100 protein-coding genes and 1 tRNA gene (2 of these 101 cut by a window edge) are annotated in these 115,343 nt (G+C 35.1%); 60 read left to right on the top strand and 41 right to left on the bottom strand.

All coding sequences use genetic code 11. From position 1 onward, the window contains the following. From EQG63_RS01065 to EQG63_RS01030, 8 genes are all read right to left on the bottom strand, one after another. Positions 1-387, bottom strand: the start of a protein-coding gene (locus EQG63_RS01065) for a DASH family cryptochrome (protein ID WP_129433470.1). 924 nt of this gene lie to the left of the window's left edge; 387 of the gene's 1,311 nt are visible here — the first part of the coding sequence; the start codon lies at positions 385-387; the stop codon falls past the left edge of the window. Then, the gene (locus tag EQG63_RS01060) at positions 384-1,919 is read right to left on the bottom strand and encodes a cryptochrome/photolyase family protein (protein ID WP_164974433.1); all 1,536 of its coding nucleotides are present in this window, start codon (positions 1,917-1,919) and stop codon (positions 384-386) included. The genes EQG63_RS01065 and EQG63_RS01060 overlap by 4 nt, the downstream gene beginning before the upstream one ends. A 1-nt stretch (position 1,920) precedes the next feature. Then, positions 1,921-2,058 (bottom strand): DUF2256 domain-containing protein, encoded by a 138-nt coding sequence (locus tag EQG63_RS01055; RefSeq protein ID WP_129433465.1) that lies wholly within the window; start codon positions 2,056-2,058, stop codon positions 1,921-1,923. After that, complete coding sequence (locus EQG63_RS01050; protein ID WP_129433462.1) at positions 2,024-3,532, bottom strand: cryptochrome/deoxyribodipyrimidine photo-lyase family protein; 1,509 nt, start codon at positions 3,530-3,532, stop codon at positions 2,024-2,026. Before EQG63_RS01050 ends, EQG63_RS01055 begins: the two co-directional genes overlap by 35 nt. An 8-nt stretch (positions 3,533-3,540) precedes the next feature. After that, positions 3,541-3,942, bottom strand: coding sequence for a DUF2452 domain-containing protein (locus EQG63_RS01045; protein ID WP_129433459.1), 402 nt, complete (start codon positions 3,940-3,942; stop codon positions 3,541-3,543). A gap of 66 nt (positions 3,943-4,008) precedes the next feature. Then, positions 4,009-4,698, bottom strand: coding sequence for an SDR family NAD(P)-dependent oxidoreductase (locus EQG63_RS01040; protein WP_129433456.1), 690 nt, complete (start codon positions 4,696-4,698; stop codon positions 4,009-4,011). Beyond that, a complete protein-coding gene (locus EQG63_RS01035; RefSeq protein ID WP_129433453.1) occupies positions 4,695-4,988 on the bottom strand; it encodes a TIGR03643 family protein in 294 nt (97 codons plus the stop codon). The genes EQG63_RS01040 and EQG63_RS01035 overlap by 4 nt, the downstream gene beginning before the upstream one ends. A gap of 133 nt (positions 4,989-5,121) precedes the next feature. Then, the gene (locus EQG63_RS01030; protein WP_129433450.1) at positions 5,122-5,574 is read right to left on the bottom strand and encodes a GAF domain-containing protein; all 453 of its coding nucleotides are present in this window, start codon (positions 5,572-5,574) and stop codon (positions 5,122-5,124) included. Between the two features lie 65 nt (positions 5,575-5,639). Between EQG63_RS01030 and xrtF the strand changes: the two genes are divergently transcribed. From xrtF to EQG63_RS00940, 18 genes are all read left to right on the top strand, one after another. Next, positions 5,640-6,179, top strand: coding sequence for an exosortase family protein XrtF (xrtF, locus tag EQG63_RS01025; protein ID WP_317125533.1), 540 nt, complete (start codon positions 5,640-5,642; stop codon positions 6,177-6,179). Next, positions 6,166-6,600 carry an exosortase F system-associated membrane protein gene (locus EQG63_RS01020; RefSeq protein WP_129433447.1) on the top strand — a complete coding sequence of 145 codons (435 nt, stop codon included), beginning with the start codon at positions 6,166-6,168 and terminating at the stop codon, positions 6,598-6,600. The genes xrtF and EQG63_RS01020 overlap by 14 nt, the downstream gene beginning before the upstream one ends. 35 nt (positions 6,601-6,635) lie before the next feature. Next, positions 6,636-7,460: a restriction endonuclease gene (locus EQG63_RS01015; RefSeq protein ID WP_129433444.1), complete on the top strand. Its 825-nt coding sequence runs from the start codon at positions 6,636-6,638 to the stop codon at positions 7,458-7,460. 11 nt (positions 7,461-7,471) lie between these two features. Next, positions 7,472-8,830 carry an MBL fold metallo-hydrolase RNA specificity domain-containing protein gene (locus EQG63_RS01010; RefSeq protein WP_129433441.1) on the top strand — a complete coding sequence of 453 codons (1,359 nt, stop codon included), beginning with the start codon at positions 7,472-7,474 and terminating at the stop codon, positions 8,828-8,830. 45 nt (positions 8,831-8,875) lie between these two features. Beyond that, positions 8,876-9,301 (top strand): HYC_CC_PP family protein, encoded by a 426-nt coding sequence (locus EQG63_RS01005; protein WP_129433438.1) that lies wholly within the window; start codon positions 8,876-8,878, stop codon positions 9,299-9,301. 49 nt (positions 9,302-9,350) lie between these two features. Beyond that, a complete protein-coding gene (locus tag EQG63_RS01000) occupies positions 9,351-11,339 on the top strand; it encodes a TonB-dependent receptor plug domain-containing protein (protein ID WP_129433435.1) in 1,989 nt (662 codons plus the stop codon). Positions 11,340-11,353: 14 nt separating this feature from the next. Further along, the gene (locus tag EQG63_RS00995; protein WP_129433432.1) at positions 11,354-11,692 is read left to right on the top strand and encodes a heavy-metal-associated domain-containing protein; all 339 of its coding nucleotides are present in this window, start codon (positions 11,354-11,356) and stop codon (positions 11,690-11,692) included. A 95-nt stretch (positions 11,693-11,787) separates the two neighbouring features. Further along, positions 11,788-12,078 (top strand): hypothetical protein, encoded by a 291-nt coding sequence (locus EQG63_RS00990; protein ID WP_129433428.1) that lies wholly within the window; start codon positions 11,788-11,790, stop codon positions 12,076-12,078. A gap of 64 nt (positions 12,079-12,142) precedes the next feature. Then, complete coding sequence (locus tag EQG63_RS00985; protein WP_129433425.1) at positions 12,143-13,741, top strand: SulP family inorganic anion transporter; 1,599 nt, start codon at positions 12,143-12,145, stop codon at positions 13,739-13,741. Positions 13,742-13,749: 8 nt separating this feature from the next. Beyond that, positions 13,750-14,433, top strand: coding sequence for a carbonic anhydrase family protein (locus tag EQG63_RS00980; protein ID WP_129433422.1), 684 nt, complete (start codon positions 13,750-13,752; stop codon positions 14,431-14,433). Between the two features lie 39 nt (positions 14,434-14,472). Beyond that, positions 14,473-15,108: a carbonate dehydratase gene (can, locus tag EQG63_RS00975; RefSeq protein ID WP_129433419.1), complete on the top strand. Its 636-nt coding sequence runs from the start codon at positions 14,473-14,475 to the stop codon at positions 15,106-15,108. An 84-nt stretch (positions 15,109-15,192) separates the two neighbouring features. Then, positions 15,193-15,870, top strand: coding sequence for a DedA family protein (locus EQG63_RS00970; protein WP_129433416.1), 678 nt, complete (start codon positions 15,193-15,195; stop codon positions 15,868-15,870). A gap of 43 nt (positions 15,871-15,913) precedes the next feature. Then, positions 15,914-16,300, top strand: coding sequence for a hypothetical protein (locus tag EQG63_RS00965; RefSeq protein ID WP_129433414.1), 387 nt, complete (start codon positions 15,914-15,916; stop codon positions 16,298-16,300). A 282-nt stretch (positions 16,301-16,582) separates the two neighbouring features. Then, positions 16,583-17,665: an efflux RND transporter periplasmic adaptor subunit gene (locus EQG63_RS00960; protein ID WP_129433411.1), complete on the top strand. Its 1,083-nt coding sequence runs from the start codon at positions 16,583-16,585 to the stop codon at positions 17,663-17,665. Positions 17,666-17,683: 18 nt separating this feature from the next. After that, positions 17,684-20,899 carry an efflux RND transporter permease subunit gene (locus EQG63_RS00955; RefSeq protein ID WP_129433407.1) on the top strand — a complete coding sequence of 1,072 codons (3,216 nt, stop codon included), beginning with the start codon at positions 17,684-17,686 and terminating at the stop codon, positions 20,897-20,899. Beyond that, positions 20,883-22,325 carry a TolC family protein gene (locus tag EQG63_RS00950; protein ID WP_129433404.1) on the top strand — a complete coding sequence of 481 codons (1,443 nt, stop codon included), beginning with the start codon at positions 20,883-20,885 and terminating at the stop codon, positions 22,323-22,325. The genes EQG63_RS00955 and EQG63_RS00950 overlap by 17 nt, the downstream gene beginning before the upstream one ends. 207 nt (positions 22,326-22,532) lie before the next feature. After that, positions 22,533-23,294 (top strand): DUF2490 domain-containing protein, encoded by a 762-nt coding sequence (locus EQG63_RS00945; protein WP_235827794.1) that lies wholly within the window; start codon positions 22,533-22,535, stop codon positions 23,292-23,294. Positions 23,295-23,917: 623 nt separating this feature from the next. Further along, positions 23,918-26,218 carry a TonB-dependent receptor gene (locus EQG63_RS00940; protein ID WP_129433399.1) on the top strand — a complete coding sequence of 767 codons (2,301 nt, stop codon included), beginning with the start codon at positions 23,918-23,920 and terminating at the stop codon, positions 26,216-26,218. 49 nt (positions 26,219-26,267) lie between these two features. Here the strand turns inward: EQG63_RS00940 and EQG63_RS00935 are convergent, their stop codons facing one another. The 8 genes from EQG63_RS00935 to miaB all read right to left on the bottom strand — a co-directional run bounded on the left by EQG63_RS00935 (position 26,268) and on the right by miaB (position 35,353). Continuing rightward, positions 26,268-28,625 (bottom strand): hypothetical protein, encoded by a 2,358-nt coding sequence (locus EQG63_RS00935; protein WP_129433396.1) that lies wholly within the window; start codon positions 28,623-28,625, stop codon positions 26,268-26,270. 94 nt (positions 28,626-28,719) lie between these two features. Continuing rightward, positions 28,720-30,351 (bottom strand): chaperonin GroEL, encoded by a 1,632-nt coding sequence (gene groL, locus EQG63_RS00930; protein ID WP_129433394.1) that lies wholly within the window; start codon positions 30,349-30,351, stop codon positions 28,720-28,722. Positions 30,352-30,383: 32 nt separating this feature from the next. Further along, the gene (locus tag EQG63_RS00925; protein ID WP_129433391.1) at positions 30,384-30,659 is read right to left on the bottom strand and encodes a co-chaperone GroES; all 276 of its coding nucleotides are present in this window, start codon (positions 30,657-30,659) and stop codon (positions 30,384-30,386) included. 136 nt (positions 30,660-30,795) lie between these two features. Beyond that, complete coding sequence (secG, locus tag EQG63_RS00920; RefSeq protein WP_129433388.1) at positions 30,796-31,173, bottom strand: preprotein translocase subunit SecG; 378 nt, start codon at positions 31,171-31,173, stop codon at positions 30,796-30,798. A 2-nt stretch (positions 31,174-31,175) separates the two neighbouring features. Then, entirely contained in the window at positions 31,176-32,057 is an 882-nt protein-coding gene (locus EQG63_RS00915; RefSeq protein ID WP_129433385.1) for a tetratricopeptide repeat protein, read from the bottom strand. Positions 32,058-32,061: 4 nt separating this feature from the next. Beyond that, a complete protein-coding gene (locus EQG63_RS00910; RefSeq protein WP_129433382.1) occupies positions 32,062-32,565 on the bottom strand; it encodes an LptE family protein in 504 nt (167 codons plus the stop codon). Between the two features lie 31 nt (positions 32,566-32,596). Then, positions 32,597-33,841, bottom strand: coding sequence for a sigma-54 interaction domain-containing protein (locus tag EQG63_RS00905; protein ID WP_129433380.1), 1,245 nt, complete (start codon positions 33,839-33,841; stop codon positions 32,597-32,599). Between the two features lie 63 nt (positions 33,842-33,904). Next, entirely contained in the window at positions 33,905-35,353 is a 1,449-nt protein-coding gene (miaB, locus tag EQG63_RS00900; RefSeq protein ID WP_129433377.1) for a tRNA (N6-isopentenyl adenosine(37)-C2)-methylthiotransferase MiaB, read from the bottom strand. A gap of 210 nt (positions 35,354-35,563) precedes the next feature. Between miaB and topA the strand changes: the two genes are divergently transcribed. The 7 genes from topA (at position 35,564) to EQG63_RS00865 (ending at position 45,216) form a co-directional block, all read left to right on the top strand. Next, on the top strand, positions 35,564-38,080 hold the full coding sequence (gene topA / locus EQG63_RS00895) for a type I DNA topoisomerase (RefSeq protein ID WP_129433374.1): 2,517 nt from the start codon (positions 35,564-35,566) through the stop codon (positions 38,078-38,080). Positions 38,081-38,083: 3 nt separating this feature from the next. After that, positions 38,084-39,229 (top strand): formimidoylglutamase, encoded by a 1,146-nt coding sequence (locus EQG63_RS00890; RefSeq protein WP_129433370.1) that lies wholly within the window; start codon positions 38,084-38,086, stop codon positions 39,227-39,229. 147 nt (positions 39,230-39,376) lie between these two features. Then, positions 39,377-40,771: a T9SS ring complex lipoprotein PorK/GldK gene (gene porK / locus EQG63_RS00885; protein WP_129433368.1), complete on the top strand. Its 1,395-nt coding sequence runs from the start codon at positions 39,377-39,379 to the stop codon at positions 40,769-40,771. Between the two features lie 48 nt (positions 40,772-40,819). Further along, the gene (gene porL / locus EQG63_RS00880; RefSeq protein WP_129433365.1) at positions 40,820-41,464 is read left to right on the top strand and encodes a type IX secretion system motor protein PorL/GldL; all 645 of its coding nucleotides are present in this window, start codon (positions 40,820-40,822) and stop codon (positions 41,462-41,464) included. A 53-nt stretch (positions 41,465-41,517) separates the two neighbouring features. Next, positions 41,518-43,044 carry a type IX secretion system motor protein PorM/GldM gene (gene porM / locus EQG63_RS00875; protein WP_129433362.1) on the top strand — a complete coding sequence of 509 codons (1,527 nt, stop codon included), beginning with the start codon at positions 41,518-41,520 and terminating at the stop codon, positions 43,042-43,044. A 47-nt stretch (positions 43,045-43,091) separates the two neighbouring features. Continuing rightward, positions 43,092-44,099, top strand: coding sequence for a type IX secretion system ring subunit PorN/GldN (gene porN / locus EQG63_RS00870; RefSeq protein WP_129433359.1), 1,008 nt, complete (start codon positions 43,092-43,094; stop codon positions 44,097-44,099). Between the two features lie 67 nt (positions 44,100-44,166). Beyond that, on the top strand, positions 44,167-45,216 hold the full coding sequence (locus EQG63_RS00865) for an NAD(P)/FAD-dependent oxidoreductase (RefSeq protein ID WP_129433356.1): 1,050 nt from the start codon (positions 44,167-44,169) through the stop codon (positions 45,214-45,216). Here the strand turns inward: EQG63_RS00865 and EQG63_RS00860 are convergent, their stop codons facing one another. Then, entirely contained in the window at positions 45,217-45,603 is a 387-nt protein-coding gene (locus EQG63_RS00860) for a DUF983 domain-containing protein (RefSeq protein WP_129433353.1), read from the bottom strand. It abuts the gene before it with no gap. A gap of 64 nt (positions 45,604-45,667) precedes the next feature. Here EQG63_RS00860 and EQG63_RS00855 point away from each other — a divergent pair, with 64 nt between their 5' ends. Then, a complete protein-coding gene (locus EQG63_RS00855) occupies positions 45,668-47,587 on the top strand; it encodes an ABC-F family ATP-binding cassette domain-containing protein (RefSeq protein WP_129433350.1) in 1,920 nt (639 codons plus the stop codon). A 17-nt stretch (positions 47,588-47,604) separates the two neighbouring features. Further along, a complete protein-coding gene (locus EQG63_RS00850) occupies positions 47,605-47,997 on the top strand; it encodes a DUF4345 domain-containing protein (RefSeq protein WP_129433347.1) in 393 nt (130 codons plus the stop codon). Here EQG63_RS00850 and EQG63_RS00845 read toward each other — a convergent pair. After that, positions 47,990-49,135 carry a GNAT family N-acetyltransferase gene (locus EQG63_RS00845; protein ID WP_129433345.1) on the bottom strand — a complete coding sequence of 382 codons (1,146 nt, stop codon included), beginning with the start codon at positions 49,133-49,135 and terminating at the stop codon, positions 47,990-47,992. The two genes, EQG63_RS00850 and EQG63_RS00845, sit on opposite strands and share 8 nt — an antisense overlap. Before the next feature lie 63 nt (positions 49,136-49,198). Further along, positions 49,199-49,681: a DUF1761 domain-containing protein gene (locus EQG63_RS00840; protein ID WP_129433342.1), complete on the bottom strand. Its 483-nt coding sequence runs from the start codon at positions 49,679-49,681 to the stop codon at positions 49,199-49,201. A gap of 168 nt (positions 49,682-49,849) precedes the next feature. On the opposite strand from EQG63_RS00840, the gene EQG63_RS00835 reads away from it, so the two are divergent. Further along, entirely contained in the window at positions 49,850-50,953 is a 1,104-nt protein-coding gene (locus tag EQG63_RS00835) for a histidine decarboxylase (RefSeq protein ID WP_129433339.1), read from the top strand. 51 nt (positions 50,954-51,004) lie between these two features. Here the strand turns inward: EQG63_RS00835 and EQG63_RS00830 are convergent, their stop codons facing one another. From EQG63_RS00830 to EQG63_RS00820, 3 genes are all read right to left on the bottom strand, one after another. After that, positions 51,005-51,451 carry a KTSC domain-containing protein gene (locus EQG63_RS00830; RefSeq protein ID WP_129433335.1) on the bottom strand — a complete coding sequence of 149 codons (447 nt, stop codon included), beginning with the start codon at positions 51,449-51,451 and terminating at the stop codon, positions 51,005-51,007. 123 nt (positions 51,452-51,574) lie between these two features. Further along, positions 51,575-53,188 (bottom strand): S8 family peptidase, encoded by a 1,614-nt coding sequence (locus EQG63_RS00825; protein ID WP_129433332.1) that lies wholly within the window; start codon positions 53,186-53,188, stop codon positions 51,575-51,577. Positions 53,189-53,323: 135 nt separating this feature from the next. Continuing rightward, on the bottom strand, positions 53,324-53,752 hold the full coding sequence (locus EQG63_RS00820; RefSeq protein ID WP_129433329.1) for a MarR family winged helix-turn-helix transcriptional regulator: 429 nt from the start codon (positions 53,750-53,752) through the stop codon (positions 53,324-53,326). 123 nt (positions 53,753-53,875) lie between these two features. On the opposite strand from EQG63_RS00820, the gene EQG63_RS00815 reads away from it, so the two are divergent. The 4 genes from EQG63_RS00815 (at position 53,876) to EQG63_RS00800 (ending at position 57,344) form a co-directional block, all read left to right on the top strand. Continuing rightward, positions 53,876-53,948: transfer RNA gene (locus EQG63_RS00815), tRNA-Met, on the top strand. A gap of 162 nt (positions 53,949-54,110) precedes the next feature. Beyond that, positions 54,111-54,995, top strand: coding sequence for a GTPase Era (gene era, locus EQG63_RS00810; protein ID WP_129433327.1), 885 nt, complete (start codon positions 54,111-54,113; stop codon positions 54,993-54,995). 151 nt (positions 54,996-55,146) lie between these two features. Beyond that, positions 55,147-56,457 carry a ribosome biogenesis GTPase Der gene (gene der, locus EQG63_RS00805; protein ID WP_129433325.1) on the top strand — a complete coding sequence of 437 codons (1,311 nt, stop codon included), beginning with the start codon at positions 55,147-55,149 and terminating at the stop codon, positions 56,455-56,457. A gap of 101 nt (positions 56,458-56,558) precedes the next feature. Then, complete coding sequence (locus EQG63_RS00800; RefSeq protein WP_129433323.1) at positions 56,559-57,344, top strand: SDR family oxidoreductase; 786 nt, start codon at positions 56,559-56,561, stop codon at positions 57,342-57,344. A gap of 1 nt (position 57,345) precedes the next feature. Here EQG63_RS00800 and EQG63_RS00795 read toward each other — a convergent pair whose 3' ends face one another. From EQG63_RS00795 to EQG63_RS00775, 5 genes are all read right to left on the bottom strand, one after another. Then, a complete protein-coding gene (locus EQG63_RS00795; RefSeq protein ID WP_129433320.1) occupies positions 57,346-58,155 on the bottom strand; it encodes a TPM domain-containing protein in 810 nt (269 codons plus the stop codon). A 1-nt stretch (position 58,156) separates the two neighbouring features. Beyond that, positions 58,157-58,594: a TPM domain-containing protein gene (locus EQG63_RS00790; RefSeq protein WP_129433317.1), complete on the bottom strand. Its 438-nt coding sequence runs from the start codon at positions 58,592-58,594 to the stop codon at positions 58,157-58,159. 11 nt (positions 58,595-58,605) lie between these two features. Next, positions 58,606-59,187, bottom strand: a complete 582-nt coding sequence (locus EQG63_RS00785; RefSeq protein WP_129433314.1) for a LemA family protein — start codon at positions 59,185-59,187, stop codon at positions 58,606-58,608. An 84-nt stretch (positions 59,188-59,271) separates the two neighbouring features. Then, on the bottom strand, positions 59,272-59,604 hold the full coding sequence (locus EQG63_RS00780) for a MerR family transcriptional regulator (protein WP_129433311.1): 333 nt from the start codon (positions 59,602-59,604) through the stop codon (positions 59,272-59,274). Beyond that, on the bottom strand, positions 59,604-60,584 hold the full coding sequence (locus EQG63_RS00775) for a M23 family metallopeptidase (protein WP_129433308.1): 981 nt from the start codon (positions 60,582-60,584) through the stop codon (positions 59,604-59,606). The genes EQG63_RS00780 and EQG63_RS00775 overlap by 1 nt, the downstream gene beginning before the upstream one ends. Positions 60,585-60,723: 139 nt before the next feature. On the opposite strand from EQG63_RS00775, the gene alaS reads away from it, so the two are divergent. Both alaS and EQG63_RS00765 read left to right on the top strand, forming a co-directional pair. After that, on the top strand, positions 60,724-63,360 hold the full coding sequence (alaS, locus tag EQG63_RS00770) for an alanine--tRNA ligase (protein ID WP_129433305.1): 2,637 nt from the start codon (positions 60,724-60,726) through the stop codon (positions 63,358-63,360). An 85-nt stretch (positions 63,361-63,445) separates the two neighbouring features. Continuing rightward, on the top strand, positions 63,446-64,213 hold the full coding sequence (locus tag EQG63_RS00765; protein WP_129433302.1) for a hypothetical protein: 768 nt from the start codon (positions 63,446-63,448) through the stop codon (positions 64,211-64,213). Between the two features lie 57 nt (positions 64,214-64,270). Here EQG63_RS00765 and EQG63_RS00760 read toward each other — a convergent pair whose 3' ends face one another. From EQG63_RS00760 to EQG63_RS00750, 3 genes are all read right to left on the bottom strand, one after another. After that, positions 64,271-64,654: a RidA family protein gene (locus EQG63_RS00760; RefSeq protein ID WP_129433300.1), complete on the bottom strand. Its 384-nt coding sequence runs from the start codon at positions 64,652-64,654 to the stop codon at positions 64,271-64,273. Between the two features lie 3 nt (positions 64,655-64,657). Beyond that, entirely contained in the window at positions 64,658-65,389 is a 732-nt protein-coding gene (locus tag EQG63_RS00755) for a DUF3667 domain-containing protein (RefSeq protein ID WP_129433297.1), read from the bottom strand. A gap of 75 nt (positions 65,390-65,464) precedes the next feature. Beyond that, on the bottom strand, positions 65,465-67,210 hold the full coding sequence (locus tag EQG63_RS00750; protein ID WP_129433294.1) for an ABC transporter ATP-binding protein: 1,746 nt from the start codon (positions 67,208-67,210) through the stop codon (positions 65,465-65,467). Positions 67,211-67,319: 109 nt separating this feature from the next. Here EQG63_RS00750 and EQG63_RS00745 point away from each other — a divergent pair, with 109 nt between their 5' ends. From EQG63_RS00745 to EQG63_RS00695, 11 genes are all read left to right on the top strand, one after another. After that, positions 67,320-68,270 (top strand): GSCFA domain-containing protein, encoded by a 951-nt coding sequence (locus tag EQG63_RS00745; protein ID WP_129433291.1) that lies wholly within the window; start codon positions 67,320-67,322, stop codon positions 68,268-68,270. A gap of 81 nt (positions 68,271-68,351) precedes the next feature. After that, positions 68,352-68,864 carry a DUF6252 family protein gene (locus EQG63_RS00740; RefSeq protein ID WP_129433288.1) on the top strand — a complete coding sequence of 171 codons (513 nt, stop codon included), beginning with the start codon at positions 68,352-68,354 and terminating at the stop codon, positions 68,862-68,864. Further along, positions 68,864-69,238, top strand: coding sequence for a hypothetical protein (locus EQG63_RS00735; protein WP_129433285.1), 375 nt, complete (start codon positions 68,864-68,866; stop codon positions 69,236-69,238). Before EQG63_RS00740 ends, EQG63_RS00735 begins: the two co-directional genes overlap by 1 nt. Before the next feature lie 24 nt (positions 69,239-69,262). Continuing rightward, complete coding sequence (locus EQG63_RS00730) at positions 69,263-71,188, top strand: outer membrane protein assembly factor BamB family protein (protein WP_129433282.1); 1,926 nt, start codon at positions 69,263-69,265, stop codon at positions 71,186-71,188. A 76-nt stretch (positions 71,189-71,264) separates the two neighbouring features. Next, positions 71,265-72,674 (top strand): PD40 domain-containing protein, encoded by a 1,410-nt coding sequence (locus EQG63_RS00725; RefSeq protein WP_129433279.1) that lies wholly within the window; start codon positions 71,265-71,267, stop codon positions 72,672-72,674. A 92-nt stretch (positions 72,675-72,766) separates the two neighbouring features. Next, the gene (locus EQG63_RS00720; protein WP_129433276.1) at positions 72,767-73,294 is read left to right on the top strand and encodes a DUF6252 family protein; all 528 of its coding nucleotides are present in this window, start codon (positions 72,767-72,769) and stop codon (positions 73,292-73,294) included. A 105-nt stretch (positions 73,295-73,399) separates the two neighbouring features. Then, positions 73,400-75,292, top strand: a complete 1,893-nt coding sequence (locus tag EQG63_RS00715; RefSeq protein ID WP_164974432.1) for a tetratricopeptide repeat-containing sensor histidine kinase — start codon at positions 73,400-73,402, stop codon at positions 75,290-75,292. Positions 75,293-75,297: 5 nt separating this feature from the next. Beyond that, positions 75,298-77,226: a tetratricopeptide repeat-containing sensor histidine kinase gene (locus tag EQG63_RS00710; RefSeq protein WP_129433270.1), complete on the top strand. Its 1,929-nt coding sequence runs from the start codon at positions 75,298-75,300 to the stop codon at positions 77,224-77,226. Between the two features lie 4 nt (positions 77,227-77,230). Beyond that, positions 77,231-77,881 (top strand): response regulator transcription factor, encoded by a 651-nt coding sequence (locus EQG63_RS00705; RefSeq protein WP_129433267.1) that lies wholly within the window; start codon positions 77,231-77,233, stop codon positions 77,879-77,881. Positions 77,882-78,045: 164 nt separating this feature from the next. Next, positions 78,046-78,327 (top strand): hypothetical protein, encoded by a 282-nt coding sequence (locus tag EQG63_RS00700; RefSeq protein ID WP_129433264.1) that lies wholly within the window; start codon positions 78,046-78,048, stop codon positions 78,325-78,327. A gap of 111 nt (positions 78,328-78,438) precedes the next feature. Then, the gene (locus EQG63_RS00695; RefSeq protein ID WP_129433261.1) at positions 78,439-79,050 is read left to right on the top strand and encodes a DUF4230 domain-containing protein; all 612 of its coding nucleotides are present in this window, start codon (positions 78,439-78,441) and stop codon (positions 79,048-79,050) included. A gap of 35 nt (positions 79,051-79,085) precedes the next feature. Here the strand turns inward: EQG63_RS00695 and EQG63_RS00690 are convergent, their stop codons facing one another. The 5 genes from EQG63_RS00690 to EQG63_RS12200 form a co-directional block, all read right to left on the bottom strand. Next, positions 79,086-80,843, bottom strand: coding sequence for an aromatic amino acid hydroxylase (locus tag EQG63_RS00690; protein WP_129433258.1), 1,758 nt, complete (start codon positions 80,841-80,843; stop codon positions 79,086-79,088). Positions 80,844-80,906: 63 nt separating this feature from the next. Then, positions 80,907-81,290 carry a group III truncated hemoglobin gene (locus EQG63_RS00685; protein ID WP_129433255.1) on the bottom strand — a complete coding sequence of 128 codons (384 nt, stop codon included), beginning with the start codon at positions 81,288-81,290 and terminating at the stop codon, positions 80,907-80,909. A 97-nt stretch (positions 81,291-81,387) separates the two neighbouring features. Continuing rightward, positions 81,388-81,909: a DUF4136 domain-containing protein gene (locus EQG63_RS00680; RefSeq protein ID WP_129433252.1), complete on the bottom strand. Its 522-nt coding sequence runs from the start codon at positions 81,907-81,909 to the stop codon at positions 81,388-81,390. Between the two features lie 66 nt (positions 81,910-81,975). Then, positions 81,976-83,961, bottom strand: coding sequence for a urocanate hydratase (locus EQG63_RS00675; protein WP_129433250.1), 1,986 nt, complete (start codon positions 83,959-83,961; stop codon positions 81,976-81,978). Positions 83,962-84,021: 60 nt separating this feature from the next. After that, positions 84,022-84,198 (bottom strand): DUF5522 domain-containing protein, encoded by a 177-nt coding sequence (locus EQG63_RS12200; RefSeq protein ID WP_164974431.1) that lies wholly within the window; start codon positions 84,196-84,198, stop codon positions 84,022-84,024. Between the two features lie 28 nt (positions 84,199-84,226). Here EQG63_RS12200 and EQG63_RS00670 point away from each other — a divergent pair, with 28 nt between their 5' ends. Further along, the gene (locus EQG63_RS00670; RefSeq protein ID WP_129433247.1) at positions 84,227-84,553 is read left to right on the top strand and encodes a hypothetical protein; all 327 of its coding nucleotides are present in this window, start codon (positions 84,227-84,229) and stop codon (positions 84,551-84,553) included. 1 nt (position 84,554) lies between these two features. Here the strand turns inward: EQG63_RS00670 and EQG63_RS00665 are convergent, their stop codons facing one another. Together EQG63_RS00665 and EQG63_RS00660 are read right to left on the bottom strand one after the other, a co-directional pair. Next, on the bottom strand, positions 84,555-86,579 hold the full coding sequence (locus EQG63_RS00665; RefSeq protein ID WP_129433244.1) for a hypothetical protein: 2,025 nt from the start codon (positions 86,577-86,579) through the stop codon (positions 84,555-84,557). Positions 86,580-86,741: 162 nt separating this feature from the next. Next, positions 86,742-92,192, bottom strand: coding sequence for a GEVED domain-containing protein (locus tag EQG63_RS00660; RefSeq protein WP_129433241.1), 5,451 nt, complete (start codon positions 92,190-92,192; stop codon positions 86,742-86,744). 411 nt (positions 92,193-92,603) lie between these two features. Between EQG63_RS00660 and EQG63_RS00655 the strand changes: the two genes are divergently transcribed. The 4 genes from EQG63_RS00655 to hemL all read left to right on the top strand — a co-directional run bounded on the left by EQG63_RS00655 (position 92,604) and on the right by hemL (position 97,651). Then, positions 92,604-94,517 (top strand): T9SS sorting signal type C domain-containing protein, encoded by a 1,914-nt coding sequence (locus EQG63_RS00655; RefSeq protein ID WP_129433238.1) that lies wholly within the window; start codon positions 92,604-92,606, stop codon positions 94,515-94,517. Between the two features lie 74 nt (positions 94,518-94,591). Further along, a complete protein-coding gene (locus EQG63_RS00650; RefSeq protein ID WP_129433236.1) occupies positions 94,592-95,497 on the top strand; it encodes a 1-aminocyclopropane-1-carboxylate deaminase/D-cysteine desulfhydrase in 906 nt (301 codons plus the stop codon). Continuing rightward, positions 95,490-96,362, top strand: a complete 873-nt coding sequence (locus EQG63_RS00645; RefSeq protein ID WP_129433233.1) for a glucosaminidase domain-containing protein — start codon at positions 95,490-95,492, stop codon at positions 96,360-96,362. The genes EQG63_RS00650 and EQG63_RS00645 overlap by 8 nt, the downstream gene beginning before the upstream one ends. Before the next feature lie 2 nt (positions 96,363-96,364). Further along, complete coding sequence (gene hemL / locus EQG63_RS00640; protein ID WP_129433230.1) at positions 96,365-97,651, top strand: glutamate-1-semialdehyde 2,1-aminomutase; 1,287 nt, start codon at positions 96,365-96,367, stop codon at positions 97,649-97,651. Between the two features lie 50 nt (positions 97,652-97,701). Here hemL and EQG63_RS00635 read toward each other — a convergent pair whose 3' ends face one another. Together EQG63_RS00635 and EQG63_RS00630 are read right to left on the bottom strand one after the other, a co-directional pair. After that, positions 97,702-98,046 (bottom strand): hypothetical protein, encoded by a 345-nt coding sequence (locus EQG63_RS00635; RefSeq protein WP_129433227.1) that lies wholly within the window; start codon positions 98,044-98,046, stop codon positions 97,702-97,704. Between the two features lie 62 nt (positions 98,047-98,108). Then, positions 98,109-98,552 carry a hypothetical protein gene (locus EQG63_RS00630; protein WP_129433224.1) on the bottom strand — a complete coding sequence of 148 codons (444 nt, stop codon included), beginning with the start codon at positions 98,550-98,552 and terminating at the stop codon, positions 98,109-98,111. Positions 98,553-98,675: 123 nt separating this feature from the next. Here EQG63_RS00630 and EQG63_RS00625 point away from each other — a divergent pair, with 123 nt between their 5' ends. Continuing rightward, on the top strand, positions 98,676-99,035 hold the full coding sequence (locus EQG63_RS00625) for a hypothetical protein (protein WP_129433221.1): 360 nt from the start codon (positions 98,676-98,678) through the stop codon (positions 99,033-99,035). A 103-nt stretch (positions 99,036-99,138) separates the two neighbouring features. Further along, positions 99,139-101,283, top strand: coding sequence for a TonB-dependent receptor (locus EQG63_RS00620; protein WP_129433218.1), 2,145 nt, complete (start codon positions 99,139-99,141; stop codon positions 101,281-101,283). A 52-nt stretch (positions 101,284-101,335) separates the two neighbouring features. Here EQG63_RS00620 and lysS read toward each other — a convergent pair whose 3' ends face one another. After that, on the bottom strand, positions 101,336-103,027 hold the full coding sequence (gene lysS / locus EQG63_RS00615) for a lysine--tRNA ligase (RefSeq protein WP_129433214.1): 1,692 nt from the start codon (positions 103,025-103,027) through the stop codon (positions 101,336-101,338). 142 nt (positions 103,028-103,169) lie between these two features. Between lysS and EQG63_RS00610 the strand changes: the two genes are divergently transcribed. Both EQG63_RS00610 and lipB read left to right on the top strand, forming a co-directional pair. Next, complete coding sequence (locus tag EQG63_RS00610) at positions 103,170-103,916, top strand: hypothetical protein (protein WP_129433212.1); 747 nt, start codon at positions 103,170-103,172, stop codon at positions 103,914-103,916. A 111-nt stretch (positions 103,917-104,027) separates the two neighbouring features. After that, positions 104,028-104,720 carry a lipoyl(octanoyl) transferase LipB gene (gene lipB, locus EQG63_RS00605; protein WP_129433210.1) on the top strand — a complete coding sequence of 231 codons (693 nt, stop codon included), beginning with the start codon at positions 104,028-104,030 and terminating at the stop codon, positions 104,718-104,720. Positions 104,721-104,753: 33 nt separating this feature from the next. On the opposite strand, the gene EQG63_RS00600 is transcribed toward lipB, so the two are convergent. After that, on the bottom strand, positions 104,754-105,353 hold the full coding sequence (locus EQG63_RS00600; protein WP_129433208.1) for a ribonuclease HII: 600 nt from the start codon (positions 105,351-105,353) through the stop codon (positions 104,754-104,756). A 193-nt stretch (positions 105,354-105,546) separates the two neighbouring features. Between EQG63_RS00600 and EQG63_RS00595 the strand changes: the two genes are divergently transcribed. The 6 genes from EQG63_RS00595 to EQG63_RS00570 all read left to right on the top strand — a co-directional run. Continuing rightward, entirely contained in the window at positions 105,547-108,693 is a 3,147-nt protein-coding gene (locus EQG63_RS00595) for a SusC/RagA family TonB-linked outer membrane protein (protein WP_129433204.1), read from the top strand. Between the two features lie 12 nt (positions 108,694-108,705). Beyond that, on the top strand, positions 108,706-110,190 hold the full coding sequence (locus tag EQG63_RS00590; RefSeq protein ID WP_129433201.1) for a SusD/RagB family nutrient-binding outer membrane lipoprotein: 1,485 nt from the start codon (positions 108,706-108,708) through the stop codon (positions 110,188-110,190). 25 nt (positions 110,191-110,215) lie between these two features. Then, complete coding sequence (locus EQG63_RS00585; RefSeq protein ID WP_129433198.1) at positions 110,216-111,043, top strand: hypothetical protein; 828 nt, start codon at positions 110,216-110,218, stop codon at positions 111,041-111,043. A 24-nt stretch (positions 111,044-111,067) separates the two neighbouring features. Next, complete coding sequence (locus EQG63_RS00580) at positions 111,068-112,057, top strand: hypothetical protein (RefSeq protein WP_129433194.1); 990 nt, start codon at positions 111,068-111,070, stop codon at positions 112,055-112,057. 87 nt (positions 112,058-112,144) lie between these two features. Further along, a complete protein-coding gene (locus tag EQG63_RS00575; protein ID WP_129433191.1) occupies positions 112,145-114,064 on the top strand; it encodes a putative porin in 1,920 nt (639 codons plus the stop codon). A 42-nt stretch (positions 114,065-114,106) separates the two neighbouring features. Next, on the top strand, positions 114,107-115,343 hold the 5' portion of the coding sequence (locus tag EQG63_RS00570; RefSeq protein ID WP_129433189.1) for a pyridoxal-phosphate dependent enzyme. The gene runs 125 nt beyond the window's last position; only the first 1,237 of its 1,362 coding nucleotides appear in the window; the start codon lies at positions 114,107-114,109; its stop codon lies beyond the right edge, outside the window.

The raw sequence follows: 115,343 nt of genomic DNA, 5'->3' as shown, positions 1-115,343 counted from the left end.
TAATTCACATCGCAACTTGAATAATTCATTTTGAACTAATTTTTCCGTCTGCTTTTCTTCATATGCCACTTCGCGTTTCGCAAAAACTTTTTGGATTTTATATTCCTGTACGATTTTCGGAATTTCAATTTCGGGTTTGCCTTTAATCAGTAATAAACCCGATCCTAAACGTCTTAAATTTCTATCCAAATCCTCTAAAGATTCTAGTAAAAACTGAGCTCTGAAAGGTCCTGTTTTTTGAAATCCAAACGAAGTGGTTTCAAAATGCGAATCGTCAAAACAATAGACCGGGATTATCTCTTGACTTTGCGAAATAGCTTTGACTAAAGTTTCGTTATCTTCTACTCTCAAGTCGGTTTTAAACCAAACTAATGCTGTCTTTATCATAACTCGTTAATGTTTTTAAGATAATAATCAGCTTGTTGCAATAAGGCGGCTTTGTCCTCGGGTTTCATTTTGTGCCTCACATTGTACATCATTCCAACGCGAGGGTTTTTCCCTAGTTTGTCTTCGTTTTTATCGTAAAAATTCCAATATAAACTATTAAATGGACAAGCTTTGTCTCCAGTTTTTAGTGCTTTTTTATAGAAACAACTGCCACAATAGTGACTCATTTTATCGATATACGTAGCCGAACTCACATAAGGTTTTGTACCCACTATGCCACCATCGGCAAACTGACTCATGCCTCTAGTGTTGGTGATTTCAACCCATTCGATGGCGTCAATATAAATGCCCAAATACCAGGCATCGACTTCATCAGGATGGACTCCAGCCAAAAGTGCAAAATTCCCAGTGACCATTAAGCGCTGAATATGATGGGCGTAAGCGTACTGTAAGGATTGATTGATGGCATCTTTCAAACAATTCATTTTTGTTTTTCCAGTCCAATACCAATCGGGTAATTTATTTTGATTATTGAAAAAATTCAAAGCGGCAAAATCAGGCATTTTGTTCCAATAAATACCACGCATATATTCTCGCCAGCCAATAATTTGTCGGACGAAACCTTCTAACTGGTTGTACCCAATTTCTTCCGGACGCTTTTCCCATGCTGAAATAGCGCGATGAATGACTTCCAATGGTGAAATCAATTTCACATTCATCGAAAAGGAAATTCTCGAATGATACAACGACCATTCGTTAGGTGTCATGGCATCTTGGTAACTTCCAAAAAGGGGTAAACATTCGGCAACAAAAAAGTCTAATAATTCTAAAGATTGCTTTCTGGATGTAGGCCAAACGAAATATTGGGCATCTATAGTTCCAATTGTTTTAATATTTGTTTTTTTGATTTCTGAAACAATTTCCGAAACATCAGTGTTAAAAACGAGTGGAGGTGTCGGTTTGTGAGCTGCCGGTAATTTTTTTCGGTTGTCGCCGTCATAATTCCATTTTCCGGTGAGCGGTTTGTCGCCTTGCATTAAAATGTTGTGTTTTTTTCGCATCCTTTGATAAAAACTTTCCATTAAAAATGTTTTTTTGCCGTCGAAGAAATCGCCCAATTCCGTTCTTGTACTCATGAAATGTTCTGAATCGGTAACAGAATAGGAAATAGCAAGCGATTGGCAAAAGTTTTTCATTATTTCATCCAAACGATATTCGTCGGGTAATTGGTATTCGAACTGTGTGAAATTTTCTGTTTCTATAAGTTGATTTAGGTTTTTGTCAAATGCTTGTAAATTCGCTGGGTCATTTAGTTGATAATAAATAACACGATGGTTTTTTTCTTTTAATTCGGAAGCGAAGTGGCGCATCGCGGCAAAGAAACCCACTATTTTTTGAATGTGATGGATGGCATAATCAGTTTCGGAACGGATTTCCATTAGGACATATCTAACCGAATCATCTGTAGTTTGAAACCAAGAATGATTGCTGTTTAATTGATCGCCGAGTAGTAGTCTTAGGGTTTTTGCCATTTTATTTGTTGCTTCTACATTTGTCACTACAATATTTTACTGCCTCCCATACAGTTGACCATTTTTTACGCCAAGCGAATGGTTTTTGACACACCAAACAAATTTTATGGGGTAGGTTTTCTTTTTTGACTCCTCGCATTTTTGGGCTTATTAGGGTTGCTTACGTGCTTTTGTAAAATTCGTTTGCCTTCTTGCTGTACTTCGTCTTTTTTTCTGAAACTCCAAACAATATCACTGGCGAATTTTCGAGTTGCTTCAATATCTACAATGGGTGCAGGATAATTTTCTCCGATTTTGCAATTGTAAAATTGTTGTTCCATTTCGTTCATTTTCCAAGGTTCGTGCAATAAATGAATGGGTACTTCTGCTAATTCGGGCAGCCATTGTTTGATGAAAATACCATCCGGATCGTGTTCTTCGGAATTTTTTATCGGATTGTAAATGCGTATCGTGTTAATACCAGTGGTTCCTGATTGCATTTGAATTTGCGGATAATGAATCCCAGGTTCGTAATCTAAAAATTGACGGGCTAAAAAATGCAATTCGCGCCAATCTTGCCATAAATTAAAGGTGAAAAAGGAAACTACCATCGCACGCATTCTGAAATTAATATAACCTGTAGCCACCACACATCGCATGCAAGCATCCACAATTGGAACGCCGGTTTTGCCTTCTTGCCACGCTTTTATGTAAGTTTCGTTTTTGGGTTTGACTAAATTATCATAAGCTCTGTTGGCATTTTGAAATTCCATTTCACATTCGTCTTCGAACTTTTGCATGAAATGGCAATGCCAATGCAATCGGGATACAAAATTTAAGAGGGCTCTTTTGTTTTTCGAAGTTTCATAATGCTGATTGGTATATTGATACACCATGCGCATACTAATATTTCCATAAGCCAGATATGGCGATAATCGACTACAGCCTTTTCGACTTAAAGCTGGTTTTGAAATGTGTTTGCTATAATTCACATGACGCACTTTTACAAAACTGTCTAAATAGCGCCAAGCCAATGTTTCGCCACCTAGCTGAAAATTTTTATTTGGAGTTGTAATTCTTTCAGGTAAGTTTTCGCCTCTCAAAGTATTATAAAATGCAGGATCTAATGTAATAGTGTTTAAATCTGATTCTTTTACGATTTTCGGTGTGGCTTGCATGACTGCTTCCCAACGTTTCTCCCAATGTTGTCTCGATTTTAATTTTCTGATGACACCATGGAGCTGAAACTCCTTCCAAAGGATATTGTTTTTTTGAAATAAGGCTTGCATCGCAAGATCTCTATCAAACGTGATTTTATTGCCAATTTCTTGATGTGAAAAAATGGTATGCACCTCAAAATTTTTTATGATTTCTGAAAACACAAATTCTGCTTCGTTATAAAAAAAATAAAGGTTTTTGTGGAAAGGAGTTAGTTTGCTCTGTAATTCTTGGATGGATTGGTAAATGAACCGCCAATGACGCTCATCTGCATCATCATAATGCATCACCGAAGGTTCAAAAATGTAAACCAATAATAAAGGTAAATTCGATTGTTGCGCGTGAAATAGTGCTTCGTTATCAATGAAACGTAGGTCGCGTTTGAACCAAACAATATTTACAGCTTTTTTTTTCACAACATGATTTAGGAATTAATTTTAATCCATTTTTTATCGCTATTCAACAGAAAAGTGCCAATATGGGTTTTGTTCCATTCTTGAGGGGCAATTAGCGACAGAAAATACGAAAAATCATCTGCTTGGTAGACGTGATACACCTCTCCAATTACTGGTTCGAAAGCATATTTGGCACTGTAAACCAATTCATTCCATTCGTATTCTTCCATTAGTTTTTGATACTGAAACTTGAGTTCATTAAATTTATTTTCAAATTCTTTGTTAACAGCATGAATGTTCCTATTTTTCCAAGCGATGACGTCGTCAACCTTAATAGCTGGAGCGGCAACACTAGAGCCATAAGGCAAAATATTAGCATGGTAACCTTTGTCTTTTGAAAAAACTACGTTATCTGGAATGTTTTTTTTCATTGTATTTTTTGGTAATTCTAACGTTGGAAATAGTTTGTTTAAGTTAAATAGTTATTTTATTGGTATTTATCCATTTTTCAGGGTGCTCATTCCACCATCAACAGCCATTATTTGCCCTGTAATCCAGCTGGATTCTTCACTTAGCAAAAAAGCAATGGCATTGGCAATATCGTTAGCGGTCCCAACTTTATTCATTGGATTTCTTTTTTGCATGGATTCTATTTTTTCGGGTGTACTTAAAAACTTTTCACCCAAAGGCGTGTTCACCAAAGAGGGTGCAACGCAATTTACGCGAATGTTTGGAGCGTACTCAGCCGCCAAAGCTTTGGTTAAGCCTTCAATAGCTCCCTTTGCCATGGCAATTGAAGTGTGAAACGGCAAGCCTACACCCACTGCGACTGTACTAATGAAAACGATTGAACTATTTTCGGTATTTTTCAAATTGTTAAGATAGCTTTGTGTAAAAGCCACGGCTCCTAATGTGTTTATAGAATAATCGGTCGTAAATTCTTCAGGTTTTAATCGATGAAATGGTTTTAAATTAATGGTACCCGGAAAATAAACCATGCCGTGAATGGCTTCCTCAAGTGCGGGAAAATTTCCAAAGGCATAGCTTTCAATTTGATAAAAATGATCGTATTCATAGGTTTTAGGCTTGGTACTGATGCCTATTACTTTATGTCCCTTTACTTGTAATAATTTTGCAGTTTCTTGTGCAATTAGGCTTGAAGCCCCTGCGAATAGGAATGTTTTCATCGGCGTTTGGATATTTTATTATTACTAATTGTGCGTTGTAACTTGCATTTGAACCGGTTTATTTCTGCTACTCGTTTGGCAGTATGCTTGGTGTTGCAATTTTCCACTCTTTTTCGCCAAAGTTTGTAACTAGAAAACTTTAGTTCCTTTTTCATCAGCACCTTTACATCCGCTTCCGCTAATCCAAATTGAAATCGAATTGCCTCAAATGGGGTGCGATCTTCCCAAGCCATTTCAATAATTCGGTCAATAGCGATGGCATTCAATTCGTTTTTTTGAGTTACAGACATTGTTTTGTTTAATTAAATTGAAATAAAGTTAAACAAAAATAAGCAAAATAAATGAGAAGTTTCGTTAAGGAAAATAAAAAATCCGTTACAAAATTGTATTGTAACGGATTGTTATGCAGTTAAGTGCTTTTGCTTAGAACAACAATGCCACTTCTTGATTCACAAATTCTAAAAATCGTTCATCCGCCTCTGTAAAAGGATCTATGACATGACTGTCGATGTCTATTTGACCAATATTGACTCCATTCACAAATAAAGGCACAACGATTTCTGATTTTACCGTAAAACTACAGGCAATGTAATTGTCTTGTGCCGAAACATCAGGCACTACAAAATTAGTATTGCTTTCCGCTACTTGTCCACAGATTCCTTTTCCGAACGGAATAACGGTATGATCAGTTTCAGCACCCACATAAGGACCTAGATGTAATGTTTTGGCTTCATGATTGGCAAAATAAAAACCAACCCAATTGTAATAACTGATATTGTCTTGTAATAATTGGCAAATATTCAAAAGTTTCTCATCTCTAGAGAAATTTGAATTAATTATTTCTGTAACCTTTGGTTTTAAATCTTCGAAAGTCATTTTATTTGATTTTTATGCAAAAGTAACGAACGGAGGTTTTAATTTTTATATAAATTTGTTAAAAATTGATTTTGATTACTTATTTCCAACAGTACAAACCCTTTCTACTTTTTTTAGGCAAATTCTTTTTGTCGTATTTGGTATTGACAGTGTTGTATCAAAGTTATCTTGCTACTTTTGGGGATGATGTTGTCGATGGCATTACCTCTAATGTTGCATTTTTGACACAAAAAATAGCCAATCTATTTAAGATTGATATTTCAACGCAACTAGACGTTTTACAGTTTCAAATTAGATACCATGGAAAATATTTAGCCAGAATCATTGAAGGCTGTAATGCCATAAGTGTCATTATCCTTTTTATTGCGTTTATCGTAGCCTTCTCTGGGAAATTAAAAGTAACTTTACTGTATATTTTTGTTGGGAGCGTTATGATATACATTTTCAATATCTTCCGAATTATTTTTTTGACGATTTTGGTGTATCATTTCCCCCATCAAGAGCACTTATTACACGGCGTTTTATTTCCGTTAATTATTTATGGTATAGTATTTTTATTATGGTTCATTTGGGTGAATAAATTTTCAGGTTATGTTTCAAAATAAAAACGTTAAAATACTAGTAGTTTTATTTTTAATTGGCTTACTAATAGCGGTTAGGGCATTTGAAGGCATCTTGTTTTATGACCCATTTATGGATTATTTCAAAGCAGAATATGCAAACTTGTCCTATCCACAATTGGATTCGATTTTGTTTTATCTGAATTTGATTTTTCGTTACACGTTGAATTCGATTATTTCGGTGCTTATTTTGTATGTGATTTTTGATGATATTGCAATGGTCAAATTTTCAGGATCTTTGTTGCTCATGTTTTTGATTGTTTTGCTTTTTTCTATGTTTTTGCTTTTAAATTATTCGGATGAAAGTCAGAAAATGATTCTGTTCTATGTCCGACGATTTTTAATTCAACCCATTTTCCTTTTATTATTTATTCCCGCTTTTTTTTACCAAAAGAAAACTGCATAAATTTCCGTACCTTTATAGAAATAAGTCTGTTAAAGATGAAAGTGGTAAAGTATTCTGGTGATGTTGTCAATTTTGAAGAAGCAAAACTACGACGTTCCCTTTTAAAATCTGGGGCAAATGAAAACCAAGTCGATAATGTGCTCGGTCAAATTGTACGTCAACTATACGACGGAATTTCAACAAAAAAAATTTACACTCTTGCATTCGAATTATTGCAAAAAGAATCCAATGCCAAAGCTGCACGTTATAATTTAAGATCGGCTCTAGAATTGCTTGGTCCAGCTGGTTTTTACTTTGAAAAATACATTTCTTTTTTGTTCAGAGAAGAGGGATATCGTACCAAAATTAACCTCAATTTACAAGGAAAATGCGTGTCGCACGAAGTGGATTTGGTCATTCAAAACGAGAAGGAAATCAAAATGATTGAATGCAAATTTCATTCCAATCGCGATATTATTTCGGATGTTAAAATACCCATGTATATTTTGTCTCGCTTTAATGATTTAAAAGGGATAAAGCATGCCATTTTTGGTATAAATGATGAATTAACGGCTTGTGTAATAGTAACCAACAATCGATTTTCAGAGGATGCCATTCAATTTGCGACGTGTTCCGGAATTGAATTATTAAGTTGGGATCTCCCCAGCGGAAATAGTTTAAGTAATAAAATTGACCAGCAGCACTTGTATCCCATCACCTGTTTGACGACACTAACCCTAGAAGAAAAACAAAGGTTGTTGGAACAAGACATAATAATAGTAAAACAATTGAATGCGAATGCTGAAAGGTTATTCGAAATAGGAATAAGTAAAGAACGAATGAAGAACATTCAAAAAGAAGTTTCAGAATTGTGTAATTAAAAAGGGAAGTAATGAAAATCCAATTTTTAGGTGCAGCAGGAACGGTAACCGGTTCCAAAACATTAATAGAATCTAATGGAATTCGAATTTTAATTGATTGTGGTTTGTTTCAAGGCAACAAAGAAACCCGTCAGCTCAACTGGGAACCACTTTCGGTTTTACCTTCATCGATTGATTATGTCTTACTAACGCACGGACATTTGGATCATTGTGGTTGGTTGGCACGACTCGTAAAACAAGGATTCGAAGGGAAAATATATTGTACTAGTCCCACCAAATCCATTTCAAGATTGATTTTATTGGATTCGGCTAAAATTCAAGAAGAAGAAGCTGAAAAAGCCAACCGCGAACAGTATTCCAAACACAATCCGGCAGAACCTTTATACACCGTGGAAGATGCCGAACGAGTGACTCCTTTTTTTAGAGTCATTTCCTTAGATAAATCCTTCGATTTAGATGCCGAAATTTCCGCTCGTTTTTTTTATGCCGGACATATTTTAGGGGCTTGTTCCATAGAACTGAAATTAGAAGGAAAAACCTTAGTTTTTTCAGGAGATTTAGGCAGAGATAACGATGATTTATTATATGAACCAGTGAAACCAAAAGTGGCCAATTATGTTTTTATGGAAAGTACTTACGGTGATCGTTTGCATCCCGATAGCGATCCCATGGAAGACTTAGAAACCTTTATAAACGAAACTTTTGCTAGTGGTGGGAACGTTATTATCCCAAGTTTTGCTGTCGAAAGAGCCCAAGCCATCATGTATCTAATTTGGAAGTTAAAAATCGCAGGTCGTATTCCTGAAATTCCTTACATCATCGATACACCCATGGGAATTAAAGTCATCGATTTGTTTACCGAAAACCGCTCTTGGCACAAGCTAGACTTAGACGAATGTGAAGCCATGTGCGATATGTTTCAGTTGATTACAGATTATGAAGAAACCATGGAAACCATTTACGACGATCGCCCAAAAGTAGTAATTGCGGCGAGCGGAATGGTAACGGGTGGGCGTGTGTTGAGCTATTTAGAGCGCTATATTATTGATTCTAAAAACACGGTAGTCATGGTGGGTTATCAAGCAGAGGGCACTCGAGGACGAAAACTGTTGGATGGTGAAAAAGAAATCAAATTGTATGGAAATTATTATCCTGTTCACGCGAAAATCGTCGAAATTGAAGGGCTTTCGGCACATGGTGACCAAGAAGATTTAATTCAGTGGTTGTCTAAATTGGAAGCTAAGCCAGATAAAATTTTTCTAATGCATGGAGAAAGTTCGGCATTACTCGGACTTAAAAACAAAATAGATGAGGTTTATGGCTTTCCTTGCGAAATTCCCTATTTAGAACAAATTGTAGAAATCAATTAACACCATTTTATATTTTCTGTTTTAAAAAAGTAGTACTTTTGCCTTATGACTTTCAAAAAGCACATCAACGTTTTATTAGCAATACTAATATTGGTTTCCAATGTTGGTTTGGCTTTTAATGTGCATTATTGTGAAGGAAAAATATCAGGCATTTCGTTTAATTACAAAGTAGAAGAGCCTTGTGTAGACGAAAAACCAACCAAGATTACGTCTTGTTGTGCAGTCGAAAACAGTCACGATTCTTGTTGTTCCAATGACAAAGTCGAAATTAAAAAGACTACTTCAGAAAATGTTTTAGTCAAAAGTTTTCAGCTCGACTTAGCTTCGTATCTTCTAGTTCAAGAGTGTCGTTTTTTTCAGGCTATTCTGTTACAAGAAGTGATTCTTCCTTCCGAAAATCCTTCTTTTTACTGTGAATCCAATGCGCCACCACTTTACAAATTGTATTCCCAATATATTTTCTACGCGTAATTACTGTTTGAAATCAAAAACTGATTTTTAAACATTAATTATTTATACAATGAAAAATATACTGCTGTTTTTTGTTGTTTTCCTAGCATTTAAAGGTTATTCACAAGATACGTTGCAAACGGTAAAAGTAGAAGCCAAACGTGGGAAAATACAAAAATCATTGATAAAGGCAACCAATACAACGGTGTTGTCTAGCAAAGAATTACTCAAAGCGGCTTGTTGTAACTTAGCCGAAAGCTTTGAAACCAATCCGACTATTGATGTCAATTTTTCTGATGCATTAACGGGAACCAAGCAAATCAAAATGCTGGGGTTGACTAGCCCGTATTTATTAATTGCCGAAGAAAATATTCCGAGTGTTCGTGGTGCTTCTCAAGCCTACGGATTGTCGTTCACACCTGGAACTTGGGTGGAAAGTATCCAAATTACCAAAGGTGCGGGAAGTGTTGTAAATGGTTATGAAAGTATTTCGGGACAAATCAATACCGAACTTTTAAAACCCGTTAAAGAAATTCCTTTCTTTTTGAATGTGTATGGTTCGACCGACTCTCGATTTGAAGTCAATACACATCTTACTCAAAAAGTGGATAGTTTATGGTCGACCAGTTTGTTGGTTCATGGCAATATGCGTGTGGCTAAAAACGACATGAATAACGATGGTTTTCTAGATAATCCGTTAGGAAATCAAATCAATGTGATGAATCGTTGGCAATATTCCAATCCGAATACTGGCTGGGTGAGTTTCTTGAATGCTCGATTTATGAACGATGAAAAGCAAACCGGTCAAATAGATTTTGATCCGAAGAAAGATAAGTTGACAACGAATTATTGGGGATCGGAAATCAATACACAACGTTTCGATTTTTCTTCTAAATTGGGTTATGTGTGGAAAGATATGCCGTATCAAAGCATCGGTTTTCAAAATGCCTATACCATACACAATCAAAACTCGTATTTTGGACTTCGGACCTATGATATCAAGCAAAAAAGTTTTTATTCGAACCTGATTTTTAATTCGATTATTGACAATACGTTAAATAAATTCGCAACAGGATTAAATTTTACTTCGGATGAATACCAAGAATTTGTTTTTGGAAATGATCTCAGTCGAAAAGACAATTCCGTAGGCGCTTTTTTAGAATATACTTACGACAATACCGATAATTTCAGTGTGATTTTAGGCGGTCGTGCCGATTATCACAACCGTTTGGGATTTTTTGTAACGCCCAGATTACATGCTAGATACAATCCTTGGAAAGATGCTGTACTGCGATTTTCAGCAGGAAGGGGAAAACGCTCGGCTAATATTTTTGCAGAAAACCAACACCTTTTCGGAAGCTCTCGAACTTTTAATATCTTAGATAATTCTGGTAAAATTTACGGACTTAATCCTGAAATCGCATGGAATTATGGATTTGGATTTCTTCAAAAGTTTGAATGGTTGGGGATGAAATCGGATGCATCTCTTGATTTTTACAGAACCGATTTTCAAAATCAAGCGGTTGTCGATTTGTTTCAAACAAATCAAGTCAATTTCTATAATCTGAAAGGGAAATCCTACGCCAATAGTTTACAAGTAGAATTCAATACCGAAATCATTAAACATTTGAATTTTCGTTCGGCATATAAGTTTTACGATATTAAAACGGATTACAATTCAGGAAGTTTTCAACGACCTTTACAGGCAAAACATCGTTTTTTTACTAATTTAGAGTTCGAAACGCATATTAAAGATAAAGGGCAACAATGGAAGTTTGATTATACTTTAAACTGGTTTGGGCAACAACAATTACCCAATACCAATAATCAATTGCCTGATTTTTCTCCAACTTTTATTGTGATGAATTCGCAAGTTACAAGAACTTTTTCGTCGGTATTTGAAATGTATCTTGGAGTAGAAAACCTTGGTAATTACAAACAAAATAGAGCAATTGTAGGTTATGAAAATCCTTTTGGAACAAATTTTGATACTTCTGCAATATATGCACCAGTTTTCGGACAAATGTTTTATGCCGGATTGCGATTTAAAGTGAAATAATAAACTTAGAAAATATGAAAAATATAATTTTAATGATGTTGCTAATGGTAGGTTTTACTTCGTTGGCACAAGACAAAAAAAATAAAAATGCCAAATACAATATCGAGGTCAACGGAAACTGTGAGATGTGTAAAAAGCGTATTGAAAAAGCAGCCATTTCTGTTTCCGGTGTGAAAAGTGCTACTTGGCATATGGAAGATCACGTACTTCATCTAATTGTTAATGAAGAAAAATGTGATGTAAAAAGTGTTGAAAACGCTATTGCAAAAGCAGGTCATGATACCAAAAATGTGAAAGCCACAAAAGAAGATTATGATAAGCTTCATGGATGTTGTCAGTATGAAAGAAAATAAATAAAAAATGGCCCCGACTATAAAATCGGGGCTTTTTCTTGATAAGAAAATGTTAAGTCTTTTGATAATTGGTTTTAAAATGATAAATTCGCCTCATGAAATTTTTCACCAAAATAGTTTTAGGAATTTTTATTCTGTTTCAGTTTTCTACGATTATCGTTTGTATAATCAATGAGAGAAATGATACAAAATTTACCTATAATATTACGGAAGAAGAAGAACATTCAAAAGAAGTGAAAGAAATTAAATCAGCATTTGTAATTAGCAAATACAAGCTTTTGCCTCTTTTCGACGAAGTAACTTTTAATGAAGTCTACGACACCTACCTTTTAAAGCATTACGCTGTCACTCCTACAATTTTTCATTTACCGCCTGAACAAGTTTAAAACATAAAATTCGTGCTGTAGTCGTATTGTCTATGGTTAAATGTTGTTTTAAATTTTTAAGGTTATGACAAAAAAGATAAATATTTTTGGAAGTCTTGGTGCCGATTTACCATCGGGGCTAGTGGTTTTTCTTGTGGCTTTACCCTTATGTTTGGGTATTGCTTTAGCGTCTGGCGCGCCGTTATTCGCCGGAATTATTACAGGAGTTGTTGGTGGAATTGTAGTGGGTTACTTAAGTAAATCACACCTTTCCGTTTCGGGTCCTGCTGCCGGCTTAACTGCAATAGTATTAACTGCAATAACCGATTTAGGTGGCTTTAGTATTTTCTTGCTTGCCGTTTTTCTTGCAGGTTTAATGCAAATTGCCTTGGGATTCCTAAAAGCGGGATCTATTTCCAATTATTTCCCAAACAATGTAATTGAAGGAATGCTTGCTGGTATTGGAGTGATAATATTTTTAAAGCAAATTCCACATGCTTTTGGTTATGATAAAGATTATGAAGGTGATTTGGCTTTTGCGCAACCTGATGGACAAAATACTTTTTCTGAAATCTTTTCGGTATTAGGCAATATCCATTTAGGGGCAACGATAATAACGATTATCTCTTTAACGATTTTAATTGGTTGGAATAAAGTTCCTTTTTTGAAAAATCTAAAACTAGTACCAGCTGCATTAGTAGCCGTAATTGTTGGAATTGTTGTGAATCAGATTTTTATTGCTTCAGGATCTACTTTGGCAGTTTTGGAAGATCATTTAGTAAAGTTACCAGTGCCCAACTCTTTTGATGAGTTCAAACAAAGTTTTACACTGCCAGATTTTACGGCTTTTTCCAATCAAAAAGTTTGGATTGTTGCTGTAACCATCGCAGTTGTAGCCTCTATTGAAACATTGCTTTGTATTGAAGCGGCAGACAGAATGGACAAACACAAACGCTATACAGATACGAATGTTGAACTTAAAGCACAAGGAATAGGGAATATGGTGAGTGCACTTTTGGGTGGATTGCCAATGACTTCGGTTGTAGTGAGAACTACTGCCAATAGTAATGCGGGAGCCGAAACTAAAATGTCTGCTATTTTTCATGGGGTTTTATTGATGGTTTGCGCCATCGCGATTCCATCTATTTTGAATATGATTCCGTTAGCCACTTTAGCGGCAGTACTTCTCTTAGTCGGATATAAATTAGCCAATCCAAAAGTAATCAAGCATTTTTTTGAAAGAGGAAAATACCAGTTCATTCCCTTTATGGCAACAATGTTAGCGGTCGTTTTTACCGATTTGTTAAAAGGAGTAGCATTGGGATTGATTATCAGTGTGATTTTTATTCTTAAAGGAAATATGCAACGTGCCTATAACTTCCGTAAAGAAGAATACCATGACGGAGATGTTATTCATATTGATTTGGCACAAGAAGTTTCATTTTTGAATAAAGCCGCTGTTAAAAAAACGCTATCCTCAATTCCAGAAAATTCTAAAGTAGTGATAAATGCTTCCGATACGGTGTATATTGCACATGATGTTTTAGACTTAATCAAAGAGTTTAAAAAAATTAGAGCGAAAGAAGAAAATATAAAAATTAAATTAGTTGGTTTCAAAAAAGCATACAAACTAGAGAATACTGGAGAAGAAGAAAAACACGTTTTTGTAGAACATAAAAATTAAAATAGACCATGAGAACTTTAAATAAAGAAATACAAGCAGAAATCACCCCAAGAAAAGCATTAGAAATTTTAAAAGAAGGCAATCATCGTTTTGTAAACAATTTAAAAGTACACCGTGACTTGTTAGAACAAGTAAACGACACACGTGACGGTCAATGGCCATTCGCAACTATTTTAAGTTGTATTGATAGTCGTACTTCGGCCGAATTGATTTTCGACCAAGGTTTGGGAGATGTTTTTTCCATTCGAATTGCAGGAAATGTAACTAATACCGATATTTTAGGAAGTATGGAATTTGCTTGTAAAGTGGCAGGTTCAAAATTGATTGTGGTCTTAGGACATACCAAGTGTGGTGCTGTAAAAGGCGCATGTGATCATGTGGAAATGGGTAATTTAACAGAGTTATTATCGAAATTACAACCAGCCGTTTATGAAGAACAAAAGACAAAGGAAGATAGGACTTCGAAAAACAGCGAATTTGTTGAAAACGTAGCCGAAATCAATGTAAAACGTACTGTAAAATCTATCATTCAAAGAAGTTATATTTTAGAACAAATGATTGAAAATGGTGAAATTGGAATTATTGGCGCCATGTACAATATTGAAACTGGGAAAGTAGAATTTTATAATACCACCGAATTTATAAAAGACGCAAGTAATCCTGGATTAGATTTAAAAGAATTAGTCAAATAGCGGTATTTTTTAAATACATTTGCTTTAGAAAATTTCAATATGAGCGAGTTTTATAAAAAAATACTAGACAATAATAAGAAGTGGGTCCAAGAAAAGCTTGACCAGGATCCTAATTTCTTTAGTGATCTAGCTGGCGGTCAAACCCCACCATTATTATGGATTGGCTGTTCAGATAGTCGTGTTCCCGCGAATGAAATCATAGGTGCTAAAGCAGGTGAAGTTTTTGTACACCGAAACATTGCCAATATGGTGGTGCATAGTGATATGAATATGTTAAGTGTGCTAGATTATGCCGTAAACGTCTTAAAAGTGAAACACGTAATTGTTTGTGGTCATTATGGTTGTGGTGGTATTAAAGCCGCAATGGGAAATGGTTCTTTCGGAATTATTGATAACTGGATTCGCCACATCAAAGATATTTACCGTTTGAACAAAGAAAAGTTAGTTGAAGTTGAAAATGAAGAAGAAAGATTTAACAAATTCGTTGAATTGAACGTGAAAGAGCAAGTGCTTAATTTGGCTAAAACATCGATTGTTCAAAATGCTTGGAAAGATGGACAAGAATTGTATTTACACGGATGGGTTTATGGTTTAAATTCGGGGTATGTAACCGATTTAGAAGTGAATTTTTCTTGTAATAAGGATTTGCACGAACTGTATCAGCTGGATATTTAAGAATAATTTAATAATTAAAAAATTAGGCGATTGTACTATTTGTAGTACCTTCGCCTTTTTTATAAAAATACTTATATTTACCGAATGGAAGATTTCAATTGGTTACAATTATTGAATCCAGAATTCTATATTTTACTGGAGTTTGGAGGAATTAAAATAGGATTATTAGTCGTTTTATTTATAGTTTTTGCGGAAACAGGATTGTTGGCTGGCTTTTTCTTACCAGGAGATAGTTTGCTTTTTTTGGCTGGGATATATAGCGAATCATTAATGAGTCAAATTTCTTTAGGAAATGATTTTTTAAACGTTACTGTTTTTGCTTTGCTAGTAACAGTAATGGGTATTTTAGGTAATATGGCAGGATATTGGTTCGGTGCCCGAAGTGGAAATTATCTATACAACCAAAAAGATACCTTTTTCTTCAAAAAGAAATATTTGTACCAATCAAAAGAATTTTTCGAAAAATATGGTAGTCGAGCTATCGTTTTTGCACGTTTTTTACCTATTGTTAGGACATTTGCTCCAGTAATAGCTGGAATTGTTTCTATGGATAAAAAGAAATTTATGTTTTTTAATATATTAGGATCATTTCTTTGGTCTTTTTCTATGATTTTCGCGGGGCATTATCTACATGCGTTATTTCTTGATAAATTTAATATTGATTTAAAACATTATATCGAATATATCGTAATTGGTATTGTTGGGTTTACTACTATTCCAGTTCTATGGAAATTATTTAAGAAAAGAGTGCATTTGGAATAGGCTAGATCAAATTATTTTTTAATTTTGCAGCCGAAAAATAAAAATGTTTAAAATCAATAAAAATATAATCGCAGGTAAGGCAAAGGGATTGTTCTCTTTGCTGGCTGTGTTTTTATTGATTTTTTCTGTTTCTGCTAAAAGTGTTTCCAATACGTTTAAGTTAGAAAAAGAAAAGCAATTTTCTTTTGTACAGAAACAAACCGGTGAATCTAAATTTTATCGAATTAATTCTGTTCCTGCTGAAGATCAAGAAGACCTTTCTGAAGTTGATTCAGATAATCTTGAATTTTTTACATTTGAGCAATTCTCCGCATCAAATGTTTTTTCATCCGCTGAAAAACCTGAAGTTTTTTCAGTTTTTCAATTTACTAAAATCACTAAACTTCCACTTTACGCGCTCTTCTGTAAGTGGAAATTTCATCTTAACTAAGCATTTTTGACTTAGTAGGATTGTAAAGTGTAACAGTTATCTGTTGATTTTTTAAAATTTTATTTCGGTTCTATTTGAAATGGACAAGTTTGTCAAAAAATAGTACATGATGAGTATGCATACTATCTTTTGAATTACTAAGTCTGTTGCTGAAAATTTGATTTTTCCGAAATGGAATGAACTTCTTTCATTCTAAGTCTTTTCTAAAACCGTTTACCCATCAGGGTTATTCGGTTGCATCATTTTATTCAAAAAAATTAATCTATTTATTATTACCTAGTTATGGCAAAAAAAGTTTTGTTACTAGTTAGCGCGTTTGCATTATTCCTGCATACTAGCTGCGACTCCAAAAAAGAAGGAAAAGAAGAAAAAACACATTTTTTAGTGACAACTCCAGTTAAAAAAGATACTGTTGTTACCAAAGATTATGTATGTCAGATACACGCTTCCAATCACATTGAACTAAGAGCACAGGAAAGAGGTTATTTGCAAAAGATATTTGTAGATGAAGGACAGTTTGTGCGTAAAGGGCAACTGTTGTTTCAAATCATGCCTAATTTATATCAAGCAGAAGTTCAAAAAGCGCAAGCGGAAGCCGATTTTGTAAAAATTGAATACCAAAATACCAAAAAATTAGCCGATAAAAATGTGGTTTCGCCTAATGAATTGGCTATGGCCAAAGCCAAATTAGACAAAGCTAATGCCGAATTGGCGCTGATGAGAGTGCATTTGCAGTTTACGGAAATTAGAGCGCCCTTCGATGGAATCGTTGATAAGTTTCACGTGCGATTAGGGAGTTTATTAGATGAAGGTGATTTGTTGACCAATTTATCCGATAACAGTAAAATGTGGGTGTACTACAATGTTCCAGAATCGGAATATTTAGACTATAAATCGAAAGCCAGTAACAGTAAAACTAAAGTGAATCTGATTATGGCGAATAATGAAACCTTTGGTTATACCGGTATCGTAGAAACCATCGAAGCCGATTTTAATAATGAAACGGGTAACATTGCTTTCAGAGCCACTTTCCCAAATCCAAAAGGGCTTTTACGCCATGGTGAAACGGGAAATGTTCAAACTACTATTTCCTTAAAAAATGCTTTATTAATTCCGCAGAAAGCAACTTTCGAAGTGCTGGAGAAAAAATACGTGTATGTGATCGATAAAAATAATGAGGTAAAATCGAGAGCCATTACAATTGCTGCCGAATTACCACACATATTCGCTATTAGCAGTGGTTTGTCGGAAGGAGATAAAATTCTTTTGGAAGGCTTACGTCTAGTAAAAGAGAACGAGAAAATCGAATACAAAATGGAAGATGCCACACACGTGCTTTCCCATTTAGAATTGTATGCTGAATAATTAAAATAGGAAGAAAAAATGTTTAGCAAATTCATACAAAGACCCGTATTTGCGATTGTAATTTCAATCATGATACTTTTTGTGGGAACATTGGCCATCAAACAGATGCCGATATCCCAATTTCCACAAATCGCCCCAACTACAGTAAATATATTTATTGCCTATCCCGGTGCTAGTGCCGATGTATTGGTAAAATCAACCTTGATTACTCTAGAGAATTCTATAAACGGAGTGGAAGGAATGCGTTATATCGCTACCGATGCTACTAGTGCAGGAGAAGCTACCTTGCGTATTATTTTTGAACCAGGTACCGATCCGAATCAGGCCGTTGTACGTGTAAAAACTAGGGTCGATCAGGTAATGCCATTGTTGCCGGAATTGGTGCAACGTGAAGGGGTAGTAATTACGCCTATTCAACCTAGTATGCTGATGTATGTGAATCTTTATTCGAAAGATAAAGGAATGGATGAAAAATTCCTGTACAACTACGCAAGTGTAAAAATGATTCCTGAAATCAACCGTTTGAAAGGGGTAGCACGTTCTCAAATTTTAGGAAGTAGAACCTATGCGATGCGTGTTTGGTTAAATCCAGAGCGTATGCGAGCCTATAATATTTCGGTAGAAGAAGTGATGGATGCCTTGGGCGAGCAGAGTATTATTGGTCGTCCGGGACGTATCGGACAAAGTTCAGGGATAGCGGCGCAATCGTTAGAATATGTACTGACATATAAAGGGCGATATAGCGAACCGAAAGAATATGAAAATGTAATTATTCGTGCCAATTCAGATGGTGAAAGTATTCATTTAAAAGATATTGGTAAGGTTGAATTAGGAAGTGAGTTTTTTGATATCTATTCGAATTTAGATGGTCATCCTTCGGCAGCAATCGTATTGAAACAAAACTACGGAAGTAATGCCAGTGAAGTAATTAAAGAAATTAAAGATAAGCTGGAAGAAATGAAAGAATCCTTCCCACCGGGCATGGATTATAAAATCAGTTATGATGTGTCACAATTCCTTGATGCGTCTATTGAGCAGGTTATCGATACGTTACGTGATGCCTTTATTTTGGTTGCATTGGTGGTATTCATATTTTTAGGGGATTGGCGATCGACGTTAATTCCGATTTTAGCGGTTCCCGTTTCGTTGATAGGTGCCTTCTTCGTGATTCAGTTCTTCGGACTTTCCATTAACTTGGTAACGCTTTTTGCCCTTGTTCTGGCAATTGGTATTGTGGTCGATGATGCGATTGTCGTCGTCGAGGCGGTGCATGCCAAATTTGAAGAATTCCCCAATATTACCCCATATCAAGCAGTCAAAAAAGTATTGGGTGAAATTGCTGGTGCCGTTATTGCGATTACTGCGGTTATGGTTTCTGTATTCTTGCCAATCTCATTTATGTCGGGACCAGTAGGAACTTTCTACCGTCAGTTCTCGATTACGATGGCCAGTTCCATTGTGATTTCAGCGCTTATTGCACTTACTTTAACACCTGTATTGTGTGCAATGATGTTGAAAAACCATCACGGTCACCCGAAAAAACAGAATCTTTTGACCAAGGCTTTGGACCGTTTTAATCATGCATTCGATAAGCTTACCGGGAAATATGTGGCTTTATTGAAAGCTATTGTTAACCGAAGAGTGCTTACGTTTGGGATTTTGGCCGTTTTCTGTGCCGGTATATTTATTGAGAACCAAATTCTTCCTTCTGGATTCATTCCGATAGAAGATCAAGGAACCATTTATGCGATTATTCAAACACCACCGGGTTCTACGTTAGAAACAACGAATCATGTTTCACAGAAACTTCAGAAAATTTGTGAGAAGGTGGATGGAGTAGAATCGGTTTCATCATTGGCGGGGTATGAAATCATGACCGAAGGTCGTGGTTCGAATGCTGGTACCTGTTTGATCAACTTAAAACCATGGGATGAGCGTAAGCATACGGTTAAGGAAATCATGGAAGAGTTAGAGGAAAAATCACATGGTTTAGGAGCCATCGTCGAATATTTCGAACCGCCAGCTATTCCTGGATTCGGAGCGTCAGGAGGTTTTTCGATGCGTTTATTGGATAAAAATACCACGACCGATTATCAAGACTTCGATAAAGTGAATAAAAAATTCATGGAAGATTTGAGCAAGCGTAAAGAATTAACCGGATTGTTTACCTTCTTTGCCGCGAATTATCCGCAGTACGAATTAGAAATTAATAATGAACTTGCCATGCAGAAAGGGGTATCCATTGGTAAAGCCATGGAAAACCTGAATATCTTGATTGGTAGTACATATGAACAAGGTTTTATCAAATTCGGACGTTTCTTCAAAGTGTATGTGCAATCCGATCCAAAATTTAGAAGGTTGCCAACCGATATTTTGAACCTCTATGTGAAAAATGATAAAGGCGAAATGGTACCTTATTCGGCATTTATGACACTTAAAAAAGGACAAGGGCCAAATGAGATTACACGATACAATATGTATAATTCATCGGCTATTCAAGGACTTCCAGCAGAAGGGTATACAACGGCCGAAGCTATTAAAGCCATTCGTGAAGTGGCTGAGGTTTCCCTTCCAAAAGGATATGATATTGCTTGGGAAGGGCTATCGTTCGACGAATCCAATAAAGGAAATGAATCCATTTACATATTTGCTATCGTATTGCTGTTTGTGTATTTTGTTTTAGCCGCGCAATACGAAAGTTTTATTATTCCGTTATCGGTGATTTTTTCACTTCCAGTGGGTGTTTTCGGTTCTTTCTTTCTACTTCAGGCCATGGGACTTGAAAATAATATTTATGCTCAAATCGGACTCATCATGCTTGTCGGATTGCTCGGTAAGAATGCTGTATTGATTGTCGAATTTGCCATTCAGAAGCGGAACGAAGGCTTTACTATCCTAGACGCTGCTATCGAAGGTGCCAAAGTGCGTTTTCGACCAATTTTGATGACTTCATTTGCCTTCATCGCCGGATTGATTCCATTGATTATCGCTACAGGAGCGGGTGCTATTGGTAACAAGACCATTGGAGCTGCAGCTTTGGGAGGAATGTTGTTCGGAACTATTTTCGGAGTGGTAATTGTTCCGGGACTGTACTACATTTTTGGTTCAATGGCCGATGGTCGAAAATTGATTAAAGGCGAAGATGAAAGTTCATTGTCAGATGAATTTGTGCAAATGATGGACGGATTTAATATAAATAATCAAAAAACAGAAGAGAATGATGAAGTTAAATAAAAATCGCATTTTCGAATTTATGGTCGTAGCCTTGCTGTTTCAAGCTGTTGTGGGTTGTAAATCTACTTCCATAGTTGAAAAAAAAGAAAACAAATCGGCTCCGGAAATGTTTGCTGGAGCCACTAAAGATACCTTAAATTCAGGTGCAATTTCGTGGAAAACCTATTTTAAAGATGCTCATTTGCAAGCTTTGATTGAATTGGCATTACAAAACAACCAAGAGTTGAATGTTACCTTGCAAGAAATTGAAATCGCGAAGAACGAAGTAAGAATCCGAAAAGGAGAATATTTGCCCTCTGTTGGATTAAAAGGAGGTGCTTCGGTCGATAAAGTGGCTCGTTTCACAAATATTGGTGCGATGGAAGCTACCACCGAAATCAAACCAGGTAAAGAAATGCCAGAACCTTTGCAAGATTACAATATTGGAATTGTAGCCAATTGGGAAATCGATATCTGGAAAAAATTACGCAATGGTAAAAAGGCTGCGGTGAACCGTTATTTGTCTTCAATTGAAGGTAAAAATTTCATGGTGACCAATTTGGTGTCAGAAATTGCCAATTCGTACTACGAGTTATTGGCTTTGGATAATCAATTGGAAATTATAAACCAAAATATTGAAATTCAGAGTAATGCTTTAGAAATAGTAAAAGTTCAAAAGGAAGCAGCTCGTGTGACAGAATTGCCTGTGAAAAAATTTGAAGCGGAAGTTTTTAAAACTAAAAGTTTACAATTTGAAGTACAGCAAAAAATTGTGGAAACCGAAAACCGAATTAATTTTCTGGTGGGACGATTTCCAAAACATGTGGATAGAAGTACAAAGTCTTTCAATGATATGATGCCCAATATGGTTCATGTTGGAATCCCCTCTCAACTTTTGAAAAACAGACCCGATATTCGTCAGGCAGAATTTGAATTAGAAGCTTCCAAATTAGATGTAAAAGCAGCGAGAGCCAGATTTTATCCTTCAGTTGGTATTTCTGCTGGAATTGGATTTCAGGCTTTCAATCCTGGTTATCTTTTCAATCCAAAATCATTACTGTATTCTCTTGCTGGCGATTTGATGGCTCCGCTAATTAATCGTAATGCGATAAAGGCTAGTTATAGTTCCGCAAATGCCAAACAAATTCAAGCGGTGTACAAATACGAACAAACTATTTTGAATAGTTATTTGGAAGTGGCCAATCAGGTTTCTAAAATCAGTAATCTGGAGAAAAGTTATTCTTTAAGAGCAAAACAGGTGGAAGCCCTTACTAATTCGGTATCCATTTCAAATGAACTTTTCCGTTCGGCTAGAGCGGATTATATGGAAGTATTACTTACCCAACGCGATGCATTGGAATCCAAATTTGATTTAATGGAAACCAAAATGCAACAGCTAAATGCCATGGTGAACATTTACCGTGCTTTAGGTGGCGGATGGAATTAATTACAGTTAGTTATTTTTCAAAGAAGCCATTGTACTCCGGTATGATGGCTTTTTTATTGGGCTAGATTTGGAAGAGTCCGATTTGGATGCGTATTATAAAGCAATTATCTTTACCAACTTCTTAGTGTTAAATAGGGAATCGAACGAATTCAATTGGTTTTATTCTGTAGTTGATTTAAAGTAATGCAATTTATGTTAAAGTTGAAATTGATACGATCAATATTCCTAACAGGAGTAATGGTTCTCGGATTAGTACAAAATAGTAACGCTCAAAGCAAAAGCAATAATAATGACGTTTGGTTTCATTATGCTGGAAAAAACATGCTGAGCAAGAAGTTGTCCTTGACTCTGGAAGGCTCTGTAAGGTTTGCAAACGGATTAAAGGAGAAACAGCAATGGTTTGTTCGCCCTTCGGTGGATTATCATTTTGCGAAATCGCTTGTAATGAGTGTGGGGTATACCTATTATGATACATATGTGTATGGAGAAATTCCGATGAATAAAATCACTATTCCAGAACATCATGTGTGGTGGCAAACGACATTTGTACACAATAAAAAAGAGTTAAAGTTTACCCATCGATTACGAGATGAAAACCGTTTTGTGGGTATAGCGACACAGAACAATCAAGGGAAATTGGAAATTTCCAACTACGAATATCGTAACCGATTGCGCTATATGTTTTTGTTAAATCATCCCTTACTTAAAAAGGATGAAAAGACGAAAGTCTTTGCGGTTTTAGGGGATGAGGTTTTTGTAAATATTGGAGTTAAGGAGGCTAAAACGGTAATTCAGCAAAATAGGATTATTGGAGGATTTGGATATAATTTTGATGCGCACCATCAAATACAATTGAACTACATTCATCAAAACATTTGGAATTTGAAAAACACAATACAAGAGAATAATCCCACGATTAGGATTTCCTATATTACTAATTTTGATTGGTTTGAAGAGAAATTAAATTAATACGGATGATAAAAATCGATTGAAAAACTTTTACTTTTGTTTAAAACAAGATAGCATTGCTTAATCAGTTACATATTAAAACACTCTTCACAAATAAAAAGTCTTGTGCTTTATTATTGGTTTTACTCTTGACATTTTCCATAACTGCAAATGCGTTTAATGCTGTTTCTTGTAGCCTTCAATCCAGTCCAGCAAAATCAATAAAAGAAGCAAGTAGCAAGTTTACTTCTTTATCAACGGACAATTATGAAGAAAGTATAGAATTAGTTGAGATTGATCTGGATGACTCCTTTGGTGACTTTTTATGTATCGAAAATTCGTCAAAGACATTCTCTTCCGAGAAACAACACATCAGAACGACAAGCAACAGTTTTCTTTCCATCAAATTGGAGTGTAAGCCTTTATACCTCCTTTACTGCAAGTGGAAATCCTACTTAGGAAATTAATTTTGGATTTCAACTGAAAATTGAAGTTGACAACTTCCAAAAACCACCACCACATCATTTTTAATTTCTTTTCCATTAGTGATTTGAGGAATACCCTCTTTTTATCAGAATTAAATGATGTTTCCTACTTTTTAAATAGTAAATGATCAAATCTAATCCATTGTCAAAACGATAAAAATGAAAACGATATTTAAATTAATTTTTTTATTGGGAATCCAATTTTTGTATTCTCAAAATACACTGTCAGGGACAGTAAAAGATGCCTCGAATGAGAGTCCGATTGCCAATGTATATGTTTTTATTTCCGAGTTGAATAAAGGCGTTCTGACTAATAATGAAGGAAACTATATCTTAAATATTGAAGCCAAAGGTCGTTTGAATGTACAGTTTTCACATTTGGGTTACCAAACAGTATTGCAATCGGCTGTAGTGGATGCTACCAATACCACCGTAACCCTTGATGTTGTACTGAAAGAAAGCACTGCCAATTTGAATGAGATTGTAGTCACTCATGCCTTTGAAAATGAATTCAAACAAAATACGTTTAAAACCGATGTAGTTCATAAAGACGATATTCAAAAAGTGGGAGGATTTACTGTTATGGATGTTTTGAATAAAATTCCAGGAGTAGATGCCACCACCACGGGAACTTTAATTTCAAGACCAGTAATTAGAGGATTGTCAAGCAACAGAATTTTAACGTTAATTGATGGCGTTCGTTTCGAAACACAACAGTGGGATGACGAACACGGAATAGGGGTGAACGAGAATGGAGTAGAGAAAATTGAAGTGGTAAAAGGACCTGAAAGTTTACTGTACGGACCTGAAGCTATGGGCGGTGTCGTTAATTTTATTCAATCGAAACCAGCACCTGTTGGAACGATACAAGGTTCTGCTTTTACTTCGATGTCAAGAAATAATCATGGTTGGAGAGTACTAGCCAATGTCGATGGAGCAAAAGAGAAGTTGAATTGGGGGGTGAGTGCTTTAGGGAAATTATTTTCAGATTATTTTATAAACAATCAAACCTTCAGGGTTCCTAATACAAGATTGTCAGAATACGGAGCTAAAGCATACGTAGGAACCAATCAAAAATGGGGAGCTACTCGCTTATCCTATACTTTCAATCAAGCTTTTTTCGGAATCCTTGATGGAAAAGATATTTTGTTTGGACCTAACGGAGAAATCATCAATACCGACATTGAAAAAGAGAAATACCCTCTTGAAACAGAGGCGCCATTTCATACTGTTGTCGATCACAGAGTAATTTCTGAAACTAATTTCTTGTTAGGGAAATCGAAACTAGATGCCATTTTTAGTTATCAAAACAACCACCGTACCGAAAACGAAGAGTTTGCCTTAGGGAAGATATTGGGTAAAAAAGGCTATAAGTATGTCGACATGACTTTGCAAAGTCTGACGTATAATGTGAAATGGAATACGCCTAAATGGGGCCGATTTTCATCTATAGCCGGTACCCAAGGGATGTTTCAAAATAACCAGAACAATTCGGGTGCCAAAACAGTTTTAATTCCGGATGCTTCGATTGCTGATTTTGGATTTTTTGCAGTCAGTAAGTACGAACATAAGGCGTTAAATGCCACTTTTGGTGCTAGATTTGATGCGAGAAATTTGGCTACTAAAACTACTTTGGGCTATAATTATGCCATCCCGGAAATATCTCGTTCATACAACAATGTGAGCACATCTCTAGGTTTGGCATATACCATTGCCGAAGATTTGGTGTTAAGAACCAGTTTTGCAACAGGGTATCGTTCGCCTAATTTAAATGAATTGACCTCAAATGGATACAAATTGGAATCGAGAAGATTTGAAATTGGGAATGCGAATTTTGATAAAGAACACAATAATCAGTTCGACTTTAGTGCCACCTATGAAGGCAAAAACATCAGTTTAGAAACTTCTTTTTTCTTCAATCGTGTCAATAATTACATTTATATCGCTCCTACAGGTAATTTGATTGCTAACAATATTAATCCCGCAGAAATGGTTGCCGAATATAAGTTTTATCAATCGAATGCCGAATTAATAGGTGGAGAAGCTCGACTGGATATACATCCTGTAGGTTGGAAATGGTTGGATTTTGAAACAAAGTTCTCGACATTGGAAGGAAAACGAACGGATAATGATTCTCATTTACCAATGATGACGCCAACAAAATTGTCGAACACCCTGTATTTTAATTGTAAGGACTTTTGGAAGTTGTCTAAAAACTCTTTCAATATCAATCTAGCCTCAACTTTTGATCAAAATAAAGTAGAAGCCAATGAATTGAAAACGAAAGGATATTGCTTGGTGAATTTCGGTTGGTTTACCTCCTACAAGTCATTTGATTTTACATTGACGGCTAATAACCTTTTGGACAAAAATTATGTGAACCACATGTCAAGGTTTAGACCATTCAATATTTCTGAGCCCGGAATGAATATCGCAATTGGTTGTAAAAAGAATTTTTAATGCAAATAAAAACCCCGATTGAAACATCGGGGTTTTTATTTTGTATTTCTTAAGGTTGTATTTCAATTGTTTTGGAAATTATTTGCCCTGTACTGTTTATTCCGTCCAAAACTAAAATAAGTGCACCATCGTTCACCTTTGGAAGCGAAATTTCGAATTCACCATTTTGATTGGTTACCGTTCTAGGATTCCAAAAAACATTTCCGAAATTAAGAAAGCTTTCATCGTTGAAATTAATGGACAAATTGTTTTTGAAAGGTAAGAAAGGGGTAAACCCATCTTTACAGACGTAATTTTTGGCACTAGATTTAAATGCCGTTTTCCCTGCCCCCATGGTTCTTTTGGTAAAAATGCTAATCACTCCATTTCTTCCAGCACTACCTGCACCAAATCCTCTTTTGTTTATATAAATTTCATCAATCTGGTCCATTCGCATTCCGTAAAGAAATGTAAAATCATCTAGAGGAGAATTATCAATCAGAATAGTTGGTGTCGAGTCTTGATTAAAACTACGGGAAGTTCTAGTTGTTATAGTAACATTTCCGCCGCTTGTCTCAATGTTATATCCTTTGGCACGTATAAAACTAATTACATCCGAATATCGTCTCACTTGTTCGTCATCAATTTTATACCCATCAATAAAAGAACTTCCATAAGCAGCATTTTTACGATTAACTAATTTCGGTTTGACTAAGGTTTTATTAATTTGTATGGAGTCTAGCAAATGCGTGTTTTTGTCCGTTTTAGGAAATTTAAAACTTACTTTGTTTGCACTTTCATCAAAGCATGTTTGTTTTGCTTTGAAAGGTTTGTAGAATTGGTTTTTGGCTTTTACTAAATTGAAGGCAGAGGCGAAATTTTTTACTTCATTTTTTTTATTAACCATCGACAAAAAAATCGATGTGGAATCACTAACTACAAGATTTTCAAATTGAAATTCATTCTTTTCATTAATGTCGGTATTCAAACTAACACCTGTAGAAATGCAAAGCAGATTTATTTTGTTGTCTTTGTTGCTGGTTTCCGAATTTATTTTTCCAATTAGTGATAGCCCATTTTCCGATTTAAAATTTTCGGTAGGGATATTAATATTTTGCAGGAAATTGTATTTGTATTTGTTTCCAAATAAGGCAAGGTCTAATTCGAAATGTTTTAAACGATTGTAATTGTTAAAATAGTAGGAACTATTGGTAATTTCGGTAGTTAAATGATTGTTGAGTAAAAGACTTGAATGAATGCTGTATTTGTTTGGCCTTGTAAGTGTTTTTGATGGCATGATGCTATAACTTAACTCGCCAAGATTAAAATTGCTTTTGAATTTGTATTTGATTGAATCGTTAGTAACAATTTTATTCGTCATTTCAATAGCGCTGTTTACTTTGGAATTGTAATACAATCTTTCAGATATAATGTCCTTTTTCTCGTCAAACAAAATAAAATTGGTGATTCCATTATTAAGTTCTTTTTTAGAAAAGGCTAATTTTTTTAGTTGCGTATTGGCGTCAAAATCAACTTTTACTAAATTCAAATTATCAAGGTGTTGAATCCCCAACCAAACGGTTTTATTTGTAGCAATTGTAGCCTTGTTAGTTTTAATATCAACGTATAAGGTCTCCGAATTAAAATTATCATTTATACTTATTAGGTAACCGATTTTTTTTGGTTTTTCAATTACTTTTTCTTGAAGTATATTTTGTTCATTCTTGATTTTAATTTTATACTCTAAATTTTTCGATTCGAGTAATTTAAATTTACCATAGCCTTGTTCATTAGTTGAAAAAGTAGTGACAACTTCATTTTTATCGTTCAAAACTTCAATGTCTTTTATAGTACTTCCAATGCCATTACAATCTTTTATTTCGGCTACAATATCGTTGTCGGTATTTTCTAATAAAACACCAGATTCTGGGTAATAATTGATGTTGATTTTATTTGGATTGAATTTTGAAGTCAAATCCATTTTGTAATTCGTCGGATTGACAATCGTAATTTCGTAACTGCTCGATTCATCTTCCGAAAAGTTATTCATGTAATTGGTAAAGAATCGAAAAGAATAGTTGCCCGATTCGGTAATTTTATCAGTATTGTAAAATCCGTGAAAGGTACTATTTTCAGAATAAAGTAATTTGGAATCTATTTTTTCACCATTAGAATTCAACAATTCCATGATTATATTTGATGATTTTATGTTGGGAAGACCTGTAATTTTATCGATTACGTAACCTTTTAGCCAAATGGTTTCTCCTGTAGTATAGACAGTTTTGTTAAATTGTGTGTGAATGTTTTCTCTTTCAAGATTGAAATAAGCGGTGTTATTTTCAATTGTACTTTTTTCATCTACAGTATTTTGTGCTTTTGACACAGTTGAAATAACACAAAAAGTTAGCAGATATAATAGTTTGTTCATTATTTGGTTTTTGGCAAATATAAAAAATCCGTCTCGAATTTAGTTCTTGACGGATTTTTACTTTTGGCTTTTGCCCTATGTTTTGTGTCTAAAATTACATCATGCCTGGCATGCCGCCTCCCATTGGCATTCCGCCACCAGCATTTTCTTCTTTAATCTCGATTAAAGCACACTCAGTGGTTAGAATCATTCCAGAAACCGATGCAGCATTTTCCAAAGCGACACGCGTTACTTTTTTAGGATCGATGATTCCTGCTTCAAGCATGTCAACATATTCGTCGGTTTTAGCATTATAACCAAAGTTGTCTTTTCCTTCGGAAACTTTTGCTACGACAACTGATCCTTCCAAACCGGCGTTTTCAACAATGGTTCTCAAAGGTGCTTCAACAGCACGAGCCACAATTTGAATTCCAGTAATTTCATCAGCATTGTCAGCTTTAATAGCTGCTAAAACTGATTTTGCGCGTAATAAAGCAACACCACCACCAGCAACAATTCCTTCTTCTACCGCAGCACGAGTGGCATGTAAAGCATCGTCCACACGGTCTTTTTTCTCCTTCATTTCAACTTCAGAAGCAGCTCCTACATAAAGTACGGCAACACCACCTGCTAATTTAGCCAAACGCTCCTGTAGTTTTTCTTTATCATACTCAGATGTAGTTGATTCCATCTGGGCTTTGATTTGGTTGACGCGATTTTTAATCAAATCAGCTTCACCCGCACCATTTACGATAATCGTATTGTCTTTGTCGATCGAAACTTTTTCAGCAGTACCTAACATTTCCAAAGTAGCGTTTTCTAGGTTGTATCCGCTTTCTTCCGAAATTACTGTTCCACCAGTTAAAATAGCGATGTCTTCCAACATGGCTTTTCTTCTGTCTCCAAAACCAGGTGCTTTTACCGCAGCGATTTTTAAGGCACCACGTAATTTGTTTACTACCAAAGTAGATAAAGCTTCCCCATCTACATCTTCTGCAATAATCAATAAAGGTTTAGTAGATTGGGCTACAGGCTCAAGAATAGGTAGTAACTCTTTTAAAGAAGATACTTTTTTGTCGTACAATAAAATGTAAGGTCGTTCTAATTCCACTTCCATTTTCTCTGTGTTGGTCACAAAGTACGGAGACAAATACCCTCTGTCAAATTGCATTCCTTCCACCACATCTACATACGTATCTGTTCCCTTAGCTTCTTCCACAGTGATTACGCCTTCTTTTCCTACTTTTCCGAAAGCCATCGCAATAAGTTCGCCGATCACTTCGTCATTATTAGCCGAAATAGAGGCTACTTGTTTGATTTTTTCGGTAGAAGAACCTACTTCTTTGGCTTGTTTGCCTAAGTCAGCCACAATTGCTTCTACTGCTTTGTCGATACCACGTTTTAGATCCATTGGATTGGCACCAGCCGCAACGTTTTTCAAACCTTCTTTTACGATAGCTTGTGCTAAGACGGTTGCAGTTGTAGTCCCGTCACCCGCTAAATCGTTGGTTTTTGAGGCTACTTCTTTTACCATTTGAGCACCCATGTTTTCTAGGGTGTCTTTCAATTCAATTTCTTTTGCAACAGAAACTCCGTCTTTAGTAACGGTTGGTCCTCCAAATGATTTAGAAATAATAACATTACGCCCTTTAGGTCCTAATGTTACTTTTACTGCATTGGCTAATGCATCTACACCACGTTTTAAACCGTCACGTGCTTCAATATCAAATTTTATATCTTTTGCCATTTTCTTGTTTATTTGTTGATTTACTTATTCGATTAGATAATTGCTAAGATATCTTCCTCGCGCATGATTAGATAATCTTTATTTTCAAATTTTAAATCGGTACCAGCATATTTCCCGTAAAGAACAGTATCTCCAATTTTCACGGTCATGGGTTGGTCTTTTTTTCCGTTACCCACAGCGACAACAGTTCCTTTTTGTGGTTTTTCTTTTGCGGTATCAGGGATAATAATTCCAGAGGCTGTTTGCGTTTCGGCAGGAGCAGGCTCTATGATAACACGGTCTGAAAGAGGTTGAATTTTTATTGCCATTTTACTATATTTTAGTTGAATTTTATTTGCTATTATTTTGTCAGAAATTGTGCCAAGTGATAAAATCTGACAAAATTACTAAATAAAAATGCCAGCACTGACAGGCTGGCATTTTTAGTTTTCGTGATATCGAAAATTATTTTTTTGCTTCTTCCGTAGCTGGTGTTTCCGATGTTGCTGGAGCAGTTGTTTTGTTGTCTGCTGCAGGAGTCGCTGCTGGAGCGGCTGGGATTGCTGAAGGAGTTGCGGTTTCGTCAATTACTTTAGAACCCGTATCGCTAGCACCACCTGTAAAACTTAAGCTAGATAATAATATTAAAGCGATTAAAGTTCCAGCTAAATACCAAGTACTTTTATCTAAGAAATCAGTTGTTTTTTGAACACCTCCCATTTGAGATGAACTTCCGAAAGTTGAAGATAAACCTCCACCTTTAGGGTTTTGTACCATAATAACTACGATTAATAAAAAGCAAACAATCGTGATTAATACTAAGAAAATTGAAAATGTACTCATTGTTATTTATTGTTATTTTGTTGTAATTCTTTTATATCTAAAATTCGGTCTGCAAATAAACTACTTTTTTCTGGATATTTCAAAATTAATATTTCATAAGCTTGAATTGCTTTGCTGAATTTTTTTTGCTCCAAATATATTTTGGCCAAAGTCTCGGTCATCAAATATGAAGTGTCCTCCTTTTTTTGGGTATAAATTGGAGTAGGAGCGTCTTCTTTTGGTGGGGTAATTTTTGGATTGGCTTCGATGAACTTGTCAATTAATTCATATTTTGTCGCCAAAGAATTGTCTGACTTAGGTTCCGTTTCTTCTCTTACAATAGGTTGTAATTTAGACAATTGAAGCCATTCTTGAAACGAATGTGTTTCCGATGGTTTGAAATCTAAGGGTTTGCCTATTTCTAGTTTTTCTTCTAAAACAAAAGTATTATTTTGATTGCTTTCCACGACAACTTCTTCCGTATCTTGCGTAGCCTCTTTAATAGATGAAATAATCGATTTTTCTAAGGTATTTTCGGTTGGAAATTCTTCAATAATTTGAATTTTTTCTTCCAACACGATTTCGTTTTCTACCTGAAAACTGTCTACAACCGGAATGGCGAAAATTTGATTTTCTTTTTCTTGAAAAAATGCTTTTTGGATTCCTACAAAATGGTCGGAAGTAATAAAATCGAAAAGAACACTTCTGTCCGAAGTATAACTTGCTGTTGTTTTTAATGCCGAATTGTATTTAAAACTATCTTGGTTAAAAAGTCCTTTCAAATATAAACTTCTCGCACTTTGAAAATACGGATATTCAGTTAGAATTTTATCCAAATCACTTATCTGGCTATTGTTTATAGCGTCAGGTTTATTGAGTAAATAAGTAAATTCGTGTAAATTCATAGTATTACCATTTGGCTAAAGTGTCATTAAAGATATCTTGTGTAATACGTTCGAAAATTTCGTCTAAAGCCGTTCTTAATTGTGCGCCAACAAGTTGTTGTTCACCAGCATAATCGTAATAAAATGAAAAGCGTTTTTCAAAATCTTCCTCGGGTTTTTTTTTGTTTGAAAAACGAAGATTTACAGTAATTGTCAATCGGTTTTGTGCAGCAGTTAAATCGGCAGTTGCAGTCATCGGGGAAATGCGATAATCGACAATTTCACCTTCGTACATCAAATCACCGTCGGTTGACGTCAGATTTAAATTCGTTTGATTTTGAATTAAATCTTGTAATTTCAATGTAAATTGACGGTCAATTCCAGGTTCAATCAACTCGGATACGTTTTGAAAGGTGTTGACTTGGAACGTGTTGGCATCTATTTTTCCCGTTCCTGTAAAGTTGTAAATACCACAACCGTTCAGTAGAAAAAATAAAGGAGCTAATAATATGTAGTATGTTTTTTTCATTTTTAGTGTTCCAAAGATAGGGATTGGAATTTTACAAATCAAATTGTTTGATTTTTCTGTACAAGGTTCTTTCTGAAATACCCAATTCGTCAGCGGCTGCTTTTCGTTTTCCTTTGTTGCGTTCCAGCGCTTTTTTAATGAGTTCGATTTCTTTTTGATCCAAGCGTAACGAATCTTCTTCTTCGATAGTATCGGCAAAAATGTAATCGTCTTCGTCGTCGTCAAAATCTTCTTGAATATCGTTAGCAATGACTGCGGTTCTTGGTGTTTCTTCAAAAGAAATTTCACTTTCATCTTTGTTACCGTATACTTTCTGAATCAAACTCGGATTGATGTCTTGTACTTTAGCACCGTTTTTCATCAATTCTAACGTTAGTTTTTTCAAGTCATTCAAGTCACTTTTCATGTCAAAAAGAACTTTATATAAAATGTCTCTTTCGGTTGAGAAATCATTTTCTGACTTTTTCCCAATAACCGAAGGTAAATTAATGCCTTCAGCCGGTAAATAGGACATTAGAGTTTGTAACGAAATGTCGCGGTTGGTTTCCAAAACCGAAATTTGTTCGGCAGCATTTCGCAATTGACGAATATTTCCGCTCCAACGGTATTTTACCAAATAATTTACAGCTTGATCCTCTAATTTGATTGGAGGCATTTTGTATTTGTGGGCAAAATCGGAAGCAAATTTTCTAAATAAAATATGAATGTCTTCTTTGCGCTCGCGAAGTGGCGGTAAATTAATATCGACAGTACTCAAACGATAGTACAAATCCTCACGGAATTTGCCTTTTTCAATAGCATCAGCCATATTCACATTTGTAGCTGCTACAATTCGGACATTGGTTTTTTGGACTTGTGAAGAACCTACTTTTATAAATTCTCCATTTTCCAGCACACGTAATAAACGAACCTGGGTAGTTAGCGGTAATTCACCCACTTCATCAAGGAAAATTGTTCCGCCATCAGCTACTTCAAAATAGCCTTCACGGGTAGAAGTGGCTCCAGTAAACGACCCTTTTTCATGTCCGAATAATTCACTATCGATAGTTCCTTCTGGAATAGCACCACAGTTGACGGCAATATATTTGCCATGTTTTCGGTGCGATAGTGAGTGGATAATTTTCGGAATACTTTCTTTACCAACACCACTTTCTCCGGTTACCAATACCGAAATATCAGTCGGAGAAACCTGAATGGCTTTTTCAATCGCACGATTGAGCTTTGGGTCGTTCCCAATAATTTCAAAACGTTGTTTTATGGCTTGAATTGATTCCATTTTTTATATTATAATTAGTAATTAACAATGGATAATTAATTGTCAATTATCCATTATCAATTGTTAATTCATAGACGAATATCCTATCGCTTCTCCAATTAAAGTTGCTGAAGTGCAATCGGTCACTTTTACCAAGACGAAATCGCCAGGTTTGTAATTTTCTTTTGGGAAAACGGTCACCACATTTTCAGAAATTCTTCCTGACCAGTGTGCATCCGATTTTTTTGATTCTTTTTCAATTAAAACTTCTACCGTTTGGTTTAAGAAACGAGCCGTACGCTTAGCACTTATGTCTTGTTGTAAATCGACTACCTCTTGTAAACGACGCATTTTTACAGGCTCAGGAACATCGTCTTCCATTTTACGTGCCGCAAGTGTGCCTGGTCTTTCTGAATAAGCAAACATATAACCGAAGTCATACTGTACATATTCCATTAGACTCAAGGTGTCTTGATGATCTTCTTCTGTTTCCGTTGGGAAGCCAGTAATCATATCTTGTGAAATCGAACAACCTGGAATAATGCGTTTGATTTTATCAATCAATTCCATGTATTCTTCACGGGTGTGTTGACGGTTCATTTCTTTTAAAATTCGAGTACTTCCAGACTGCACAGGCAAGTGAATGTAATTACATACGTTGTCATATTTGGCAATCACGTGTAATACTTCTTCGTGCATATCCTGTGGATTAGAGGTCGAAAATCTAAAACGCATTTTAGGGAATTGCTTTGCCGACATTTCTAATAGCTGAGCAAAATCAACAGCAGTAGCTTTTTGCATTTCGGTCGCTTTGTCGTAGTCTTTTTTCAAACCACCACCATACCATAGGTAACTGTCTACGTTTTGACCTAACAAGCAAATTTCTTTAAAACCTCTGTCCCATAAATCCTGAATTTCTTCAATGATAGATTGTGGTTCGCGGCTACGCTCACGACCACGTGTAAAAGGTACTACGCAAAAGGTGCACATGTTATCACAACCACGAGTAATCGATACAAAAGCGTTAATTCCATTAGAATTTAAACGTACAGGAGAAATATCGCCATAGGTTTCATCTTTGGATAAAATGACATTAATCGCATCACGTCCTTCTTCTACTTCTTTTAAAAGATTGGGTAGGTCTTTGTAAGCATCAGGTCCAACCACCATATCTACGATTTTTTCTTCTTCCAAGAATTGGCTTTTTAAACGTTCGGCCATACAGCCTAAAACGCCTACTTTCATGCCTGGATTAATACTGCGTTTAACCGCATTGTATTTTTCCAAACGCTTACGAACAGTCATTTCTGCTTTATCACGTATAGAACACGTGTTGACTAAAACCAAATCGGCTTCTTCTAAATTTTGAGTCGTATTATAACCTTGTTCGGTTAAGATGGAAGCTACGATTTCACTGTCGGAAAAATTCATAGCACATCCGTAACTTTCTATGAAAAGTTTCTTTGTATTTCCTTCTTTTTCTTGTAAAACGAGGCTGGTGCCTTGTCTCTTTTCATCTATTTCCTTTTCCATGTTTTGCCTTTGCGTCTAAAAATGTCTGCAAATATAATACTAAAAATGTTTTTCTGACAAGATGTCAGATTTGTTTAACAAATTATTATTTTTTAGTGTATATATATTAAGGTATAAATCGGTGAAATGTTTCCGTTCAACTTAAAAAAGAAAACAAAAATTCAATATTTAAAAAAAAAATCTACTTTTGCCGAACAAACAAAAATACAAATGGCAAAGAATTTAGTCATCGTTGAGTCACCTGCAAAGGCGAAAACTATCGAGAAATTTTTAGGGAAAGACTATCAAGTAGAATCGAGTTATGGTCATATTGCCGATTTACCGTCAAAGGAGATTGGAGTAGATGTAGCGAATAACTTCAAGCCTAAATATGAAGTTTCTGCCGATAAAAAAGCATTGGTGAAAAAATTGAAAGACTTGTCTAAATCTGCCGAAATGGTTTGGTTGGCTTCCGATGAGGACCGCGAGGGAGAGGCTATTTCTTGGCACTTGGCGGAAGAATTAAAATTAGATCCAAATAAAACCAAACGTATTGTTTTTCATGAAATTACCAAATCGGCGATTCAAAAAGCAATTGAAAACCCGAGAGGAATTAACTATAATTTGGTCGATGCACAGCAAGCACGTCGTGTGTTAGATCGATTGGTTGGATATGAATTGTCTCCAGTACTTTGGAAAAAAGTTAAAGGAGGATTGTCGGCTGGCCGTGTGCAATCGGTTTCGGTGCGTTTGATTGTGGAGCGTGAACGTGAAATTCAAAATTTCAAAGCGGAAGCGTCGTATAGTATTACTGCCGAATTTGTAAACGAGGCCGGAAAATCATTCAAAGCAAAATTGCCTAAAAACTTTGTTTCCAAAACAGAAGCTGAAAATTTCCTAAAACAAAATATTGGTTCTACCTATAAAGTTGGTGATTTGGAAACAAAACCGACTAAAAAATCTCCTGCAGCACCTTTTACCACTTCAACTTTACAACAGGAAGCGGCTCGTAAATTGTATTTGCCGGTAGGAATTACGATGCAAATTGCCCAACGTTTATACGAAGCGGGACTTATTACTTATATGAGAACCGATAGTGTGAACCTTTCTCAAGAAGCAATGGCAGCAGCGCAAGCTGAAATTACAAGTTATTACGGTGCTGAATTTAGCAAACCAAGAAGTTTTAATACCAAATCTAAAGGAGCGCAAGAAGCTCACGAAGCGATTCGTCCTACTGATATGTCGCGTCATACGGTAGATATCGATAGAGATCAAGCACGTTTGTATGATTTGATTTGGAAAAGAACGCTGGCTTCTCAAATGAGCGACGCACAATTGGAGCGTACCAATGTTAAAATTGAGGCCAATAATCATAAGGAAACATTTACGGCAACTGGTGAAGTAATCAAATTCGAAGGATTTCTAAAAGTGTATTTAGAAGGACACGATGACGAAGACGAGCAAGAAGAAGGAATGCTGCCTGCATTAAAAGTAAATGAAAATTTAAAAAATAATTACATCACAGCAACCGAACGTTTTTCGAGAGCTGCTGCACGATATACCGAAGCTTCTTTAGTGAAGAAATTAGAGGAATTAGGAATTGGTCGTCCCTCAACTTATGCACCAACGATTTCTACGATTATTAATAGAAATTATGTAGAAAAAGGAAACTTTGAAGGACAGGAAAGAAAATACAATCAGATAGTGTTGAAAAATGCGGAAGTTACTTCGCAAGTTTTAACTGAAAATGTTGGTTCCGACAAAGGAAAATTAGTGCCGACCGATATCGGAATTATCGTTAATGATTTCTTGGTAAAAAACTTTGAAACGATTTTAGATTATAACTTCACCGCAAAAGTAGAGCAAGATTTTGACGAAATTGCAGAAGGAAATATGCAATGGGCCAAGATGATGAATGATTTTTACAGTCATTTCCATCCCAATGTTCAAGATGTAGAAAAAAATGCCGACCGTGAAAGTGGAGAACGAATTCTGGGAATTGACCCGAAATCAGGCAAACAAGTTTCAGTTCGTTTGGGAAAATTTGGACCGATGGTGCAAATTGGAGAAGCCGATGATGAAAACAAACAATTTGCAAGTCTTCGTGCCGAACAAAATATAAGCACGGTTAATTTAGAAGATGCACTGAACTTATTTTTACTACCTAAAAATTTAGGGATATATAAAGGAGAAGAAGTGGAAGTGAGCAATGGTCGTTTTGGGCCCTATGTTCGTTTCGGTAAAACTTTTATTTCCTTGCCAAAAGGAGAAGAGCCTTTGGATGTGACTTTGGAAAGAGCGCAAGAGTTAATTGAGGAGAAAAATCAAGCAGACGCGCCTATAGGTCAATACAAAAGTATGGACATTCAAAAGGGGGTAGGACGTTTCGGGCCTTTCATCAAATGGAATGGCATTTTTATCAATGTGAGTAAGAAATATAATTTTGATAATTTATCTCAATCGGATTTAGTCGAATTGATTGAAGATAAAATCCAAAAAGATATCGATAAGGTGGTGCATCATTGGGAAGAAGAAGGCATCAAAGTGGAAAAAGCACGCTGGGGCCGTTCGGTGATCACCAAAGGGAAAATCAAAATCGAATTGAACAAAGATATTGATGCTTCAAAATTGACTTTAGAAAAGGTTAAAGAAATGATTGAAGCCAAAACGCCAGCTAAAAAAACAGCAGCGAAAAAACCTGCGGCGAAGAAAGCTACAACTAAAAAAGCACCAGTAAAAAAGAAGTAAGACATGGTTTTTGATTTTTTTCAACCTGTTTCTGCAGATGTAATTCAGTATATTCAAAGTTTGTCTTCGCAAACCTTGGGGCAGAAAACTGTGTTTCATACGGAGACTGATTTTCCAAAATTAGAATCTGCAAAAATTGCTATTATTGGAGTTTTGGAAGACAGAGGCGCAGGTAAAAATAATGAAGCCGTAGATTTGAGTTTTATTCGTAAAGAATTTTACGCCTTGTTTCCTGGAAATTGGAATGCGCAAATTGTTGATTTAGGAGATGTAGTTGCTGGGAATGATATTGAAGACACCTATTATGTCTTGAAAAACGCGGTGGCTCATTTGGTGAAAAATAAAATCATTCCTGTTGTAATTGGGGGTTCTCAAGATTTAACCTATGCGATGTATCGCGCCTATGATCAATTGGAACAAATGGCGAATGTAGTTTCTATCGATAGTAAATTCGATTTTGCCAAAGAAAATAGTGTGGCGTCCGATTCGTTTCTAACGAAAATGATAGTCGAAGAGCCCAATAATTTATTCAACTACAGTAATATTGGGTATCAGACGTATTATAATTCACAAGAAGAGATCGATTTAATAGAGAAATTATATTTCGATGCCTATCGTTTGGGAGAAGTTTGTAATAATCCAGCCATTACAGAACCTGTTTTGCGTGATGCCGATTTGGTTTCCATAGATTTATTGTCGGTTAAGTCCTCAGATTCGGGAAATTTTAGTAAATTTACGCCTAATGGTTTTAATGGAAAGGAAATTTGTGCACTTGCCCGTTACGCCGGAATAAGTGATAAAGTGACGAGTTTCGGTGTTTTCAATACTAGTTTTGCACCAAGTGAAAAAGTATTAATTGCGCAAATATTATGGTATTTTATTGAAGGATTCCATTTCAGATCAAACGAATATCCTTTCGGAACCAAAGAAGAATACATCAAATATATTGTGACTTTAGAAGATGAATTGATCTTTTATAAAAGTAATAAAACAGAACGTTGGTGGATAGAAATAAGTTTTTTATCGAGTTTGAATAATAAATTAAATAAAACTACGTTGTTGCCTTGCACTCATGATGATTATTTAGAAGCATGTAAAGGGCTAGTTCCGGAAAGATGGTGGAAAGCACAACGAAAAGATATAATATAAAGTAACAAATTGTAATTTTAAAATAGGGCAAATCAAGCTAATTAAATTTTTTTAAGGTTTTTTTAGCAAAAAAATTGTTTTTTAGAAAATAAATAAATAGGTTTACGCCCTTAAAACTATATGAATACATACATAACCCAAATTTATATGAAGAAGTTCATTTTATTAGCAGTACTGGTTTCGTTTTTATACGGCTGTGGAGGATCAAGTGACAAAGGGCAACTTGTAGGTGTGAAAGGTAAAGCTTGGCACCCAGAGAAACCTTATGGTATGACTTTAGTCCCAGGCGGGGCATTTATCATGGGTAAATCAGATGATGATTTAGCTAATGTGCAAGATGCGCCTACTAAAACAGTTACTGTACGTTCATTTTACATGGATGAAACAGAAATCACAAATAGTGAGTACAGACAGTTTGTGTACTGGGTAAGAGACTCTATTGTAAGAACTAAATTGGCTATTGCTGCTGACGAGTTAGGTGCTCCTGCAGACGCTAGTGGAAAGTCGTCTAAAAAAGGTGGTAGCATTAATGACTACGCTTTCAAAGATGCGGATACTACAAAAATGAGTGTGTACGATAAGTATATGTATGACAATTACTATAGCATGGGTTCAGGAGATGATCCATATGCAGGTAGAAAATTGAATAAAAAAGTAAATCTTAAATGGAATACAAGTCAATATCCTGATGCTAACTATACAGAGGTTATGGATTCTATGTATATTCCAGTTGAAGAAGCATATAATGGTTTGAGAACTATTGATGTGAATAAATTAGAATTCCGTTACTCTTGGATGGATATTCAAGCTGCAGCTAAAGCTAAAGTTGGAAAACGTAAAGAGTTTATCAGAAAAGAAAAACAAAAAATCTATCCTGATACAACAGTTTGGATTAAAGATTTCGCTTATTCTTATAATGAGCCAATGCATAATGATTATTTCTGGCACCAAGCATATGCTGATTATCCAGTAGTTGGGGTAACTTGGAAACAAGCGAAAGCATTTTGTGCTTGGAGAACATTATACCACAATGCAGAAAGAAAAAGACGTCACCAAGATTTCATCAACACCTACAGACTTCCAACGGAAGCAGAATGGGAATATGCGGCTCGTGGTGGTTTAGAATCAGGAACTTTCCCATGGGGTGGTCCTTATGCTAAAAATGACAGAGGATGTTATTTAGCAAACTTCAAACCAGTTCGTGGAGATTATGCAGCTGACCAAGCTTTATATACAGTAGAAGCAGATGCTTATGAGCCAAATGATTATAACTTATATAACATGGCAGGTAACGTTTCAGAGTGGACGGATTCAGCTTACGATCCAACTGCTTACGAATTTGTTTCAACAATGAATCCAAATGTATCTGATCAAAAGAACATGCGTAAAGTAATACGTGGTGGTTCTTGGAAAGACGTTGCTTATTACCTACAAGTAAGTACTCGTGATTTCGAATATGCAGATTCAGCAAGAAGTTATATCGGTTTCAGAACTATCCAAGATTATATGGGTACTGATGTAACTGGTAACGCAGGAAAATAAAAAAACCAAACAATTATTATTATATTAACTTAACTAAATTTTATTATTATGGCATTATTATCACCAAAAGTTATGAATTTCGCTTACGGTATGGGAGCGGCAGTAGTTATTATCGGAGCATTATTCAAAATTGCTCACTTTGAATTTGGACCTTTAACAGGTACTGTGATGTTAACTATAGGGTTAATAACGGAGGCAGCGATTTTCGCAATTTCAGCATTTGAAGAGCCTGCAAAAGAATTGGATTGGGCATTAGTTTACCCAGAATTAGCAGGTGGTAACCCAAGTGCTAAAAAAGCAAAAGAAGATCCTAAAGATGCACAAGGATTATTATCTCAAAAATTAGATGCTATGCTTAAAGAAGCTAAAATTGACGGTGAGTTAATGTCTAGCTTAGGGAATAGTATTAAAAACTTCGAAGGTGCTGCAAAAAGTATTTCTCCAACTGTAGATGCTATGGCAGGACAAAAGAAATATGCTGAAGAAATGATGGCAGCTGCTGCTTCAATGGAGTCTTTAAACAGCTTATATAAAGTACAATTAGATAGCGCTGCTCGTAATGCAGAAGCAAATAAAGAAATTGCTGAAAATGCTGCTAAATTAAAAGAGCAAATGCAATCGATGACATCTAACATTGCTTCATTAAACAATGTTTATGGTGGTATGCTTTCTGCAATGAGTAACAGAGGATAATTAGTTTTTCTAAACTAAAATTTATTTTAATAACAAAAACTAATTAAAAAAAAATGGCAGGAGGAAAATTAACCCCTAGACAGAAGATGATTAACCTAATGTACTTGGTTTTCATCGCGATGTTGGCAATGAACATGTCAAAAGAAGTATTATCTGCTTTTGGTTTGATGAACGAAAAGTTCGAAGGAGCTAATTCATCAGCAAAAGCTACAAATGAGCAAATGATGATGGCTTTAGATACTAAAGCAACTGAAGCAAAAGGTGAATTCGCCGTTGCAGCAGCTACAGCTCATAAAGTAGAAGCAGCTACAAAAAAATTCTATAGTTTCGTTGAAACGTTAAAAGCAGAAGTTTTAACGGGTGTTGAACCTGAAGAAGGTAAATTGCCATATGAAGCAATGGACAAAGCCGATAATTTAGATAACAGCTGGTTTACCGGTGAAGGTTATACTAAGAGAGGTAATGAAGTTGTAGCAGCTATTGAAACGTTCAAAAGTGAAATGAAAGCCGCTTTAGGTAATGAGAAAAAGTATGCAGCTATCTTAAATGAGGTAACTAAGAAATTCGATTTATCTGATGTTGCTAACAAAGAAGGATTGAAAGATAAATATTTAAACTACCATTTCAAAGGTTTCCCAGCTATTGCGTCTTTAGCGAAGTTGAGTGCTTGGCAAAATGATGCTAAAAAAGCAGAGTCTGATGTAATCAGTGCTGCTTTAGGAAAAGCTGCCGTGCAAGCTGCATCTTACAGTAACTATCAAGCAATTGTAGTTTTAGAAAAAAATGCTTATTTCCAAGGAGAAACTGTTAAAGGTAAAGTAGTTTTAGGTCGTTATGACGAAAACACAAAACCAACATCTTTCCAAGGTCCTGGTAGATTAGAAAACGGTCAAGCGGTTATCTCTTTAACCGCAGGAAGTGTTGGTGAGCAAAAAATTAACGGTCAATTTTCATTCTTAGAAGATGGAAAGAACATTCCTTTAAAGTTCGAAGGTTCTTATGTGGTTGTACCTCGTCCAAATTCTGCTACTATTTCTGCTGATAAAATGAATGTAGTTTACCGTGGAGTACCGAACCCTATGACAATTTCTTTTGCTGGTGTTGCAAACAACAAAGTAAAAGCTTCTGCAGTAGGTATGTCTGGTACAGATGGTAAATATATTTTACGTCCAGGTTCAGGAAGTGAAGTTATGATTAACGTAAGTGCTACATTACCTGATGGAAAAGTAGTTAGCGATAAAAAAGCATTCCGTATTAAAGGTTTGCCAGCTCCAACTGGAAAAATCCGTGGAGAGGTTTCTGCTAAAGGTTCTAAATCTAACTTGGAAGCATGTACTATTTCTGCTGTAATGGAAGATTTCGATTTCCCAGTAACAGTAAATGTAACTCAATTTAACGTTAAAGTTCCTGGACAACCTACAATCGTAGTTTCTGGTAGCAAAATGGACGGTAGAGCGAGAGCAGCAATCCAAAAAGCACAAAGAGGTGACGTAGTAGTTATTTCTGAAATTAAAGCAAACTTCTCTGGTATCGATCAGTTAGCGAAGAGAGTTTCAACTTGTACTTACGAGGTACAATAAAAAAATAAAATTTTCGTTTAAATTTTAAACGCCTCAAATATTAAATTATGAATTGGAGAAATTTATTTTTAGTTACAACATTTGTTTTTGCAAGCAGTACAGCTTTTGCACAATCAAATCTACTAAATGCTAAAGTGCCAACTGATATTGGTAAAAAATCGGAAGCACAATTGCTTAAAGATAACGATAAGCCTTTAGAATATGGTTATATTGATGACCGTGACGTTTTAATGTCTAAAAAAACATGGGAAATTATTGACCTTGATGAAAGAGTTAACTTTCCTTTATATTACCCTATTGATACAGCAAGTATCGGTAACGAAAGACGTTCTTTATACGATGTCCTTGTAAAAGGAATCAAGTCTGGAAAAATTACAGAAGTATATTCTGATAGTTATTTCAGAGAAAAGAAGACGTTAAAAGATATCAATGCTTCTTTATCAAAAATCGATACTACAGATGCAGGTCGTGAGCAAATGAATGAAGATCCAGATGCTTTCAGAACTAGAATAGTTCAAACACCTGAATTCACTATGGTTAAGAAAGGGAAAAAAATGGTGAAGCAGAAAACAGGAAAGATGAAAACTGATACTATTCCTGCTTCAAGAAAAATTTCTGAAGAGTATATCAACAAAACAGATTTAGCATCAATTGATGTATCTGATTATAAAGTGGTAGGTCTTTGGTATTTCGACAAAAGACAAGCGGATTTACGTTATAGAATTTTAGGAATCTGTCCTGTTATTCCAGACGTTTATACGATGGATAAAGAAGAAAAAGAATATGTTGATTTGTTCTGGATATTTTATCCAGGAGCTCGTGAACTATTACATGAGTGGAAAGCTTTCAATGATAAAAACTCTTCTATGCCAATTAGTTTTGATCACCTTTTAAACTCACGTCGTTTTAATGCGGTAACTTACAAAGAAGAGAACGTTTACAACGATAGAGAGATCAAGGATTACAAAAAAGACAACTCTTTAATGCAATTACTTGAGTCTGAAAGAGTAAAAGAAAAAGTACGTAACTTCGAACAAGATATGTGGACGTATTAAAAAATTAATTTCTCCAATTTCATAAAAAACTCTCACCATTACGGTGAGAGTTTTTTACTTTTGTACTATGCTTGATTATATTATTGTTGGTTCTGGTATCGCAGGTGTTTCCTTTGCTGAGTTAGCGCTGCAAAATGGTAAATCATTTGTAGTGTATGATAATTATTCTACTAATTCATCTCGTATTGCCGGAGGTTTGTACAATCCTGTTATTTTAAAACGTTTCAGTGAGGTGTGGAAAGCCAAAGAACAATTAGAGTTTGCATTGCCTTTTTATAAAACCATTTCCGAAAGAATTGCAACAGTTTTTGATTTTCCAATTCCTGTCTACCGTAAATTTGCTTCTATCGAAGAGCAAAACAATTGGTTTCATGCGGCCGACAAACCCAATTTAGCACCTTTTTTAGCTACAGAAATCATCCATAAAGAATATCAGTCAATTACGTCTACATTCGGTTTTGGACAAGTCTTGCAAACGGGCTATGTTGATGTAGCCATGTTGCTAGATAATTATATTCAATATTTGTCGCAACAAAACGCATTCATCAATGAAACTTTCGATTATTCTCAATTGATCGTTAATGAGGATGCGGTTGTGTATAAAGGAACGAAAGCTAAAAATATCATCTTTTCAGAAGGTTTTGGTTTGCATGCCAATCCGTATTTCAACAATTTGCCATTAGATGGAACAAAAGGAGAACTTTTGATTATTAAAGCACCCGATTTGAATCTTGACGTTGTTTTGAAATCCAGTATTTTTATTTTGCCTATCGGAAATGATTTATTTAAAGTAGGGGCAACTTATAATTGGGAAGATAAAACCGATACGCCAACCGAAGAAGGAAAGCAAGAATTAATCGATAGTTTGAAAGAATTAATTGATTGTGATGTTGAAATTATTTCGCATTTTGCTGGTGTTCGCCCAACCGTTAAAGACCGAAGACCATTAGTAGGTCACCATACAACCTTCAAAAAAATTCACGTTTTAAACGGCTTAGGAACGCGTGGCGTTATGCTCGGTCCTTGGTTGGCCAAAGCGTTGTTTGAAAATATTGAAAATAGTACTCCTTTAGATAATCAAATCAGTATTCGTCGTTTTGATAAAAAAATAAACTAATTATTTTTTTGCCGCCCAATCTTTATCGTAACTGATAAAAAAATTGATCCATACGTTTCTTGATACTCTCATTAAAACGGGCATTAACAGAATTAAAGTAGCGGTTATTCCAATGAATGCTGTTTTTAAATTAGTTTTCAACCCAAAATAAAATAAAATAAAAGCGGCAACTCCTAATCCAACTCCAAGGGCATAACTAACATACATCGAGCCGTAAAAGAACGAAGGTTCCATAGAATATTGCAAGCCGCAATGACTGCATTTTTCATTCATTTTAATCGTATAACTCGGATTATACAGGTTTTTGCCAGCATACATGCTTTCTTCGTTACATCTTGGGCAACTTCCTGTTAAAATACTGTGCGCTTTCAATCCTTTTTTTAACATTTGCAAAAATTTTCTTCAAAGGTACCAAATTTAAAAAACTACCTTTGTAACAATAATCACATTTATGCTAAATATTCATAATTTATCGGTTTCTTTTGGTGGTACGTACCTTTTCGAAGAAGTAACATTCAGAATGGGGTCGGGCGACCGAGTTGGTCTTGTTGGGAAAAATGGTGCTGGAAAATCAACCATGCTAAAAATTTTGGCAGGTGATTTTAAACCGGATTCTGGTCAAATTGCTACCGAAAAAGAAGTTCGTATTGGATTTTTGCGTCAGGATATTGATTTCGAACAAGGAAGAACAGTTTTGGAGGAAGCGTATCAAGCCTTTACGGATATCAAACAAGTGGAAAAGAAATTAGAAGAAATCAATCACCAATTGGTTACTCGTACTGATTATGAAAGTGAAGAATATTCGCAAATTATAGAAGATTTATCCGATTACACACACCGATTTGAATTATTAGGCGGGTACAATTATGTTGGCGATACCGAAAAAATTCTTTTGGGATTGGGTTTCAAAAGAGAAGTTTTTAACAACCAAACAGAGACTTTTTCTGGTGGATGGCGTATGCGTATCGAATTGGCGAAATTGTTGCTACAATCGAACGATATTCTGCTTTTGGATGAACCTACCAATCACTTGGACATCGAAAGTATTATTTGGTTGGAAAATTTCTTGCGTAATTATCCAGGTGTGGTCGTAATCGTTTCGCACGATAAAATGTTTTTAGATAACGTAACCAATCGCACTATCGAAATTTCATTAGGAAAAGCTTATGATTTCAATAAGCCCTATTCGCAATATTTGGAATTGCGTCATGAAATTCGTGAAAAACAATTGGCGACTCAAAAGAATCAAGCTAAGAAGATTGAAGAAACTGAAAAATTAATCGAAAAGTTTAGAGCCAAAGCGTCTAAAGCCTCTATGGCGCAGTCTTTAATTAAAAAATTGGATAAAGTAGAACGAATTGAAGTCGATGAAGACGACAATTCCGTAATGAATATTTCATTCCCAGTTTCAAAGGTGCCGGGGAAAGTAGTGGTGGAAGCGGAGCATGTGACCAAAGCCTATGGAGATAAAACAATTTTAACCGACATTTCACTTTTGGTAGAACGTGGCAGTAAAATTGCTTTTGTGGGTCAAAATGGTCAAGGAAAATCGACTTTTATCAAAGCGATTGTAAACGAATTTGACTACGAAGGGACAATCAAACTTGGACATAATGTACAAATCGGTTATTTTGCTCAAAATCAAGCCGAATACTTAGATGGAGAAATCACTTTGTTGCAAACGATGGAAGACGCCGCAACCGATACCAATCGTTCTAAAGTACGCGATATGTTAGGTTCCTTTTTGTTTCGTGGCGATGATGTAGAAAAGAAAGTAAAAGTGCTTTCAGGTGGCGAACGAAACCGTTTGGCTTTATGTAAATTGTTATTGCAACCGATTAATGTGTTGCTGATGGATGAGCCTACGAATCACTTGGATATCAAGTCTAAAAATGTATTAAAAGCAGCATTACAAAAGTTTGAAGGAACTTTGTTGCTGGTTTCTCACGATCGTGATTTCTTGCAAGGGATGTCGAATTTAGTCTACGAATTCAAAGATCAAAAAATAAAAGAATATTTAGGCGATATCAACTACTTCTTAGAACAGCGCAATTTGGAGAACATGCGGGAAGTGGAGAAAAAAGATACCGTTGCTTTGAGTTCGAACTCAGCCGAAAACAAAACAAACAAAGCAATTTCCTACGAAGATCAGAAGAAAAGCAAATCGCTTCAAAACCGATTGTCAAAAATTGAAAGTCAAATCCAGCAATTGGAAAAAGATATTCAAAATGACGACAAGGAATTGGCATCTAATTATGATAAGCATATCGAAAATGCCAGTTTTTTTGCCGCTTATGAAAAAAAGAAACTGGAATTGGAAAAATTATTGGGAGATTGGGAAGTAGTTCAGTTGGAAATTGATAACTTGTAGGAGATAAACTTAAAGAAATGAAAAGAAGTCATGCTATTAAAAATACCCACTTAATCATTTCTTCTGTTGTGGTGTTGCCCGTTTCCCTAATTTATGGTTTTGCTCCTGAAGTGTTTTTTAAACTTACAGTAAGTACGATTGACGAGCAAAATATTCTAAAAGCAATCATGGGAATTTACATTGCCTTTGCAATACTTTGGGTTCTCGGGATTTGTAATTCGAAATATTGGAAAATTGCCACCGTTTCTAACTTTATTTTTATGTTCGGATTGGCTTTCGGACGAATTATCAGTATGCTTTTTGATGGAATCCCGTCACCTTTGTTGTTATTTGGTGTTACTGGTGAATTGATTTTGGGGGTTTACGGGATTTATATCTACCAACAAAATAGTACTGAAAAAACTACTTAAAGGGATGACGTTGTTGCCAGGCGACCGAAGGTTCTAATTTTTCAAAAATTTTCCCAATGTATTTGTTGATGAGTTTGTTGGAATGGAAGATAAAGCCCGACATCATCACAGGCTGGGCTCCTATTGAGCTTTTAATTTCTAATGCAGTTCTTCCGAAAATTATTTTTTTGAATCCGTTTTCGATGCCAAACTTGGTCATGTTGTACAACATATTTAAGTAAAGCATTTTTTCTTTTTGAATATGGTCATCATACCCTAAGAAATAGGTTTCCAATGTTTCACCGTTAAGTAACAAGGTGTGAAATCCAACCAAATTTCCTTCCAAAAAATAACCGTACAATTTAAATTGATTGCCACACTGTTTTTTAAAGGTAGAAAAATGATGTTTGGCTAAAAAGAACGTATTAAAAGGGGCGTTTTTAGCCACGTGATGGTATAGTTCGTAAATTCGTTCTTCATGTGCTACGATTTCCTCATAGCTTAATTCTTTTTCGTCTATGCCTTCAATTTTTTTGTGTGAGCGTTTGTATTGGTCGCGGTATTTTTTTGAAAAAGCTGCCACGTAATCCGATTCGGTTTTCCAATCCGAGTGCAATTCAAATATCATGTTGGGCTGTACGTTAAAGTCGTACATTTTTCCAAAATCATATTTTTTCAATTCCTCCGAACAATGTTGGTAAAAATCTTTAAAGGAAACAATGTGAATTGTGATGTTTTGTTTTTTGAAATAAGCAATAATTTCGTCTGAACACTGAACTAACACATCACTTATATGCTTAAAATCGATTGCTTTATTAAAAGCATACCCATTTTGGCCTGTAATCATGTTGTTGCCCAAAAACAAAACATGAGATGCGAAATTTCTAAAAACAAAATTTCTAATTTTTGTTTTCAAACAATTTTCTCTGTCGCCAAAAGACTCCAGTTTGCCTACTTCGAGATATTGGGCAAGTGCCACGCCAATATGTTCTTCTTTTTCATAAATAGAAATATAAAAACACTGCATATTCACGGGTGCCGATTCTTCCAAAACCGATAAATACTGTGTTTGTAAAAAAGCATTATCAGTCGCTACTTGGTTCCAAGTAGTGGGAAGTTGAGTAATGTCGTTGTGAATTTTAAATGTAATTGATTCCAAAGTCAAAAAAATCGCTCCACAAATGTAGAGCGATGTTGTTATAAATAAATGTTAAGAAAATAATTATTTCCAGCCACAAATGATGGCTCCCATAATCATTAAGGAAACGATCCAGTAGCCTGCGTTAACTAAAATATATTTCCATGATTTTTGTTCGAATAAACTGTTAACTGCTGTAATTGGTAAAACAAATAAAACTCCTACCATACATCCATGCAGTGCTCCGTGTTTGTAGCTTCTGAAAGCATCACCATAATCGGCCATGAAAGAAGCGTACGATGGTAAGGCTTTTTCCACTTCACCACCTATCATCCCCATTGCGCCAATTTGATGAATTACCATACCCGATAACATGAAAGAGATTAAAAAGGAATTGAAAATTGTCAATCCGAAGATTTTTATCATGTTCCCTTTTTGGGCCTTTTCTTCGGTCATACCGGTTTCATTCATCCAAATAGTACCGAAAACTTTAGGATTGTACCATACAAATCCTACTAATAATGTAACTAGCGAAGCTACTAATACTGCTAAAAAATTAAAAGGCATATTAAATTGTTTTTTGGTTAGTTACTCAAATATAAGAATTTTTTACAACTAACTTGTTTATGATTTTATTTCTAACAAAACAATTTTTAATAGATTTTTTTTCTAAAATTGAATGCTTTAATAGGAATATAATTTACAAATATTATTTTTGCTAAAAATTAATGAAGAATGAATATTTCAACGCGTTTAAGTGATTTGTTATCACAGGTTAAAGAAACAACTGAATATTTTTTGGGTTACCCGGTTGCCAAAGATTTCGATTATTCCGAATTGATGCCTTTTTTGCAATATCCCATGAATAATTTAGGGGATCCGTTTGTGAAATCAACATATAAAGTAGATTCCCGTCAAATGGAACGTGAGGTAGTGCATTTCTTTGCCGATTTATTTCGTGCCAATCCCGAAAATGTTTGGGGCTATGTAACCAACGGAGGTTCTGAAGGAAATTTATACGGTTTGTATGTGGCGCGTGAATTGTATCCTAATGCCATGGTTTATTTTTCGGAATCCACCCATTATAGCATTCAAAAAAATGTGACGCTTTTGAATATGGAATATGTAATCATTCGTTCGCAAGAAAATGGCGAAATTGATTACTCCGATTTAAAAGAAGCGATTCGTTATAACCGTCATCGTCCTGTAGTGGTGGTAGCCAATGTTGGTACTACAATGACCGAAGCAAAAGATAACATAGGTTTTGTCAAACAAATGATGGGGGATATGGCTATCGAAAAGCACTATATTCATGCAGATGCTGCCCTAGCTGGTGGTTTTGCTCCTTTTGTGAATCCAAGACCCTCCTTCGATTTTGAAGATGGTTGTGATAGTATTTCTGTAAGTGGTCATAAATTTATTGGTTCGCCAATGCCTTCTGGCGTAGTGGTGGTTAAAAAAGACAACCGCGATCGCGTGGCAAAAAAAATCGCTTATATTGGTTCGTCAGATGCAACAATTACAGGATCAAGAAATGGTCACAGCCCTTTGTTTTTGTGGTACGCGATCAAAAAATTAGGAGTTGAAGGTTTTGCCAAACGTACCGCACACAGTTTACAGATGGCTGCTTATACCGAGCAGAAACTGAAGGAAGTTGGAGTGAAAGCTTGGAGAAATCCAAATGCGATTACGGTTATTTTTCCTTCACCTTCAGAAGAAGTATGTGGAAAATGGCAATTGGCTACGGAAAAAGGGATGTCACACATTATTTGTATGCCCAATGTTTCCATGTCACAAATCGATGCATTCGTAGAAGATGTGATACATTCAAACAAATAATAAAAAAAGCCTTTCAAATTATGAAAGGCTTTTTTTATTTTAAACAGTAAACTAAGCTTCTACTAATTCACCAGATTTTCTATAAATGTAATTACCATAAATGTGACGTTTAGCAAAACGATTTGGTGACTCGGCATTAATCATTTTGATGTACACATTTTTAGGAACACCAATGTATTCGTATGACATCCCGTTTAAATAGGTAACAAATAAGGTTTGTTTTTCTAAATAAAATTCTAAAATTGAAGAATTGGTGATTGTTTCTTGAAATTCCGGTAAGTTTTTTTCAACTGTTTCGGCAGCAATACTAACTAAAAAATGGTAAGCGCCAATAATTTCTTTACTTCTTTCCTCTGCAGCCAATTTGCCTGCTTCGTCATTTACAAATTTATCAGGATGAGCATCTTTCATACTGTTTCTGTAAATAGTCTTCAATTCTTTTAAAGTAACATTTTTGTCAACCTCCAATAATTTTCTGTACTCAACAACTCTTTTCATAAATTTTAAAATAGATATAAACCTTTGCTGGTTTATTTTTCGCGGTGCAAAAGTATATAAATCAATTAGATAATTTCAAATTATTTTGTTTAAATAGAAAATTTTTAACTTTTTAGGATTGAATTAGTTCTTTAGCATTTTACTTTTTTTAGGGAATTTCTTTGTTTCCTTTTTTTCTTTGCTCATTTTTTCTGCCAAAGTCATTGCGGTAAAACCATTTACAATTTTCCCTGATTTTGACAAGGCATTAAAAGGAAGAACATCTTTAGCATCTCCACCCACAACTACATCTTCAGAAATAGTAGTTCCAGAATTCATGATGATTCCTTTTACTTCTTTTGCTGATAAATTTGGATAATACGAGCGAACCATAGCGGCTACTCCGGCAACGTTTGGTGATGCCATTGAAGTTCCTTGTAAATATTGGTATTCACCATTTGGTGTCGTAGCATATATTTTAACGCCTGGAGCATAAACATCCACATTCATTTTTCCATAATTAGAGAAATTGGCGATGATTTTTTTGCCATTTTCAAAGTTTAAAGCACCAACAGTAATTACATTATCGGCAAATTCTGTTTTTTTATCATCAGAATCATTTGGGAAATTTGGTTCAACATCGATATCTTTTGAATCGTTACCAGCAGCATGAACAATAAGCACGTCTTTGCTTTCTGCATATTTGATAGCATCATATACCCATTGTTTTTGCGGTGAGTAATTTTTACCGAAACTCGCATTGATTACTTTGGCTCCGTTATCTACCGCATAACGAATGGCTAAAGCAATGTCTTTGTCATACTCGTCACCATTTGGTACTGCGCGCACTGACATGATTTCAACATTATCGGCAATTCCATCGCCACCTAAATTATTATTGCGGGACTGTGCAATAATACCTGCAACATGTGTTCCATGAAGTGATCCTTCTTTGGTTGGACCATATACTATATTATTACCGTAATTTTTGTCATTGATATCATTAGGATTGTCGCCAACTAATTTACGTCCGTCGTATTCTAAATTGTAATTGTAGTTTAACTGATTGTAAACTTGTGTTTTAAATTTATTGACGTTTGTCATTAAAGCGGCTCCAGCTCGGCCAATTTTGGTAAAGACTTCGATGCTTTTCTTTAATTCTGCATCTTCAGTTGTGATGGCTTTTATTTCGTCGATTGTAAAGTCTTCTTTTTTGAGGTAAGTACTAATAACTTTATTAGCCTCGAAAATGACATCAATTTGTTGTTTGTTGGCTAAAAGACCTTCCATTTTTTTGTCGTAATCTGCTTTAGCGTCTTTATAGGCTTGAGAACCATCGTCTGCTTTTTTCAACATTCGCGTTAATTCTAGGTTTTCATTTTCAATATTACCTAGGAAATTCCATCCGTGAACATCATCAATGTAGCCGTTTTTGTCATCGTCTATACCATTGTTTGGAATCTCTTTTTTATTGGTCCAAACGACAGATTTTAGATCTTCGTGTTCAATATCAACGCCTGAATCGACTACACCCACAATCACTTTTTGGCCTTTTTTACCTTTTAGTAATTCACCATACACACGGTCAATACTCATTCCGGGAATACTGTCTTTTTCCAGATCTAAATGACTCCAGCGTTTTAACTGATTTTCAGTTAGCTTAGCTTTTTTGGTAATGGTTGGATTTGGCCCTTGCGCAAAAACTGTTATTGATAGTACTAGACCAACAAACAGATACAGTAATTTTCTAATTTTCATCTCTTTTTAATTTAATTTTCGATTGAATGATTGAAACTTGATATATCAAATAAATAATTAAAGATAAGTATTCGTTGTTTAAATATTGTTACGGATTAAATGTATTTTGGCAAAAAATTAACTTTTTATTAGGATTTAGGAGCAGTTTTGTATGATTTTTTTTAGGGTTACATTCATGGCGTCTAATTCTGCTTTGTCAATTCCTTCTAAGGCTTCTTTCCTATTTTCTAAAATAATAGTTTGTACTTTTTCAATGATTTCTTTGCCTTCTTTGGTGACAGATAGTACCGATTTCCTCCTATCGGTAGTATTGACCTTACGGTTTAAATAATTTGATTTCACCATAAGTTCTATAATTCGAGTCACCGAAGCGTTGTCTTTAAATACATTCTTCGCCAATTCTTGTTGTGTTATTTTTGGGTTTTCCAAAATCGACTTTATAATAAGCCATTGATCGGTTGTGATTTTATAGCCTTTTTCTCGGATTTTTTTCATGGCATACATCCGATACGTTTTGATGGCCTTGTCGATGTTGTAAAATATGATGTCGTTTAGTTTTTCCATTTTATTTATTTCTTATTTCAAATGTATAAAACCTGAAAACAAGTCGCTTAAAAAATAAAATTATTATTTTTTTAAAAACGCTTGCTATTATGAATAATGGTTGTATATTTGCACTCGAAACAGCGCGGGATAGAGCAGTAGGCAGCTCGTCGGGCTCATAACCCGAAGGTCACAGGTTCGAGTCCTGTTCCCGCTACTAAAACCAAACAAACCGAAAACACCAAAACAGGAGTTTTCGGTTTTTTTATTCGATTATTATGACACATAAAGCAGGTTTTGTAAATATTATTGATTTGATATTAAGAGGAGAATGTCCAGTGGACATTCGGTTAATGAAATTCGCTATAAAAAATTAGACATGACACATAAAGCAGGTTTTGTAAATATTATTGGTAATCCCAACGTAGGTAAATCAACTTTGATGAATGCCTTGGTTGGTGAACGCCTTTCTATTATTACGTCAAAAGCACAAACTACCCGTCACCGTATTTTGGGAATTGTGAACGGAGACGATTTTCAGGTCTTATTTTCGGATACGCCTGGAATTATCAAACCGGCCTATGAGTTACAGAGTTCTATGATGGATTTTGTAAAATCGGCTTTTGAAGATGCTGATGTGCTGATTTACATGGTGGAAATTGGAGAAAAAGAATTGAAAGACGAAGCTTTTTTCAATAAAATCATTCATTCTAAAATTCCAGTTTTGTTATTGTTGAATAAAATTGACAAATCGAATCAGGAACAATTAGAAGAACAAGTAGCACTGTGGCAAGAAAAAGTACCGAATGCAGAAATTTTTCCAATTTCAGCTTTAGAAAACTTTAATGTTCAAACGGTTTTTGATCGAATTTTGGAATTACTTCCGGAGTCACCAGCATTTTATCCGAAAGATGCTTTAACCGATAAACCTGAACGTTTCTTTGTGAATGAGACGATTCGTGAGAAAATCTTATTGCATTACGAAAAAGAAATTCCGTATGCTGTAGAAATTGAAACCGAAGAATTTATAGAGGATGATGATATTATTAGAATCCGTGCTGTCATTATGGTAGAGCGTGAAACGCAAAAAGGAATTATCATCGGACATAAAGGAGCGGCTATCAAACGAGTAGGAGTAGAAGCGCGTCAGGATTTAGAGAAATTCTTTGGAAAACAAATTCATATCGAAATGTTTGTCAAAGTGAATAAAGACTGGCGAAATAATGCGTATCAGTTAAAACGTTTCGGTTACAATCAGAAATAGCCCCGATAAAAGCGACATCCTTTTTGTAGTCTGAGGGTCCTCGAAGACTACCAAAAAGATATAGCGGATAGCGGGTGTGATGTTCCTGTGGAAGATTAGGGAACTGCTCCTAAAAAATAAAAATTGTATTTTTGCACAAAATAAATAGAGAATGAACAATATTGTTGCCATTGTAGGAAGACCTAATGTAGGAAAATCTACGTTTTTTAATCGCTTAATTCAGCGTCGTGAAGCTATCGTAGATTCGGTTTCGGGAGTAACTCGTGATAGAAACTACGGAAAAAGTGAATGGAACGGAAAAGAATTTTCGGTGATTGACACAGGTGGTTATGTAAAAGGTTCAGACGATATTTTCGAAGGTGAAATCCGTCGTCAAGTAGAATTGGCTATTGATGAAGCCGATGCTATCATTTTTGTGGTGGATGTGGAAGAAGGCATTACGCCAATGGACGAAGAAGTAGCAAAATTACTTCGTAAAGTCACCAAACCGGTACTTTTAGCAGTAAACAAAGTAGATAGCGGAAAGCGTGAGCAAGATGCTTTAGAGTTTTATAACTTAGGGTTAGGTGATTATTTTACCATCGCCGGGATGAGTGGAAGTGGAACAGGAGAGTTGTTAGACGAATTGGTAAAAGTATTGCCAGAGATGCCTGATGCTGTCGATGAAGAAGATCCGTTACCACGTTTTTGTGTGGTAGGTCGTCCTAATGCAGGGAAGTCTTCGTTTATCAATGCTTTAATTGGTGAAGACCGATTTGTGGTGACTGATATTGCAGGAACGACTCGTGATGCCATTGATACTAAGTATAATCGTTTCGGATTTGAATTCAATTTAGTGGATACGGCTGGAATTCGTCGAAAAGCCAAAGTAAAAGAAGATCTAGAATTTTACTCGGTAATGCGTTCGGTTCGTGCTATTGAACATAGTGATGTGTGTATCTTAATGATTGATGCCACTCGTGGATTTGAAGGACAAGATCAAAGTATTTTTTGGTTGGCTGAAAAAAACCGAAAAGGAATTGTGATTTTGGTAAATAAATGGGATTTGGTGGAGAAAGACACTATGTCAACACGTGATTATGAAGCGAAGATTCGTGAGCAATTGCAACCATTTACTGATGTGCCTATTTTATTCGTTTCGGCATTAACGAAACAACGTTTGTTAAAAGCATTGGAAGAAGCTGTAAAAGTGTTCGAAAGTAGAAAACAACGTATTTCGACTTCAAAATTCAACGAGCACATGTTGAAAATCATCGAGACCATGCCGCCACCAGCATTAAAAGGAAAATATGTAAAAATCAAATACTGTATGCAGTTGCCAACAGCTGTACCACAGTTTGTGTTTTTTGCCAACTTACCGCAATATGTAAAAGAGCCGTACAAACGATTTTTAGAGAATAAAATTCGTGAGAACTGGAACTTTGAAGGAGTGCCAATCGATATTTATATTAGAGAGAAATAGTTTTGTCACTTCGAAATGCCATCCTGAGCTTATCGAAGGAAAATTGATAAATAGTAAATTCAGAAAAGTTCATTAACTTTATAGTTCAATGGACTTTTTTTATGCAATTAAATGACAAAATAATTTGGATTACAGGAGCTTCTTCCGGAATTGGAGAAGGATTGGCGTATGTGTTGGCTAAAAAAAATTGCAAACTCATTCTTTCAGGACGAAATGTATTCGAATTAGAACGGGTTAAAGCCAATTGTAATGCTACTACCGAAATTCTTCCTTTTGACTTATCCGATTTTGATCATGCTAAAGAACATGTAGCGAAAGCAATTGCCCTCTTCGGAAAAATAGATGTACTTATTAATAATGGCGGAATCAGTCAGCGTTCGTTAATTGCTGAAACCGATTTTGCAGTCGATAAAAAACTGATTGAAGTCGATTATTTATCGTTGGTGGCACTAACCAAAGCCTTGTTGCCTCATTTTATCCAAAAGCAAAGCGGTCATTTTGTTGCGGTTACAAGCTTGATGGGGAAATTTGGGTCGCCTTATCGTTCGGGATATTGTGGGGCTAAACACGCGGTTCATGGTTTTTATGATGTATTACGAATGGAACATCAAAAAGATGGTATTGATGTGACATTAATTTGTCCGGGATTTGTCCAAACCAATTTGGCCAAAAAATCACTCACTGGTGATGGATCATTACAAATGACAGACGACCAAGCGACAAAAAACGGATTGCCAGTACCTGTTTTTGCTTCCCGAATGATCAAAGCTATCGAAAAAAGAAAATTTGAAGCCTACATTGGCCGAAAAGAAGTGTTAGGGGTTTATTTGAAACGACTGTTTCCTAGATTGTTGCATTATTCTGTGTTGCGAAGTAAGGTGAGGTAAACTACCAACTTCCACTACTTCCACCGCCAGAGAAACCTCCGCCGCCAAAACCACCACCGAAGCCGCCGCCGCCGCCAAAACCACCTCCAGAAGAACCTCCGCCAAATCCGCCGCGACCTAGACTACTTAAGATAATAATATCCGATAAGTCTAAACCACCACCGCGATTGCCTGAGTTGCCACCACCTTTGCGACTCGATAGAATGATAATTAGTACGACAAAAATTAAAATGATAATAAAAGCTCCTGCACTTCCGTCGTCTTCATTATTGTGTTTTCGTTCGCCTTTGTATTTGCCTTTGAAGACTTCAAAAAGCGCATCAGCGCCATTGTCAAGCCCGTTGTAGTAACTTCCAGCTTTGAATTCTGGAATGATAATATTTCTAATGATTTCGCCACCAATTCCGGCAGTCAATCGGTCTTCTAATCCGTAACCAGGGTTAATAGCAATCTTTCTTTCTGCTTTGGCTAATAAAATAACCACTCCGTTATCGTCTTTTTGGGTTCCACCAATGCCCCAAGTGTGTCCCCATTTTGTGGCTAGTAGACTTACATCTTCACCTTTCAAACTTTCGATTGTAATGACAACAATTTGAGTAGTAGTAGAATCGGAATATTTGATTAGTTTTTCCTCTAATTGTTTTTCTTCTGATGGGTTTAATACATCAGCATAATCGTATACAGAGGTTTGAAACTTTGGGATTTCAGGAATGGTAAATTGTGACCACGATAAGGTTGTAAAATGGAGTAATACAAATAATAGGCAAAAGAAAGCCTTGTGTTTTGTATTTTGTACTTTGTATTTTCCCATTTTATCCTTTTGATATTTCGTTAGATAATTCGTTAGTATCGCCATGTTCCCATGGAAAATATTTGCTTAGTTGTTCGCCAGCCCTTGCAATTCCATCAATTAGTCCTAGTTTGAAATTTCCATTTTTAAAATGAGACATCATTAGGTCTTTTGTAGAATCCCAAAAATCGGGAGTAACCGCTTCGTTGATTCCTTTGTCACCACAAATGACAAAAGCATGATCTTTTACGGCTAAATAAATCAACACGCCATTTTTGAGTTGGGTTTGATCCATTTTTAAAAGATGGAAAACTTCCATGGCACGATCGAACGTGTCAATGGAAGTTGTTTTCTCTATATGTACTCTAATTTCGCCAGAAGTTTCTTTTTCAGCCATACGAATAGCTTCTACAATTTCTTGTTCTTCTTCATAGGTTAGAAAATCTTCTACTTTTGACATTTTATTTGGAATTAGAATTTTACTTCAACAGGTTTATCAGCACCTTCAACAGCTTTGAAATAAGCTTTCTCTTTGTATTTTCCTAAAAAGATAGTACGTGGTTGAGCAAGAACATAACTGTTGTATACTTCTACTGACTCATTAAAACGAGTTCTAGCGGTTAAAATTTGATTCTCAGTACTTGCTAATTCATCCTGTAATTTCAAGAAATTCTCATTTGCTTTCAAAGTTGGATATTGTTCTACAGTTACTAATAATCTTGATAAGGCAGAAGAAACACCGCTTTGTGCTTTGTTAAATTCAGCCAATTGCTCTGGGGTGATATTTTTAGGATCAATATTCATTGATGTAGCTTTTGCTCTAGCTTCAATCACCGCAGTTAGCGTTCCTTTTTCGAAATCAGCAGCTCCTTTTACAGTGTTTACTAAATTTCCAATTAAGTCATTTCTTCTTTGGTAAGCTGTATTAACATTACCCCATTCTTTTTCTGTGGCTTGGTTGTAACCCAAAGCTGTGTTTTGAATTCCAAAATACCACATTGCTATAAAACCTATTACCGCAATTACAATAATCCAAGGCAAAAATCTTCTCATGTTAGTTTTAATTTAAAAGTTAGTTTTCTTTAGTTAATTAGTCGATTATTTTTTTAATTGTTACACCCTTAGCTTGTCGAAGTGTTACAATTCGTTTTTAATATTAGTCAATTGCGTTTTTATCGATTCCAATTTGCGAATGATTTCGAATTTGTCCAATGTTTTTTGTTGCCCTTCTTTGAGATGTACTTTAGCGCCTTCTAAAGTAAAACCTCTTTCTTTGACTAAGTGGTAAATCAATTGTAAGTTTTTAACATCTTCGGGCGTAAACATTCTATTCCCTTTTGCGTTTTTCTTTGGTTTCAGAATGTCAAATTCTTTATCCCAAAATCGAATTAAGGATTGATTTACACCAAATGCAGTGGCGATTTCGCCCATGCTGTAATATCTTTTATTTTCAGGTAAATTGATGTACATTAGTCAAATGATTGATTCTCTTGAGTAGCCATTTTAGCAATGGCAGTATATTCCACCGCCGAAATATTTCCATAATAGAAATTAATAGGATTGACTACATTTCCATTTTTATGAACTTCATAATGTAAATGTGGTGCCTGACTTCTTCCAGTACTTCCCACAAATCCAATAACGTCTCCTCTTTTTACGCGTTTGCCAGGACGACAGTTGTAACGGCTTAAGTGTGCGTATAAGGTTTCATATCCAAAACCATGACTGATGACAATATGGTTTCCAAAACCAGAGGCTCCTGCATCGGCTCTGCGAACAACTCCGTCGCCGGTAGCATAGATAGGTGTTCCTGTTGGTGAAGTAAAATCCATTCCTTTGTGCATTTTTCTTGCTTTGGTGAATGGGTCGCTTCGGTAACCAAATCCCGATGCCATGTGCCTTAATTGCTCATTTTTTACTGGTTGAATAGCAGGTATTGAGGATAAGAATTTTTCTTTTGATTTGGCCAAAGATAAAATCTTATCTAAGGATTTCGATTGATTCACCAATTCTTTTGATAGGGCAGTAACTCTTTCGGAAGTGGAAGAAATTAACTGCTCATTATTCATGGCTAGTAAATTTTTAAAGCGCGTTTTGGTAATAATTTCTTTGTCGGCCTCCGTTTCACCCGAAGCAGCAGTGTTGAAATAGACTTTGTAAATATTATTGTCACGTTCTTCAACGTTACTCAAAACTTCATTAAGGGCGTCAATTTTTTTATTCAATATGGCATAATTTAGCTTCAAATTGGCCATTTCCCTTGCTTGCATTTTGTCTTTTGGGGTGCTAAAATATCCTGAACTCGAAATAAAAAAGTAAAATAAAAATCCAAATAAAGCCGAGGCTAATAAAAACAAAGCACCATACCCAAAATTTCTCCCTTTTTTAGGTTTAATTTTTCGGTACGCTAGATTTTCGGTATCGTAATAATACTTAACTTTTTTCGACATAACTTAAAAATATGCTATTTTTGCACTCGTTATCACAAAGTAACAATTTTTATACGAAAGAACTTAAAAATTGTTTCACATTTAGAAACATTTTTTTGAAATTTCAACCCAATAAATTATTTGATTCAATAGCATAAAAATGAAATCACAAGACATAAGAAAAGCTTATTTACAATTTTTTGAAAGCAAAGGGCATACTATTGTTCCTTCAGCGCCAATTGTTTTAAAAGATGATCCAACCCTAATGTTTAACAATTCGGGAATGGCGCAATTTAAAGAGTTTTTCTTAGGAAATGGAACACCAAAAAGTCCAAGAATTACCGATACCCAAAAATGTTTACGTGTTTCTGGAAAACATAACGATTTAGAAGATGTAGGTTTCGATACGTATCATCATACCATGTTCGAAATGTTAGGCAACTGGTCGTTTGGAGATTATTTCAAAAAAGAGGCGTTGCCTTGGGCTTGGGAATTTCTAACAGAAGTATTGAAATTGGATAAAGACCGTTTGTATGTTTCTGTTTTTGAAGGAAGTACAGAAGACAATGTGCCTTTCGATCAAGAAGCCTGGGATATTTGGAAACAATTTGTGCCTGAAGACCGAATCATTTTAGGAAATAAAAAAGACAATTTCTGGGAAATGGGTGATCAAGGTCCTTGTGGTCCTTGTTCGGAAATTCATATCGATTTGCGTACGGATGCCGAAAGAACAGCCGTTTATGGAAGAAGTTTAGTGAACGCCGATCACCCACAAGTTGTGGAAATTTGGAACAACGTTTTCATGGAATTCAACCGTAAAGCGGATGGTTCTCTAGAAAAATTACCAGCACAACACGTAGATACCGGAATGGGATTTGAGCGTTTGTGTATGGCGATGCAAAATGTAACCTCTAATTACGATACCGATGTTTTCACACCGCTTATCGCGAAAGTAGAAGAAATTACAGGATTGAAATACACTTCAAACGAAGTACAAAACATATCTGAAGAGCAAAACAAAACGAATATCGCTATTCGTGTCATTGTGGATCACGTTCGTGCAGTGGCTTTCGCTATTGCGGACGGACAGTTGCCATCTAACACAGGAGCAGGTTACGTAATTCGTAGAATTTTACGTCGTGCCATTCGTTACGGATTTACATTCTTAGGAACGAAAGAACCTTTTATCAATAAATTGGTGGAAGTGTTAGCCAATCAAATGGGTGAGTTTTTCCCAGAAATTAAATCACAACAACAATTGGTGACCAATGTAATTCGCGAAGAAGAAGCATCTTTCTTAAGAACTTTAGAACAAGGAATTCAATTGTTAGATAACGTAATGCAAAATACTCCTGGAAAAGAAGTTTCTGGAGAAAAAGCATTCGAATTGTATGATACGTTCGGATTTCCAAAAGATTTAACGGCATTAATTTTAAAAGAAAAAGGTTTTTCATTTAACGAAGCTGATTTCGAAACAGAATTACAAAAGCAAAAAGCGCGTTCTCGTGCGGCTTCAGAAGTTTCAACAGAAGATTGGAAGGTTTTAATCGATGGTAATGTAGAAACGTTCGTAGGGTATGACCAAACGGAAAACGACGTTAAAATTACGCGTATCCGTAAAGTAGATTCTAAAAAAGACGGAATTTTATACCAAATCGTTTTAGATAACACGCCTTTTTATCCTGAAGGTGGTGGACAAGTAGGAGATAAAGGAGTTTTGGTTTCTGCTAATGAAACGATTGAAATTATCGATACGAAAAAAGAAAACAACTTAATTTTACATTTTGCGAAACAATTACCGGAAAATGTGAATGCGAGTTTTACCGCAAAAGTGAATACCGATTTGCTAAATGCGACTTCTAAAAATCACTCGGCTACGCATTTAATGCATTTGGCTTTGAGAACGATTTTAGGAACGCATGTGGAGCAAAAAGGTTCGTTGGTAAATCCGAATTATTTGCGTTTCGATTTCTCTCATTTTTCTAAAGTTACGGAGGATGAATTACGTCAAGTAGAAGCTTTCGTAAATGAAAGAATTGCACAACAAATTCCGTTAATAGAAAGAAGAAGTATTCCAATCCAACAGGCCTTGGACGAAGGTGCGATGGCATTGTTTGGAGAAAAATACGGAGATACTGTTCGTGCGATTAAGTTTGGTGATAGTATGGAATTGTGTGGAGGAATTCACGTGAAAAATACCGCTGATATTTGGCAATTCAAAATTATTTCTGAAGGTGCGGTTGCAGCGGGAATTCGTAGAATTGAAGCCATTACTGGTGATGCAGTGAAAGATTTCTATACGAAACAAGAAAATACCTTAGCGGAAATTAAGGAAACGTTGAAAAATCCACAAGATATTTTAAAATCGGTAGCTTCTTTACAAGAAGATAATGCGAAGTTGAAAAAACAATTGGAGCAATTATTAAAAGAAAAAATCGATGGTTTATCAGCGAGTTTAGTTTCGGAATTACAAGAAGTAAACGGCATTAATTTCTTAGCGAAACAAGTGGAATTGTCTATGAGTTCCACGAAAGATTTAACACAAGCTATTGGAACTTCAAAACCAAATTCATTTGTGGTGTTGGCTTCTATTGAAGATGGTTTGCCAAATATTCATTGTTATATTGCTAAAGAATTAGTTGCAGCTAAAGGCTTAAACGCTGGAAATGTGATCCGTGAATTAGGAAAATTAATCGATGGAAACGGTGGTGGACAACCTTTCTTCGCTTCCGGAAAAGGTAAAAACGCTAACGGAATTGCTGCTGTTTTAGAAAATGCAGTGAGTTTTGTGCAGTAAGGTATTTTTTACAATAAATATTAAACGGGAGCATTAGTTCCCGTTTTTTTATTTTCTTTGTCGAAATTTTAAACCCCAAAAACTAATGAAAAAACTTATCCTTCTATTGAGTGCTGTGGCACTTGTTTTTGCTTCCTGTACAAGCGATGCAGATCCTTTACCAGTTTATACACCACCTGTTGCTGATGTAAATACAACATTGCCAAAAAAAATGATATATACTGAAACAGGCTATCCAACTGAAACGTATAATTATTTTTATAATGGTAACAAGTTGACAAAAATTACGGATGAATTTGGTTATTCAAAAATCACTTATACTGGAGACTTAATTACCTTGATCCAACATTATGATGATACCAATACACTTGTGGCAAGTGAACATTTCACCTATAATGGCTCAAATAAATTAGTGACTAATCTTTACAAAGATTTAGAAAGTGATTATGGGTCAAAAGAAACTTATGTGTATAATGCAGACGGTACAGTTACAGTAAGTAAATTTGGAGGAGATGCTACTACACAAAATGATGACTTTGGTTACTATAAAATGTTTTTTCTAAATAGAGAAGTTGTAAAAGTTGAAAACTATGATTCTACAGGAGTTTTAGGGGAAACGACTAATCTTACTTATGACGGGAAAAACAATCCGTATAAAAATATAGTGGGTTGGGCGCAATTGCAATATTCTTCAAGTCAATTAGCAGGGGCGTATCAAAATGTAATTCACAATGACAGACCTAGCGAAGACTATACAAATACCTATACGTATGATGCTAATAATTTTCCGTTAACTGAAACGGCAAAAGATGCTTCAGATGTAATTCTTAGTTCAACACAATATTTTTATTAATATTTTGATTTAAAATTGAAACCCTCCAAAAATTTTAAATTTTTGGAGGGTTTTGTTTTATACTGATTTCTTATCAATCACTGCTGTTGCTTCAATCTCAATTAGCCAGTTTCTATTTCCTAAAACAGTAACGCCTACTAAAGTACTGGCAGGATAATGTTCGTTTCCTAAAAATTCTTTTCTTATTTTTCTAAAAATGGGCAAATCTATTTCCGGATTAAAATTTACAATATAGGTATTCATTTTTACGACATCCTGAAAGCTTGAATTGCATTCTTTTAAAAGATTTTCTAAATTTTTAAAGGTGGCAATGGTTTGCGTTTCTAAATCATGTCCTTCGCCAATTTGTCCAGAAATATATAAGGTTTTGATTTCCTCTGTTTCCGTAATTACGACTTGTGAAAAGCCTTCATTCGCATATAAATATTCTTTTTTAATCATAAATTAAATGGTTATTAAGCCTAAGAAATACATGATAATGGCCGTAAATGTGGTGAATAAAACTAAAAACAACAAATGACTAAAAATAGAATTCAATATCACTTTAGGTTTGCTTAATTTATCGAAAAATTGAAGATTCGTCCAAAAAATTAAAGCCACATCTAAAAGGTATAAAATCAATCGGACTTTATTTATTTGTGGTGTTTCGTTAAAGTAAATAATTACTGGAAAAAGCAGAATATGTAAAAACAAACGTTGGCTTGCTTTAAAAGTATTTTGTATTAATAGTTCAATAAAATTATAACCTTGTTTTCTGAAAAAAATAAAAGTTCCAATAGTATAAAAAGGAATTGTCAATAAAGTTATCCAAGCATAATGTGAAATGGACCATTCATTAAAATAATTAACTTTTTCAATATTATCTTTAGAAACAATTATATGAATATCAAATAAATGGCATAAGAGTCCGTAAAGTGTTGCTAATATAATTACTAAAGAAATCGGTTTAAAATGATGAATTCTTTTTCCTTCTATATATTCTCGGATAGTAATTCCTGGTTCAGTAAAAAGTTTCTTAGCAGAATACAAAATGCCTTTGTCAAAATGTAATAAGCCATGCTGAATGTCGTGCCATAAAAAATGAACATCCAATTTATGAGTTTCAGCTGATTGTCCACAATTGTTGCAATAATGACCTTTGAAAATTTGATTGCAATTTTTACACGTTATTTGCATATAGTAAGTTTCTGCTTATTACAAATTTAATAAAAACAAAGGATACAAATATTTGCTTATTTTTTGAGTTTAAATTTATTTTCTCTCTCCAATTTGTTGTCTCCACATCGCATAATACAAGCCTTTTTCATTCAGTAAATCCTCGTGTTTGCCTTGTTCGATGATTTTACCTTGCTCCAATACAAAAATGGTATCGGCGTGCATAATGGTTGATAGTCGGTGGGCGATAAGCACTGTAATTCTATTTTGATCGGAAATATTGCGGATAGTGGATGTAATTTCTTCTTCTGTAATCGAGTCCAATGCAGAAGTCGCCTCATCAAAAATTAATAAATTCGGATTTCGCAATATGGCACGGGCAATCGATAATCGTTGTTTTTCACCACCAGAAACCTTAATTCCGCCTTCTCCAATTGTGGTGTCAATACCGTTTTCGGCACGATTCAATAAATTTTGACAGCTGGCTTTGTGCAAAGCATCCAATAATTCTTTATCGGTGGCAGTGGGTTTGACAAACAATAAATTTTCTTTAATGGTACCTGAGAATAATTGAGCATCTTGCGTTACAAACCCCAATTGTTGTCTCAAATCTTGAATGTCAATTTGAGTAGAATCGGTATGGTTGTACAAAACATTTCCTTCTGCAGGAGGATATAACCCAACTAATAATTTTACTAAAGTTGTTTTTCCAGCGCCCGACGGACCCACAAACGCTACGGTTTCTCCTTTTTTAATGGTGAAGTTGATGTTTTCTACAGCAGGTTGACTGGCGGTTTTGTGTTTGAAGCTGACATTGGAAAATTGCAATGACTCAATAGCGCCAATAGGATTTGGATGTTCAGGACGAAATTCAGAAGCAGCATTCAACAGTTTTTCAAAATTTTCCATTGAAACCTTGGTTTCATTTTTAGCGATGATAAAAGCACTTAATTCCTGTAGCGGATTAAAAATAAAGAAGGTGAAAAACACCATCGTTAATAAATCTCCGACTTGAATTTTTCCATTGAAAAGGAAGTAATACAAAGTAAAAACAATACAAGTTCGCATGAAATGAACCGTCGTTCCTTGAATAAAACTCAAACTTCTGATAAATCTGATTTTTTGAATTTCCAATTGTAAGATGCGGAGCGTATTCGAATTTAATCGGCTTTCTTCTTGTTGTGTAAGGCCTAAACTTTTTACCAATTCAATATTGCGTAAACTTTCCGTTGTGGAACCCGCTAATGAGTTGGTTTGTAGTACGATTCTTCGTGAAACCACTTTGATTTTTTTCCCCAGAAAAGAACTGATATAGGCAATTATTGGAGCAGTTAAAATGAATACAAATGCAATGCGATAATCGATTCTAGAAATGTAGACAATCACAAAAATAAACCCAATAATGGTTTGAAAGATTAAAGAGATAGATAATGTAATTAACTTTTCAGAATCTATTCTAACTTTTTGAAGCATGCTCAATGTTTTACCACTCTGCTGGTCTTCAAATTCCATATAAGGCAAGTCCAATGATTTTTTAATACCATCGGTATACATTTCGGCACCCGTACGCTGAATGACAATATTGGTAAAATAATCTTGGAAGTTTTTGGTGATTCTAGAAACCATGGCGGCACCTAAAGAGAGTCCCAACCAAAACATCACGGCTTTGATAAAACCCATTTCATTGCCTTTGTATTTGGCAATGCCTACCCCACAATCTTGCATCAGCTTTCCTGTGATGATAGAATCACTTAAACTAAAACAAATATTGATGGCAGCCATCAATAAGGCAAAAAATAACAGGCTTTTATGTTTTTTGAGGTAACTGTAAAGTAATTTCATAGATGATTTTGTAATCGTTTGGTCGCACAAAAATACAGAATAAAAGAGTGAAGAAATCGTTAAATTTGTCCCATTATTATTTCGTATTTTTGATCAAAATTCCTTAAAAATGCAATTCAGAACCATAATTCCTATCACAAAATACGATTTTCCTATCGATTATCAATCGGAAGTACTGCTGTTAGGTTCGTGTTTTGCAGAGAATATGGGTGAAAAGTTTGAGTATTTTAAATTTAAAACTACCATCAATCCTTTCGGCATAATTTTTAATCCCGTTTCCATAGAAAAATTAATTAGAAGAAGCGTTCAGAAAAACTATTTTACCGAGAATGATATTTTTTTTCATAATGAAGCATGGCATTGTTTTGAAGTCCATTCGGTGCTTTCCAATTCAAATAAAGAAGTTTTTTTAAAAGAGTTGAATGATTTAATCGAATCCACTCATTTTCAAATTATCCAATCTACCCATTTGATAATTACCTTAGGAACTTCGTGGGTGTATCGAAATATAGAAACGAACGAGATTGTCGCCAATTGTCATAAAGTCCCACAAAAAAAATTTACGAAAGAATTGCTTTCAGTGGAAGTTGTTGAAGAAAATCTGAAAAATATAATATCATTAATTACTTCGGTGAATCCAAACGCTAAATTCATTTTTACCGTTTCCCCAGTTCGACATATCAAAGATGGATTTATTGAAAACAATTTGAGTAAATCGCATTTATTTACCGCCATCCATAAAATTATCAATTATCAATTATCCATTGTTAATTATTTTCCTTCCTACGAAATCATGATCGACGAACTTCGCGATTATCGTTTTTATGCGGAAGACATGCTACATCCCAATCAAACAGCAATTGATTACATCTGGATAAAATTCTTTGAAAATTATGTCTATGAAGAAGAATTTAAAACGATGCAGCAAGTGTGTGAAATTCAAAAAGCCTTACAACACCGAGCTTTCAATCCGAATTCTGAAAGTCATCAGCAATTTCTAGAAAAAATAAAGAGCAAAATTGCTCAAATTCAAATCAAACTTCCTCATATACGTTTTTAAAAAATACGTAATTCTACGTATTGATGCACCTTGTAAATAATCAGAATTTTGGGTTATTAATTAACTCTAAAACTTTTGATTATGAAAACTACATTTTTGAAAACAGCGACAGCAATTTTTATATTGGTATTTGCTTCTTGTTCCAATGACGATGCTGTTACAGTTCCAACACCAATACCAACACCAATACCAACGGGTAGCACTTCTTTTAAATTAAATGGCGTATTAATTACTGCCGATGAAGTCACAGCAACCCACTATACAAACTCAGTGGCGGGAGGGAAATATATTGATGTATTTGTTAAAAAAGCAGGAAAGGAAGTCTTAGAACTACATTTTCCAGCCAATACAGGAACTTACCCCGCGCAACAGTCATTCGATATGACTTCTTCTTGGTTGACTTATAAAAGTAATGATGGTGCTACTTTTCCAGACGATTATTATAATTCTACTTCTGGAGAAATGAAAGTGACTACTCTTGATATGACAGGAAAAGTGGTTAAAGGTACTTTCAGTTTTGTAGGGAACAACGGTTCTTCCAACGTGACCATTACTGAAGGTGTGTTGTTCGTAAATCAAATAACAGTTCAATAATGAAAATTATAGCAAAAATATATATGCTTGTTTTCTTTAGTTTGATTTCAACTTCTGTTTTCGCTCAAAAAAAGCCAGTGTTAACAGACGAAGAGCAAGTTGCAGAAATGGTGACCAAAGAAATTGATGAAACATTTAAAGGTGCCGATTTTGTTAAGAAAAAAAACAAAAAATTCAGTATTGTTTTTGGAACAATGGTAGTAGATATTAGTGTAATCCAAAACGGGAAAGTAGCTACTTTTTTTAAAGTAGATAGCGACATCAAAAATATAGATTTTATAAATTTTATGTCAGAGTATATTCTGAATCATAAATTCAAATTCAAACTACAAAAACAACAGCGATATAAAATCAGGTATACCGCAACATTTTAAAGACAATAACTAAAAACGCAAAATATGAAAAAAGTATCAATCCTAATGGTAACTCTTTGTTTGTTTGGGTCATTTTCGGCTTCGGCACAATTTAGCAAGCTTCTAGACAAAGCGAAAGAAAAATTATCAAGTAAAAATAAGACAGAGAGGGTTGAGAAAACCGAGAAAACCGAGAAAACCGAAAAAGTAGAGAAAACTGAAACTACATCAGCTCCAGCTCCCAAAAAACCGTCTGGAAAAGGAAGCAAAAAATCTGGAAGTTTTGCTACCGTTTGGGAATCTGAGTTTGGGAACAAAGCCGATTTCTTGGCGCTTAGTGCACCTGACGGAAGTTATATTGTGGGAACCGACAATAATTCGGCTTCTGTTTTAGACGGAAAAGGAAATTTAATTTGGAACGGCGATTATAAAAAAATTACAACAAACGGAACCAACAAATGTGAGTATCAGTATGTAATTTGGAAAGACAAAGGAGGATATTTGTTTTTGTTTGATGAAAAGAAAATGGGAACGGATAGAGTAGCAGTAATCGATATTGTTTCTGGAAAAGAATTGTGGAGTTCCGAGCAATTTCAGAATCTTTTACCCAAAGGAACCAAATCGGAAGATAGTGTGGATCAAGGAGAATTAGAAACCGTAAAGTACATTTATGAACTAGATGCTTTCTTAATCTCTCAAAAGGCTTCAGTGGTTTTGGTAAAAGCCAATACAGGTGAAAAAATATGGGAAACAAACCGCTTTAAAGGAGGGGTTGGAAAATATATTTATGATGCCAAACGTAATGAAATTGTGATGATTAACTTTAAACCGACTGCTTTGGGGGCTTTGTTCGCCGGTTTTAAAAATCAATTGGTCAAATTAAATGCAGCGAATGGTGAAATTCTTTGGGATGCGACTTTTTTAGGAACGATCGAAAAAGAATTGGTGACCAGAAGAGCTATTGTTGACTTGTGGATTAAAGGGGATAAGATATTTATGTATCTAAACGGCCTGCAAGTGTATAATATCAATAATGGACAAAAACTTTGGGAAGCCATCTATGAAAATGATATGGACGGAGGGAAAGGCATGTTTTCTAATACAAAACTTAAAAAATACTACAGAACCATTGCTGATCCCATTTTTATTGATAATTCAGTATACATTGTGATGTTAGGTACTAGAGATAGAACCAAATATGTAGAAAAACATGATGTTGAATCCGGAAAATTGTTATGGGCTTCCGAAAAAATAACAGGAGCTTTCAGTATGCCAAATGTATACAAAGCAGGCAATAAAGTACTGTTACAAGTTGGAGGAAAAGTACAAGTACAAGAATACCGTAATGAAACCAGAACAAATCCATATGGTGGTGGTACTTATAAAGTGCAAGTTCCTTATGTATACTGGGATTATAAAGCTCAAAAAAATGGAGTGTTAGCGATTGATGATGCAACAGGTAAAACGACTTGGAGGTCGGAAAAATTTGACAAAAGAATTACCGACTTGATTATTCACGAAAATCAAAAAGTATTTGTTGGGGATGGAGATCAATTTTATGGCTATGATATTGCTTCTGGGAATCAATTGTTTGACGTGAAACATAATGATGCTGGAGTAGGTAAAGCAGATGATGTCATCGATTTTGAAGATAAAGTCGTAGTGCTTTCTGAAAAAGGATTGGCTTCTTATTTCAAAAAGGATGGCTCAAGAGCTTTCGCTACCGATAAAATTAGAGGTGTTGATTTTTATTATAAAATTGGAGACAATTATTTCCTAAGGGACCAACGTGGTGGTAAAAACATCATTTATGGGATTGACATGACCAATGGTGAAACCAAAGGCTCTGTTCAGTCTAAAGGGAAAGGCGGAAGTCCTGTTTATGGTGACGGGATTGATATTACTAGCGATGGTGAATTCGTGTTCGCTTTTAAAGGCAAAAAAGTAGAAAAAATCAAAATTAACAATTAAGCGTTTTTAGTTGTTTCAGAAGAGGGTTGTGATTCGTTTCATAGCCCTTTTCTACTAAACCATAAATTTTGAATGTATGAAACCAGTTCTCGTTATAATAATTTTTAATCTAATGCTTTCGGCACAAGCGCAACAAGTGCAGTGGGCACATAAATTAATAAAATTCTCCTCCGATTTGGGAGGAAAGCAAAATGGAATTAAACGTATTTTGGGAAAACCAGATGCATTGCCGCAATGTGGAAATAGTCCAAATGGATGGTCACCAAAAAATGCATTAGATGGCAGAGAAGTGGTAGTAGTTGGTTTTGAAAAACCACAAAGCGTTAAGCAAATTGCTATTTTCGAAAATCTTAATGCCGGTTGTGTGTATCGCGTGTTTGTATCGACCGATGGAGAAAAATTTGAGGCGGTTTGGGGACGAAAATCCGACTATAAAACGCCTGTTTATAAAACTACATTGACCACTGATAGAAGTTATTATTTTGGTCGAAAACGAAGAAAAATTCAAGAGGTACCTCAAGCTGTAAATCCTGGGATAGAAAGAATAATTTTAGAGGCACCAATGTCAAATATCACGATGGTAAAAGTGGAGTTTGTATTTGCGCTAGTTCCGGGTCAAAAACAAATTGATGCCATTGGGATTTCTGATTCGGAAAATCCTATCGAAGCAAAAATCAATTCAAAACCAGAATTGGAGAATTTAGACTCTCCAGTTGTGATATCATTAGGGAATTTGCAGCCTTCTGGCCCAGTGGTTAGCCCTGATGGGAAATTGTATTTTTCAGTAACCAATCAAAAAGAGCAAATTTATGCCACGACCTATTTAGGGAATGATAAATGGGACTCTGCAACTATTTTACCTGAATTTTCTCAAAACGAAAACTATAATTACTTAGAAGTGATCAATGAAAATTTTGCATTAAGTGGTGGCGCCATTTATGATAAAGGGACTGGTGATTCTGGTTATACCGTTTTTAAAAATAATAATGGAACATACGAAAAGCAAGGTCAATTAAAAATTGCTGCGTTTAACAATTACAACGATACTTCGGATGCAACAATGACTTCCGATGGGAAAACATTAATCCTGGCCATTGAAACCGATTTTACACAAGGAAGTTTAGACTTGTATTATGCCCATCGAAAAGAAGATGGAACGTATGGCTTTCTTCAAAATATGGGAAAAGTTATCAATTCGGCTGCAGAAGAATCAAATCCACAATTACTCTCCGATTCTAAGACATTGTTGTTTGCTTCCAACGGATTTAGTAGCAATGGGAATTATGATCTCTTTGTTTCCTACCGTCTTGATGATTCCTGGAAAAATTGGTCGGAACCTATAAATTTGGGAAGTAAAATAAACACGATACATTTCGATGGACAGCCTTTTTATGATGAGAAAAATGAAAAGTTATATTATGTCACTTCTGTCGATGAAATTTTGCAAATGAAAGCGGTTCCTCTTCCAAAAAAACATTTAAGATAAGTATTGTCAAAATACGTAATTATACGTATTGATTGACTCTCTGAAATTCTAAATCTTTGTCAAGTAAAAAAAAACTAAAAACAGAATTAATTATGAAAAAAATCTTTAACATCGGAAAATGTATCATGGTAGCTTTAACACTTGTTTTGTCATCTTGTAGTAATGATGATCCAGCGCCAGCTCCAGCACCAACACCTATTCCGGCAAACAGTTCGGTAGTTACAGCCAAAGTAAACGGTGCTGCCTTTTCTTCTGTGATATTTGGTGTTTCTTCAGCAACAGCACAAAAAATGGGTACAGGACCAGATACTATAATTACAGTTTTGGGGTCCAATTTTTCAGCCAGTAGTATCTCAATTACGTTACATGGTGTAACAGCAACAGGTACCTATACTTTAGATTCTACCACCGATTCTGTTATTGCATATACGCCAGGTTCCGGTGATGCTGCTTACGGAACAGGTATTTGTTCGGGCGTATCTGGAACAGTGGTAGTGACTTCAATCTCAGATACAAAAATCGAAGGTACTTTCTCTTTTACAGGTAAAGATGGTGAAAATTGCGATACAAGTGAAACTAAAACAGTTACGGAAGGATCTTTCAAAGGAGTCTTTCAATAAATCAAATGGGTTAAATCAATTTTAATTTAAATGCGCTATATTGCTTATGGTTTATACTGTAAGCAATTGGTGTTTTATAAAGTTTTATTTTCTATTCAAAAAAATATGTTGAAAAGGGGTTTTTTATTGATTTTGATAATTTGTAATTGTGAATTTTCTGCACAAAATCTGCAACAAGTGCTAGGTGCCGCCTATTTAGCGAAAACACAAGATTCGTCGGATTATTATTTTAATAAAGCAAAAAAACTAGTCAAAACGGATGGAGAGGAAGGAGAATATTTTTTTTGTAAAAATGCACGGCATTTGGATTATGGTAATCAAGATAGCTCTGCCTATTATGGAAAATTGGCGATTCAAAAACTCAAAAATTTACCAAACAAGAATTCTCTTTTTACCACATATTATAATTTAGGTAAATTGTATAAAAAAAGGGGAGAATATGATAAAGGGATTGCCATTACTATTGAGGCTATAAAAATCGCAGAAGCAAATAATGAAAAGGGATGGATTGCTACATTTGATAATATGCTTTCTTTAACATATCATGATTTTGAGAATTATCCTAAAGGGGTGTACTACGGAAAAAAAGCACTAGCTTATCACTTAACCCAAGAAAAACCCAATCAGAAAAAAATTTATTCCAATTTAAATGCTGTGGCTATAAACTATGATGATTGGGGAAATGCAAAAGAGGCACTTCGATATCATCACATGGTTTTTAAATATATTAAAGGGAAAGATACACTCGGAATAAATTCTACTTATAATAATATTGGGAATACTTTATTGAAAATTAAAAAATTTCACGAAGCTGAAAAATGGATTAAACGTGCGGTTAAGATTACAGATTATAATTTAAAAAATAATGGAGACGATAATTACTATGATTATGATCAAGCCACACATTATACCAATTTAGCCACAATCGCCTATGAATTAAGCGATTTTGACAAAGCCGAAAAAATGTTTCTTCTGGCGAAAAAACATGCCCAAAAAAGCAAGAATGCCGAAAAAATGCGTGATTACCTTTTTCAAGTGTCTATTTTTAATAAAAAAAGAAAGGATTTAACTAAAATAGTCGCTTCTCAAGAAGAGTACATCAAGTTACGTGATTCTGTTTTCAATTCGGAAAGAATCCAATCAGTTGCAGAAATGGAAGCCAAATACCAAACAGAGAAAAAAGAAAAAGAATTACTATTGGCTAAAAATACTTTAATTCAAAAAGAAGCCGAAACTAAAAAGAAAAACCTTTGGCTACTTATTGCTTCTCTTATTGCAGGTTTTATAGCGCTAATTGGATATTTATTTGTTCGTCAACAAAAAGCTCGAAATAGTCAACAGAAGCAAGAATTCGAATTGCGAACTGCAATTGCAAAAATCGAATCCCAAAATGAATTGCAAGAACAACGCTTGTCTATTTCTCGCGATTTACATGATAATATTGGCTCACAACTTACTTTTGTCATTTCTTCAATCGAAAATTTAAAATTCGGAATTGGTAATTCTAACCAGAAAGCAGAAACGAAACTTTCTCAAATTTCCAATTTTACTAAATCAACCATTACCGAATTACGTGATACCATTTGGGCCATGAATACGAATGAAATTGTTTTTGATGATTTACGTGTTCGAATTCTCAATTTTTTAGATAATGCAAGAATAGCACAAGAAACTATCGATTTTGATTTTAATATTGATGAAGGCTTAAAAGAGGTGAAATTGACCTCATTGGTTTGGGTTAATATTTATAGAACCACACAAGAGGCAGTTAACAATGCAATAAAGTATTCTGATGCAACCAAAATAAGTATTCGTGTGAATGAAATAGGAAATCAAATACAAATACAAATTCAAGACAACGGGAAAGGATTTAATATGGCAGAAGTAAACAAAGGAAATGGCTTGTTTAATATGGAAAAAAGAATTACTGAAATAGGAGGAAAATTTGAGATAAAGTCAATAGCTAATAATGGGACTTCTGTAAAAATCTTAATTTAAAGTTCATGAAAAAAATAATTTTGTTTTTATGTGTTTTGTTGCCAATTATGAGTTTTTCTCAAAATGCACAGGATATTATTGATGCTTTGAAAAAGGATTTGCAATTAAATCCCGATGAGAAAAAAAAGGCCACTATCTATTCTGATTTAACATGGTATTATTCAAATGTTTCGATCGATTCTGCATTAGTGTATGGTAACAAGGCAATAATTGAAGCTACGAAACTAAAAGATTCCACTTTAATTGCACAAGTATATAGTGATGTTGGTGCAGTTTATTTTAGAAAAAGTGATTTTGCTTCTTCAAGGAAAAATTATTTGTCTGCATACGCTATTCGAAAGAAAAGAAATGATAAAGTTGGAATGGCAAAAGTTTCCATCAATTTGGCCAGTATTTATAACAAAGAGAATAAAAAAGAACTTGCACTCAAATCGTATTTGGAGGCCGTAGATTATTTTGAAAAAATCAATAATCAAGAAGTTGTATCGTTAACAAATGCGAATATAGCGGAACTTTTTTTAGATTTAAAAAATTATGAAAAAGCATCAAAATATATTAATAAAGCAATTGAATTTCAGAAAATAAATAAGCAATATAATGGTTTGACTAGTTCGTATTTGACTTTGGGAAACATAAAATTAAGGTCAAAAGACACAATAAATGCTTTGAAATATTATAATAAAAGCATAGAGATGTCTAAAAAAACATCAAACAATATTACCCTTGTTGCTGCTTTAAATAATATCTCAAAAATTAAAAATGATCAAAATAAAAATAAGGAAGCTGAAAAAATAATTCAACAAACCGAAAAATTATTATCAAAAATAAAGAAAACGAAAGATGATACCAGTTATAGTTTTAACAAGATAAGCAGTTTACTAAAAAGTAAAAAGTATAATGAGGCTAAAACTTTATTGTTGCAACTAAAAAAGGATTATACAAACGATGAGGTTTATAAATTAGAATTATTGCAAACATATCAATATTTTGTACAAACCTTTGGGTATTTGAACCAGCCTGATAGCGTTAGTTATTATAGTAATGCTTCTATGAAATTGCAAGATAAGATAATTGAATTAACGGTTGGTAAACAGACAAATGAATTGGAATCTAAATACCAAACGGCCAAAAAGGAAAAAGCATTGCTTGAAAAAGACATAGCCCTTAAAAATTCAAGATTTTTTATCTTTGGAGCACTTGTATTAGCGGTTTTTATGGGTGTATTAGGTTTTCTGTTCTTACGTCAACAAAAAATCAAAAACAAACAACAAAAACAAGAATTTGAGTTAAAATCGGCTTTAGGGAAAATTGAATCCCAAAATGAATTGCAAGAACAGCGTTTGTCTATTTCTCGCGATTTACACGATAATATTGGCTCACAACTTACTTTTATTATTTCTTCGGTTGAAAATTTAAAATACGGAATAGGAAATACAAACCCCAAAGCAGAAACGAAACTTTCTCAAATTTCTAATTTTACTAAATCAACCATTACCGAATTACGAGATACCATTTGGGCCATGAATACGAATGAAATTGTATTTGATGATTTACGCGTTCGAATTCTCAATTTTTTAGATAATGCGAGAATCGCACAAGAAACTATTGCTTTTGATTTTAATATTGATGAAGGCTTAAAAGAGGTGAAATTGACGTCTCTGGTTTGGGTCAATATTTATAGGACCACACAGGAAGCAGTAAACAATGCCGTAAAGTATTCCGATGCAACCAAAATCAGTATTAATGTAAATGAGATCGGAAATCAAATACAAATACAAATTAAAGACAATGGAAAAGGATTTGATTTGGCTCAAATAAACAGAGGAAACGGGTTGTTTAATATGGAAAAAAGAATTTCTGATATTGGTGGTGATTTTTCGCTTCAGTCAGTAATAAACCAAGGCACAATAATTTTGATCTCAATAAAAAAATAGCACAATGATACGAGTAGGATTAGTAGACGATAATAGTTTTTTATTAAAAGCAACTCAAGATAAGCTTGACTTTTTTGAGGATGTTGACATACGACTTAAAGCAATTCATGGTCAAGATCTACTAGATAAATTGACAAAGAATCATAATATAGATATGATTTTAATGGATATCGAAATGCCAACTATGAATGGTGTTGAGGCTACCGAAATGGTAAAATCCAGATACCCACACATAAAAATTATAATGTTGACCGTTTTTGATAACGATGAAAATATCTTTAAATCAATAAAAGCCGGAGCAGATGGCTATTTGTTAAAAGAAGTCAGTCCTAAAGATTTACATCAAGGAATTATTGAAACACTTAATGGCGGCGCAACGATGACGCCGTCAATAGCGTTAAAAACACTAAAATTATTTAGAAATCCTATTGTATTTGAGGACAATTCTATAAAAACGGAAGAAATTAATCTTTCTGTTCGTGAAATAGAAGTTCTGGAACAATTGAGTAAAGGATTAACCTATAATATTATTGCCGAAAATCTCTTCCTTTCTGTTGGTACTGTACGAAAACATATCGAAAATATCTACACCAAACTTCAGGTGCATAACAAGTTAGAAGCTATTCAAAAAGCAAAAAACAATAACATCATTTAACTAAAAATACGTAATTCTACGTATTTACCGGCGTTAGTAATCTTCCCATATTTGTAACAATCTAATTGCTAATTTATGAGAGTTACAATAAAAACGATTGCGTATGTTGTTGTTGTCATTATGCTTTTACTTAATTTAATTTTATTGATAAATTATTTTAAGTAATGAGCTTATTTTTCTTAAAATGGCTAATTGCTATTGTAGTTTTAGGTGCTTCTATACTAGCTTGTTATATCTATGTCATAACTCAAAAACAGATAAAACAAAAAAGGAGTTATTTAGAAAGATTAAGTGATAATATCAATTCTCAAACCTATCATAATACAATTCTCAATCAAAAGGTTGTTATTGCCGATGAATCCAATGCGAATCTTCACAATCAAATTTTGATCATTTGTAAAGAAATACTCCATTTACAAGAAATACTTCTAAAATTTAGAGAGTAAAAAAAGAAATAGTTAGTGATCAAAATAGTTGCTATATTTTGTCAGAATTAAAGTAGTCATCCGAAAAAATAAAGCTTGTTTTCTTTATATTTATGCTTTGATAATTTCGATATGATACACTTATACAAAAAACTTTTTTTCGGCTTGCTTTTTTTAATATTAGCTTTTTTTACCTATAAATATTTTACAGGCGATAAGGAAAGTAGTACCGAATACAATTCGAACCTTATTCAAGAACAAATTAAAAGTGTTGGAAAGTTAGTAGTGACAGAAGGTCATTATTCACAAGTGTTAACTTTTAAAGATAAGGATTCCTATTTTGGTGGATTGGTTTCTTTTGATAAAAAAGTCATTGTGGTGGTGAATTCTGATGCCACAGTGATGTATGATTTACGTCAGATGAAATATGAAATTGATGAAAAAAACAAAACAATTCGCATTGTTTCCATTCCAAAAGAAGAAATAAAAATCAGTCCGGATATTCAATATTATGACATTCAGCAAAGTAAATTCAATGCGTTAACTGGTGCCGATTTAAACAATATCACCAAGAAAGTAAAAATTGATTTGACTAAAAAAATCGAGAAATCGACGTTGAAGTCCAATGCAAAAAATAGATTAATTAGTGAATTGTCTAAAATACTTCTAGTGACCCATTCTGTAGGGTGGAAGGTCGAATATAAAGGCAACGAAATACACTCGGAAAAAGAATTTCAATTATAATAAAAAGGCTTTCCATTGGAAAGCCTTTTTTGTGTTTATGCGGATACTTTATCGAAAATTAAATCCAATCCATTAGTGATTAAATGAGCCACTTCTGGTCGGCGTAGTTTCAGATTCTCTAAATGGTTGACCACTTTGTCTGTAAACTCGTTATCGTTGTTTTTGTGTGTTAATTCAGCAATTTCAACCGATAATAACCAATCGTTTGGATGATTACTGCTTACAGCTCCAAAAGCTTCTTTAAGAGTAATTTCAGTCGGTTTATTCTCGCGAATATTTCGAATGTTTCGGTATAAATTTTCTAATTCTTCTCTTGCTGCCGATTTCTTTTGTTTGATCGTTTTGGAAGAAGGAACATGATCAATCATGTCAAAACTATTAACATCGGCTGGACCAGAAAAACCAGAAATTACTTCTTTCCCTACGGCCATGTCATAAATACCCCATTCCGGTTGGAACAACACTTTTTCTCTGTGGGTTACCGTACAGTTTTTAAACTTGATTAATAGAATTTTACCTTGTAAGTTACGAGTGCCGGTTACAATTTCTCCAGTGATTTTTATATCCCCTTCAAATTCTAAAGTGATTTGTTCGCCTTCATAAATATCGTAGGCTTTTAAATCGCGCGGACTCATATCTTCAATGGCTAAATTGATGCCTTTTAATTTTCCGATAGGGGAGCCAAAACCTTCTGCATGTGTAGTGGTTCCGTGTCCTACCAATTCTTTTTCTCTATAAGCTAAGGCTGTTTTTCCAGTAGTTTGTATATAAACAGGCGCTCCTTCATTTTCGATTACATTGGTGAATACACCAGATATTTGTAGTCCAGTGCTCAATTCGATGGTACCTAAGGCATTAGAATTGATTAATTTTTTAATACTGCTTAAACCTCCAGTACGCAATGCCATTTTATTGGCAAATTGTTCTAAAACCGAACTCAAATGAGCAAAATCAGGAGTAACATAAAGCTGTGGTTGCGGTTTTGTAATGTCAAAACTTTGGTCCGCTGCTGAAATATCATAAGGAATCTTTTTGACATTATCGGTCATACACCAAGCACTTTCACCAATGGAAGAAAGTAAGCCAGCACCATATATTTTTGGGTCTTCTACAGAACCAATTAATCCATATTCAACAGTCCACCAGTGTAGGTTTCTTATTTTGGACATCTCTGATAATTCGCCCATATTGTTTTGCAAGAAATCGACTTGTTCTTCTGCTTTTTTGATGTCGGCTTCAGGAGTATCTTCTGCTTCTTTTAATATAGAAAGCAATCGAATGGCTTCATATAATTCGTAATCTCTTGCTGAGGATATGGCTTTACAGCCAATTTCGCCAAAACGTCTCAAATATTCCGCATATTCTGGATTGGCAATAATAGGGGCGTGTCCAGCACCTTCATGAATAATATCTGGAGCGGGTGTGTATTCAATATGTTCTAATTGACGGATATCGCAAGCAATCACCAATACATTGTAGGCTTGAAACTCCATAAAAGCACTCGGTGGAATAAATCCATCAACGGCAACGGCTGCCCATCCGATTTCCTTTAGAATACGGTTCATACCGTACATATTCGGAATGGAATCAATTTCTAGACCAGTTTTTTTTAACCCATCCAAATAAGAATCATGGGCTACGGTGCCCAAATAATCTACATTTTTGCGCATTACATATCGCCAAACCGCTTGATTGATTGGACTGTAATCCGCATAATCCTGTGGTTTGATAAATTGCTTTAAATGCTGAGGTAATCGGTCTATAAGTGGGTTGCTTTCAAATTGAGCTTCCATAATATTGGGGTATTGTTATTCAGGGTAAAATTACAAAATGTTTATTCGCTTTGCAATTCATTTTTAGATTAACGGTTTTTGTCTTGATTTTTTAAAATATTCAATTTTATGATGAAACATTTCTGCCATTTTTTCGGCACGCCATTTTGCTTCTTCAGCTTTTTCTCCTTCGAATAAAGAATCTATTGTTTGGAAAAATAAGTGCAACCAACGTTCGAAATGAATTTGTTCTAAGGGCATTTTGGCGTGTGGCAGAAACGGACTACCAGAATAGGAATGAACGTCCAGTAAGACGGTTTCCCAAAAGCCATACATTTTGTTTAAATGCGGTTGCCAATCGTTAATTGCGCCATTAAAAACGGGTCCAATAAGGGTGTCTGTTTTTACTTTTTCGTAAAAGTTGTTCACCATCAGTTGTATATCGTCAAGATTTTGAATGTCTTTCATTAGAAACGAATTTCAATACAAAGTTATGAGAACTCTATTCAAAAAATATGATAGATGTTAGGTAAATAAAAAAAACTCCGACGAATCGGAGTCTGCTTTATTTCTGGGGTTGCGGCGGATATTTTTCTAGAATTTTGGTGACAAATTCCGCAATCCGAGCATCTTTTTTATCTACATTTTGGGTCAGATATCCTGAGCCTTTTCCTTGCCAAACTAATTCTTTGGATTTGGCATCCAAAACATCTATGAGTAAAGTGCCTTCCGTGGTGGTAACAGGTCTGTTATAATTCATACCCCACCAAGGATTCCAGCCCCAACCGAAGCTATAACTTTGGTACATGTCTACACGCTCTCTTTCTTTAGTAAAAATACTGATTAAGATGTCTGGGTTTTCTGATTTGGTAAATCCTTTAGCAGCCATAGCGTCATCAATCGCATACAAAATGCGTTTTTTATCCAAATCGGAAATTTCAGCTTTATCAATGCCGCTTTTTAAGAAAGCATAGGTTTTATAGCTACTAAAATTAGCTTTTTTGTCATAGTCAGTATTCACATATACCGAGCTACAAGCGGTCAATATAAATAATCCGAACAACGATAATAATTTTAATGTCTTCATTTTAAATAATTTAATATATAAAGTTACATCAAAATGTATACCAAAATAAATTTTTAACAATTGTAATTATAATAGATTTTCATCAACCAAATTAGGTAAGGTAACTTGTAGCAAAGGCTCAACTTCCATAGCGCGTTTGATAGCAAAAATAGCTCCTTCATTTCGTGCCCAGCTTCTACGAGAGATTCCGTTGTTCACATCCCAAAACAGCATCGATTTTAAGCGTCTGTCAGCATCTTCTGAACCGTCTAATAACATTCCGAATCCACCGTTGATTACTTCACCCCAGCCAACACCACCGCCATTGTGGATGGAAACCCAAGTAGCTCCTCGGAAACTGTCTCCAATTACGTTGTGTATGGCCATATCAGCTGTAAAGCGGGAACCGTCATAAATATTAGACGTTTCACGATACGGTGAATCGGTTCCAGAAACATCATGATGGTCACGGCCTAATACTACAGGACCAATTTCATTGTTGGCGATGGCTTTATTGAAAGCTGCTGCTATTTTCATTCGCCCTTCTGCATCGGCATATAATATACGCGCTTGTGAGCCCACTACTAATTTGTTTTCTTGAGCGCCTTTAATCCAAGTAATGTTGTCTTGCATTTGTTGTTGAATTTCTGAAGGAGAATTCCGCATCATTTCTTCTAATACCTGACAAGCAATAGCATCTGTTTTGGCTAAATCTTCTGGTTTTCCAGAAGTACAAACCCAACGGAAAGGGCCAAATCCGTAATCGAAACACATCGGCCCCATAATATCTTGTACATACGAAGGATATTTAAATTCGCGACCTAATGTTTGATTTTCAGCCATCACATCGGCACCTGCGCGAGACGCTTCCAGTAAAAAGGCATTTCCATAATCAAAGAAATACGTTCCTTTTGCTGTGTGTTTATTAATAGCTGCTGCATGACGACGTAATGTTTTTTGAACTTCTGACTTAAATTGCTCCGGATTAGAAGCCATCATATCATTCGCTTCTTCGAAAGAGAAACCAGTAGGGTAGTAGCCACCAGCCCACGGATTGTGCAGCGAAGTTTGATCGGATCCCAGATCGATATGTAAGTTTTCTTGATCAAAGCGTTCCCAAACATCAACTACGTTTCCTAAGTAAGCTATTGAAACGACTTCTTTATTATCTAGTGCTTTACGAACTCGAGCAACTAAAAGAGTAATATCTGTTACAATTTCGTTGATCCATCCTTGCTCGTGACGGATTTTAGTGATTTTTGGATTTACTTCGGCGCAAACAGTAACGCAACCTGCAATATTTCCAGCTTTGGGTTGAGCGCCTGACATTCCACCTAATCCTGATGTTACAAATAAACCTCCCGTTGGTGATTTTTTAATTTTTCGGAACCCATTTAAAACGGTGATGGTAGTGCCATGTACAATTCCTTGTGGGCCAATGTACATATAACTTCCGGCAGTCATTTGTCCATATTGTGTTACCCCTAAAGCATTGAATTTTTCCCAATCGTCTGGTTTCGAATAATTCGGAATCATCATTCCGTTAGTGACCACCACTCTTGGAGCGTCTTTATGAGAAGGGAATAGTCCCATTGGATGTCCAGAATACATGACCAAAGTTTGCTCATTGGTCATTTCTGCCAAATACTTCATGGTTAGTAAGTATTGTGCCCAATTGCTAAACACACCTCCGTTACCACCATATGTAATCAATTCATGTGGGTGTTGCGCTACAGCATAATCCAAATTATTTTGGATCATTAGCATAATGGCTTTGGCTTGTTCGCTTTTCCCTGGATAATCGGAAATTGCTCGCGCTTTCATTTCATAATCAGGACGAAAACGATACATATAAATGCGTCCGAATGTATTTAATTCCTCTTTAAATTCTGGAATTAATTCGGCGTGATGTCTGGCATCAAAATAGCGAAGTGCATTTTTTAAGGCTAATTTTTTTTCCTCTTCCGAAAGTATTTCTTTACGTTTTGGTGCGTGGTTTATATTGGTTTCGTAAGGTTTTGCTTGCGGTAAAACAGAAGGAATTCCTTGTTGTATTAGTTCTTGAAATGTCATTGTAATGTTTGGTTATTCAGTTATCTGTTAATTTGAATAGTTTAATATTTTCAAATCAACTTATTTTTTAATCGTGTTTGTTTTTTTATCAAATCCATAAGGACAGTGGCGACAACCACTTTTACAGCAATAGCCTCTTTTTAAGTGGTATTTTTCTGTAAAACATTTATAACCTTCGGGGGTGTAGTAAAAATCTTCCCCTTCTTTTAAATTATTTGGGTTTAGCGCATTGTTCATAACGACAAATTTAACAACTTTGTGGGATATGATTTTAATTGTTTTTAAATATTTAACGCCAAAGGGCTTTCGAGGGATTACTTTTTATCCTTTTGTATTTTTGGTAGATAAAAATGATAAACAAAATCCACGTTTTGTAAATCACGAGCGTATCCATATCCGGCAACAAATAGAAATGTTAGTGTTGCCCTTTTTTATTTGGTATGGTCTTGAATTTTTAGTTCGTTTGGTGCAATATAAAAATAGAAGAACGGCTTATCATAACATATCATTTGAGCGGGAAGCCTACCAAAACGAAAAAGACCCCGACTATTTAAAGCAGAGGTCTTTTTGGAGGTTTTTAAAATTTTTATGATTTATTTGATTGGTTTTTGAGAATCAATAGTTTCTTTTTTCAATGATTTAGATTCCATTGGGAATTCTTTAGCTTTAATTGGGGCATCAGGAAATCTCAATGCTTGATAATTTGTTTTTTCTCCATTGGCTTCAACTTCATCTGCTCTGTTTCCTACAATGTGCCATGAGAATGAAACATTAGATCTTCCGTTTTGTAATTCTTTAACAGTAAATCCATTTTTAGATTTATTGGTTACATAAACGCCATTACAATCTCCTTCTAATTGAATAAAAACTTTTAAAGGTCTTTTTTCATCTACATAAATATTTTTGGCAAAAATTGGATCTATTTTAATTTCGGCAATACCATTTACTAAACTTGCTGTTCCGTAATCTTCAAATAAGACTTCTGGCGCTTCTGGTGCAAACATAATTTTTTTTGAATCATTTGATTTGTCACTTGATACAATTGTAGATACGGTTCCAGGACCTAAGATTTTATAATTTGAAGAACCACCAAAGTTTGATGACAAGCGAACTCCTACATATGCAAATGCATTGGTATTACCACCATAAAAGTAACCGCCATATTTTAAATCTCTATTTGCAGTACCCGCTGTGAAGTCAACATCTACATTGTCATCATATCCGGCTAAATAGGCTATTGGGTCATTTGCATCATTGTCTGTTGATGAACCTGCGTCATTAGTTCTAAATTCAGCTGCTCTTCTGTTGGCATCTGTTGTACCTTCAGTAATACCATAGAATGCTAAATTGGTTGCGTTTGCACCAATCGCAATATTTTGCTGTGCAACTGGACCTATAAAGGAAGAACCACCCGAAGCTGCTCTTATTCCAAAATTAGGGGATGCTACTGAAGCTACTTGGTCACTATATGCGATTAAAGCATTTGCGTAGGTTGGGGCAGTATTTGAAATAGAAGCAGTTGCTATAATTGAACCACTATTAGATCCAGTACTTTGTGCTCTTAAAGCACTATCTGTTGTTGGGATTGCATCGAGGATAAGTCTTGTGGTTGTTACTGATGATTGACCAATTCCCACATTTCCAGCAGCTGAAACTCTTATCCTTGGTAATCCATTTGTATCAATGTGAAGTGCTGTGTTGTCGCTTGTTCCAAGATAATCTGTACCTGGAGCTGCATATGTTCCTGGGGTAGTAAAAGAATTTCCAGTTAGTGTCCAGTCTAGTCCACCAGGTGAACCTGCAAAAGCTACCCATCTTGTGCCATTCCAAAAATATAAACCAGGAGCTACACTATTAATTCCTGCAGCTACGGTTGCTGTATTGTATACAACTGTTCCTGCTGGGATAACTCCAGTTTGAGGATTTGTTACAGGTGCTTGTGCATTAGTTGCAGTTAATGCTACGCGAGGAGCTACAAATCCATAGTTATTTGTACCAGCAGCAACATCAAGAGCTCCTTGCGGTGTAGCTGTTCCAATTCCTACAGCTCCGTTCGGATTTATTCGCAATCTTTCTAGTCCATTCGTTGATAAACTTAATTCGTTTACAGCTGGGTGTAACATTCCTGTGTCTGGATCAGAGTTCCAAGAATAGGCAGGTGTTCCTGCAGCACCTCCATAATATGATTGAAGCTGACCGTTTGTATTTGAAAGGTTTAATCGGTCAGTTCCTTGTGTTTTAAATCGTAAGTCTTGTGCATCTGTTGTACCAATATAATTGGTTCCGGCAGTTGTTCCATTGTTACCTGTTGTTGCCCAATCATTACCTGTTGTGTCTATTCTTACCCATAGTGATCCATTCCAGTAATAGAATCCTGGTGTTACAGCGTTTACTCCAGCTCCAGCAGATGCTGTATTGTATACTAATTCTGATGTTGTTGGAGTTACAACCGTTGCCACATTGGTTGCTGTTAATGCAATCCTTGGAATAAGTACTCCATCATTAGTGCTAGTGATGTCTAATGCGGCATTTGGTGAAACTGTACCAACCCCTACTTGAGCATTAATTGTAGTTGTGAATGCGATTAATAGTTTAATAAAAAGTATTTTTTGTTTCATAGTAATTGCTTTATTTATGAAATTTAATTTGCGCTAAATATAAAAAAAAAATGGGTTTAAATGCAATTTGTATCGATGAAATACGGTTTGTTGTGAATTTTGTAAAAAAAAAAGCTCTTTGAATGTTCAAAGAGCTTTTAAATTAAAGAAATAAATAGTTTATTAATAGATTATTTTTTTCGTTTGTACATCGCCATTCACCAAAGTTACTCTTACTAAAAGAGCTCCTAATGTAGGTCTTAATTGAGCGATTTCTAATTCTTTTTTATTTACACTTTCGGTGTTAAATAATTTTTTTCCTTGTATATCAAATACTTCAACGGTTTTTATGTTGAATTCTGTTGATTTTACATTCACACTTGTCGTAGTATATACATTCACAGAGGAAATAGAAGTAACAGCCGAAACATCAGTTGTAGTTGATTCTTTTTTAGAATATTTTAATATGAATCGATCGTTATATTTTCCTTTATCTGAACTAAATTCATAAGGGGTTGCAGACAATTCGTGTGTTACTTTTAAATAGGTGTCTTCTAAAAGTATTTTTTGGTCTTTATCTTTAAATAACCCATCTAAATATGCTATTGCAATTGTGTAGGTATCATTTTTGGAAGCTGCAAATCCTAATTTAATTTGATCGTCTTGGTTAAATGGAAGCGATTTTCCTTGAATTCGAACTTCTTCTAAATCGATTATTGAATATAATTCAAATTTAGATTTTCCAGCAGATGCAACAGCATCATATAAGTTGTCGAAGCTATTAGTTGCATTAGTTGCATATCCAACTAGAGTTCTGCTGGCAGTTTTGCTCGAATCTAATAAGTCTAGCCAAATTCTATGTTTGTCAACTTGGGTTTTATTTTTGTTTTCAGCAGTTTTATAGAATTGATCATTTCTATACGCACTACTTCTCATACTATTTGTAAAACCAACAGTGTTTGGAGTGGCAGCAGCATCTTGCATAAGTGTGAAGAATCCTTGTCCAGCTGGGATATAACCATCAAATCCAGGTACAGTTCCTCCTAGTAAATTATACGTGATATAATCGGAAGAAACGTAATTGTAAGTATAATTTTGGTAGAATGGATCTACGGCACTAATTGGTGGCGTTCCATGAGTCCAAATTCTAATAAATCCTGCAATTTTTGTTGAGTTATTCGTTAAAAAGGCATCTGCGCTAATTGAAGAAGGATATGGATTACCAATTAAATTCCAATTGTCATCATTTAATGTTACTAATGTACTTGTTGGGCCTGCATATGGAGCACCAACATACGTACTTCTAGATATAGGTGTTGTAATGTCTCCATTGTTTGGTACACCTGTAAATGTAGCAGTATAATTTGAAGCAACGGTTCCATAGGAACTTGGTGCTCTAACAATATAACCTCTACCTAAAGTCATTGCTTCGCTTCCATTTGCCCAATTTCCAAAATTACTCGCATAACCAGTAATCGTTGTTGGTTCCCATTTGTAAAGGAATGTTGATGCAGGGGAAATGGCACTTGAAGAAAAACTAGCTACAGGAGTCGACCAATAGACATAGTCAAATTGTTTAATGTTAGTATTTCTTCTCATGTTAATAGAACCAGTGTTGGTAGTATTATTTACTTGAATCAAATTAGCGCTATTTTCTAAATTAAAAATACCTCCAGGTTCAACTGTTAATTGATCGGTAATAGTAAGATCGTTGCCAGGGAGTATTTGTAAATCTCCTGAAGGTCTTACAATTACATATTTTGCGAAGGCATCATTTGCTATTGTGTTGATTTTTGAATCAAATGGACCGTTATAAACAACGACACAAGTATTTGCATCAGGAACACCTACTGGTGACCAATTGTTGGCATTATACCAATCATCACTTGCTGTTCCAGTCCAAAGTTTAGTTTTGTTATTAATGGTTATCAGTCTTGAAACAGGACATCCATTGAATAATGTTGCTGTAGCTGTAAAGGACCAACTTGGAGCTGCCAATTGAGCTGGTGTTGGTCTAACAAATACCGTTGATACAGATTGTGCGACGTAAGGTATGGTGCACGCTCCATCTATGAAAGCATCAACTGCACCACCACTCCATGAAAACGTTGTGTTTAGCGGAGTGTTACCAAATAAACGCACATCGTCTATTGCCCAACCGTCACAAAACTTAGCGTTATATCTAAATCTAATAGTTAAAGTGGGTTGGTTGATGTAAGCATTCATATTAACAGTAACTAGCTGAAAATTAGAAGCAACAGCTTGATCTGAGTTGTAATTTAAAACAGGATTCCAAATGACACCGCCATCAGTTGAAACTTCTACAAATGCACCATCATATGGCACTCCATAGTACGAATAGTAGTGTCTAAAGGTTAATGTTAAATCTGTAAATGTAGTAGTGTCAAATGTAGCTGACTGTAGTGAAGTATTAACATCCAAATTATAATCAGAGGTTGCAAAAGCAAATCCATTACCAGCTTCTCTTGAGCTAATAGCGGGTTTCCAAACACTACCTACAGGAACAAAAACACTTGATTTTTGTTGCCAACGTGTTAATGCATCACCGGCACCACCAATGATGATACTGGACATTGTACCTAAACTACCAGCAGTTTCAAATTTTTCATTTATTAAATCAGTTACGATGAAATCTCCTGCGGCGGTAATAGAAATTATGTTATTTTCTCCACAAACTTCAGGTACTGAAGGAGTTACGAAAATAATGGCTGTGGAATATACAGTTGCAATGACCTTGGTTCTTAATAAAGATTCGCATCCGTTAAAAGCAGTAACCCAATATGTTGTGGTTGTGCTTATTGAAGGAGTAGTCCAGTTTCCTGTTGCTGATGTGCCTACCAATGAACCTCCAGTTTCTGAATCATACCATCTAAATTGTGTTGGTGCGCCAGCAGCAGTTGCAACTAAGTTTACGGTTCCTGTGTCACAACGAGTTCCGTCAGTCACAGATGTTATTTTTGCAGTACAATCTGGAATTACAGTTAATGTATAATCTTCTGTTTCTCCGTTTTCTAAATAACCATATGGTAGTAAAGAAGCGATTGCAAATTCGTAGGAACGAACTCTAACTCTATAATTTCCAGGTGCAGTACCTCCTGGTACAACAAATCCAAAAGAAGTGGCGATACTTTGAACTCCTCCAGATGAATATACTAATTCTGGTGCTGCATTTGTGAAAGTACCATCGTTGTTCCAATCGACCCAAGCTTTTATATTTTGACGAGAACGTGCTAAATAAATATCAATATTTACACCACCATTAGGAACTTGAGTTGCGGCTGTAAGTGCTGTGTAGTCTTTGTATCCAGTGATATAACGTCCAGTGTTCATGTTGACCGTATTAGTCATAGGTCCTGTAGTGTTATAGTCGTTAATGTATCGATTACTATATCCTGCAGTTGGATGAATTGTGTATGTTCCAACAGCGGCAGAATTTGAACTGTGTGTTGCATTTCCGGTAGTTACGCAAATCGTAAAGTTTCCTCTAAGTGCTGCAGAATTTGAACTTGTGTAAACTCTTACAAAGTATGTTGTTCCAATTACTGTTACTAAAGAAAGTGTTTCGGTTGCTCCAGCAGCAACAGCTGCACATCCTACATTTACTTTTGTTGCACAATTGCCTAATGCTTGTGCAAAAACTTCAAAATTATAATCACCATTCGCTGCAGGGGAGTGACCCGGTATAACAGATATTCTATGGTTGACAGCAGTAGCGACAAATTTATACCAAACATCATCATCTTCTGTTCCTGCGCAAGTTACTCCGCTTTCTGCAGAAGCAGTTGCAGTATTGGTAGTACCTTCTAAGGCACTTTCACAATTTGCACCTGCATTAACTGGAACGATAATTGCACCAGCACATTCATTATTACCTAATGTAGTGGTAAAGTTAATTGATGCTGACCAGACACTAGTATCTCCGCCGCCACAATTTCCTCTTACCCAAACATAATATATCATACCTGGTGTAAGTCCAGTTAAATTTACAGAAGTTATACCAGCTCCAACCGATCCGGTAGGAGGAGTGATAAGTGGGGCAATTGTTCCAGGGGCTGCATTTACTGTGGAAATGTAATAATCATATCCATTTGATGGAGCAGGAGCAGGTGCTGTCCAGCTAATTGTGGCTGTTGTTCCTGTAATTGCACCTGCCAAAATTGCGGTTGGAACTCTACAAGACACAGGTGTTATATTTACTAAATAATCTTCAATTTGCCCTCTTTGTGCGCCAACTGTACATGATCCTGAAAACGCACCTCTCATGAAAGTAACACGCATTCTTGTTGTACCAGTTAAAGCAGCAATAGGGACGGTTATATAATTGTTAAAAGAAGGACCGCCTGTTGTGTTATTCAATGACCAAGTTGCACCGCCATCAAATGTTTCTCCCCCATCAAGAAAATCTCCATCTTGATTCCAGTCAAAAAACACTCTTATTCCATATGTGTTGTTTCCAACTGTATTTCCAGAAATTGAAATAGGGTAGGTTTCACCTTGTTCTACAGTTCCTGTCGGAGTGTAGAAAATTTGATAAGCAGGTGTGCCATTTACCACATTTGAAGTAGGATTGTTTATTCCGGCAAAATTAACATTTGTAATGGGGTCAACTGATGTTGTATAATTTGGGATACAGTAAGGTGTACATCCACCACCTACGACAGGTGTGATTATGACGTCATCGGTTGTGTTTCCACAAGTTCCATTAGTGATTGTCCAGCGTAAAGTTGCGGGTGTACCCGGAATTAAACCAGTAATTCCAGTATTAGGTAAGTTCGGATTAGTTATTGTTGCGGCACCTGAAATTAATGTCCAAGTTCCTGTAGTCCCAACAGGGATAGCGCTTCCAGCTAAAGTTGCTGTGGTTGCACATGCTACAAGTGTTTGGTCAGGACCAGCATTGACTACATAAGTAGGGCAAGTGAAAGTGATTCTAACCTGTCCATTAGCGCCAGCACCACCAGCACGGTTTCCACCACCGCGTTCACCACCACTACCACCACCTCCTGGTATGGTTCCAGGGTTTCCTGTGCTATTTGTCACGGCAGCTCCTCCAAATCCAAATATTCCTACAACGGCACCTGAGTTACCTCCTACTTGTCCCGAGATATCTCCAACGGTACCATTTTGCCCTGTCATGTTTGTGGTTCCGCCAGACGCAGTTCCTCCAGTACCAGCTGCACCTCTATTTGGTCCTCCGCCAGTACCTCCATTACCAAGCAAGTTTATTCCTAATCCTACATTGATAAATGTCGTATTTGTTCCATTGCCCCCGATACCAGCTGTCGATAATCCTCCATTACCTCCGGTTCCAACCGTGTAGGTAAATGTGTCTCCTGGTGTAACAGCAATAACAATTGTTGTAGCACCACCACCACCACCACCGGATCCACCGTCGTTGTTAGAGTTTGATCCACCACCACCACCACCAGCACCCCAAATGGATGCAGTTATTGATGTTACGCCAGTTGGAACGATAAATGTTTCAGATCCTCCGGGAGTATTATCTACAAATGGGGATTGCGCAAATGAATAATTGGTAAACAAAAAAGCAAAAACAAAAACCAGTATAGCACTGTACTTGTTTAAGATGAAAGTAAGGTAATTTTTTATCATGTGACGCGTAATTAGTTGATTTTTAAACTTCTTGAATTTGGGATTGATAGTAAAAATAGAAATAAAAATATATTTTTCCAAATTTTTTTATGTAGAAATGTGTGGTTTGTCGATAATATTTGTTCTTTTGTCGATTGTTTCTTGTTTCTTTTTTTTAAATCAAGTATGCTAAATGGCTATTTCATTGCTTTTTTTAAAATAAAACATAGGAATTGTGAATTTTTTAACAAAACCAAATTATTTTGTGATTTTTTTAAAATATTATGAAATCAATGTTTTGTGTTTTTTGTCGATAAAAAAATACACTTTAACGATTAATTATTTTTTGTTATTAAGGTGTTTTAAAAATTAATTATTATTGTTTTAAATGTTAAACTAATGTAAATTTAGTTTAATTAAAAATGGTTGTTTATGAAAAAATTATACCCTGTTTTAGGAATTTTATTCCTTTCTTTTTCGTTAAAGGCACAAATGTATGTAAGTCCTAACACCTACATGTACGTTGGTGATCAATATGTGTATGTTACTGGAAATGTAAATCTTAATGCAACTACTAGTAATATTTATCTGCGTAGAGATGGCCAGTTGTTGCAAGGTACGGCAGCCGTAAACGGGAATAATATTGGTGCTGGTGCTTTATCGGTTTATCAAGAAGGTTCTGTAAATAATTTTCAATACAACTATTGGTGTTCGCCAGTTGGTGGTGCTACTGCAGGGGGTAATCAGCCTTTTGGGATTACACAAATAGGGGTTCCTAATGTAAACTTAAATTTGACTTCGTTTGCAGCGAATACACCTGTTACTGGGTTTGATGGTACGAGTTCTAACGGAGCTTTGAGTATTTCATCTCGATGGATTTATAAATTTGCCAATTCTACTTTGTATGCACAATGGGCATATGTAGGAAGTGCTGCAGCAATGAGTGCAGGTCAAGGATTCACAATGAAAGGAACTAGTGGAGCAGATGCAATAATTCCATATACCGGTGCAGGGGCTAATAGATCTGCAATTGCTACTGCAAAAGCATCAGGAAATCAGCGTTATGATTTTAGAGGAATTCCAAATGATGGTACTATTCTTATACCCATGATTGTTGATACTAAAACCTTGACAGGTAATCCTTACCCGAGTGCTATCGATTTGCAAGATTTACTGGTTGATAATGGACCTGCAGGACTGGATGTTTGTGATGGAACTGCTTTATTTTGGGAACATGATAAATCTGTTAATTCACACCTTTTAGCAGCATACAGAGGAGGTTACGGAGTGTATAATGGAGCTTCAAATACGTATACTGCAGCTACTTATCAGGCGCCAAACGTGTTAGGGATGCCAACAGGGGGACCAACAGGTTCAGGAAATGCTTTTGAAAGAAGATTCTCACCTATAGGACAAGGTTTTATGATTAGAAATTCTAGTTTGGCTGGGATTACTAATGTGGCTGGTAATTTTGTCATCAATAATACACACAGAGTGTTTAGAAGAGAAGGGATTGTGAATAATTCTGAGTTTGCCAGAGCAAATCAAGAAGGTGGTGAAAATGCAAGTGAAAAAACAGGAACCGATAGATATGGTTATTATGGAGATATTCCGAATTTAAGAGGGAAAGATTATTCAAAAATTAGTAAGGCTCCAACGCCTCACATTATGGTGCATACAATGTTGAGTACTGGTGCAATTCGTCAAATGGCATTAGTGTTTATGCCGAATGCAATCGAAGGTTATGATCCTGCAGATTCTATGACAGGAGAGGGCAGTTTACCAGTAGATGTTTATTTTCCAATGTTAAATTCTCAGTTTGTGCACAATGCCAATAAATTTAATATTGAAAATAAATACCCTTTAGGATTTAAAAACGACGTGGAGTCTAAATTTATTATGCGAGTAGCTGAGTTTGTTAACTTTGATAAAGTAAGCGAAGTTTTTTTACATGACAAAGAATTGGATACCTATCATGATATTAAAAATACTCAATTTGAATTGACTTTGCCAGCGGGTATTAATACTACTCGATATGAAATTACGTTTAAAGACAATAAAAAACCAGTTCAGGGAGAATATGTTGAGCCAGTGGCTAATTTGAATGTGTTTCAAAACAATACAAGTAGTATGTTGACAATTAAAAATCCTTCACAACTTGACTTAAGATCATTGAGTTTGTTTGATGTGACTGGAAAATCAATTTTATCTAAAACAAATTTAGGTAAAAACGACAGTTACGAATTTAGTACTGCTAATTTAAGCGATGGCGTCTATATTGTAAAATTAATAACTAGCACGAATCAAGAAATTACTAAAAAAGTTTCTGTTTCTAAGTTAAATTAAAAACTATTCTATAAACAAATAAAGCAGTCTGAACAGGCTGCTTTTTTGTTTTAAATAAATTATACTTTTGCAAAGTGATTACTGAAAATCAAAAAATAGCACTTCCATTTAAAAATGACATTTCACTTTACATAAAAAGAGAGGATGCTATTCATTCTTTTGTTTCGGGGAATAAGTTTCGAAAATTGAAATACAATCTTGCAGATGTTGAAGTAAAAGACTATGACTCTTTGGTTACTTTTGGAGGCGCTTTTTCGAATCACATTGCTGCCGTTGCTTTTGCATGTAAAGAGAAAAATATTAATTGTGTCGGAGTCATTCGGGGGGAAGAATTGCCTTCTAAAATTCATGAAAATCCGACGTTGCAATTTGCACAAAAAAATGGAATGAAATTTGAATTCGTAACCAGGGAACAATACCGTGAAAAAGATACCGAGGCATTTAAACACTATCTTCAGTCAAAATACGGTGACTGTTTGATTTTACCCGAAGGGGGTACAAATGCATTAGCAGTGAAAGGTTGTGAAGAAATTCTTCAAGTTGAAGAGAAACAATTCGATTATATATGTTGCGCAGTAGGAACCGGTGGAACAATAGCGGGTCTTATTAATTCAGTTGCAGAACATCAAAAAGTTATTGGGTTTCCTGCCTTGAAAGGTGATTTTTTACAAGATGAAATTCGTAAGTTTGCAAAAAATAAAAATTGGGAGTTGATGACTCATTATCATTTTGGGGGTTATGGAAAAGTAACTAATGAGTTTATAGGGTTTATTAATCAGTTTTTTAAACAAACAAAAATTCCGTTAGATCCTATTTATACTGGTAAAATGGTTTTTGGCGTTTTAGATTTAATTGAAAAAGACTATTTTCCACCCCATTCCAAAATACTGATGATTCATACTGGCGGATTGCAAGGTGTGCAAGGAATGAATCAGCTATTAGAAAAAAGAAAAATGACTAAGATTGCATTTGATGAATAAAATATTTTACATACTTATTGCCTTTTCGTTACTAGGTTGTGGTGCTTCAAAGCCTAAAATTCAAGCTTCGAGAAAGCCTGTGCCTTCAGTTGTCGCTACCAAAAAGAAGTCGATAAAACCAGAAGATAGAATTATAATTGACGAATCTAGAAAGACGGAAGAACTTATTGCTACTTCTAAAGTAAAAGTTACTGCAGAAATTGTAAATGCTTACATCAATCAATTTAAAGAAATTGCAAAAAACAATATGAAAGAACACGGGATTCCAGCCAGTATAACCTTGGCACAAGGAATTCTGGAATCGGGTGCTGGAACTGGGAAATTAGCAAATGTAGCCAATAATCATTTCGGAATTAAATGCCATAAAGAATGGTCAGGCGATAGTGTCCGCCATGATGATGATGCGGCTCAAGAATGTTTTAGAAAGTATGAACAACCTGGTGAATCCTACCGCGATCATTCTCTTTTTTTAACCAGTCGCCCTTGGTACAATCCCTTGTTCAAATTGGAAAAAAACGATTTTAAAGGATGGGCTTACGGCTTAAAAAAGTCGGGATATGCCACCGATCCGAAATATCCTGAAAAATTAATCGGAATTATTAATCGATACCAATTGCAAAGGTTTGATTCGGAAGTGTTAGGTATCGAGTACGTCGCGCCAAATGCTACCTCGGCTGTACCAGTAGTTGCTCTAAAAACAGAAATAAAGAAGGAAGAAATTGCCGAATTGACTCACACCGTGCTTCAAGGGGAAACCTTATATGCCATTTCGAAAAAATACAATATTTCAATTGAGGTATTAAAAACCAAAAATAACTTGGTGGATAATGCTATTTCAATTGGACAAACACTTATAATAAAATAACCATGTTATATCAAAGAAGTAGTCAGCTCTTTGCTGAAGCCGAAAAAGTGATTCCGGGTGGTGTTAATTCGCCAGTTCGTGCTTTTAAATATGTTGGAGGAACTCCCATTTTTGTGAAAGAAGCCAAAGGTGCATATTTGTATGATGAAGACGGAAATCGTTTAATTGATTACATCAATTCTTGGGGGCCTATGATTTTAGGTCATGCCTATGCGCCTGTTGTGAATGCGGTAATTGAAAAAGCTAAAAAAGGTACTTCTTTTGGAATGCCAACTGAAATTGAAACGCAAATCGCTGAGTTAGCGGTTTCAATGGTGCCTAATATTGATAAAATACGTTTTGTGAATTCAGGTACCGAAGCGTGTATGAGCGCCATTCGATTAGCGCGTGGATTTACAGGTAGAGATAAATTTATCAAATTCGCGGGTTGTTATCATGGTCATTCCGATTCGTTTTTAATTCAAGCGGGAAGTGGTGCCATTACTTTTGGTTCTCCTAATAGTCCTGGTGTAACAGAGGGTACGGCTAAAGATACTTTGTTGGCAAATTATAATGATATCGAAAATGTAAAAGCATTGTTTGAAGCCAATAAAAATCAAATTGCAGCTATTATTATCGAGCCTGTCGCAGGAAACATGGGTTGTATACCGCCAAAAAATGGTTTTTTAAACGATTTAAGACGTCTTTGTGATGAGAATAACACCTTGCTTATCTTTGATGAAGTAATGACGGGATTTCGATTGGCAAAAGGTGGGGCGCAGGAATTGTATGATGTTAAAGCCGATGTTGTTTGTTTTGGGAAAGTAATTGGTGGCGGATTGCCAGTCGGTGCTTTTGCAGCCCGAAAAGAAATCATGAATTATTTAGCACCTCTTGGTCCAGTATATCAAGCAGGAACTTTATCAGGAAATCCTTTAGCCATGGCGGCAGGTCTAACAATGTTACAAGAATTAAATGCTGATTCTCAAATTTTTAAAAGATTAGAAGAGAAGACAGCCTATTTAGAAAAAGGAATTCGTGAGGTACTGACAAAAAATAATATCGAGTATACAATTAACCGTGTAGGTTCAATGATATCGGTGCATTTTGATAAAGACGAAGTGTATGATTTCAATACGTCTAAAAATGGCGATAACCAACGTTTTAAGGATTTCTTTCACGGATTGGTGAAAGAAGGTGTCTATATAGCGCCTTCTGCTTATGAAACCTGGTTTATTACCGATGCCTTAACTTATGAGGATTTAGACTTTACGATTGCGGCAATTGATACCGTATCTAAAAAACTATAAAAGAAAAATCCCGCATTAGCGGGATTTTTCTTTTATTAATTATGACAAGACTATTGACTTGTTAATTTTTGAAATAATTTAGGGTTGTCGGCAATAGCTTTATATTGTTCAGCACTTAAGCTTCCAATTAATTTTTCTGTTACCATTTTTGTAATTGCTGTTTTTTCTTCAGCAGTAATGGCAGGATTCGCCAATTGTTCGTGTTTGGTTACAAATAATTTGTAAATACCGTTAAACAAACTGCTGTCTGCACTGATATCAGCTACACTTACTAGATCTTTTAAATCACTTTTTGCTTTCGCGTTATAAATAACTTCTGCTTTTGCTTCTGTTTGTGCCTGAGCATTGAAAGTAAATGCTAAAAGGAACAAAAATATGGATACTATTTTTTTCATTTTTAATGTTTAATTTTTTTTTGAACATTTCAAAGCTAAACAAAAAACATAACATTACAAAACTATTTTATTTCCTTTTCAGATGCATGGCTTTTGCGTTTGTTTCTGTGGTCTCTCATTTTTTTATGTCTGTTATCTTGATTGGCATCCCATTTTTCAAATTGTTTTTCATTTAAAATCTTTTTCATTTTAGCTTTGTGCGCTATCTGAGCATCAAGCATTTCGTTTTTCTTTTTAAATTTCTCATCGGCAGTTAATTCTTTTTTGGCCTCCTTATTGGCTTTCATTTCAGCTATTTTAGCTTCACGTTTGGCGTTTTGTTCTGCAATTACTTTTGACATTTCTTTTTGTTGACTTTCGTTCAAATCCAATTCCATTGTCATTTTTTTTAATTGCAATTGATTTCTTTGTTCCATTGATAATTTTTCACCTTGTTTTCTTTCTTGTGCGATTCCAGAGATGCTTAATGTTACTATAGCTACTGTTGTAAGAATTAAATTTTTCATAGTATTTAAATTTATTGTTTGTCAATAAGACCTTAGAAAAAAGCAAAGGTTTAATTGCAAAAGAAAGTTTTTTATTTATTTCATCAAACGCTAAAAACCTAGTACTTTTGCATCGTGAAAAAAATGCTGTTGCTTTTTGGATTATTACTTTTAATTAAGCCCGTAATTCCGCTTCTGGAATATGTGGTGAACTATGATTATATCTCAAAAGTATTGTGTGAAAATAAAGCAAAGCCCGAAATGAAATGTAACGGAAAATGTCATTTAATGAAAGAAATGGCAAAAGCTTCCGAAGAAGAGAAGCCGTTACAAAACGAAAAAAAAGCGTCACATCACGAATTCGAAACCTTATTTATAGCACAATTGCCTTCTTTTGAAATTAGAGTTTCAAATGAAAGTATTCAAAATACAATCACTACCAATTATTCTGATTTGTATTGCTACGAAGGTGCTTCTTCCGTTTTCCACCCACCCACCGTTTAATTATTTGTTTTTTACTCTATTTAATTCTGTTGTTTTTCAATGGAATAGGTTTCTCATTGGCTTTTGTCAATTGGGAGTAGTATGCAATAATTAAACTTTAAAAATGAAAAAAATATACTTTGCCTTACTCGTTTTAGGGCAAATTTCGTATGGACAAAATTCCATAAAAAAAGATTCAACAACTACTAAATTTTTAGAAGATGTAGTGGTTACAGCTAGTAGAAGTGCGATGTCAAAAAAAGAAGTTCCAGTAGCCATTTCTAAACTATCTCAAAAAACAATTAACGAAACTAAAGCGACTGCGGTTTATGAAATCATCAATAAAACACCTGGCGTTTTGATGGTCAATTTAGGAAATGAGCAGCATTCGATGGCCATTCGCCAACCCATGACGACCAATGCCTATTATTTGTATTTAGAAGATGGTTTGCCAATTCGTCCGATGGGGGTTTTTAATCACAATGCCTTGTTGGAAATTAATCAGTTCAATTTGCAAAGTATTGAAGTGGTGAAAGGTCCAGTTTCGTCTTTGTACGGTCCGGAAGCTGTTGGCGGAGCAGTGAATTTAATTTCAGTAAAACCGAGTGAGCAACCCGAATTAAAAATGGGAATTCAAGCCGACCAATTTGGTTACAGAAGATTACAAGTGGCTGGGGGAACAACAATTGGAAAAGTTGGTTTCCAACTGGCGGGTTTGTCTAGTCTGCAAAAAGATTCTTGGATGACTTTTTCCAACTACAATAAGGATAATAGTAATGGAAGAATTGACTATAACATTAATTCCAAAACCCGATTGATAGGAACTGTTTTCTACGGTCAATATTATTCGGACATGACGGGAAGCGTGAATGAAAAGGATTTTTACAACCGAACGTATAAAAGCACAACAAATTTTACCTATAGAAAATCGGAAGCGCTACGAACTAAAATTTTGCTGGAAAGAGATTGGGATCCAAATTCACATTCTGCATTAACCGTATTTATTAGAAATAATAAGTTAGGTCAAAATCCGTCGTATGGTATTCGTTGGACACCCGGTAAAACGACTGCGAAAGGTGAAATCAATTCAAATAACTTCAAAAGTTATGGTGTAATGGGACAACACCAGCAATCGTTCCGTTTTTTAAACACAGCAGTAGTGGCAGGTGGGCTTTTCGACTATTCGCCTGTGAATTATAATGCGTATCAAATTGATTTAAAAGCCAACTTAAATTCGGGTGGTCAAACAGTAAGTAGTTATGAAATCACCGCCGAACGCCCTGATATTCGTCTTTCCGATTATGAAGCTAAAATTTACAATAAAGCAGGTTTTGTTCAATTAAGTGTAAAACCTTTGACAAGTCTTATTGTTACAGGTGGCGCGCGTTACGACAATATGAGTTTGGATTATACCAATAATATCGATAAAACCGTTGGAAATAAAATGTTTGATCAGTTCACTTTTAAATTGGGAGCTAATTACAATCCACTCACTTATGCTGGATTTTATGGAAACTATTCACAAGGCTTTTCACCACCAGGATTGACTTCTATTTTTCGCGCAAAACCTGGCACAGGTGGAAATACGGGAGTTCTTGCCGAATTTTATTATGATTTAAAATCAGCTAAATTCAACAACTATGAAATTGGTGGTTGGTTGAGTTTCTTTCAAAAGAAATTAAATTTCGAATATTCGCTTTATTATATGGAAGGCAAAAACGAATTGCTTAATATTCGCCAGCCAGACAATTCGACTTTGTATCAATCGGCTGGAGAAACACGTCACAAAGGAATTGAATTTGCGGTGAATTATTGTCCAAGCGAACAGTTTAAAATTAGAGTTGGCGGAACTACTGCTCAACATACATTTATTGATTTTAAAGTGTCGGACAAACCGACCGATTTGGTCAAAGATTTAAATGGTTTTGAAATGCCTTCAGCGCCAAAATGGACGGGTAATTCGGAAGTAAGTTATTATCCAAAATGGTTGCCAAATTTTAGAACTTCTGTCGAATGGCAAATGGTGTCGAGTTGGTTTCAAAATCAAATCAATACGGTAAAATACGAAGGTTATGCTATTTTTAATGCTAGAGTAGGTTACCAATGGAAAGGAATTGAATGCTATGTAAATGCTATGAACCTAACCGATAAATTGTATGCCTATAATGTTTCAAGAAGTAATGTAACGAATGCTGCGTCAAGTTATACTGCTGCGGCTCCTAGAACTTTTGTTTTTGGATTGCAATACAATCTTTCACTGAAGAAGTAAATAAAAAAGGGAACTCTATTGAGTTCCCTTTTTTATTATATTGATTTTAGCGTTACACTAAAACCACTGTTTTATTATCACCGTCAACCACTACTTTTGTCAAGCCTGTTTTGGCCAAACCTTTCATAGCAGCATCCCATTTTTTTCCACTTAAAGCCGATTTTTCTTTTAAAGTGGCTAACGACTGATTGTTTTCTGCTTTTAATAAATCTAGGATAAATTTCTCGTCTTCCGTTAATTCGGGACCTTTTTTCTCCGGACGCATTTGTGGGAAGAACAACACTTCTTGAATGGAAGCATTGTTGGTCAAGAACATGATTAATCTGTCCATTCCAATTCCTAATCCAGATGTTGGAGGCATTCCGTATTCTAAAGCACGTAAGAAGTCTTCGTCGATAATGCCATTCGCTTCATCATCCCCTTTGGCTGCTAACGCCATTTGCGCTTCAAAACGCTCGCGTTGGTCAATAGGGTCGTTTAATTCCGAATAGGCATTGGCGATTTCTTTTCCACAAACCATCAATTCAAAACGTTCGGTTAGTTCTGGATTGTCACGGTGTGATTTACACAACGGCGACATTTCTTTTGGGTAATCGGTAATGAAAGTCGGTTGGATGAAGTTGCCTTCACATTTTTCACCAAAAATTTCATCAATTAATTTCCCTTTACCCATAGTTTCATTTACATCAATACCCATAGATTTTGCGGCTTCACGTAATTCGTCTTCTGATTTACCAGTAATATCAAAACCAGTGAATTGTTTGATGGCATCGGTCATCGTAACGCGAGCATACGGTGCTTTGAAGTTTACTTTATGTTCGCCAAAAGTAGCTTCAGTAGTTCCGTTTACTTGTGTCGCACAATATTCTAATAGGTTTTCTGTCATTTCCATCATCCAGTTGTAGTCTTTGTAGGCTACATAAATTTCCATAGCGGTAAATTCTGGATTGTGCGTTCTGTCCATTCCTTCGTTGCGGAAGTTTTTCGAAAACTCATACACACCATCAAATCCACCTACGATTAATCTTTTTAGATACAATTCGTTGGCGATTCTCATATATAATGGAATGTCTAAACTATTGTGATGGGTGATGAACGGACGTGCTGCCGCACCACCTGGAATCGATTGTAAAACTGGAGTTTCCACTTCCATGTATCCGGCTTCATTGAAGAAAGTACGCATGGCAGTGAATAATTTGGTTCTTTTCATGAAAACCTCTTTCACTTGAGGATTCACTACTAAGTCAACATAACGCATACGGTAACGTAATTCTGGATCTACAAAAGCATCATAAACATTTCCTTCTTCGTCGGTTTTTGGTAACGGTAAAGGACGTAAGGTTTTGCTCAAGAACGTAAAATTGGATACACGAATGCATTGTGCGCCTACTTGTGTAGTGAACAATTCGCCTTCAATTCCGATATAGTCTCCTAAATCGGTTAATTTTTTAAATACTTGATTGTATAAGGTTTTGTCGTCGCCTTCGCAAATGACATCACGATTGAAATAGGCTTGAATTCTGCCTTCGCTATCTTGAATTTCTGCAAAACACGCTTTTCCTTGATCGCGATTGCTCATCAAACGGCCCGCCACTACAACTTTCTTGCCTTCTTCAAAAGAGTCCTTGATTTGTTTCGATGTATGATTTACGGGATACAAATTGGCAGGATACGGATTAATTCCTAACTCGCGTAATGCGTTTAGTTTCTCTCTTCTAATGATTTCTTGTTCTGAAAGTTGCATAATTCTGTTTTTAAAGCCTGCAAAGATAAATCTTTTTGTTTCAAGTTTCAAGTTTAAGGTTTAACGTTTTGTATGTCTTTTGTTAATTGAGATTTGTTATTTTGAAAATTCAAATATGTATCTTTGGCAAAACAAATTTTTTATGAAAAAATCGCTTCTTTATTTGCTTTTGACTGTTGCATTTTCAAGTTGTACTTTCACAGAAGAAATTACTATTCATACTGACGGAACTGGAAAGTATAATTTAAATATAGACGGCTCGGCGTTGATGGCCATGATGCCTCAAGATTCTGTGGGAGGTAAAAAAGAAAAACCGATTGATTCTACTTTTTCATTCAAGCAATTGTTTGAAGAAAAAAAGGACAGTATTTCGAAACTTCCTAAAGCACAACAAGAAAAAATAAAAAAGATGGAGAAATTCAATTTGCGAATGCTGATGAATAACGAGACCAAAAAGTTTTTCTTTGCTTTTGACACGGATTTCAAATCGGTTTCCGAATTAGAAGATGTGATGGATAACATGAGTGAAATGCAAAAAATGAACAAAGGGGCAAAAGAAACTTCTTTGAATCCGATGGGGAATTTAAATGTGTTGGAGAATAATGGTTCGAAAATCAAATATGCTTATGATGGGAAGAAATTTAGCAGAAAAGCGATAGTGGATAAAGTGGCTTTGAAAAAAGCGAAAGATTCGACCGATTCCTATAAAATGATTTTTGAATCGTCAAAATACATATTGAAGTACCATTTTCCAAAAGCAGTGAAGTCGGTTTCGAATAAAACGGCTTTATTTTCGGAAGATAGAAAAACAATTACGATAGAACATGCTTTTAATGAATATGTTCACGAACCTGAAAAATTAAATTTTGAGGTAGTGTTTCAAAAATAGACAAAATTGCAACCCGACTTGAGTGAAGCTCTTTTATGTTGGCTGAGGCTCTCGAAGTCAACGAATAAAAAGCGGGAACGGAAGGCGGAAATTGTTGCCCAAAAAAACAAAATGAATAAAAAAATCATACTCCAGGACTTAGGTCGAAAAGATTATAAAGCGACTTGGGATTATCAAGAAGAAATTTTTGCGAAAATTGTTTCTCAAAAAATTGAAAAGCGAAATCAACCGGAAATCGAAACTGACAATTACTTTTTGTTTGTAGAGCATCCGCATGTGTATACGTTGGGAAAAAGTGGCGACATGTCAAATCTATTATTGTCTGAAAAACAGTTAACTGAAAAAGGCGCTACTTTTTATAAAATTAATAGAGGTGGGGACATCACCTATCACGGACCCGGGCAAATTGTTGGCTATCCTATTTTGGATTTGGAAAATTTTTTTACCGATATTCATAAGTATTTGCGTTTTCTGGAAGAAGTAATTATTCTGACCTTAAAAGAATACGGATTGGAAGGAACGCGTAGCGAAGGGGAAACCGGAGTTTGGTTGGGAGTAGGAACGCCCTTTGCTCGAAAAATTTGTGCGATGGGAGTACGTGCTTCCCGTTGGGTGACCATGCACGGTTTTGCTTTAAATGTTAATGCCAACTTAGGTTATTTTGATAATATTATTCCGTGTGGGATAAAAGGAAAGGCAGTGACTTCGCTTCATGTTGAATTGGGTAGAGAAATTGATGAAGCAGAAGTAAAAGAAAAAATACTCAAACATTTCAAAGTGCTTTTTGAAGCAGAAATGGTATAAATTAAAAAAGAGGTTCGCAATTGAACCTCTTTTTTATAGTTCTAACTTCAGTTGTTCTGGTAATAATCGGAAACTCATGCGGTGGTATTTAGTTGTGCCGTATTTTGCAATCGCTTCGCGATGTTCTTTTGTGGGGTAGCCTTTGTTTTTTTTCCAATTGTACATCGGGAATTCTTCGTGAATTTTATCCATGTATTCGTCGCGATACGTTTTGGCTAATACTGATGCGGCAGCAATACTCAAGTATTTACTGTCCCCTTTTATGATGGTGGAATAGGGAATGTTGTTGATGGGTTTAAATCTATTACCGTCGACAATAATATATATAGGTGTAGGTTGCAGTTTTAAAATACTTTGCTGCATGGCTTTTATCGAGGCGTTTAAAATATTGATTTCATCAATTATTTTTGGTTCCAGATGTGTTACGGCAAAGGAAATGGCTTTTTCTTCTATTAAAGGTTTTAATTTTTCTCTTATTTTTTCAGACAGTTGTTTGGAGTCGTTTAACAAGTCCAATTCAAAGTGGTCAGGAAGTATGACAGCAGCAGCAGTAACAGGTCCGGCAAGACAGCCTCTGCCGGCTTCATCGGTACCACACTCAATTTTAAATCCGCTGTAATTGTGTAAAAGCATTTTTTTGTCAAAAATATAAATTTCAACGCAACCTTTCGCGTTATTAATCATCATATTAATAGTAATTTGAAAATTCTGCAAGTTTCTTGTGAAAAACTTTAACTTAAATAAATAGTAATATTCCGAAGTATTATTTGGTTATTTAAGAAATATTTAAGAAGTTTGCGGAATAACTAACTCAAATAAAATTAATATGAGATCAAAGTTCAAATGGATTTTTACGCTTTTAATGGCGTTAACAATGCAGTTTTCTTTTGCTCAAGAGAAAACGATTACTGGAGTTGTGTCTGACGCAAGCGGACCGCTACCAGGTGTAAATGTTGTGGTTAAAGGTACACAACGCGGAGTGTCTACTGGTTTTGATGGTAGCTACTCTATCAAAGCTAAAGAGGGAGAAACTCTTGTTTACTCATTCATGGGTATGAGAGACTTTTCTAAAGTAGTAGGTGCTTCTAATGTAATGAACACTGTGTTACAAGATGCCACTACAAGTTTAACTGAAGTTGTTGTAACAGCGGTAGGTATTAAGAAAAGTGTTGGTTCGATTACTTCTTCTTCAGAACAAGTAAAAGCAAAAGAGCTTACACAAGCACAAAACCCTAACGTAATTTCTGCTTTAGCAGGAAAAGTTTCAGGTTTACAAATTATTAATACTGGTAATGGTGTAAATCAAAACAACAGAGTTCAATTACGTGCACCTAACTCTATTACTGGAGATAACAATGCTTTAGTGGTAATTGATAATGCAATTTCTACACTTGATGTTTTATCTAGAATTCCTACAGAAAACATTGAGTCTGTTAACGTTATGAAAGGTAAGCAAGGTGCGGCTCTTTATGGTTCAGATGGACGTAATGGGGTTATCATCGTGTCTACTAAAAGAGGTACTACAGGAGATAAAGTAAAAGTAACTTTAAACTCTTCTGTTGACTTTGAAGATGTGAACTTTATTGCACAACGTCAAACACGTTATGGTCAAGGATGGTCTGGATCTCATGTTTCATATGAAAATGGAGCTTGGGGTGCTGAATTTGATGGTACTATTAAGGCAGTAGGTATGGTGCAAGCTAATGGGCAATATATTTATGCTCCTTATTCGCCTATTAAAGATAATATCAAAAAATTCTTTAACACTGGTAATGTATATCAAAATAACATCAATATTTCTGGTGGTAATTTAGATAAAGGGTTTGTTAACTTTACTTACAATAACCAAAGAACTGAGTTTGTTGTTAAAGGAGATGAATTATCTAGAAATTCATTAACTTTTAGAGCAGGTAAAAAATTAAATAAGTTTACTGTTGAAGGTAAAGTTAATTATGCTTATACTAAATCTACAACTACTACTCAAGCTTTATTACAAGAATTATATCAAGCGGCTACTAATATTCCAGTAGAACAGTTTGAAAACTCTGGTAACGAAGGTGCTTGGACTTCTTATTACAGAAATCCATACTGGATGAGAAATAATATCAGATTTAATGACGATATTACTGATGTTAATCCACAGTTTAATGTGAATTATGAAATTAACAAAAACATCAATGTTAACGCATTGTTAGATTATAACATTCGTAATTCTGCTGATTCTTATTACAGAAACGGTTATACTGATTTACTTCAATTAGGGGGTGGAGATCACTCTACTATTTCTCAAATTGACCAAACTACTGCAAATCGTTATAAATTGTATAGTGATTTAATGGTTAACTTTAAATATGATTTAACTAGTTTAATTGGATTTAAAGGTAATATTGGTATGAATAACCAAGCTTTTAATTCAAAAAGAGCTTATGTGGGTGGTGATGATTTAGTGATCCCTGGTTTTTACAACATTACAAATATTTCTAGTGCTCCTCGTACTTTTACAAGAACGACGACTGCTTATAACAATGAAAGATTCTCAAATAACGCGAAATTCCAAAGACGTTCACAAGGTTTATTTGTGAATGCTGATTTCAACTTAGGAGAGTATTTGTTCTTGAACTTAACAGGTAGAAAAGATTGGGAGTCTCGTTTAACAGGAGATAAAACACCAACTAATACTTATTTTTACCCATCAGCTGGTATTTCATTTGTACCAACAGCCTTGGAGTCATTAAAAGACGGAAAAATTTTGAATTCTGCTAAATTGACTGCTTCTTATGTTAAAACAGGAAGTGCGTTTCCTGGTGACAATGGTATTTATGGTATCAATGAACTTGGTCAGTTAGGTACTGGATATCCTTTTGGATCTAATTCATCTTTCCAACAGTTTGTTAGTATTACAGATCCAGGGTTAAAGCCAGAGTTTACGGAAACTATTGAGTTTTCTGGTAAATTTGGATTTTTAGCAGATAGAATTATTTTTGGTGGTTCTTACTATACAGAGAAAAACACTGATTTGATTACAGGTATTACACCTTCTAATACTTCAGGTTTGGCTAATTTCTTAACAAACATTGGTGAAACTTCTACAAAAGGTTTTGAAGTTGATTTAGAGTTTTTCCCTATAAGAAATGATAATTTCAAATGGTCTAACCAATTTGGTTTCTCTACATATAAAACTACTGTAGATAAAGTAACGGATCAATCTGATGAGGTTTCTATTTTTGACAATGGTGAAGCGGGTATTTTTGCTGTGAAAGGTGAAGAGTTCCCATTAATTAAAGGTACTGCTTACGAAAGAGATCCTTCTGGAAGAGTAATTATTGATGCTGCAACTGGTAACCCAGTAAGAGCTACCGAATACAAAGTATTAGGTAAAGCTACGCCAGATTATATTTTAAACTATAATGGTTATGTAGATTACAAAGGATTACGTTTAGGAGTTGTTATGGATTATAGAACTGGTCACCAATTCTATGCTGAAACTAAAGACTGGTTATCTTGGTCAGGTCACTTATATGAATCAGCAATTAATGGTCGTCAAGGGTTTATTTATCCTAACTCAGTTATCGAAACTGCTCCTGGTGTATATACTACAAATACAAATGTTGTTACAGGTGGAACTACGTATTCTTCATTCTTATCTTATTTCCAAGACGAGTATGCTGATATTGCTGAAAATTCAGTATTAGATGCTACTGCTTTAAAAATTAGAGAGATTTCTTTAAGTTATACTTTACCTGCTAAATTATTAACTGGAACTACACTTTCTAATGTTAAATTTGGTGTTAATGCAAGAAATCCTTTCATTTTCTTAGCTAAAGAAAACAGAGGATATGCTGATCCTGAATTCTCTAATTCTGGGGCAACTTCTGCTGCTGGTACTACTAATACTAACAGTCAAGGTTTCTCTCCAATTGGAAAATACCCTCAAACAAGAACAATCGGTTTCAATATTAACGTAAGTTTCTAATAAACTAAAACTATGAAGAAATTAAAATATTTTTTACCTGCAATAGCAATGATGCTATTTTCTTGTGATGATTATTTAGATGTGAACACATCTCCTAATGATCCACAATTATCGCAGATTACACCTGACTTAGCGTTAGCTAATGCTCAGACTGGTCCATACAGAACGATGGCTAGAAGAATGAATAGATTAGGGAACTTTTTCATGAATAACTGGGGGATGAATGTAAATTCATTTGCGGTTACTGCTCCACCTGAATATTCTTTAGCTATTGATAATAATTTTTATTCAGACATTTGGGATAATATTTATCTTAATACAGCAAACTTGACTAACATCATCAATCATAAAGCGGTTGGTTATGATAATCACAAAGCGATTGCTAAAATTATGAAAGCTTTTTACTTTCAGTATTTAGTTGATATTTATGGTGATATTCCTTATTCTGAAGCACATTTAGGATCTGAAAATACCAGTCCAAAATATGATGATGATTTGGCAATTTACAGAGACCTTGTAAATCAAGTTGATCAAGCGATCGCAATGATGAATACTCCAGGTGCTATTGCTGTAGGTTCAGAGGACGTTATTTTCAAAGGCGATATGTCTAGATGGGAAGAATTCGGAAACACGTTGAAATTACGTTTATTATTACGTCAAACGGATTCAGGAGTTGCATTATCTACTTATTTATCTGATGGATTTGCTTCTTTAGCAGGTAAGTCATTCTTAAATGCAGATGCAAAAATCAACCCAGGATATTCTAAAGCTGGTATTGCACAACAAAACCCATTTTATGCTTTATTATACCAAGTGGATGAAACTACTGAAAATCAAGAGATGAGATTTGTTAGAGCTTCTAAGTACATGGGTGACAAATTGAATTCAGGACCAACAGATCCACGTAGAGGAAGATTATTTTCTTTAATTGGAGGTACTGTACAAGGTGTTATTCAAGGTGATTTAGCGGTTGTAAATGGTGGTACTGCACCGGCAAGTATTTCTACACTTGGACCTGCGTTAGTTAAAAATTCTGCTCAAGATGGATTCGTTATGACTCTTGCAGAAAGTAAATTTTTACAAGCAGAAGCTGCGCACGAAGGATATTTAGCAGGTGATGCTCAGACTTTATTTAATGAAGGAATCACTGCTTCAATGGCACAATTAGGAGCTACGCCAGGAACGTATGTTGTAGATGTTAACTTAGTTGCTGGTAAAGGGTATGGTGCAATTGGTGCTACTGCTGCTCAACAATTAGAGGCAATTATGTACCAAAAAAACATCGCATTACAAGGTGGTCTTAACGCTTTAGAATCGTTCATCGAGTATACAAGAACTGGTTTGATCGATACTATTCCTTTAACTATTGTTGGTGCTACTCAACCTAACAAACCTAGAAGATTATTATATCCAAACTCTGAATTAGTTGGTAATACAGCTAATGTACCAGCTCAAAGTGTAAACTCTGCGTTTTCAACCGGACCATTCTGGTACTAATTAATTAATCTTAATTTTTTAAATTATGAAAAAAATAATTTTATTAATGTCATTAGCTATTGCAGGTATATCTTGTGATGATGATATTAGAGCAGACCACAATTTTACGACTAGCCCTAAGATTGTTGGTTTTACAAGTCCTTTGTCTACTGTGTCTTACTTTGCAGATGAAGGTCCAGTTGAAAGAACTTTCCCACTTTCGTTAATTGGTGGTGGTGATGGAAAACCATTTTCTGTACCTACAGAAGTTTCTTATACTATCGATCCAGCGTCTTCTGCAACGGAAGGTGTAGAATTTGATTTTGTTAATAACAATGGAAAAATTGTTATTCCTGCTGGTATGACTTTTGGTAATTTCCCAATTTTTGTGAACACTGGTGATTTAAATCCTACTCAAAAAACTGAGTTAATTTTAAATTTAACAGCTGTTAGCAATGGTGCAGTAGTTTCTGCAAACCATGCGAAATTGAGAATTATTTTTGTAGGTTGTCAATCTCAGGTTGCGGGTACTTATGTGGTAACTGTAACAAGAAATGATGGTGTTGTTAGAACTTATACTCCGGAGATTATTTCTTCTCCTGCTGTAAATGATTTTAAAACATCTACTACAGGACAATGGGCTGCTGGTTCTATTGCACCTGATACTGGATACAACTTTACAGATATTTGTGGTGATATTACTATGCCAAATCAAAATCTAGCGCAAGGTTTCTATTCTAACACAGTTACTGGTACAGATTTTTATCCTGGTGGTAATGATGGTAAAGTATATTCTTTGAATAATTTCCAAACAAAATACGAAATTAGCTTTGCTGCAGGACCTAGACAATATACTAATAACTACGTGAGATAGTATTTAATTTAAAAAGATAATAAAATGAAATATAAAAATTTTATAGCTGCTTTTGCACTTCTTGGAATTCTATCTTCATGTGATAAAGAAGAGGATATTACTGCTGATGGTACAATTAAGCCTGTAGTTTCTGCTGATGCAACTTCATTTAGTGTTACAGAAGGAGATGTTATTACTGTTACTTTAACAACTAACACACCTTACAAAACCAAAATGGATTTCAAATTGCAACAAGTTAGTGGTTCTGCAAACCGACAAGATTATGCATCTTCTGGTACAGAAACTGTTGTGGATGATGGTTGGGGACTAATTGGAGACAAAATTGTTTTACCAGCTTATGCAACTTCAACAACTTTCCAAATTAGTACTAAATTTGATGTGTTCAAAGAAGGTTCTGAAACTGCTGTTTTTGCTTTGCTTAGTGCAGGTAATGGAGTTGGTTTAGTTGACGAAGGATCACAAAAAATCACTGTTACTATTGCAAATAAAACGTCTAACGACTTTTATACTGAGTTAGATTTTTCTGCAAGTGCTCCAAATGCGCATGGTAATATTGAAGGTGGTACATTTATGGATGCTGCTGCAACTCCTGTTTCACATGCATGGTGTGATATTGATTTGGATTTAGAAGTGTACGATTCTGGTTTCAACATTGTTGATGATTCTTACACATCTTGCCCAGAATCAATTATTTTACCTTCTACTTTGCCAGATGATACGTATTACATTGTTCCAAGTTTCTATTCTATGAACGGTATTTCTACTCCATCTGCAATCAAAATCCCAGCGATTTTAACTTCTGGTAAAATGGGAGTTTTCTCTGAGACTTTAGATATGTCAGAAGTTTGGAATACTAAATTAACTGCTCCAGATTACCAAATCGTTAGAGAGTTAGAAAAAGTAGGTAATACTTGGACTTTAAAAGATTACAATACTGGTGATATTATTGCTTCAGGAAGAGTTAGATCTCTTATTGATGTAATCAAAGCTAGAAAAGCTGGAGGTAAAAAATAATTTACTTTTGCTGAAAATAAAACCCCGCACTTGCGGGGTTTTTTTATTTCTAATGATTTCGTTACTTTTGTAGCTCAAATGCATAAAATGAAGTACCTACTATATTTGTTTTTTTTCTTATTTTCAACGCTTGGTTATTCACAAGATGAGGAATTGCAAATAGCAAAACCTGATTCGATAAGAAAGTCGTTAAGAGAAGCGCCAAAAGAAAATCCTAAAGCTCCTCACAATTGGTATAAACTTTATACTTTGTCAAAAGATACCGTTTATGTAGATACTTCACTAACTGTTAAAAGTGATTATAAATACAATTATCTTCGAAAGGATAATTTCGGTTTATTGCCTTTTGCTAATGATGGTCATACCTATACTACATTGCATTATGGTTATAATAATTACAAATCATTACCAGATTTTGGTTTTAAAGCAAAGCAATTTAATTATTTAAAGCCAGATGAAGTTCAGTATTTTTCGGTTCCAACTCCTTTAACTGAATTGTATTTTAAAACCGTACTGGAACAAGGACAAAGTGTTGATGCATTTGTGACTTTAAATACATCAAAAAACCTTAATTTTTCTATAGCATATAAAGGGCTTCGCTCTTTAGGTAAATATTTGAATTCCTTGTCTAGTACTGGTAATTTTAGAATGACCTCTAGCTATGTGACCACTAATAAAAGATATATTCTCAATTCCCATTATGTGAGTCAAGATTTTACCAACCAGGAAAACGGAGGGTTATTAAATCCTCAGGATTTTGAATCGGAAGAATCGCAATTTAAAGACAGAGCCCGAATTGACGTACTTCTAGAAGATGCTAAAGCGATTTTTAAAGGAAGACGCTATTTTGTTGACCATTCGTTTCGTATAAATAAAAATGAGAAAACTAACAACGCCATAATTGAGCATCAAATCAATTATGAAACAAAATCTTATAATTTTAAAAAAGCAATTGCAACAGATTATTTTGGTGACGGTTTCGTTGCTAATAACTATGATGATTTTGCGAAGTACAATTCGTTATACAATAAAATAGGAGCTACTTTTTCAAATTCATCTATTGGTAAGTTTAATGTGTTTGTAGAAAATGCCAATTATAATTATTTCTATAACCGATTTTTAGCTTCTGATAATGCAGTTATTGTTCCCAACTCAGTTGCTTTGCATTTGAATGCTTTTGGAGGTAAATATTTTTATAACAAAGGAAAAATACGAGGAGAAGCGCTTTTTTCTAAAGGAATATCCAAACAAAATTTTTCGACGCTAGATTTAACAGCAAAATATACTTTTGATGATAAAAATAGTATTTCGGCACAATACCAAAACATAAGTAAAGTTCCTGATTTGAATTATACTTTGTACCAAAGTAGTTTTGTGAATTTCAATTGGTACAATAATTTCAAAAATGAAAAAATTAATGCATTAAAAGTACAGGCTAAAACACAATGGTTTTCTGCTGAAGGGCAATTCACTTTATTGAATGATCACTTATATTTCGCTAGTAATAACGCATTAGATTCTCTAGCTTCAGTGAAACCAATGCAGTATGGCGATGCCATTAACTATTTGTCGGTTAAATTAGAGAAAGAAATTAAATACGGAAAATTTGCTTTAGATAATACAATTTTATATCAGCAAGTCACGCAAAACGATGCGGTTCTTAATGTGCCGAAAATTGTAACGAGAAATACGTTGTATTTTTCAAACCACGCTTTTAAAAAGGCCATGTTTTATCAAACAGGATTCACATTCCAGTATTTTACGAAGTATTATGCCAATAGTTATAATCCGTTAATCGCCGAATTTTATACCCAAAAAACCACCAAAATAGGAGATTTTCCTTTAATTGATTTCTTTTTTAATGCCCGTGTACGACAAACCCGTATTTTCTTAAAGGCAGAACATTTCAATTCTGGTTTTACAGGAAATAAATTCTATTCGGCACCAAATTATCCTTACAAAGATTTCATTGTTCGTTTCGGATTAGTATGGAATTTCTTCCAATAATAACCTCGAAATATTTAACTTTACACCTTAAAAATTAAACAAATGCAATACGCAAAAAACATATTAGAAACGATTGGAAATACACCTTTGGTGAAATTAAATAAAGTAACTGCTGAAGTGGATGCACTGGTATTAGCCAAAGTAGAAACTTTTAATCCAGGGAATTCGGTAAAAGACCGTATGGCGGTTAAAATGATTGAAGATGCTGAAGCAGATGGTCGTTTGAAACCTGGTGGAACTATAATTGAAGGAACTTCAGGAAATACTGGAATGGGATTGGCACTTGCTGCCATTGTGAAAGGGTACAAATGTATTTTTGTGATTTCTGATAAACAGTCAAAGGAAAAATCAGATATTCTTCGTGCTGTTGGTGCCAAAGTCATTGTTTGTCCCACTGATGTAGAACCAACTGACCCACGTTCGTATTATTCCGTTTCTAAAAAATTAGGTGAAGAAATTCCAAACTCTTGGTACGTAAATCAATACGATAACCCAAGTAACGCTACAGCGCATTATGAACAAACGGGTCCTGAAATTTGGGAACAAACTGAAGGAAAAATTACGCATTTTGTAGTAGGTGTGGGTACCGGTGGAACGATTTCTGGCGTAGCCAAATATTTAAAAGAAAAAAACCCTAATATTAAAATTTGGGGAATTGATACGTATGGATCGGTTTTCAAAAAATACCACGAAACGGGAGTTTTTGACGAGAATGAAATTTATTCCTATATCACTGAAGGTATTGGAGAAGATATCCTTCCGAAAAATGTTGATTTCTCTTTAATTGATGGGTTTACCAAAGTAACCGATAAAGACGCAGCTGTTTATACTCGTAAAATTGCTTTAGAAGAAGGAATTTTTGTTGGAAATTCTGCGGGAGCTGCTATAAAAGGGTTACTTCAGTTGAAAGAACATTTTAAACCAGAAGATGTAGTAGTGGTTTTATTTCACGATTCTGGAAGCCGTTATGTAGGTAAAATGTTTAATGACGATTGGATGCGTGAAAGAGGCTTCTTAGATGAAGAAATTACAAAAGCGGAAGATTTGATCAAAGAACATATCGACAAGCCTTTGGTTTTTGTTCGTACCGAAGAATTAGTTTCTCATGCTATCGAACGTATGCGTAAATATAAAATCTCTCAAATTCCTGTAATTGATGTTAATGGCTTTGTAGGTTCTGTAGACGAATCAGATTTATTTCAAGCCTATATTGCCGATAAAGATGTGGCCGATAAGCCTATACGTGAAGTAATGGGCAAACCGTTCCCAATTGTACAAT

The sequence above is a fragment of the Flavobacterium amnicola genome (assembly GCF_004122165.1).
Classification (GTDB): Bacteria; Bacteroidota; Bacteroidia; order Flavobacteriales; family Flavobacteriaceae; genus Flavobacterium; species Flavobacterium amnicola.
The sequence above is the reverse complement of the archived record's forward strand: the minus strand, read 5'-3'. Positions and strand labels throughout refer to the sequence as shown.

Excerpts from the sequence above, each read along its gene's own strand:
- EQG63_RS01060 (WP_164974433.1), bottom strand. The coding sequence starts at position 1,919 with ATGGCAAAAACCCTAAGACTACTACTCGGCGATCAATTAAACAGCAAT.
- EQG63_RS01055 (WP_129433465.1), bottom strand. The coding sequence starts at position 2,058 with ATGCGAGGAGTCAAAAAAGAAAACCTACCCCATAAAATTTGTTTGGTG.
- EQG63_RS01045 (WP_129433459.1), bottom strand. The coding sequence starts at position 3,942 with ATGAAAAAAAACATTCCAGATAACGTAGTTTTTTCAAAAGACAAAGGT.
- EQG63_RS01040 (WP_129433456.1), bottom strand. The coding sequence starts at position 4,698 with ATGAAAACATTCCTATTCGCAGGGGCTTCAAGCCTAATTGCACAAGAA.
- EQG63_RS01035 (WP_129433453.1), bottom strand. The coding sequence starts at position 4,988 with ATGTCTGTAACTCAAAAAAACGAATTGAATGCCATCGCTATTGACCGA.
- EQG63_RS01030 (WP_129433450.1), bottom strand. The coding sequence starts at position 5,574 with ATGACTTTCGAAGATTTAAAACCAAAGGTTACAGAAATAATTAATTCA.
- EQG63_RS01020 (WP_129433447.1), top strand. The coding sequence starts at position 6,166 with ATGTTTCAAAATAAAAACGTTAAAATACTAGTAGTTTTATTTTTAATT.
- EQG63_RS01015 (WP_129433444.1), top strand. The coding sequence starts at position 6,636 with ATGAAAGTGGTAAAGTATTCTGGTGATGTTGTCAATTTTGAAGAAGCA.
- EQG63_RS01010 (WP_129433441.1), top strand. The coding sequence starts at position 7,472 with ATGAAAATCCAATTTTTAGGTGCAGCAGGAACGGTAACCGGTTCCAAA.
- EQG63_RS01005 (WP_129433438.1), top strand. The coding sequence starts at position 8,876 with ATGACTTTCAAAAAGCACATCAACGTTTTATTAGCAATACTAATATTG.
- EQG63_RS01000 (WP_129433435.1), top strand. The coding sequence starts at position 9,351 with ATGAAAAATATACTGCTGTTTTTTGTTGTTTTCCTAGCATTTAAAGGT.
- EQG63_RS00995 (WP_129433432.1), top strand. The coding sequence starts at position 11,354 with ATGAAAAATATAATTTTAATGATGTTGCTAATGGTAGGTTTTACTTCG.
- EQG63_RS00990 (WP_129433428.1), top strand. The coding sequence starts at position 11,788 with ATGAAATTTTTCACCAAAATAGTTTTAGGAATTTTTATTCTGTTTCAG.
- EQG63_RS00985 (WP_129433425.1), top strand. The coding sequence starts at position 12,143 with ATGACAAAAAAGATAAATATTTTTGGAAGTCTTGGTGCCGATTTACCA.
- EQG63_RS00980 (WP_129433422.1), top strand. The coding sequence starts at position 13,750 with ATGAGAACTTTAAATAAAGAAATACAAGCAGAAATCACCCCAAGAAAA.
- can (WP_129433419.1), top strand. The coding sequence starts at position 14,473 with ATGAGCGAGTTTTATAAAAAAATACTAGACAATAATAAGAAGTGGGTC.
- EQG63_RS00970 (WP_129433416.1), top strand. The coding sequence starts at position 15,193 with ATGGAAGATTTCAATTGGTTACAATTATTGAATCCAGAATTCTATATT.
- EQG63_RS00965 (WP_129433414.1), top strand. The coding sequence starts at position 15,914 with ATGTTTAAAATCAATAAAAATATAATCGCAGGTAAGGCAAAGGGATTG.
- EQG63_RS00960 (WP_129433411.1), top strand. The coding sequence starts at position 16,583 with ATGGCAAAAAAAGTTTTGTTACTAGTTAGCGCGTTTGCATTATTCCTG.
- EQG63_RS00955 (WP_129433407.1), top strand. The coding sequence starts at position 17,684 with ATGTTTAGCAAATTCATACAAAGACCCGTATTTGCGATTGTAATTTCA.
- EQG63_RS00950 (WP_129433404.1), top strand. The coding sequence starts at position 20,883 with ATGATGAAGTTAAATAAAAATCGCATTTTCGAATTTATGGTCGTAGCC.
- EQG63_RS00940 (WP_129433399.1), top strand. The coding sequence starts at position 23,918 with ATGAAAACGATATTTAAATTAATTTTTTTATTGGGAATCCAATTTTTG.
- EQG63_RS00935 (WP_129433396.1), bottom strand. The coding sequence starts at position 28,625 with ATGAACAAACTATTATATCTGCTAACTTTTTGTGTTATTTCAACTGTG.
- groL (WP_129433394.1), bottom strand. The coding sequence starts at position 30,351 with ATGGCAAAAGATATAAAATTTGATATTGAAGCACGTGACGGTTTAAAA.
- EQG63_RS00925 (WP_129433391.1), bottom strand. The coding sequence starts at position 30,659 with ATGGCAATAAAAATTCAACCTCTTTCAGACCGTGTTATCATAGAGCCT.
- secG (WP_129433388.1), bottom strand. The coding sequence starts at position 31,173 with ATGAGTACATTTTCAATTTTCTTAGTATTAATCACGATTGTTTGCTTT.
- EQG63_RS00915 (WP_129433385.1), bottom strand. The coding sequence starts at position 32,057 with ATGAATTTACACGAATTTACTTATTTACTCAATAAACCTGACGCTATA.
- EQG63_RS00910 (WP_129433382.1), bottom strand. The coding sequence starts at position 32,565 with ATGAAAAAAACATACTACATATTATTAGCTCCTTTATTTTTTCTACTG.
- EQG63_RS00905 (WP_129433380.1), bottom strand. The coding sequence starts at position 33,841 with ATGGAATCAATTCAAGCCATAAAACAACGTTTTGAAATTATTGGGAAC.
- miaB (WP_129433377.1), bottom strand. The coding sequence starts at position 35,353 with ATGGAAAAGGAAATAGATGAAAAGAGACAAGGCACCAGCCTCGTTTTA.
- topA (WP_129433374.1), top strand. The coding sequence starts at position 35,564 with ATGGCAAAGAATTTAGTCATCGTTGAGTCACCTGCAAAGGCGAAAACT.
- EQG63_RS00890 (WP_129433370.1), top strand. The coding sequence starts at position 38,084 with ATGGTTTTTGATTTTTTTCAACCTGTTTCTGCAGATGTAATTCAGTAT.
- porK (WP_129433368.1), top strand. The coding sequence starts at position 39,377 with ATGAAGAAGTTCATTTTATTAGCAGTACTGGTTTCGTTTTTATACGGC.
- porL (WP_129433365.1), top strand. The coding sequence starts at position 40,820 with ATGGCATTATTATCACCAAAAGTTATGAATTTCGCTTACGGTATGGGA.
- porM (WP_129433362.1), top strand. The coding sequence starts at position 41,518 with ATGGCAGGAGGAAAATTAACCCCTAGACAGAAGATGATTAACCTAATG.
- porN (WP_129433359.1), top strand. The coding sequence starts at position 43,092 with ATGAATTGGAGAAATTTATTTTTAGTTACAACATTTGTTTTTGCAAGC.
- EQG63_RS00865 (WP_129433356.1), top strand. The coding sequence starts at position 44,167 with ATGCTTGATTATATTATTGTTGGTTCTGGTATCGCAGGTGTTTCCTTT.
- EQG63_RS00860 (WP_129433353.1), bottom strand. The coding sequence starts at position 45,603 with ATGTTAAAAAAAGGATTGAAAGCGCACAGTATTTTAACAGGAAGTTGC.
- EQG63_RS00855 (WP_129433350.1), top strand. The coding sequence starts at position 45,668 with ATGCTAAATATTCATAATTTATCGGTTTCTTTTGGTGGTACGTACCTT.
- EQG63_RS00850 (WP_129433347.1), top strand. The coding sequence starts at position 47,605 with ATGAAAAGAAGTCATGCTATTAAAAATACCCACTTAATCATTTCTTCT.
- EQG63_RS00840 (WP_129433342.1), bottom strand. The coding sequence starts at position 49,681 with ATGCCTTTTAATTTTTTAGCAGTATTAGTAGCTTCGCTAGTTACATTA.
- EQG63_RS00835 (WP_129433339.1), top strand. The coding sequence starts at position 49,850 with ATGAATATTTCAACGCGTTTAAGTGATTTGTTATCACAGGTTAAAGAA.
- EQG63_RS00830 (WP_129433335.1), bottom strand. The coding sequence starts at position 51,451 with ATGAAAAGAGTTGTTGAGTACAGAAAATTATTGGAGGTTGACAAAAAT.
- EQG63_RS00825 (WP_129433332.1), bottom strand. The coding sequence starts at position 53,188 with ATGAAAATTAGAAAATTACTGTATCTGTTTGTTGGTCTAGTACTATCA.
- EQG63_RS00820 (WP_129433329.1), bottom strand. The coding sequence starts at position 53,752 with ATGGAAAAACTAAACGACATCATATTTTACAACATCGACAAGGCCATC.
- era (WP_129433327.1), top strand. The coding sequence starts at position 54,111 with ATGACACATAAAGCAGGTTTTGTAAATATTATTGGTAATCCCAACGTA.
- der (WP_129433325.1), top strand. The coding sequence starts at position 55,147 with ATGAACAATATTGTTGCCATTGTAGGAAGACCTAATGTAGGAAAATCT.
- EQG63_RS00800 (WP_129433323.1), top strand. The coding sequence starts at position 56,559 with ATGCAATTAAATGACAAAATAATTTGGATTACAGGAGCTTCTTCCGGA.
- EQG63_RS00795 (WP_129433320.1), bottom strand. The coding sequence starts at position 58,155 with ATGGGAAAATACAAAGTACAAAATACAAAACACAAGGCTTTCTTTTGC.
- EQG63_RS00790 (WP_129433317.1), bottom strand. The coding sequence starts at position 58,594 with ATGTCAAAAGTAGAAGATTTTCTAACCTATGAAGAAGAACAAGAAATT.
- EQG63_RS00785 (WP_129433314.1), bottom strand. The coding sequence starts at position 59,187 with ATGAGAAGATTTTTGCCTTGGATTATTGTAATTGCGGTAATAGGTTTT.
- EQG63_RS00780 (WP_129433311.1), bottom strand. The coding sequence starts at position 59,604 with ATGTACATCAATTTACCTGAAAATAAAAGATATTACAGCATGGGCGAA.
- EQG63_RS00775 (WP_129433308.1), bottom strand. The coding sequence starts at position 60,584 with ATGTCGAAAAAAGTTAAGTATTATTACGATACCGAAAATCTAGCGTAC.
- alaS (WP_129433305.1), top strand. The coding sequence starts at position 60,724 with ATGAAATCACAAGACATAAGAAAAGCTTATTTACAATTTTTTGAAAGC.
- EQG63_RS00765 (WP_129433302.1), top strand. The coding sequence starts at position 63,446 with ATGAAAAAACTTATCCTTCTATTGAGTGCTGTGGCACTTGTTTTTGCT.
- EQG63_RS00760 (WP_129433300.1), bottom strand. The coding sequence starts at position 64,654 with ATGATTAAAAAAGAATATTTATATGCGAATGAAGGCTTTTCACAAGTC.
- EQG63_RS00755 (WP_129433297.1), bottom strand. The coding sequence starts at position 65,389 with ATGCAAATAACGTGTAAAAATTGCAATCAAATTTTCAAAGGTCATTAT.
- EQG63_RS00750 (WP_129433294.1), bottom strand. The coding sequence starts at position 67,210 with ATGAAATTACTTTACAGTTACCTCAAAAAACATAAAAGCCTGTTATTT.
- EQG63_RS00745 (WP_129433291.1), top strand. The coding sequence starts at position 67,320 with ATGCAATTCAGAACCATAATTCCTATCACAAAATACGATTTTCCTATC.
- EQG63_RS00740 (WP_129433288.1), top strand. The coding sequence starts at position 68,352 with ATGAAAACTACATTTTTGAAAACAGCGACAGCAATTTTTATATTGGTA.
- EQG63_RS00735 (WP_129433285.1), top strand. The coding sequence starts at position 68,864 with ATGAAAATTATAGCAAAAATATATATGCTTGTTTTCTTTAGTTTGATT.
- EQG63_RS00730 (WP_129433282.1), top strand. The coding sequence starts at position 69,263 with ATGAAAAAAGTATCAATCCTAATGGTAACTCTTTGTTTGTTTGGGTCA.
- EQG63_RS00725 (WP_129433279.1), top strand. The coding sequence starts at position 71,265 with ATGAAACCAGTTCTCGTTATAATAATTTTTAATCTAATGCTTTCGGCA.
- EQG63_RS00720 (WP_129433276.1), top strand. The coding sequence starts at position 72,767 with ATGAAAAAAATCTTTAACATCGGAAAATGTATCATGGTAGCTTTAACA.
- EQG63_RS00715 (WP_164974432.1), top strand. The coding sequence starts at position 73,400 with ATGTTGAAAAGGGGTTTTTTATTGATTTTGATAATTTGTAATTGTGAA.
- EQG63_RS00710 (WP_129433270.1), top strand. The coding sequence starts at position 75,298 with ATGAAAAAAATAATTTTGTTTTTATGTGTTTTGTTGCCAATTATGAGT.
- EQG63_RS00705 (WP_129433267.1), top strand. The coding sequence starts at position 77,231 with ATGATACGAGTAGGATTAGTAGACGATAATAGTTTTTTATTAAAAGCA.
- EQG63_RS00700 (WP_129433264.1), top strand. The coding sequence starts at position 78,046 with ATGAGCTTATTTTTCTTAAAATGGCTAATTGCTATTGTAGTTTTAGGT.
- EQG63_RS00695 (WP_129433261.1), top strand. The coding sequence starts at position 78,439 with ATGATACACTTATACAAAAAACTTTTTTTCGGCTTGCTTTTTTTAATA.
- EQG63_RS00690 (WP_129433258.1), bottom strand. The coding sequence starts at position 80,843 with ATGGAAGCTCAATTTGAAAGCAACCCACTTATAGACCGATTACCTCAG.
- EQG63_RS00685 (WP_129433255.1), bottom strand. The coding sequence starts at position 81,290 with ATGAAAGACATTCAAAATCTTGACGATATACAACTGATGGTGAACAAC.
- EQG63_RS00680 (WP_129433252.1), bottom strand. The coding sequence starts at position 81,909 with ATGAAGACATTAAAATTATTATCGTTGTTCGGATTATTTATATTGACC.
- EQG63_RS00675 (WP_129433250.1), bottom strand. The coding sequence starts at position 83,961 with ATGACATTTCAAGAACTAATACAACAAGGAATTCCTTCTGTTTTACCG.
- EQG63_RS12200 (WP_164974431.1), bottom strand. The coding sequence starts at position 84,198 with ATGAACAATGCGCTAAACCCAAATAATTTAAAAGAAGGGGAAGATTTT.
- EQG63_RS00670 (WP_129433247.1), top strand. The coding sequence starts at position 84,227 with ATGATTTTAATTGTTTTTAAATATTTAACGCCAAAGGGCTTTCGAGGG.
- EQG63_RS00665 (WP_129433244.1), bottom strand. The coding sequence starts at position 86,579 with ATGAAACAAAAAATACTTTTTATTAAACTATTAATCGCATTCACAACT.
- EQG63_RS00660 (WP_129433241.1), bottom strand. The coding sequence starts at position 92,192 with ATGATAAAAAATTACCTTACTTTCATCTTAAACAAGTACAGTGCTATA.
- EQG63_RS00655 (WP_129433238.1), top strand. The coding sequence starts at position 92,604 with ATGAAAAAATTATACCCTGTTTTAGGAATTTTATTCCTTTCTTTTTCG.
- EQG63_RS00645 (WP_129433233.1), top strand. The coding sequence starts at position 95,490 with ATGAATAAAATATTTTACATACTTATTGCCTTTTCGTTACTAGGTTGT.
- hemL (WP_129433230.1), top strand. The coding sequence starts at position 96,365 with ATGTTATATCAAAGAAGTAGTCAGCTCTTTGCTGAAGCCGAAAAAGTG.
- EQG63_RS00635 (WP_129433227.1), bottom strand. The coding sequence starts at position 98,046 with ATGAAAAAAATAGTATCCATATTTTTGTTCCTTTTAGCATTTACTTTC.
- EQG63_RS00630 (WP_129433224.1), bottom strand. The coding sequence starts at position 98,552 with ATGAAAAATTTAATTCTTACAACAGTAGCTATAGTAACATTAAGCATC.
- EQG63_RS00625 (WP_129433221.1), top strand. The coding sequence starts at position 98,676 with ATGCTGTTGCTTTTTGGATTATTACTTTTAATTAAGCCCGTAATTCCG.
- EQG63_RS00620 (WP_129433218.1), top strand. The coding sequence starts at position 99,139 with ATGAAAAAAATATACTTTGCCTTACTCGTTTTAGGGCAAATTTCGTAT.
- lysS (WP_129433214.1), bottom strand. The coding sequence starts at position 103,027 with ATGCAACTTTCAGAACAAGAAATCATTAGAAGAGAGAAACTAAACGCA.
- EQG63_RS00610 (WP_129433212.1), top strand. The coding sequence starts at position 103,170 with ATGAAAAAATCGCTTCTTTATTTGCTTTTGACTGTTGCATTTTCAAGT.
- lipB (WP_129433210.1), top strand. The coding sequence starts at position 104,028 with ATGAATAAAAAAATCATACTCCAGGACTTAGGTCGAAAAGATTATAAA.
- EQG63_RS00600 (WP_129433208.1), bottom strand. The coding sequence starts at position 105,353 with ATGCTTTTACACAATTACAGCGGATTTAAAATTGAGTGTGGTACCGAT.
- EQG63_RS00595 (WP_129433204.1), top strand. The coding sequence starts at position 105,547 with ATGAGATCAAAGTTCAAATGGATTTTTACGCTTTTAATGGCGTTAACA.
- EQG63_RS00590 (WP_129433201.1), top strand. The coding sequence starts at position 108,706 with ATGAAGAAATTAAAATATTTTTTACCTGCAATAGCAATGATGCTATTT.
- EQG63_RS00585 (WP_129433198.1), top strand. The coding sequence starts at position 110,216 with ATGAAAAAAATAATTTTATTAATGTCATTAGCTATTGCAGGTATATCT.
- EQG63_RS00580 (WP_129433194.1), top strand. The coding sequence starts at position 111,068 with ATGAAATATAAAAATTTTATAGCTGCTTTTGCACTTCTTGGAATTCTA.
- EQG63_RS00575 (WP_129433191.1), top strand. The coding sequence starts at position 112,145 with ATGAAGTACCTACTATATTTGTTTTTTTTCTTATTTTCAACGCTTGGT.